At 59.7% G+C, this 115,343-nt stretch carries 99 protein-coding genes, 1 pseudogene and 1 riboswitch (1 of these 101 only partly in view); of the genes and pseudogenes, 43 read left to right on the top strand and 57 right to left on the bottom strand.

Translation table 11 applies throughout. The features are described from left to right. Together BLP10_RS15125 and BLP10_RS15120 are read left to right on the top strand one after the other, a co-directional pair. Positions 1–769, top strand: partial view of a carboxyl transferase domain-containing protein gene (locus tag BLP10_RS15125; protein ID WP_091136205.1) — the final stretch only. It extends 839 nt beyond the left edge of the window; 769 of the gene's 1,608 nt are visible here — the last part of the coding sequence; its start codon lies off the left edge, out of view; its stop codon occupies positions 767–769. Positions 770–824: 55 nt separating this feature from the next. Further along, a complete protein-coding gene (locus BLP10_RS15120; protein WP_091136202.1) occupies positions 825–1,655 on the top strand; it encodes a protein-L-isoaspartate O-methyltransferase family protein in 831 nt (276 codons plus the stop codon). 47 nt (positions 1,656–1,702) lie between these two features. Here BLP10_RS15120 and BLP10_RS15115 read toward each other — a convergent pair whose 3' ends face one another. Next, on the bottom strand, positions 1,703–3,337 hold the full coding sequence (locus tag BLP10_RS15115) for a calcium-binding protein (protein ID WP_091136198.1): 1,635 nt from the start codon (positions 3,335–3,337) through the stop codon (positions 1,703–1,705). A gap of 533 nt (positions 3,338–3,870) precedes the next feature. Here BLP10_RS15115 and BLP10_RS15110 point away from each other — a divergent pair. Next, positions 3,871–4,695, top strand: coding sequence for a tetratricopeptide repeat protein (locus tag BLP10_RS15110; RefSeq protein ID WP_091136451.1), 825 nt, complete (start codon positions 3,871–3,873; stop codon positions 4,693–4,695). Between the two features lie 6 nt (positions 4,696–4,701). Here the strand turns inward: BLP10_RS15110 and xth are convergent, their stop codons facing one another. Both xth and BLP10_RS15100 read right to left on the bottom strand, forming a co-directional pair. Next, a complete protein-coding gene (gene xth, locus BLP10_RS15105) occupies positions 4,702–5,487 on the bottom strand; it encodes an exodeoxyribonuclease III (RefSeq protein WP_091136448.1) in 786 nt (261 codons plus the stop codon). A 122-nt stretch (positions 5,488–5,609) separates the two neighbouring features. Next, on the bottom strand, positions 5,610–6,557 hold the full coding sequence (locus BLP10_RS15100) for an aldo/keto reductase (protein ID WP_091136196.1): 948 nt from the start codon (positions 6,555–6,557) through the stop codon (positions 5,610–5,612). Positions 6,558–6,685: 128 nt separating this feature from the next. Between BLP10_RS15100 and BLP10_RS15095 the strand changes: the two genes are divergently transcribed. The 4 genes from BLP10_RS15095 to BLP10_RS15080 all read left to right on the top strand — a co-directional run bounded on the left by BLP10_RS15095 (position 6,686) and on the right by BLP10_RS15080 (position 10,769). Beyond that, a complete protein-coding gene (locus BLP10_RS15095) occupies positions 6,686–7,378 on the top strand; it encodes a ceramidase domain-containing protein (RefSeq protein WP_091136194.1) in 693 nt (230 codons plus the stop codon). After that, positions 7,365–7,913, top strand: coding sequence for a dihydrofolate reductase family protein (locus BLP10_RS15090; protein ID WP_091136189.1), 549 nt, complete (start codon positions 7,365–7,367; stop codon positions 7,911–7,913). The genes BLP10_RS15095 and BLP10_RS15090 overlap by 14 nt, the downstream gene beginning before the upstream one ends. A 578-nt stretch (positions 7,914–8,491) precedes the next feature. After that, positions 8,492–8,914 carry a hypothetical protein gene (locus BLP10_RS15085; protein WP_091136186.1) on the top strand — a complete coding sequence of 141 codons (423 nt, stop codon included), beginning with the start codon at positions 8,492–8,494 and terminating at the stop codon, positions 8,912–8,914. Positions 8,915–9,113: 199 nt separating this feature from the next. Next, positions 9,114–10,769, top strand: coding sequence for a calcium-binding protein (locus BLP10_RS15080; protein WP_175493928.1), 1,656 nt, complete (start codon positions 9,114–9,116; stop codon positions 10,767–10,769). Between the two features lie 92 nt (positions 10,770–10,861). On the opposite strand, the gene BLP10_RS15075 is transcribed toward BLP10_RS15080, so the two are convergent. From BLP10_RS15075 to BLP10_RS15065, 3 genes are all read right to left on the bottom strand, one after another. Then, positions 10,862–13,045, bottom strand: coding sequence for a TRAP transporter permease (locus BLP10_RS15075; protein WP_342026188.1), 2,184 nt, complete (start codon positions 13,043–13,045; stop codon positions 10,862–10,864). A gap of 160 nt (positions 13,046–13,205) precedes the next feature. Then, entirely contained in the window at positions 13,206–14,183 is a 978-nt protein-coding gene (locus tag BLP10_RS15070) for a TAXI family TRAP transporter solute-binding subunit (protein WP_210183627.1), read from the bottom strand. A gap of 321 nt (positions 14,184–14,504) precedes the next feature. Continuing rightward, entirely contained in the window at positions 14,505–18,998 is a 4,494-nt protein-coding gene (locus BLP10_RS15065; protein WP_091136172.1) for a NosD domain-containing protein, read from the bottom strand. A gap of 374 nt (positions 18,999–19,372) precedes the next feature. Between BLP10_RS15065 and BLP10_RS15060 the strand changes: the two genes are divergently transcribed. After that, a complete protein-coding gene (locus BLP10_RS15060) occupies positions 19,373–20,464 on the top strand; it encodes a helix-turn-helix transcriptional regulator (protein ID WP_091136168.1) in 1,092 nt (363 codons plus the stop codon). Between the two features lie 157 nt (positions 20,465–20,621). On the opposite strand, the gene BLP10_RS15055 is transcribed toward BLP10_RS15060, so the two are convergent. The 6 genes from BLP10_RS15055 to BLP10_RS15030 form a co-directional block, all read right to left on the bottom strand. Next, on the bottom strand, positions 20,622–21,797 hold the full coding sequence (locus BLP10_RS15055) for a Gfo/Idh/MocA family protein (protein WP_091136164.1): 1,176 nt from the start codon (positions 21,795–21,797) through the stop codon (positions 20,622–20,624). Positions 21,798–21,802: 5 nt separating this feature from the next. Next, complete coding sequence (locus tag BLP10_RS15050) at positions 21,803–22,570, bottom strand: sugar phosphate isomerase/epimerase family protein (RefSeq protein WP_091136445.1); 768 nt, start codon at positions 22,568–22,570, stop codon at positions 21,803–21,805. A 67-nt stretch (positions 22,571–22,637) separates the two neighbouring features. Then, positions 22,638–23,717 (bottom strand): ABC transporter ATP-binding protein, encoded by a 1,080-nt coding sequence (locus tag BLP10_RS15045; RefSeq protein WP_091136161.1) that lies wholly within the window; start codon positions 23,715–23,717, stop codon positions 22,638–22,640. Between the two features lie 2 nt (positions 23,718–23,719). Beyond that, positions 23,720–24,604 carry a carbohydrate ABC transporter permease gene (locus tag BLP10_RS15040; protein WP_091136157.1) on the bottom strand — a complete coding sequence of 295 codons (885 nt, stop codon included), beginning with the start codon at positions 24,602–24,604 and terminating at the stop codon, positions 23,720–23,722. Then, positions 24,601–25,539, bottom strand: coding sequence for a carbohydrate ABC transporter permease (locus BLP10_RS15035; protein ID WP_091136154.1), 939 nt, complete (start codon positions 25,537–25,539; stop codon positions 24,601–24,603). The genes BLP10_RS15040 and BLP10_RS15035 overlap by 4 nt, the downstream gene beginning before the upstream one ends. A gap of 73 nt (positions 25,540–25,612) precedes the next feature. Further along, entirely contained in the window at positions 25,613–26,848 is a 1,236-nt protein-coding gene (locus BLP10_RS15030; protein WP_091136151.1) for an ABC transporter substrate-binding protein, read from the bottom strand. A gap of 184 nt (positions 26,849–27,032) precedes the next feature. On the opposite strand from BLP10_RS15030, the gene BLP10_RS15025 reads away from it, so the two are divergent. From BLP10_RS15025 to BLP10_RS15015, 3 genes are read left to right on the top strand one after another with little or no spacing between them, the layout of a single operon-like run. Then, the gene (locus BLP10_RS15025; RefSeq protein WP_175493926.1) at positions 27,033–28,055 is read left to right on the top strand and encodes a LacI family DNA-binding transcriptional regulator; all 1,023 of its coding nucleotides are present in this window, start codon (positions 27,033–27,035) and stop codon (positions 28,053–28,055) included. 44 nt (positions 28,056–28,099) lie between these two features. Then, positions 28,100–29,707 (top strand): glycoside hydrolase family 43 protein, encoded by a 1,608-nt coding sequence (locus tag BLP10_RS15020; RefSeq protein WP_091136145.1) that lies wholly within the window; start codon positions 28,100–28,102, stop codon positions 29,705–29,707. 42 nt (positions 29,708–29,749) lie between these two features. Continuing rightward, positions 29,750–30,748 (top strand): Gfo/Idh/MocA family protein, encoded by a 999-nt coding sequence (locus BLP10_RS15015; protein ID WP_091136141.1) that lies wholly within the window; start codon positions 29,750–29,752, stop codon positions 30,746–30,748. Here the strand turns inward: BLP10_RS15015 and BLP10_RS15010 are convergent. The 10 genes from BLP10_RS15010 to BLP10_RS14965 all read right to left on the bottom strand — a co-directional run bounded on the left by BLP10_RS15010 (position 30,745) and on the right by BLP10_RS14965 (position 42,016). Then, positions 30,745–31,668: a pseudouridine-5'-phosphate glycosidase gene (locus BLP10_RS15010; protein WP_091136442.1), complete on the bottom strand. Its 924-nt coding sequence runs from the start codon at positions 31,666–31,668 to the stop codon at positions 30,745–30,747. The two genes, BLP10_RS15015 and BLP10_RS15010, sit on opposite strands and share 4 nt — an antisense overlap. 8 nt (positions 31,669–31,676) lie before the next feature. Beyond that, positions 31,677–32,630 (bottom strand): carbohydrate kinase family protein, encoded by a 954-nt coding sequence (locus BLP10_RS15005; RefSeq protein ID WP_091136139.1) that lies wholly within the window; start codon positions 32,628–32,630, stop codon positions 31,677–31,679. Positions 32,631–32,719: 89 nt separating this feature from the next. Continuing rightward, a complete protein-coding gene (locus BLP10_RS15000) occupies positions 32,720–33,898 on the bottom strand; it encodes a M20 family metallopeptidase (RefSeq protein WP_175493925.1) in 1,179 nt (392 codons plus the stop codon). A gap of 95 nt (positions 33,899–33,993) precedes the next feature. Next, complete coding sequence (locus BLP10_RS14995) at positions 33,994–34,983, bottom strand: bile acid:sodium symporter family protein (RefSeq protein WP_091136136.1); 990 nt, start codon at positions 34,981–34,983, stop codon at positions 33,994–33,996. Between the two features lie 99 nt (positions 34,984–35,082). Next, positions 35,083–36,480, bottom strand: coding sequence for a M20 family metallopeptidase (locus tag BLP10_RS14990; RefSeq protein ID WP_091136133.1), 1,398 nt, complete (start codon positions 36,478–36,480; stop codon positions 35,083–35,085). Beyond that, on the bottom strand, positions 36,481–37,509 hold the full coding sequence (locus BLP10_RS14985; protein WP_091136129.1) for an ABC transporter ATP-binding protein: 1,029 nt from the start codon (positions 37,507–37,509) through the stop codon (positions 36,481–36,483). Further along, positions 37,506–38,480 carry an ABC transporter ATP-binding protein gene (locus BLP10_RS14980; RefSeq protein ID WP_091136126.1) on the bottom strand — a complete coding sequence of 325 codons (975 nt, stop codon included), beginning with the start codon at positions 38,478–38,480 and terminating at the stop codon, positions 37,506–37,508. The genes BLP10_RS14985 and BLP10_RS14980 overlap by 4 nt, the downstream gene beginning before the upstream one ends. 3 nt (positions 38,481–38,483) lie before the next feature. Then, entirely contained in the window at positions 38,484–39,380 is an 897-nt protein-coding gene (locus BLP10_RS14975) for an ABC transporter permease (protein ID WP_091136123.1), read from the bottom strand. Position 39,381: 1 nt separating this feature from the next. Beyond that, positions 39,382–40,299: an ABC transporter permease gene (locus BLP10_RS14970; RefSeq protein ID WP_091136121.1), complete on the bottom strand. Its 918-nt coding sequence runs from the start codon at positions 40,297–40,299 to the stop codon at positions 39,382–39,384. A 181-nt stretch (positions 40,300–40,480) separates the two neighbouring features. Further along, entirely contained in the window at positions 40,481–42,016 is a 1,536-nt protein-coding gene (locus tag BLP10_RS14965; protein ID WP_342026187.1) for an ABC transporter substrate-binding protein, read from the bottom strand. 169 nt (positions 42,017–42,185) lie between these two features. On the opposite strand from BLP10_RS14965, the gene BLP10_RS14960 reads away from it, so the two are divergent. The 5 genes and pseudogenes from BLP10_RS14960 (at position 42,186) to BLP10_RS24040 (ending at position 46,538) form a co-directional block, all read left to right on the top strand. Next, on the top strand, positions 42,186–43,118 hold the full coding sequence (locus BLP10_RS14960) for a LysR family transcriptional regulator (RefSeq protein ID WP_091136118.1): 933 nt from the start codon (positions 42,186–42,188) through the stop codon (positions 43,116–43,118). Between the two features lie 7 nt (positions 43,119–43,125). Further along, positions 43,126–43,644: a DUF2165 family protein gene (locus BLP10_RS14955; RefSeq protein WP_091136114.1), complete on the top strand. Its 519-nt coding sequence runs from the start codon at positions 43,126–43,128 to the stop codon at positions 43,642–43,644. Positions 43,645–43,996: 352 nt separating this feature from the next. Then, complete coding sequence (locus BLP10_RS24050; RefSeq protein WP_091136111.1) at positions 43,997–44,188, top strand: ribbon-helix-helix domain-containing protein; 192 nt, start codon at positions 43,997–43,999, stop codon at positions 44,186–44,188. Then, positions 44,178–45,131, top strand: a pseudogene (locus BLP10_RS24045) (GAF domain-containing protein); the annotation flags it as partial. The gene BLP10_RS24050 and the pseudogene BLP10_RS24045, both read left to right, overlap by 11 nt. 102 nt (positions 45,132–45,233) lie before the next feature. Then, positions 45,234–46,538 carry a sensor histidine kinase gene (locus tag BLP10_RS24040; protein ID WP_425286958.1) on the top strand — a complete coding sequence of 435 codons (1,305 nt, stop codon included), beginning with the start codon at positions 45,234–45,236 and terminating at the stop codon, positions 46,536–46,538. Between the two features lie 151 nt (positions 46,539–46,689). Here the strand turns inward: BLP10_RS24040 and BLP10_RS14940 are convergent, their stop codons facing one another. The 12 genes from BLP10_RS14940 to BLP10_RS14885 all read right to left on the bottom strand — a co-directional run bounded on the left by BLP10_RS14940 (position 46,690) and on the right by BLP10_RS14885 (position 61,497). Continuing rightward, on the bottom strand, positions 46,690–47,817 hold the full coding sequence (locus BLP10_RS14940; RefSeq protein ID WP_091136103.1) for a ribonucleotide-diphosphate reductase subunit beta: 1,128 nt from the start codon (positions 47,815–47,817) through the stop codon (positions 46,690–46,692). A 79-nt stretch (positions 47,818–47,896) separates the two neighbouring features. Continuing rightward, positions 47,897–50,761, bottom strand: a complete 2,865-nt coding sequence (locus tag BLP10_RS14935) for a ribonucleoside-diphosphate reductase subunit alpha (RefSeq protein ID WP_091136100.1) — start codon at positions 50,759–50,761, stop codon at positions 47,897–47,899. 104 nt (positions 50,762–50,865) lie between these two features. Beyond that, a riboswitch (cobalamin riboswitch) is annotated at positions 50,866–51,069 on the bottom strand. A 196-nt stretch (positions 51,070–51,265) separates the two neighbouring features. Beyond that, complete coding sequence (locus BLP10_RS14930) at positions 51,266–52,501, bottom strand: ABC transporter permease (protein ID WP_091136097.1); 1,236 nt, start codon at positions 52,499–52,501, stop codon at positions 51,266–51,268. Continuing rightward, a complete protein-coding gene (locus BLP10_RS14925; protein WP_091136095.1) occupies positions 52,498–53,250 on the bottom strand; it encodes an ABC transporter ATP-binding protein in 753 nt (250 codons plus the stop codon). Before BLP10_RS14925 ends, BLP10_RS14930 begins: the two co-directional genes overlap by 4 nt. After that, positions 53,235–54,611, bottom strand: a complete 1,377-nt coding sequence (locus BLP10_RS14920) for an efflux RND transporter periplasmic adaptor subunit (protein WP_175493924.1) — start codon at positions 54,609–54,611, stop codon at positions 53,235–53,237. Before BLP10_RS14920 ends, BLP10_RS14925 begins: the two co-directional genes overlap by 16 nt. Before the next feature lie 109 nt (positions 54,612–54,720). Continuing rightward, entirely contained in the window at positions 54,721–55,236 is a 516-nt protein-coding gene (locus BLP10_RS14915; protein ID WP_139165506.1) for a hypothetical protein, read from the bottom strand. A gap of 592 nt (positions 55,237–55,828) precedes the next feature. Beyond that, positions 55,829–56,740, bottom strand: coding sequence for an alpha/beta hydrolase (locus BLP10_RS14910; protein ID WP_091136085.1), 912 nt, complete (start codon positions 56,738–56,740; stop codon positions 55,829–55,831). 30 nt (positions 56,741–56,770) lie between these two features. Then, positions 56,771–57,469, bottom strand: coding sequence for an ABC transporter ATP-binding protein (locus BLP10_RS14905; protein ID WP_091136081.1), 699 nt, complete (start codon positions 57,467–57,469; stop codon positions 56,771–56,773). Beyond that, entirely contained in the window at positions 57,469–58,224 is a 756-nt protein-coding gene (locus tag BLP10_RS14900) for an ABC transporter ATP-binding protein (RefSeq protein ID WP_091136076.1), read from the bottom strand. The genes BLP10_RS14905 and BLP10_RS14900 overlap by 1 nt, the downstream gene beginning before the upstream one ends. Continuing rightward, on the bottom strand, positions 58,217–59,248 hold the full coding sequence (locus BLP10_RS14895; protein WP_091136073.1) for a branched-chain amino acid ABC transporter permease: 1,032 nt from the start codon (positions 59,246–59,248) through the stop codon (positions 58,217–58,219). The genes BLP10_RS14900 and BLP10_RS14895 overlap by 8 nt, the downstream gene beginning before the upstream one ends. Before the next feature lie 10 nt (positions 59,249–59,258). Beyond that, positions 59,259–60,179 (bottom strand): branched-chain amino acid ABC transporter permease, encoded by a 921-nt coding sequence (locus tag BLP10_RS14890; RefSeq protein WP_091136070.1) that lies wholly within the window; start codon positions 60,177–60,179, stop codon positions 59,259–59,261. 142 nt (positions 60,180–60,321) lie between these two features. Further along, positions 60,322–61,497, bottom strand: a complete 1,176-nt coding sequence (locus BLP10_RS14885) for an ABC transporter substrate-binding protein (RefSeq protein ID WP_091136431.1) — start codon at positions 61,495–61,497, stop codon at positions 60,322–60,324. A gap of 382 nt (positions 61,498–61,879) precedes the next feature. Here BLP10_RS14885 and BLP10_RS14880 point away from each other — a divergent pair, with 382 nt between their 5' ends. The 10 genes from BLP10_RS14880 (at position 61,880) to BLP10_RS14835 (ending at position 74,424) form a co-directional block, all read left to right on the top strand. Then, positions 61,880–63,523, top strand: coding sequence for a benzoate-CoA ligase family protein (locus tag BLP10_RS14880; protein ID WP_091136068.1), 1,644 nt, complete (start codon positions 61,880–61,882; stop codon positions 63,521–63,523). Between the two features lie 148 nt (positions 63,524–63,671). After that, on the top strand, positions 63,672–66,026 hold the full coding sequence (locus tag BLP10_RS14875; RefSeq protein ID WP_091136427.1) for a bifunctional salicylyl-CoA 5-hydroxylase/oxidoreductase: 2,355 nt from the start codon (positions 63,672–63,674) through the stop codon (positions 66,024–66,026). A gap of 1 nt (position 66,027) precedes the next feature. Then, positions 66,028–66,795 carry an SDR family NAD(P)-dependent oxidoreductase gene (locus BLP10_RS14870; protein ID WP_091136064.1) on the top strand — a complete coding sequence of 256 codons (768 nt, stop codon included), beginning with the start codon at positions 66,028–66,030 and terminating at the stop codon, positions 66,793–66,795. Position 66,796: 1 nt separating this feature from the next. Beyond that, a complete protein-coding gene (locus BLP10_RS14865; RefSeq protein WP_175493923.1) occupies positions 66,797–67,306 on the top strand; it encodes a MarR family winged helix-turn-helix transcriptional regulator in 510 nt (169 codons plus the stop codon). Continuing rightward, on the top strand, positions 67,303–68,139 hold the full coding sequence (locus tag BLP10_RS14860; RefSeq protein ID WP_091136062.1) for an enoyl-CoA hydratase family protein: 837 nt from the start codon (positions 67,303–67,305) through the stop codon (positions 68,137–68,139). Before BLP10_RS14865 ends, BLP10_RS14860 begins: the two co-directional genes overlap by 4 nt. Before the next feature lies 1 nt (position 68,140). Next, positions 68,141–69,337, top strand: coding sequence for an acyl-CoA dehydrogenase family protein (locus BLP10_RS14855; protein ID WP_091136059.1), 1,197 nt, complete (start codon positions 68,141–68,143; stop codon positions 69,335–69,337). Positions 69,338–69,421: 84 nt separating this feature from the next. Then, on the top strand, positions 69,422–69,865 hold the full coding sequence (locus BLP10_RS14850) for a RidA family protein (protein ID WP_091136057.1): 444 nt from the start codon (positions 69,422–69,424) through the stop codon (positions 69,863–69,865). A gap of 70 nt (positions 69,866–69,935) precedes the next feature. Then, positions 69,936–70,703, top strand: a complete 768-nt coding sequence (locus tag BLP10_RS14845) for an enoyl-CoA hydratase-related protein (protein WP_091136053.1) — start codon at positions 69,936–69,938, stop codon at positions 70,701–70,703. Next, positions 70,703–72,253: a 3-hydroxyacyl-CoA dehydrogenase gene (locus tag BLP10_RS14840; RefSeq protein ID WP_342026183.1), complete on the top strand. Its 1,551-nt coding sequence runs from the start codon at positions 70,703–70,705 to the stop codon at positions 72,251–72,253. The genes BLP10_RS14845 and BLP10_RS14840 overlap by 1 nt, the downstream gene beginning before the upstream one ends. 254 nt (positions 72,254–72,507) lie before the next feature. Then, positions 72,508–74,424, top strand: a complete 1,917-nt coding sequence (locus tag BLP10_RS14835) for an adenylate/guanylate cyclase domain-containing protein (RefSeq protein WP_091136050.1) — start codon at positions 72,508–72,510, stop codon at positions 74,422–74,424. Positions 74,425–74,593: 169 nt separating this feature from the next. On the opposite strand, the gene BLP10_RS14830 is transcribed toward BLP10_RS14835, so the two are convergent. The 12 genes from BLP10_RS14830 to BLP10_RS14775 form a co-directional block, all read right to left on the bottom strand. Continuing rightward, the gene (locus BLP10_RS14830) at positions 74,594–75,376 is read right to left on the bottom strand and encodes an SDR family oxidoreductase (RefSeq protein ID WP_091136047.1); all 783 of its coding nucleotides are present in this window, start codon (positions 75,374–75,376) and stop codon (positions 74,594–74,596) included. Then, entirely contained in the window at positions 75,376–76,305 is a 930-nt protein-coding gene (locus tag BLP10_RS14825) for a dihydrodipicolinate synthase family protein (protein ID WP_091136044.1), read from the bottom strand. Before BLP10_RS14825 ends, BLP10_RS14830 begins: the two co-directional genes overlap by 1 nt. Beyond that, on the bottom strand, positions 76,305–77,762 hold the full coding sequence (locus BLP10_RS14820; protein ID WP_091136040.1) for an amidohydrolase family protein: 1,458 nt from the start codon (positions 77,760–77,762) through the stop codon (positions 76,305–76,307). Before BLP10_RS14820 ends, BLP10_RS14825 begins: the two co-directional genes overlap by 1 nt. Beyond that, complete coding sequence (locus tag BLP10_RS14815; RefSeq protein WP_091136037.1) at positions 77,759–79,228, bottom strand: ABC transporter substrate-binding protein; 1,470 nt, start codon at positions 79,226–79,228, stop codon at positions 77,759–77,761. Before BLP10_RS14815 ends, BLP10_RS14820 begins: the two co-directional genes overlap by 4 nt. Positions 79,229–79,244: 16 nt before the next feature. Then, positions 79,245–80,258 (bottom strand): ABC transporter ATP-binding protein, encoded by a 1,014-nt coding sequence (locus tag BLP10_RS14810; RefSeq protein WP_091136034.1) that lies wholly within the window; start codon positions 80,256–80,258, stop codon positions 79,245–79,247. Further along, the gene (locus tag BLP10_RS14805; RefSeq protein WP_091136031.1) at positions 80,255–81,235 is read right to left on the bottom strand and encodes an ABC transporter ATP-binding protein; all 981 of its coding nucleotides are present in this window, start codon (positions 81,233–81,235) and stop codon (positions 80,255–80,257) included. Before BLP10_RS14805 ends, BLP10_RS14810 begins: the two co-directional genes overlap by 4 nt. A gap of 20 nt (positions 81,236–81,255) precedes the next feature. Next, entirely contained in the window at positions 81,256–82,128 is an 873-nt protein-coding gene (locus tag BLP10_RS14800) for an ABC transporter permease (RefSeq protein WP_091136028.1), read from the bottom strand. A gap of 7 nt (positions 82,129–82,135) precedes the next feature. Then, complete coding sequence (locus BLP10_RS14795) at positions 82,136–83,101, bottom strand: ABC transporter permease (RefSeq protein ID WP_091136024.1); 966 nt, start codon at positions 83,099–83,101, stop codon at positions 82,136–82,138. Positions 83,102–83,192: 91 nt separating this feature from the next. Further along, positions 83,193–84,746: an ABC transporter substrate-binding protein gene (locus BLP10_RS14790; protein WP_244510550.1), complete on the bottom strand. Its 1,554-nt coding sequence runs from the start codon at positions 84,744–84,746 to the stop codon at positions 83,193–83,195. 69 nt (positions 84,747–84,815) lie between these two features. Next, entirely contained in the window at positions 84,816–85,214 is a 399-nt protein-coding gene (locus BLP10_RS14785) for a VOC family protein (protein WP_091136017.1), read from the bottom strand. Then, positions 85,211–86,590: a dihydroorotase gene (locus tag BLP10_RS14780; protein ID WP_091136013.1), complete on the bottom strand. Its 1,380-nt coding sequence runs from the start codon at positions 86,588–86,590 to the stop codon at positions 85,211–85,213. Before BLP10_RS14780 ends, BLP10_RS14785 begins: the two co-directional genes overlap by 4 nt. Further along, entirely contained in the window at positions 86,587–87,246 is a 660-nt protein-coding gene (locus tag BLP10_RS14775; protein ID WP_091136010.1) for an aspartate/glutamate racemase family protein, read from the bottom strand. The genes BLP10_RS14780 and BLP10_RS14775 overlap by 4 nt, the downstream gene beginning before the upstream one ends. A 193-nt stretch (positions 87,247–87,439) precedes the next feature. Here BLP10_RS14775 and BLP10_RS14770 point away from each other — a divergent pair, with 193 nt between their 5' ends. Together BLP10_RS14770 and BLP10_RS14765 are read left to right on the top strand one after the other, a co-directional pair. Further along, positions 87,440–88,147 carry a GntR family transcriptional regulator gene (locus BLP10_RS14770; RefSeq protein ID WP_091136007.1) on the top strand — a complete coding sequence of 236 codons (708 nt, stop codon included), beginning with the start codon at positions 87,440–87,442 and terminating at the stop codon, positions 88,145–88,147. A 165-nt stretch (positions 88,148–88,312) separates the two neighbouring features. Then, the gene (locus BLP10_RS14765; RefSeq protein ID WP_091136004.1) at positions 88,313–88,840 is read left to right on the top strand and encodes a BA14K family protein; all 528 of its coding nucleotides are present in this window, start codon (positions 88,313–88,315) and stop codon (positions 88,838–88,840) included. Between the two features lie 139 nt (positions 88,841–88,979). Here the strand turns inward: BLP10_RS14765 and BLP10_RS14760 are convergent, their stop codons facing one another. From BLP10_RS14760 to BLP10_RS14730, 7 genes are read right to left on the bottom strand one after another with little or no spacing between them, the layout of a single operon-like run. Beyond that, positions 88,980–89,978 (bottom strand): FAD:protein FMN transferase, encoded by a 999-nt coding sequence (locus BLP10_RS14760; protein ID WP_091136001.1) that lies wholly within the window; start codon positions 89,976–89,978, stop codon positions 88,980–88,982. Positions 89,979–89,989: 11 nt separating this feature from the next. Continuing rightward, the gene (locus BLP10_RS14755) at positions 89,990–90,571 is read right to left on the bottom strand and encodes a nitrous oxide reductase accessory protein NosL (protein ID WP_091135998.1); all 582 of its coding nucleotides are present in this window, start codon (positions 90,569–90,571) and stop codon (positions 89,990–89,992) included. After that, on the bottom strand, positions 90,568–91,398 hold the full coding sequence (locus tag BLP10_RS14750) for an ABC transporter permease (protein ID WP_091135994.1): 831 nt from the start codon (positions 91,396–91,398) through the stop codon (positions 90,568–90,570). The genes BLP10_RS14755 and BLP10_RS14750 overlap by 4 nt, the downstream gene beginning before the upstream one ends. After that, positions 91,395–92,315, bottom strand: coding sequence for an ABC transporter ATP-binding protein (locus BLP10_RS14745; protein WP_091135990.1), 921 nt, complete (start codon positions 92,313–92,315; stop codon positions 91,395–91,397). The genes BLP10_RS14750 and BLP10_RS14745 overlap by 4 nt, the downstream gene beginning before the upstream one ends. Further along, positions 92,312–93,706: a nitrous oxide reductase family maturation protein NosD gene (locus BLP10_RS14740; RefSeq protein ID WP_091135987.1), complete on the bottom strand. Its 1,395-nt coding sequence runs from the start codon at positions 93,704–93,706 to the stop codon at positions 92,312–92,314. The genes BLP10_RS14745 and BLP10_RS14740 overlap by 4 nt, the downstream gene beginning before the upstream one ends. A 4-nt stretch (positions 93,707–93,710) precedes the next feature. Then, complete coding sequence (nosZ, locus tag BLP10_RS14735) at positions 93,711–95,660, bottom strand: TAT-dependent nitrous-oxide reductase (RefSeq protein ID WP_091136416.1); 1,950 nt, start codon at positions 95,658–95,660, stop codon at positions 93,711–93,713. A gap of 17 nt (positions 95,661–95,677) precedes the next feature. Then, on the bottom strand, positions 95,678–97,993 hold the full coding sequence (locus BLP10_RS14730; protein ID WP_091135985.1) for a NosR/NirI family protein: 2,316 nt from the start codon (positions 97,991–97,993) through the stop codon (positions 95,678–95,680). Between the two features lie 330 nt (positions 97,994–98,323). Between BLP10_RS14730 and BLP10_RS14720 the strand changes: the two genes are divergently transcribed. The 9 genes from BLP10_RS14720 (at position 98,324) to BLP10_RS14680 (ending at position 105,611) form a co-directional block, all read left to right on the top strand. Beyond that, complete coding sequence (locus BLP10_RS14720; RefSeq protein WP_091135979.1) at positions 98,324–99,211, top strand: ferritin-like domain-containing protein; 888 nt, start codon at positions 98,324–98,326, stop codon at positions 99,209–99,211. Positions 99,212–99,459: 248 nt separating this feature from the next. Continuing rightward, entirely contained in the window at positions 99,460–99,624 is a 165-nt protein-coding gene (locus tag BLP10_RS14715) for a periplasmic nitrate reductase, NapE protein (RefSeq protein WP_091135977.1), read from the top strand. Positions 99,625–99,637: 13 nt separating this feature from the next. Then, positions 99,638–99,934 carry a 4Fe-4S binding protein gene (locus tag BLP10_RS23955; protein WP_091135974.1) on the top strand — a complete coding sequence of 99 codons (297 nt, stop codon included), beginning with the start codon at positions 99,638–99,640 and terminating at the stop codon, positions 99,932–99,934. Then, positions 99,931–100,188 carry a chaperone NapD gene (locus tag BLP10_RS14705; RefSeq protein WP_091135970.1) on the top strand — a complete coding sequence of 86 codons (258 nt, stop codon included), beginning with the start codon at positions 99,931–99,933 and terminating at the stop codon, positions 100,186–100,188. Before BLP10_RS23955 ends, BLP10_RS14705 begins: the two co-directional genes overlap by 4 nt. Before the next feature lie 4 nt (positions 100,189–100,192). After that, entirely contained in the window at positions 100,193–102,712 is a 2,520-nt protein-coding gene (napA, locus tag BLP10_RS14700; protein WP_175493922.1) for a periplasmic nitrate reductase subunit alpha, read from the top strand. Next, the gene (locus BLP10_RS14695; protein ID WP_091135966.1) at positions 102,709–103,182 is read left to right on the top strand and encodes a nitrate reductase cytochrome c-type subunit; all 474 of its coding nucleotides are present in this window, start codon (positions 102,709–102,711) and stop codon (positions 103,180–103,182) included. The genes napA and BLP10_RS14695 overlap by 4 nt, the downstream gene beginning before the upstream one ends. Then, positions 103,182–103,799 carry a NapC/NirT family cytochrome c gene (locus BLP10_RS14690; RefSeq protein ID WP_091135962.1) on the top strand — a complete coding sequence of 206 codons (618 nt, stop codon included), beginning with the start codon at positions 103,182–103,184 and terminating at the stop codon, positions 103,797–103,799. The genes BLP10_RS14695 and BLP10_RS14690 overlap by 1 nt, the downstream gene beginning before the upstream one ends. A 4-nt stretch (positions 103,800–103,803) precedes the next feature. After that, a complete protein-coding gene (locus BLP10_RS14685; RefSeq protein WP_091135959.1) occupies positions 103,804–104,346 on the top strand; it encodes a DUF4142 domain-containing protein in 543 nt (180 codons plus the stop codon). A 5-nt stretch (positions 104,347–104,351) separates the two neighbouring features. Further along, the gene (locus BLP10_RS14680; RefSeq protein WP_091135955.1) at positions 104,352–105,611 is read left to right on the top strand and encodes a molybdopterin molybdotransferase MoeA; all 1,260 of its coding nucleotides are present in this window, start codon (positions 104,352–104,354) and stop codon (positions 105,609–105,611) included. A 64-nt stretch (positions 105,612–105,675) separates the two neighbouring features. Here BLP10_RS14680 and BLP10_RS14675 read toward each other — a convergent pair whose 3' ends face one another. Both BLP10_RS14675 and BLP10_RS14670 read right to left on the bottom strand, forming a co-directional pair. After that, a complete protein-coding gene (locus BLP10_RS14675; RefSeq protein WP_175493921.1) occupies positions 105,676–106,830 on the bottom strand; it encodes a hypothetical protein in 1,155 nt (384 codons plus the stop codon). Continuing rightward, positions 106,830–107,171 carry a metal-sulfur cluster assembly factor gene (locus BLP10_RS14670; RefSeq protein WP_244510548.1) on the bottom strand — a complete coding sequence of 114 codons (342 nt, stop codon included), beginning with the start codon at positions 107,169–107,171 and terminating at the stop codon, positions 106,830–106,832. The genes BLP10_RS14675 and BLP10_RS14670 overlap by 1 nt, the downstream gene beginning before the upstream one ends. 145 nt (positions 107,172–107,316) lie before the next feature. Between BLP10_RS14670 and BLP10_RS14665 the strand changes: the two genes are divergently transcribed. Next, positions 107,317–107,559 (top strand): DUF1858 domain-containing protein, encoded by a 243-nt coding sequence (locus tag BLP10_RS14665; RefSeq protein ID WP_342026179.1) that lies wholly within the window; start codon positions 107,317–107,319, stop codon positions 107,557–107,559. Here the strand turns inward: BLP10_RS14665 and BLP10_RS14660 are convergent. After that, positions 107,551–108,285 (bottom strand): Crp/Fnr family transcriptional regulator, encoded by a 735-nt coding sequence (locus BLP10_RS14660; protein ID WP_091135948.1) that lies wholly within the window; start codon positions 108,283–108,285, stop codon positions 107,551–107,553. The two genes, BLP10_RS14665 and BLP10_RS14660, sit on opposite strands and share 9 nt — an antisense overlap. A gap of 353 nt (positions 108,286–108,638) precedes the next feature. Between BLP10_RS14660 and BLP10_RS14655 the strand changes: the two genes are divergently transcribed. Then, positions 108,639–109,094, top strand: coding sequence for a pseudoazurin (locus tag BLP10_RS14655; protein WP_091135944.1), 456 nt, complete (start codon positions 108,639–108,641; stop codon positions 109,092–109,094). Positions 109,095–109,202: 108 nt separating this feature from the next. After that, positions 109,203–110,384 carry an NnrS family protein gene (locus BLP10_RS14650; RefSeq protein WP_091135940.1) on the top strand — a complete coding sequence of 394 codons (1,182 nt, stop codon included), beginning with the start codon at positions 109,203–109,205 and terminating at the stop codon, positions 110,382–110,384. A 220-nt stretch (positions 110,385–110,604) separates the two neighbouring features. On the opposite strand, the gene BLP10_RS14645 is transcribed toward BLP10_RS14650, so the two are convergent. Beyond that, entirely contained in the window at positions 110,605–111,054 is a 450-nt protein-coding gene (locus BLP10_RS14645; RefSeq protein ID WP_091135937.1) for a GreA/GreB family elongation factor, read from the bottom strand. A gap of 132 nt (positions 111,055–111,186) precedes the next feature. Between BLP10_RS14645 and BLP10_RS22885 the strand changes: the two genes are divergently transcribed. From BLP10_RS22885 to BLP10_RS14635, 3 genes are all read left to right on the top strand, one after another. Then, entirely contained in the window at positions 111,187–111,375 is a 189-nt protein-coding gene (locus BLP10_RS22885) for a hypothetical protein (RefSeq protein WP_139165505.1), read from the top strand. Between the two features lie 148 nt (positions 111,376–111,523). Then, on the top strand, positions 111,524–112,771 hold the full coding sequence (locus tag BLP10_RS14640) for a Glu/Leu/Phe/Val family dehydrogenase (RefSeq protein WP_091135934.1): 1,248 nt from the start codon (positions 111,524–111,526) through the stop codon (positions 112,769–112,771). A gap of 435 nt (positions 112,772–113,206) precedes the next feature. Then, the coding region (locus BLP10_RS14635; RefSeq protein ID WP_091135929.1) for an excinuclease ABC subunit UvrA at positions 113,207–115,343 on the top strand (2,137 nt) is incomplete at its 3' end.

Raw genomic sequence — 115,343 nt, 5'->3', positions numbered from 1 at the left:
GGAGCCGAAATATTCCATCGACGATCTCGAGGCGATCGTACCGACCGATCTCAAGAAGCAGTACGACATCCGCGAGGTTATCGCCCGGCTCGTCGACGGCTCCGAATTCGATGAGTTCAAGCGGCTCTACGGCACCACCCTCGTGACGGGCTTCGCCCGGATCTGGGGCATGCCGGTCGGCATCATTGGGAACAATGGCATCCTGTTCTCGGAAAGCGCACTCAAGGGGGCGCATTTCATCGAGCTGTGCTGTCAGCGGCGTATCCCGCTGCTCTTCCTCCAGAACATCTCCGGGTTCATGGTGGGCAGCCAGTACGAGGCCGGCGGCATCGCCAAGGACGGCGCGAAACTCGTGACGGCGGTAGCATGCGCGCAGGTGCCGAAGATCACGCTTCTCGTGGGCGGCTCATTCGGCGCAGGCAATTACGGCATGTGCGGCCGAGCCTATTCCCCGCGCTTCCTGTTCACTTGGCCGAACTCCCGCATCTCGGTAATGGGCGGCGAGCAGGCGGCGAGCGTTCTCGCCACGGTCCGGCGCGACAACATCGAGGCCGAGGGCAAGGACTGGAGCGCGGATGAGGAGGAGGCCTTCAAGGCGCCGATCCGCAACAAGTACGAGGAGGAAGGCTCCCCGTATCACGCCACCGCGCGCCTGTGGGACGACGGCATCATCCTGCCCTCGGAAACCCGCCGCGTACTGGCGCTGGCTTTCTCGGCTGCGTTGAACGCACCGATTCCTGAAACGAAGTTCGGCGTATTCAGGATGTGATCCGGCGAATTGGGGGATGTTCGGAACCGGCTGAGGACGGCGGGTATTGCAAGGTATGTCCAACACTGCATCTGAGACATACCGCTCCGAATATGCGGAGCAGATCGCGCGCCTGACCGATCTTCGTGACAGGCGCATCGAGCAGGCCTTCGCGACCGTTCCCCGCGAGAACTTTCTTCCGCCTCCGCCCTGGACCGCGATCAGCGTCGGCATCGCAACCCGAACAAGCGATGTTGCCGGCATCTACGACAACGTTCTCGTGGCGATCGACCGTAAACGCGGCATCAACAATGGGGAGCCTGCGCTCCATGCTGCTTGGCTCGATGAGGTATGCCCGCAGGCCGGAGAGACTGTCATCCATGTGGGAGCGGGTTTGGGCTATTACACCGCGATCCTGGCGAGCCTGGTAGAGCCTCACGGATGCGTGGAAGCCTATGAGTATGAAGCGGACCTCGCAGCGCAGGCGTCACAGAATTTGCGCGCGTATTCCCATGTGAAGGTACATGGCGAATCTGCTTTCGGGCGGCCTCTCCCGAAAGCCGATGTGATCTACGTGAATGCCGGGGTCATGGCCCCGGACGTCGAGTGGCTGAAAGCTCTGAAACCGGGCGGGAGACTGATTTTTCCGTGGCAGCCGCATGAGGGGTGGGGGCCTGCCATCATGGTGCGTCGTCTGGAAGGGGGCTTCAGCGCCACGCCGCTCATGACGGTAGGCTTCATTTCGTGCAGCGGAACGGAGGATGAGCATGCCTCGAAGAGCTTGCCCAATGAGGCCGATCTTGCAAGTGTTCGCTCGATCTGGCCGACGAGTGAGCGCTTGCCCGATGAGACTGCAGTCGCCGTCTATGATCAGGTCTGGTTTTCATCGGGCGTCGTAGGCTCTTGAAGCAGCATGGCCGGACAAGCCGGCCATGGCAGGGCATTGAATATGGATCAGATGATCATCAGGTCATCCGCCTTGATGATCGTGCCGGCCTTGAACCGTGCGAAGAGAACAGCCGCACCCTGACCCGATCCATCGTAATCATAATAAAGAGCGCCTTTCTCTTTATCATAAACGATATAGTCGTTCCCATCCTTGGCCTCCTTGCCGACGGTGAAGAACGCCTTTTTCAACTTGCCGGGCTTATTGATGGAGCCGCCCCCCAGCTTCCTGAAGATGGCATTGTCCAAATGGATCGTGTCTTGCCTGAAGTTGAAGTCGCAGATCTTGTCGATATTGCCTGCGCTCAAGTGGGTGTCGAACACGAACGTGTCCTGGCCCTTTCCGCCGTACAGGATGTCGGAGCCTTGCTTGCCGTTCAGAGTATCGTTGCCGCCAAGGCCCTTGAGAGTGTCTCTGCCCCGATTGCCGTTGATTCCGTTGTTCAAGGCGTTGCCAGTGAGCTTGAGAGCATTCGAACCGCTGGCTGCGGTAAGGTTCTCCAGAGTTCCGTTCAGCGTATAATGGCATGTGGTCTTGACCGTATCGAAACCGGCCACATCGGTGATGACATCCCTGACGTTATCTACGTAGTAGATGTCGTTGCCGCCTCCGCCATCCATCCTGTCCGCACCGGCGCCGCCGTCGATGATGTTGGCCTGGTCGTTGCCCGTAATCGTATTGGCAAGCTCGTTCCCGGTCAGGCGGATTGCGCCCGAGCCGTGAGCGATGAGGTTCTCGACAAACTCGCTCAGCGTGTAGTCGATCGAGGTATAAACCGTGTCATTTCCATCCGAGGTCAGGTCCTCGATAACGACGTCGTCCTTGTCGTCGACGTAATACGTATCGTTGCCCGTTCCTCCCTCCAGGCGATCTTCGCCTGCTCCGCCGTCGAGCGTGTCGTTCCCCTCCAAGCCTTGGAGGTTGTTTCTTCCGTTGTTTCCCGTCAGGCTGTTGTTCGCACTGTTGCCGGTTCCAGAGATATTGGAGTCTCCAAGGAGCTTGAGAGCTTCGAGATTGCTCTTGAGCGTATAGCTCGTCCAGGCATTGACTTGATCCCAGCCTTGGCCGGCTGTTTCCAGGATCGTCTCGTGCCCGCTATGGACGACATACGTATCGTCGCCTTCACCGCCCACCAGCTGGTCGCTTCCTCCGCCGCCATCGAGGCAATCGTTGCCCTTGCCACCGATGAGTTGGTCCCTTTGAGTTCCGCCTCTCAGGATATCGTCGCCGCCGCCGCCATCCAGGAAATTGACGAGATTGTTGTTGCCGATGATCTCGTTGTTGAGCCCATTGCCGATGCCGCTGGAGGCGCCACCGGTCAGAATGAGCCTCTCGGTATAGAACCCATGAAAGTTGAGATTGACGTCGACTGAAGCTTTGATGGTATCGAAACCCTCATCCGGGCATTCATAGACCACGTCTCCGACGTCATCGACGATGTAGGTGTCGTTGCCGTCATTGCCCATCAGAAAATCGGCGCCTTCGCCACCGTCGAGACTGTTGTCTCCATCGTTCCCGGTTATTCGATTGCCGAGGCTATTTCCAAGAACACTGCAGTTGCCCATACCAGGGCTCATGACGAACTCGGCTGTTTCGTCCTTGTCAAAAACGAAGAGGCGTAAAGCTTCATTATACGATGCCATTGTGATGCTCCAAAAATATAGTTTCGCAGAGCAAGCGTATTCAGGCGTATAGAGCGTGTAGTATTCTCTAAATCCGTTGCGTTGTGCTCTGGCCGAGGAGCATCTATAACTTGATAGCGTTACGACAACCTGCGTCCCTGTGTGCTGCCGCACTTGGTGAAGACGGCGTTTGCAGTATTCTTTCTGAAACTGAACGGGAAGATGATGTTGCCAGGGGGCAACACCCACAAAGCTTCCTCATCCTGCCGCTCTTGGTCAAAGCGCCGCCGCGATCCCGCCATAAAGCGCGAGCACCTGTAGAAGTCAGTTAAAGTGCTTCTAAACCAACGCTTTATGATGAAGCGCTTCAGGGGTAACTCCGATTAACGCTATCGGTCGACCTGTTTGCGCGAGACATTGCATAGGTGGCGCAGCACATGGCAGATCACAGGAGTTCCATTCCGTTGGGATTCCCGTGGGAACTGGATGGAAAAGAGTAGAAGTCCATGAATGCGCGCCTGATCGAAAAGCTGAAGCTTACGGACCGTTTGACGATGGCGGCTGCCTGCGCTTTCGTTCTGATCGGCTCTTCCTCCGCTTTCGCTCTCGATGCCGCGCCGCGTCCTCAGCCTTTGACGCCATCCCTCTCGCCCGTCCTGACGCCGCACGTCAAGTATGGCTCCGTTCGCGAGGCGCTGCGCACGGGCATGCGCGACTACAATGCAGGCGATAAGCTTGGCGCTGCTGCTGCCCTGGAATACGCGGCAGGGCAGGGGCATACCCTGGCGCTCTGGAAGCTCGGTCGCATGTATGCCGATGGCGACGGCGTCGAGCATGACGATCTGAGGGCGTTCGAGTATTTCTCCAGGCTCGCTGACCAGCATGCGGACGAAAGCCCGGACTCCCCGAATGCGCTGGTCGTTTCCAGCGCCTTCGTCGCGCTCGGAACCTATTTCCTGGATGGCATCAAGGGCACCTATGTGACTGCCAACCCGGTTCGGGCCGTGGAGATGTTCAACTACGCGGCGTCCTATTTCAGCGACTCGAACGCGCAGTACAATCTCGCCCGCCTCTACATGGAAGGAACCGGCGTCTCCCGGGATGCGCGCCAAGCCGCGCGCTGGTTCAACTTGGCGGCTGAAAAGGGGCATCACCCCTCGCAGGCTCTCCTGGGCCACATGCTCATGAACGGCCAAGGCGTTCCGCGCCAGCGTGCCAAGGGCCTGATGTGGCTGACGCTTGCTCGCGAGGCTGTGACGGATTCCGCCAAGGACGAGTGGATCGAGACCCTCTACGAGGAGGCCTTTGCCGCGGCGAGCGACAACGACCGCAAGCTGGCGCTCGCCCTGCTCGAACAGTACATCCAGTCCCGCCGTTAAGCGCGCCTAATCGATATCCAGGTCCACCATGACCGGCACATGGTCGGAGGGCTTGTCCCATCCGCGCACTTCCTTGCGGATCGAGGCGCTCTTCAGCTTGTCCTGGGCCTGAGGCGAGAGCATGAGATGGTCGATGCGGATGCCGTTGTTCCGCTGGAAGGCCCCGGCCTGATAGTCCCAGAATGAATAGAGCCCCGGCTGGTCGCTGCAGGCGCGGACGGCGTCGAGGAGGCCGAGATTCTCGAGTTCCCGGAACTTCGCGCGGCTCTCCGGCTGGAAGAGCGCATCGCCCATCCAGGCCTCGGGAGCGGCTGCGTCCTTGGGCTCGGGGATCACGTTGTAGTCGCCGCACAGCACCAGGGGGGCTTCCAGCGGGAGAAGGCGGCGCGCGTGAGCAATGAGCCGGTCCATCCAAGCGAGCTTGTAGTCGAATTTGGGTGTGCCGATAGGATTGCCGTTGGGCAGATAGATCGACGCGACCCTGACCACGCCCGTCGAGGTCGAGATGGTGCCTTCGAGGTAGCGGGCCTGCTCGTCGCTCTCATCCCCCGGCAGCCCACGGCGCACATCCTCGAGCGGGCGCTTGGATAGAATGGCAACGCCGTTATAGGCCTTCTGCCCATGAGTGACGACGTTGTAGCCCAGGGCTTCGACCTCGGCCCGGGGAAAGGCCTCGTCCATGCATTTCAGTTCCTGAAGGCAGAGCACGTCGGGATCCGCACTTTTCACGAAGGTCGTGAGGTGGTCCAATCGCTGCTTGATCGAATTCACGTTCCAGGTGGCAATGCGCATCGTTGTGCCTTCTTCATGCATCCTCCGCCTTCATCGGATGTCGGAACGCATCTGGCAAGATGGCTGAGCTTGCAGATAGCGGAGTGTTCCACTCGCATCGAATGTGTAGACGTCGGCTGCCGCTAAGTGGCCGATGCCCTGGTGAGGGCCTCCATATCGGATGAATCGAGCTGGAGGGCCGTTGAGGCCACGAGATCCTCCACCTGCAATGGAGTGGTCGCGCTGGCGATCGGGGCTGTAAGGCCGGGGCGGGCCATGAGCCAGGCTAGTGAAACCTGAGCCGGCGTCGCCTTGTGCTTCTCGGCGACGCTGTCGAGCGCCTCCAGAATGCGGAGGCCGCGCGCATTCAGATATTTGCCCATGGACCCGCCGCGCGGGCTTTTGCCGAAATCCTGCTCGGAACGGTACTTGCCCGTCAGAAAGCCACTGGCTAACGCGTAATAGGGGATGACGCCGATTCCGTTGTCGCGGCAGGCGGGCTCCAGGGCATCCTCGTATGCGGCGCGATTGTAGAGGTTATATTCCGGCTGCAGAGACTCGTAGCGCGGCAGGCCGTTTCGGGCGCTGATGTCGAGAGCTTCGCTCAGCCGCTCCGCATTGTAGTTCGAGGCTCCGATGAACCGCACCTTTCCAGCCTGGATCAACTCCGCATACGCATGAAGCGTCTCCTCGAGCGGGGCTCCGGCATCATCGATATGGGATTGATAAAGATCGATATAGTCGGTCTGAAGGCGCTTCAGGGACTCTTCGACGGCCATGCGGATATGGGGCTTCGAGAGGCCTTTTCCGTAAGGCATCTCCTGGCCGACCTTGGTGGCGATCACGAGCCGGTCCCGGTTGCCCCGTGCCTTCATCCATTTGCCGATGATCGTTTCCGACTCGCCGCCCGTGTGGCCCGGAACCCATTTCGAGTACACATCGGCTGTGTCGATGAACGTAAGGCCCGCGTCGAAGAAGGCATCGAGAAGCGCGAAGGATGTCGACTCATCCGCCGTCCAGCCGAAAACATTGCCCCCAATGCAGAGCGGGGGCACTTGCAGGTTGCTTCGACCGAGTTGACGCTTTTCCATGGGTATATTCCGATGCTGATGGACGTGGCTTCGAGGCAGGCGTTGTCGTGGAAACTCAATGCAGTGGGATTATGTTTCTGAATGTCTCACAGGAGCACCCCCGTCCCGCGCATGCCTGAAACAACCTCATGACATCCTCCTGGTTTCAGCCGATCGACAGTTATTGCGAGCGCCTTAGTCCCGGCTTTTGGGCAGAGCCCATCAATGCCGTCTCCAATGGGTTCTTCCTGTTGGCTGCTGCTTATGCCCTTTGGATCTGGCAAGGCAAGGATCGGGCTGACTGGCCTGCCCTTTGGCTCATCACTGTGAGCGCCATCGTCGGGATAGGGAGCTTTCTGTTCCACACTTTCGCCAACCGATGGTCGTTGCTGGCCGATGTGTTGCCCATTGCGGTGTTCATCTACAGCTACTTCCTGCTGGCCATGCGCCGCTACCTGCGACTGAGGCTCGTCTCTTCCATCGCGTTCACTGCAGCATTCGCTGTGTTCAACACTTCCTTCGGGCGTCTGTGGTTCAGTGCTTTTCCCGGCATCAGTCTCAACGGATCGGTGGGTTACCTGCCCGCTCTCATGGCGCTTTTCCTCGTAGGAGCGGCGTGCCGAAGCCTGGGAGTGACGCAGCCGGGCAAGGCGCTGTTGTGGGCGGCTTTCGTCTTCTTCCTGTCCCTTGTGTTCCGCTCCATCGACAGCGCGGTCTGCTCTGCGCTACCACTCGGCACGCATGCGCTTTGGCACGTGCTGAATGCGCTGGTGCTGTGGATTCTCATGAACGCAGCGCTCGTCCATGGTTCCGAGGAAAGGCTGCGTCATGTCCCGCGTTGAAATTCATGGCTATGCCATCGTGTCGGACAATGACCGTATCGCCGATGCAACCGGCCATACGCCGGAAGTGCTGCGCAATGATGCGGATTGGGCTTATTTTCAGGCCGAGCTCAACCGGTCAGACGTAACCGTGCTGGGACGGCTGGGGCACGAAGCCAATCCGAATCCCAGAAATCGCGTCCGGATAGTTCTCTCCTCCTCATCGCAGGGGATTGAGAGGAGGGTCGACGGATGGTGGTGGAATCCGCAGAAACTCCCATGGGATGAGGCCATTCGCAGGGTTCTGCCCCATGGCGGAAGGGTCGCCGTTCCCGGCGGGCGCCGAGTCTTCGATCTCTTCCTCGGGATCGGCTATGACGCGTTTCACCTCACAAGGGCTGAAGGCGTCGTCGTTCCCGATGGCATTGCCCTGTTCTCGCAATGCGATTCCGGCAAGAGCGCGGAAACGGTGCTCTCGGATGCGGGGCTCAAGCCGGGAATGCGTCAGGTGCTCGATCCATCTCTGCCTGTCAGCCTCGTCATATGGCACCGCTGATTTGAAACTTACTGCATCCAAGCCGAGTTGATTTGCGAGGTCCTCAGCCTGGGAGAGTGCTCATGCGCTTCACCGTTCCAGTCATTCTCATTGCCGGCTCCCTCGTGGCTGGCGCCGCTTGGGCACAAGGCTCGTCTTCCGGAGGAGGAGCAGGCGGAGGCACTACAGGAGGGGCCGCCTCGGGAGGCGCGGCACCTTCAAGCAGCTCGACTGCTCCATCCGGAAACAACTCCGCTCGTCCGCTCCCCCAGCAGGAGTTGGGCGGAAGCGGTACTTCCCCGACGACCACGGGCGGCATTGGCGGACGTCCGACAGGCACACCTTCATCAGTCGAACCTTCCTCTCGCGAGCAGGAACTCCAAAGGAGAGGCGAGGAGCTGGAGCAGAAGGCGCGGCGCGGCGTCTGCGAGGGCTGCTAGAGGGAAGGATTCTCTCGCGCTCGGCGGATTCCCGGTGATTCGGAAAGCCTGACATACAAAGGCTTTCGAGGGTGCCGTAAGCATTCATTAACCATAGGGGCGCATCCTCCTCCCGTAAGCCGATGGAATCATTCCAGGCGACTCACGGGGGTAGCGGTCATGACCGATACGAGCTTCGCAGAGACGATCCGCGAAAGGATCGCAGCGATTGAAGTGGTGGTGGACGCGATTGCGGAACATGGGGAAGACACGAATCTGCGCGACCTGCGTATCCTGCTCATCAACACCATGAGCCTGATGAGGCGCGATCCCGGCATAGAGGCAGCTGTGGACGATCTCTACTCTGCCGCGCGGGCTATCGTGAAGGATGCCGCAGACAGTGTTCATCCGGTCACCCGCAACGTGCGCTGCATGCGCAGCGCTCTCACCCGCTTCACGGAACGCGTTCCTGTCGTGGCCGGGCTCTCGGAGCCTGACGACACCCTTCGTTTCCGGGGACTGGAGGCTGCCTATGCGGTTCAGTTGGAGCGTAGCGCAACGACGGATGACGACCAGGAAGACAGTGTTCAGTCGGTGGCATAGCCCGGATTGAGTGCTTTCGACGCAGACCCGGGCTTGGTTGCTTGAGGGGGTATTCTCCTAACGGAAGGTAAGTGGTAGGAAAACATCGCGCTCGATATTTCCTGCCTCATCCTACCTGATCCATAGGATGATTCCCGGTCCGCCATGTTTTGGACCGGTCCGAAAGCACCATATGGCCGTTGTTACATTTCAAGAAAGCATGCCTGCCGGCCTTCGTGTGCAGGCACTGTTCACTCCCATTTTCAGCAACAGCTTTACCACTGTCAGCGAAGCTGCTCGCTGGAGCGTGAATTTTCGGGTGACCGTCTATCAGTCGCTCGTTGACGTTCAATATGAAGGGCCGATCCTCTCAAGTGCTGCTGGAGAGGTCTCCTATCTGCGTTTCGGTCCGAGCAGCTCGCCTTGGCTCACCATCGGCGCAATCGGCGGGCCGGTCCTCTTCTCCTACACCGATCTTCTCTCCTTCCATCGTCAAGGTGCGTCTGCAGCAGCCGTGGTCCTAGCTGGGAACGACGTTCTCACGGGTTCGTCGCCCGGCGACTACCTGGAAGGCTATGCAGGCAATGATATTCTCGACGGAAGAGGCGGGAACGATACCCTCGAGGGAGGTTACGGAAACGACACCTACTATGTCGACAGCAAGGAAGATCGCATTCTCGAGGTCATAGGCGGCGGATACGACATCGTTCATACGAGCGTGAGCTACGCGCTGGCGAATGACGCGGAGGTCGAGGTGTTGAGGGCGGCCGCGCACGTTCGTTCTCTGACCCTCGTCGGCAACAACTTCGCAAACCAGATCGTTGGAACGGCGGGCGATGACCTCCTCGATGGCAAAGGAGGCGCCGATACGCTGATCGGGGGCGCCGGAAACGACATTTATCTTGTCGATGATGCGTTGGACATCGTGGTCGATGAGAGCGGTTACGACACCGTCATTGCGACGTCGTCTTATGTGTTGGGGAGCGGCATCGAAGTTCTGAAGGCGTCTACCGGCACTTCGTATCTCACGCTCATCGGCAACGAATTATCCAACGAGGTTTATGGCAACACCGGCAGCGACATCCTCTATGGGCAGGACGGCGACGACAGGCTCTATGGAGATGGCGGCAACGATACCCTGGCTGGCGGCAACGGCAGCGACCTCCTCTATGGAGGGCAGGGCAATGACTGGCTCGATGGCGGAGCCGGCAACGACAAGCTCTATGGAGATGTCGGAAACGACAACCTCTCCGGCGGCGCAGGAAAAGACACTCTCTACGGCGGCCCTGGTAATGATCGCATGGAGGGCGGAGACGACAACGACATCCTCTATGGCGATGTGGGGAACGATACGATTATTGGCGGCAACGGCAACGACCGTCTGTATGGCGGGACCGGCAAGAACAACCTCTCCGGCGGCGACGGGAACGACACCCTATATGGCGGAGTCCGCAACGACACACTTTCGGGCGGAGCGGGAAGAGACAGGCTCTCTGGCGACGCCGGAAACGATGTCCTGAACGGCGGTCTTGGAGTGAACACTCTGTCAGGAGGCTCGGGCAAGGACACATTCGTTTTCAACACAGCGCTGAAGTCCAGAGTGAATGTCAGCACGATTACGGATTTCAATGTCGCCGACGATACGATCAAGCTGGAAAACTCGATCTTCAAGAAACTGGGTTCCAACGGAAAGCTGAAGTCGGACTATTTCATTATCGGCAGCCACGCGCTCGATAAGAACGATTACCTGATCTACAACAGTATGAATGGTTATCTCTATTACGATCGGGACGGATCGGGCAAAGCGGGCGCCATTCTGTTCGCCAAGCTCAAGCCGGGCCTCGCCCTCACGAACAGCGACTTCATCGTCATCTAAGCCGCGCTGCGACTGATCCTGTCAGGCAGATAAAAGAAAGCCCCCGCCGATGCAGCGGGGGCTTTTTCGTCGATGGATTTACAGTGCCGGTCTTACGCTGGGACCGATGCCATCCTGCCACGAGCCTTGATGACCTGAGACACAAGCACAGGCGTCGCAAGTGCCAGGCCGACCAGGGTCGTTTGAAGGTCGGGCGCGATGATCGGCAGGGCTGCGATGCCGATCAGCCAACGCTCCCAAGCTCGCATTTCCGTCAGGGCGTAGCCTGCGAAAGCCATCGACAGGCACAGGATGCCTGCAATCGCTCCTCCGGTTACCAGAAGGAAACTTGCCCAGGTAAAGTCCGGCGTCACGATCAGCATGGCAGGGCCGTAGACGAACACGAACGGGACGAGTGCCTTGCCGAGGCCGAGACGGAACGCGGTATTGCCTGTCTTGAACGGATCGGCACCCGCCATGCTCGCGCCCGCATAGGCCGCCAACGCGACAGGTGGCGTAATGTCCGCCAGCACGCCGTAATAAAATACGAAGAAGTGAGCCACGATAGGCTGCACTCCGAGCAGGACCAGAGCAGGGGCCGCGACCGTCACCATGATGATGTAATTCGCCGTCGTCGGAACGCCACAACCGAGAAGGATGCAGACGATCGCCGTCATCGCCAGCGTGAAGAGCAGGGTCAGCGCCTTCGCCTCCATCAACCCTGCAGGAAGAATGTCACCTACGGCCTGCGCCATTTGAGCGGCGAAGGAGGTGACGATGAACGAGATCTTGAAGCCGACTCCGGTGAGCGTCACGATGCCGACGATGATGCCCACTGTCGCTGCGGCGGCACCTACGCCGATCGCATATTTCGCGCCGACGACGAACGCATCGATGAGGTCGATCACCTTCGCCTTGCCCTCGTCGCTTTTCACGTAGGCGTAGATCATCAAGCCCGTGACGAACAGGAGAGCCGGCAGCGAGAAGACGAGCTGCGTGAGGAATCCCGTTGCGATGGCGATGGCGATGGCCGCCAGGAAGCCGAGGGTTATCGCAGGGACACGGCTGACGCCCACGACGATGCAGGCCGTGATGCCCCAGAAGGCGGCAAGATAAGGCGTGAAACCGGAGAACAGCACCATCAGCAGGACGGCCAGCGGCATGATCGTCTGCCAGCCTTCCCGGATCACCTTGCGGGCGTTCGGAAGCTCTTCTGCGGGCAGCCCACGCAGGCCTGCACGCTTCGCTTCAAAGTGAACCTGCATGAACACGCCGAAGAAGTGCATGAAGGCCGGTACCAGAGCCGCGAGAATGACCGTCTGGTACGAGATGTTGAGGAATTCGACCATGAGGAAGGCCGCCGCGCCCATGATCGGCGGCGTGATTTGCCCGCCTGTAGAGGCTGCCGATTCCACAGCCGCTGCGAAATGGCGCTTGTACCCGACGCGGATCATGGCCGGGATTGTAAGGGAGCCGACGGTCACCGTATTGGCGATCGACGAGCCCGAGATCATGCCGAACAGGGCCGATCCGAAGATCGAAACTTTGGCTGGGCCGCCTGCATAGCGCCCGGCCACACAGGTCGCGAGATCGATGAAGAGCTTGCCGAGGCCGACACGGGTGGCGAGCACGCCGAAGAGAACGTAGTGGAAGACATAAGTGGCCACCACGCCGAGCGCGATGCCGTAGATACCCTGGCTCGTGAGATAAAGGTGGTTGACGATGTTCGACCACGAAGCGCCGGGATGCTGCAGGATGCCCGGCATGGATGGACCGAAATAGGCATAGAGCATCATGCCGATAGAGATGACGGGCAGGGGCCATCCGACGGAGCGGCGTGTCGCTTCTAGCAGGAGAACGATCAGGGTCGTTCCCATCGCGACATCCATCAGGGTCGGATTGCCGACGCGGAAGGCGAGGTCGTTGAAGATCCAAGGAACGTAAAGGCTCGCAATCGCAACCGCGATCGCCATGACCCAGTCGATGAGCGAGATGCCCCCTGGTCGCCACAGGTTCGACGGGGCGATCCGGTCCTGATCGGTCTTGAAAGCGGAGAACACGAGGAAGATCAGGCCCAGCACGAAGGCCATGTGGATGCCGCGATGCGTTGCCTCGCGCAGCAAGCCGAAGCCTGCCGTGTAATAGTGAAAGAGCGAGAGCACGAGAAGGAGCCCCGCGACAAGCCATGCCGTACCCGGCAGGAGAGGGCGGAATCGCATTTCGGGATCGAACTTCTCTTCGAGGCTGCGATTCTCGATCAGGGCGGATGTGTCGACTGTGGACATGGCGGGTCTCATCGGCGGGCAGCGCTTACACATTCATGCGCCGTCGCTCTTTGGAATTGGCTTGGACATTTGCCTGCGTGCCGGCTGAAGCGAGCAGAGCGAGCAAGGCGTCCTTAAAACAGCGCCTCCCGCGACTGATGGCGCGGGAGGCTGATGGTGTATGTCGGAGCGATCAGCCCTTGAGGAGGCCGGCTTCCTTGTAGAAGCGCTCCGCGCCGGCATGAACAGGGATGCCGGCGCCAGCCAGGGCGTTCTCTTTGCGGATGATCTTGCCCTTGGCATGGCCCGCGTCGAGGGCGGCACGGGTCTTGTCGCTCCACAGGCCCTTCACGACCTCGTAGACAACCGCGTCCGGCACCTTCGCCGAGGTGACCCATTGCGCGCCGACGGCGAGGGTCTTCACCGCGCCGACATCCTTGTAGGTGCCGGCCGGAATCTCGTCCGCTGCGAAGAAATTGTACTGCTTGCGAATGGCGTCGGCTTCGGGGCCGGAGAGGGGGACGATGTCGATGCCGCCGCCGGTGGCAGCAAGCTCGGTGATCGCGCTCGTCGGATAGCCGCCGACGAAGAAGAAGGCGTCGAGGCCGCCATCGCGCATGCGCTCGGCTGCCTGGTTCGGCTTCAGGAAGTCCGCTTTTACGTCGCTTTCCTTGATGCCCCAGCCGTTGAGGATGATGCGGGCGTCGACGAGGGTGCCGGAGCCCGGCTCGTCAAGGGAAACGCGCTTGCCCTTCAGGTCCGTGACAGACTTGATGTTGGCTGCTTTGGCCGCGACGAGGTGGATGCTTTCCGGGTAGAGGTTCGCAACGAGGCGCAGGTCCTCCATCTTGCCCTTGCCTTCGAAGAGGCCTGTGCCCGTATAGGCCCAATAAGCCACATCGGCCTGGGTGAAGCCGGATTCGAGAGCGCCCGAAACGATGGAGTTGACGTTTGCCACGGAGCCGTTCGAGGCCTGGGCCGTCAGGACGAGTTGCGGCGGGTTCGAAACGGCGTTCGCGATCAGGCCGCCAACCGGATAGTAGGTTCCAGCGGTACCGCCAGTCCCGATACGGAAGAAGGCCGGTGCCTGTGCAAAGGCATTGCGGCCCAAAGCGGCAGCAGCGCCAAAGCCAAGTCCGAGCTTGGCCAGATCGCGACGGGTCAGTTTCATGGACATCGTTGTTTTCCCTCATGAAGGCAAAACCGTTGCAACACGGTTCCATCGCAGTCTAGCCAATATCTTGGCGTCGTCTATGCGGGACTTGAGCAAGATTATGGATAAGTTCCTCTCCTAGCGGCACGGGCGAGGTTCCTTAGTGGTATCGGCAGAGGCGGATCGAGCTCCCCATACGAGGAGAAGCTTTCTGCTGGTCCGATATTGAGAGCGCGCATGGCTGAATGCATGAAAAACCCCTGCCGCAGATGCAGCAGGGGCTTCGATGGGTGATCTCCCACGATGTTTAGCCATCGCGGGAGAGGTATGTTCAGTCGCTTAGAGCACGAACCAGCTCTTCTGCATGTCCATCGCGCCCTTGAGCTTGATGACAGCTTCGGCAGCCTTGTCGTTGTCCGTGTTGAGATAGACGTAGGTGTACTTCCCTTCCTTCTCGTAACGGACCTGACCGGCCTTCGTGAAATCGCCGGTGCCGATGAAGGAAAACGCCTGGTTGCCCTTCTTCGTCGCATTGGCGTCGATCGCACTCAGGTCGATCTTGTCGCCCTGCTTGCGCGAGAAGTCGGTGATGTAGTCGGCCGACTTCTTGGAGGCGCTCGTGTCTTTGTGACCGAACACGAACACGTCCTTGCCCGAACCGCCGGTCAGGGTGTCCTGACCTGCGCCGCCGACGAGACGGTCATTGCCCGTGCCGCCGTTCAGAACGTCCTTGCCGGCTCCGCCGTCCAGGAGATCGTTGCCTTCTCCACCGAAGATCCGGTCTTTGCCCGAGCCGCCGACGACATTGTCGGAGCCGGACGAACCACCGAAGTTTTCGTCTCGAACGTCTGTCACCGACACGGTCAGGACCTGATCATAGGTAGCGCCGCTCATGTCGGTAGCACGCACGACGACCTGATGACTCTGGGCCTGCTCGTAGTCGAGGAGCGAACCGTTTGACACGACAAGTTGGCCATTAGAGATGGCAAAGCGGCCACCCGCGTTGTCGATAAGTTCGTAGGTGTGGGTGTCGTCCTTGTTTACGTCACTCGTCCAAAGCTTTCCAATGACGATGCCGTTGCCCTCATTCTCCGCCACTTGGTTGGCATCCAGGGTTACGGCAGTTGGAGCTTTGTTGTTAACGAGCGTGTCCAGGCTGATCTTTCCATTGCTGAACTGGAAAGACTCGACGTCCGAAAGAATATCGGTGCCGCCATTTCCGCGAAGATCGGCGATCGTGACCTTCCCGTTCTGGCCCAGCGACACAGCGTAGTCAGTACGGTTTCCGCTGAATACGGCCGTGTCTTCGCCATCACCGCCATTGATCACGTCATTGCCGGCACCGCCCACGAAGACATCAGCATTTTTGCTTCCGTAGAACGTGTCGGCATACGCCGTACCCTGGATGGTATGACCCGATCCCAACCCGTAGATGCTGACCGCGCCTCCAGCAGCCGCCGACAGGATCGTGTTGGCGCCGATGATCGCTCCGGCATCGGCAGCATTTGCATAGACGCCAAGGCCGATGTTCTCGAAGGTGTTTCCGAACAGGACGTTGCCGGTAACGGAGAGGCCGTTCGGGTCATCGATCGAGATGCCGACATTGTTGCCGATGAGGACGTTGCCCGTCACGGTGCCGGTGGTGCCGGGATTGAGGTATGCGCCGGTGGCCCAGCCCGCCATAGCATTGTCGGAGATGGTAAGGCCCTTGGCGGATGCATCCGTCACGATGCCACGGGTAGGGGCAGAACTCCCATAGTCCCCCGTGAGGACGCTGTTGGTGATGGTCACATTCGCGGCCTGGACAAATACGCCGGCAATTTCGCCGCCGATGGAGCCAGCCGCAATCCCAAGACCGTCAAGGGTAACGCCGTCCTTGAGGACATGGATGCCGCCCGTGATGACGGTTTCCTGGCCCATGCCAAGGCTCACGCGGTCGTGCCCTGCGACACCTGCATTAAAGCCTTGGATGGTGACGTCCTTGTCGACAGTGACAGTCTCGCTGTAACGACCTGCGCCGACCATGACGATGTCGCCGTCGCTGGCGAGATCAACTGCGTCTTGGATCGAGTCGAGCTCACCGTTACCTATATCTACAAGGAAATAGGTCTGACCGCCAATAATGACACTCTCCACGCCCGTGAGGGTGTCGGTGACGCCGTTGAGCGTGACGGTCCAATAGCTTTTCTCATTCTTCTTCTCATCGCCTGCGACGAACGCGATCTTTGCGCCTGCTGCGTAGGTCGCCGTGTCGAAGCCGCCTTCGCCCATGATCTTGTCAGCTGCAGCCGTGCCAACGATAGTCTCATCGTCACCATCGCCGTAGATGAAGACCTGCTGCAGACCTTCAGGGGTGCCCTTGAAGGTGTTGCCCGCTACGATCTCAGACAGGTCTAGGCTATCGCCTGGAACAAGCGCGCCGATCTGCTCTAGGGCATTGCCGTCGAAGGTGTTGCCGGTGACGGTGATGCCCTTCGGGGCGTCCATCGACAGGCCGACATAGTTGCCCTTGAAGGTATTGCCCTCGACAGTGCCGGCTGCGCCGGGGTTCAGGTAGGCACCGGTGGACCAGCCTTCCATCTGGTTGTCCTTGAGGATGAGATCCTCACCGGTTCCGATCGCCACGAGCACGCCGCGGGTGCCGTCCTGGAGATTGGTGTCGGTATCCTTCAGAACGTTGTTCTGCAGGGTCACGCCATTGGCCTGGACGACGATGCCTGCCGTACCAGAGCCGTGGAATGCGGAACCGTTCTGGATCGAGAAGCCATCAATGGTGACGCCATCCGCCATGACGTGGAAGCCGCCATCCAGGATAGCCTCGTCCTCGCCGCGGCCCTCGGCCGACCCGGCGATACCTGCCTGCGCACCCTTGATGGTCACGTTCTTGTCGACGAGGACCGATCCAGAGTAGTTGCCAGCTGCGACGAGGATGGTGTCACCGTTCTCGGCTGCAGTGACCGCTTCTTGGATCGTGGTGAAGCCCTCTGCGTCGTTTTCATCCACGAGGACATAAGCCTTCCCGCTGATGATGACGCGCTCTACACCTGTGAGAATGTCGGTGACGCCATTGCTGGTGACAGTCCATGCGCCGTCGACGAACTCGATCTTGGCATCCTCGTCGTAGATTACGGTGTCGGTGCCTCTCCCGCCCATGATCTTATCAGCCGCAGCCGTATTGGTGATGGTCTCGTCACCGCCATCGCCGTAGATGAAGACCTGTTGCTGACCTTCGGGAGTGTTCTCGAAGGTGTTGTCCGCCACGATTTCGGACAGGTCGAGAGCGTTATCCGGAACCGCAGCGCCGATCTGTTCCTTGAAGTTGTCATCGAAGGTGTTGCCAGCGACGGAGATACCATTCGGATCATCCATCGACAGACCGACGTTGTTCTCCGTGAAGATGTTGCCGTTGACCGATCCGGCGGCGCCGGGGTTCAGGTAGGCACCCGAGGCCCAGCCGCTTACGGTGTTATTGGAAACATCGAGCCCCGTGGCGGAGGCATCCGTTACGATACCGCGCGATCCTGCGGCATTGTTGGGTCCCGTGAGGGTGCTGTTGGTGATGGTGACATTGGCCGCTTGAACGAACACGCCAGCCGCGGTCTCACCAGGGAAGGCTGCGCCATTCTCGATGGTCAGGCCGTCGATGGTGACGCCGTCCTCAAGGACATGGATGCCGCCCTTGATAGTGGTGCTGTCGACATTGCCTTCAAGGCTCGTGATGGTCACAGCCTTGGTAACGGTGAGCGTCTCTTCGTAGTAACCGGACGCAATCAGGATCGTGTCGCCATCGCCAGCGAGATCAATTGCACCCTGGATCGAGTCGAAGGCTTCGCCGTCTTCATCCACGAGGAGATAGGTCTGGCCGCCAATGGTGACGCGCTCCACACCCGTAAGGGTATCGATGACGCCGTTAAGCGAGACCGTCCAGGTGCCGCTCACGAAAGCGATCTTTGCGCCTGCCGCGTAGGTTACCGTGTCGATGCCATCTCCGCCGTCGATTGCATCAGCCGCAGCCGTACCGGTAATAGCCTCGTTGTCACCGTCACCGTAGATGAAGACCTGCTGCTTGCCGGCAGGGGTGTTCGCGAAGGTGTTGTCCGCCGCGATCTCAGACAGATCGAGAGCGGTGCTCGGAACGGCAGCACCGATCTGCTCGATGTAGTTGCGGTCGAAGGTATTGCCAGAGACAGAGAGACCGCTCGGATCGTCCATCGACAGGCCGACGTTGTTTTCTGTAAATGTGTTGCCCGTAATCTCGCCAGTTGCGCCGGGATTGAGGTAAGCGCCAGAGGCCCAGCCGATCATGGTGTTGCCCGAGAGGACGAGGTCCTCGCCCGTGGCAACCGCCACGAGCACGCCGCGTCCTGCCGTCTCGATGCTGTCGGCTGCGCCATACAGGGCGTTGTTCTGAAGGGTCACGCCGTTGGCCTGCACGAGGATGCCGGCCGGGCCAGCGCCGAAGAACGACGAGCCGCCCTGGACGGTCAGGCCCTCGATGGTGACGCCGTTAGCCGTGACGTGAATGCCGCCCTCGATGACGGTATCGAATTTCTCACCCTCGAGGCTCGTAATGGTCACGTCCTTGTTGACGGTGAGCGTCTCGGTGTAGGTGCCGGGCGCGACCATGATGACGTCGCCGTCAACTGCATCGGCAAGGGCAGCGGTGAGGGTGCCGTAGGCGCCGCCGCCGACCAGGACGTATGTATCCTCGCCATCTGTAACGCGTACGGGGCTGTCGAATTCCTCTGTCACGCCATCAATGGTGACTGTCCAGAATTGTCCTTCTGCATCGTAAGCTACTGAATCGACCGTAAGAGTGGGCTGATCCGCCATTCTGTCCCCCCAGACCTAACTCGCGTCGGGTCCTGTTCCATGTGCCGGCACGCGCCTGTGGGCGCCGGTGCTCTGGCTTCCGTGAAGATGCCCTGCCGCTTCGAATCCACGCGGGAAGGGCTTGGTGCTTGTGGTTCGTGGCGGGAAGGAAGCACGGAAATTTCGGGGGATCACTGCCCATATGGGTAGTGACTACCGCTGGGTAACCTACCCATATGGGGAGTAACAAGAGGGGGAGCCACTACGAAGGGCTTACCTAAAAGGGAGGGGAAAACAGTGCGGCAAATTTACCTAGGAAACTAAGTAACGTAGTTTGATCTTTTTCAAAATGGTATCTCTAGTCAACGGCACTATTAGTAAAAGTAAAGTTTATCATGCCTGTCGCGGAAGCATTTTACGAAGCCGCCATTCTTCCTGAGCTTTGGCCGAAAGCGCTCGACTTGGCGAGTGCTGCCTGGTCTGCCGATGGAGTTATTATTTCAACTTATCCGGACTGTGTCGGTGGCGTAGTTGCATCCGAGAGCCTCGAGGAGATGTGCGCGCGGTTCGTTCGCGAAGAGTGGTACAAGCATGATGTACGCGCAGCGCGGGGCGTTCCGGTGGTCCGCAAGGGCAAGGAAATCGTAACGGATCAGGATATCTTCACTAAGGATGAGCTTGAACACCTCCCGCTCTTTGCTGAATTCCTGCGACCACAGGGACTTGGTTGGTTTGCCGGCAGCATTCTGAGCGAAGTCGGCGGAGCGCTGACGACGCTCTCTATTCACCGAAAAGTCGACAAGGAGCCGTTCTCCGACGACGCAGCATCAAGGATTCACCAGGATCTGCGAGACATGCAAAGGGCGGCCCGCCTCGCAGCAAGCAGCCGCGCTGCCTTCGCCGATGGATTGATCGATGGCATCGAGCGCTTCGATTGCGGAGCTGTGCTGCTCGATCGGCTTGGACGAGTCACGCGGATGAATAGAAAGGCGGAGGAGTTTCTCGGAGAAGATCTGCAAGTGATCTCATCCAGGCTTCGCTCCCAGCAGCGTGAGGCCAATAAGGCCCTCCAGGAACTAATCGCCGCCAGCACTCAGACGACTGCTCAAATTGGGAACAACTTGCCGGCGCCGATCTTCCTGAATCGGATCAACAATATCCCACTCATCGTGAGTTCTTATCCGGTCGTTCGCCAAGCAAACGACGTTTTTCAAGGCGCACGTGCAATCCTGCTGATCAGAGATCTCAGCGGACACAGACCAGTTGCGTTGGATATTCTGCAAAAAGTCTTTGGGCTGACGACCGCTGAAGTGCGAGTGGCCGCATCTCTCCTCAAAGGGTCAGATACGCAGCAGATCGCCGCCGAGCATAAGGTCAGCCCTGAGACGATTCGCTATCATTTGAAGTCGATGTTCGCGAAGACCGGAACAAATCATCAGGCCCAACTCGTCAGCCTTCTGGCCCGCTTCCCAAAATCGAACAAATAAAGTTCTTCCCCATCTGTTGAGGCCGGAGCCGAGTTATCCGGCTCCGGCTTCGAGATGAGCGAGTTAGACGAAGGTTGTCGGTGGCATGTGCAACCTGGAAGAACCGCCCTCAATCCCTGTTGCAGGAGCGAATGCGGTCTTCCGAGCCGTCGGTATCTCAGGCTGCCGTCGCCGTCTGAGGCGGTCCCTGCCAAAGCACAGTCGCATCCTGGTCAGTGAGGATATCAGGACGCTCCAACATGGTCGTGACCGGCATCGCATGTCCCGCGGCAGCGCCTTCAAGGATCTTGTGCATCACCTCAAGGACATGAAGCGCCAGCCGGCCGGTCGAGCGATGAGGCGTGCCGTTAAGAACGGCACTGGCGAGATCGGCAAGGCCGAGGGCGCGATAGTTGGCGCGCGACGGCACATCAGGCGCCCAGTTAGGTGACCGCCAGTTCGGAGCTCCGAGCGGCATCTCGCTTGAATCCTTTAGCTGCCAGTCTCCGCCGCGCTCGGTCATCTCGACGTGGCCGCCGAAGAAGTTCGGATCCGGAACGCGCAAGGAACCTTCGGTTCCATAGAGTTCGATAGCCGGGTGGCCGTGCTTCCAGACATCCCAACTCATGCAGAAAGTGACTTGAGCCCCGGACGCGAATTCCAAAAGGGCCATGACGCTTGTGGGTGTCTCCACTGTGATCCGCTGACCTTTTCGAGGAGACTCGGCAGTGACGACGCGCTCGGGGAACCCGATATTCGCCATGGAGAACACGCGCTTCACGGGGCCGACAAGGTTGACCAGAGTACTGAGATAATACGGCGCCATATCGAGAATGGGGCCGCCGCCTGGCTTGAAGAAGAACTCCGGATCCGGGTGCCAGTGCTCCATGCCGTGGGACATGAGAAAGGCCGAACCTGAAAGAATCCGCCCGACTGCTCCATCGTCAACGAGCTTTCGAGCGAGGCGCCCACCGGCCCCAAGGAAAGTATCCGGTGCGCAACCCAGCAGCAGGCCGCGTGCCTCTGCTTCATCGACCAGCTTTCGGCCCTGCTCGAAATCCACTGCAAGCGGCTTTTCGGAGAAGACGTGCTTGCCCGCACTGAGCGCGGCGAGGGAAACGCCGAAGTGAGCGCTGGGAATTGTGAGGTTCACAACGAGATCGATGTCTTCGCAAGCCAGCAACTGGTCGACCGAGAGAGCCTCGATTCCGTAGCGGCTCGCTTGGGCCTGTGCGATCTCTGACCGCATATCGGCGCAGGCGCGCAACGTCAGTCCCCGAAAAGCCGGGATGTTCTGGAGGTAGATGCCCGAGATGTTGCCGCATCCAATGATGCCGACATTCAGGGTTTTCATAATTCTCATCCTTCGATATTGCGCAGAAAGTTGATGCTTGCCCGGGCTGTCTCGGCAGGATCGGCAGGCTTGTCGTGTTCTACGACCATCCATCTGGCGCCTGCTTCACGGCATGTGCGCCACAGTTTTCGCCAATCCAGCACGCCAGCGCCGACATCCGCCCAACCATCCTGGTCCTCGTTCTGTCCCGCAGGAGCAATGTCCTTGACGTGGGCCGCCGTGATCATGCTGCGGTAACGGTCGATCCATGCTGCCGGGTCGACATTGCCGCGTGCCAGCCATGCCACATCGACCTCCCAGGCGAGGGGGCTGCCCTCAGCTTCCTCGAAGATGAGTTCCAGCGCTGTCTTGGCTCCATCTTTCGGGACCATCTCCCAATGGTGGTTGTGATATCCGAGCCGGATGCCATCCTTCTGGAAGCGCTCCGCCATTTGGCCCAGCTCCCGCCCGAGGGATCGCCAGCCATCGGCTGCCATGTCGCGTTGTTCAGGCGGAACGGCGGGCATGTAGAGATCGGTGAGACCTAGAATCCGGCAGGACTCGATCACGGCATCCGGCTTTTCCCGTAGAGCCGCCAAGCTGACATGGCTGGACGAGGCTCTCAGTCCTCGCGCATCAAGCCTGGAACGCACGCCTCCAGCATCATCGAGATGCGAACCGACGGTTTCGACATACCGATATCCTGCCTGAGCCACCGTATCGAGGATGCGGTCGAGGTCCTCCATCGAGCGCAGGGTGTAAAGCTGAATTGAAAGGCAATCTGTAACGCTCATGAATTCCCCGAGGTTTGAAAGGTGAGGACGCTTGCCTGCCATCCAGCAAGCGCGAAGGCATTCGTGACTAGAGGCGTTCGCCGCTGTCCGCCGCGAAGAGAGAAACCTGTGCGGCATCGATCCCCAGGTTGAGTTGCTCGCCTGGCGACAATCTGATGTCCCCACTGGTGCGGACCTGGAGCGAACCCTCGCGATCCCTGCACCAGATCACAGTGTCGGCTCCCATGGGCTCGACGACGTCGACGCTGAACTCAGGCCAGGCGCCAAGCTCAACAATCCTCAGATGCTCCGGGCGCACTCCGAGAACGACATCCTGGTTGGAGGTGGGAGTGCTGGTAAATGTGTAGCCGTGGAGCGGCAGACGGCGCTGGCCGGACACAAATATCGGCCCGCTGCCGGTATCTTCGATCCTGCCTTTGATGAAGTTCATTTGCGGGGAGCCTACGAAACCGGCGACAAACATGTTGGCCGGTCGATGATAGATCTCCGATGGGCTGCCAACCTGCTGAATGAGCTGATCCTTCATGACCACGATCCGGTCGGCCAGGGTCATGGCCTCGATCTGATCATGCGTGACGTAGATCATCGTCGTCTTGCCGAGTCTGGCATGCAGCCGCTTGATCTCGACACGCAGTTCGTTTCTGAGCTGAGCATCGAGATTGGAGAGCGGTTCGTCGAACAGAAAGACTGCCGCGTCCCGAACGAGCGCCCGGCCAATGGCCACGCGCTGACGCTGGCCGCCGGACAATTGATCCGGGCGACGGTCGAGAAGATGGGTGATCTGCAGGAGTTCCGCAGCCTGCTTGACCCGCTTTTCGATCTCAGGCTTGGGTGTCTTCGCCATCTTGAGGCCGAAAGACATGTTCTCGCGCACGCTCATACGAGGGTAGAGTGCGTAGGACTGGAACACCATGGCGATGCCACGGTCCTTCGGCTCTTCCCAGGTGACATTCTGGCCTCCGATCCAGATCTGTCCTTCGGAAATATCCATAAGACCGGCGATGGCATTGAGCAAGGTTGATTTACCGCAGCCCGAAGGACCGAGCAGGACGATGAACTCGCCTGCCTCGAAGTCGAGAGACAAGCCATTGAAGACGCGGACTGTCTCGAAGGCTACGCTGATATCGCGGACGGAAACGGCGGACATGTTTACCCTTTCACTGCACCTGCGGCGATGCCGCGGACGAACCAGCGTCCTGAAACGAAATAGACGACGAGGGGAACGAGCGCGGCGAGCATGGTCGCGGCCATATCGACGTTGTAAGCACGCTCGCCCTGTGTCGAGTGAACGATGTTGTTGAGCTGCACCGTCATGGGCAGGTTCTCGCGGCCAGCGAAAGTCAGACCGAAGATGAAGTCGTTCCAGATGCCAGTAACCTGAAGGATCGCCGCAACAACGATCATCGGAGTCGACATGGGCAGCATCACCCGGAAGAAGATCGTCCAGAAGCCTCCGCCATCGATGCGGGCTGCCTTGAAGAGCTCGATAGGCAATCCCGTATAGTAATTGCGGAAGAGCAGCGTCATCGTGGGCAGCCCAAAGATCACATGCACAATGATGATGCAAAGCAGAGAGTTATAGATCCCTGTCGTGGAGAAGATGCGCACGAGAGGATAGAGAAAGACCTGATAGGGGATGAATGCGCCGAGCAGCAAAATGCCGAAGAGCAGGTTTGCTCCACGCACTCTCCAGAGGGAGAGGGCATAGCCGTTGATAGCGCCTGCCGCGATCGACAGAATGACGGATGGGATCAGAATTCGAACCGAATTCCAGAAGCCGACGCTGATGCCGTTGCATTCCAGCCCGGTACAGGCTGACGACCATGCCTTCACCCAGGCGTCGAAGGTGAGGTTGGCAGGCCACGCAAGGATATTGCCCAGCCGGATCTCGTCCATGGGCTTGAGCGAGGTGACAATCATGATCCAGAGCGGCAAGGTGAAGAACAGGGCGGCCGTGATCAGGAACGCGTAGATTCCGATGCGCCCGGCCGTCAGGCGCCGTGGGCGGCTGCCCTGCGGTATGACAGTGGTCATGCGGGCCTCCCTTGCGGTCGAATGTATTTGGCGTAGACCCACGGGGCGAGGATCGCCACGACTGTGATCAACATGACAGTGGCGGCAGCCGTTCCGAGAGCGATGTTGTTGCGCTCGAACAGGTGATCCATCACGAACTTCGCGGGCACTTCCGTTGCGATGCCGGGGCCGCCGAGCGTCATGGCAACCACAAGGTCGTAGAGTTTCACCACGCCGACTGCGAGCAGCACGGTGGCAGTCACGACCATTGGCCGAAGCAGGGGCAGAACAATGGAAAGGTAGACCCGCCAGACGGGGATCCCGTCGATGCGGGACGCCTTCCATAGCTCCGCATCAACTCCGCGCAATCCCGCAAGCAGAATTGCCATGGTCAGTCCGGCTCCATGCCATAGTCCGGCAATGACGATGGTGTAGATCGCCATCTGCTGGTTCACCAGCCAATCGAAAGTGAAGCTCTCGAAGCCCATGTCGCGCACGAGCTTTTCGAGGCCGAGGCCTGGATTGAGAAACCATTGCCAAGCGACCCCGGTGACCACGAAGGACATGGAGTAAGGGTAAAGGAAGATTGTGCGAAAGACCCCTTCGGCGCGCACGTTCTGATCAATGAAGACAGCGAGCAGGAAGCCGAGGATGAGGCAACCCGAGATAAAAAGAACGCCGAAGATCAGGATGTTTTCGGCCGAAACCAGAAAGCGGTCGTTCATGAAGAGGCGGCTGTACTGGGCAAAGCCGACCCAATCGAGCTTGGGAAGAAGTGTCGAACTCGTGAATGAGAGCCGCACCGTCCACAGCATGCATCCGATATAGACGACCAGTACAATCAGCGCTGTGGGGAGCAGCGCGAGGGCCGCAGGCAATCGCGTTCTGTTGATGCGACGGCTTTTGGCAGGGCGCTCGGATGTGGCAACAGCATTCGGGATAGAGACAATGGCCATCTGGAAGGTCCCTCAGAGGTCGCCGGTCCGGCGAGAGCAGGGCTCCGCCGGACCGCATTGGAGAGAAGGTGCCTCAGCTGGCGCTTTGCATGGCGGCCACCACTTTCTCCACGAATGCATCGGCCGACATGTTCGGATTGTTCCAGAACTGCGTGACCGCGTCCTGCATCGCGCCGGAGAAGTTCGGCGTGCTCAGGAGTTCCATGGCCTCTACCTGGTTCGCGGGATCCTTCAGAACGGCTGCGGACTTCTGAGCGCAGACATCCATCGATGAGACGTCCACGTCCAAGCGGACCGGGATCGAGCCTTTCTTCTTGTTGAACTCGAGCTGCGTCGTCGGATCGAGCAGAACATCGGCCAGCTTGTCCTGGGCAGCCAGCTGATCCTTATCCTTGGTCGTGGGGAAGACGAACACGTCGCCGCCGATCACAATTCTCGGCTCCTTGCCGACGATGGTGCAGCCGTATTCATTGCCTGCCGTCTGGCCCGCAGCGGTGAACTCGCCCTTGGCCCAATCGCCGTTGAAGTGCATCGCAGCTTTATTGGTGATGACGAGTGCGGCAGCGTCATTCCAGTTGCGCCCCGGGGAGCCGGGATCGACAAGCGCACGCATCTTTCCGAAGAGCTCGGTCGCCTCCTTGAATTCGGGACTTTTCGCCGCTTTCTGATCGCGCGAACCGTAGACCTTGCGGAAGAGATCTGCACCGCCATTGCCAACCAGCACGGCCCGGAACAGGTTATGCTCCCAGTTGGGCTGACCGCCGAGCGCAAGCGGGATCACGCCATTGGCCTTGAGCTTCTCACCGGCAGCGATGAGTTCAGGGAACGTCTTCGGAGGCTCGACGCCGGCGTCCTTGAAGAGTTTGGTATTGTAGAAAAGCCAGTTTTGACCGTGAATGTTGATCGGGACTGCGAAGAATTTGCCGTCGCGGACCGTCGCTTCGACGATCGGCTTAGGCATGATCTCTCGCCACTTGCCGGCCTTTGCCTTGTTTTCCACGTCGCGAACGAGGTCGTTGGTGACGAGTTCGTCGAATTGCTTGCCGGTATTGAACTGCATCATGGCCGGGGGATTTCCGCCGACGATGCGGTTGATGCCTGCTGCGCGGGCATTGGCGCCGCCAGCGATAGCATTGTCCACCCAGGTGCCACCGGCTTTCGTGTACTGGTCGGCGAAGACTTTGACGGATGCGGACTCGCCCGCCGACGTCCACCAGTGAAGGACTTCTGCCTTTTGGGCGAGAGCTCCTGTGCTCGCGATGAGGGCAACAGCAAGGGTATACGCGGAAACGCGTGTCTTCAGGCTCATGGCTTCCTCCCAGAAGCGTTGTGAACTTTTTCTGTAATCGATTACATCTTATTTTATGTAGGTTGAAATCGACTTCAAGGTAAGTCAAGACTAAAATTTACGTAACGTACCCGTTGGGATGATTGGGCCGATATTGTGTTAAGCCTTCAAGAGTGCGGTTATGAGCCGTAGGAGCTGGAAGAGCGTGAAGGGAGTCCGTATCGCGGATGTGGCCCAGCTTGCCGGGGTCTCGACGGCTACGGTCAGCCGCGTTCTGGCCAATCCGGATCAGGTCCGTGCCAAGACCCACAAGGCCGTGATGGAGGCTGTCCGTCGTAGTGGGTACACGCCCAATAGCGCGGCTCGTAACCTCCGTACCCGACGCACAATGACCGTGCTGGTAGTCGCGCCGAGGCTCACCAACCCGGTCTTCGCTCAGGTTCTGCGGGGAGTGGACGACGAGCTGACCCAGAGCGGTTACGGAATCATTGTCGCCAACCTGGACAATCAGACTGACAGGGAGGTGCGCTATGTCGATCTCGTACTCTCCCGTCAGGTGGATGGCGTGCTTCTGATGAACGGGCGCATTCCACAAGGCGGCAAGCGCAGCATGGGCGACGCTGGAGTTCCCATCGTGGCCATGTGCTCCGCCATTCCAGACAGCGGAATTCCCAACATCACTGTTCAGGATCGTGAAGCCTCCCGCAAGGCAGCAGAGTATTTGGCGCAGCTTGGTCACCGCAGGTTCGGCTACATCTCGGGCCTTCCGGGCACATACATTGAGACTGAGCGCTTCAAGGGGTTCCAGGACGGCCTTGCCGCAGCCGGCTATGACGAGAAGGTCGTACGCTGGGAGGGGCCTTTCACGTTCTCGACCGGCGTCGCCGCCGCGCAGGCATTCCTGCGCATGAAAAAGCGGCCGACTGGCATCTTCGCTGCCTGTGACGAGAGCGCGATCGGCTTCGTCAAGACCGTTCAGGAGGCAGGCGTGCGCGTGCCCGAGGATGTGTCTGTGATCGGCTTCGACGGCATCGAGTTCGCCGATTTCTCCGAGCCGACGCTCACGACATTCCGGCAGCCGCTGCGCGAGATCGGGCGTACGGGCGCGCAAGCGCTCCTGAAGATGATTCAGGGAGAGGCGGGCCAGGTGGACTTGAATGTGCGCCTGCCCCTGCAATTGCTTGAACGAGGCACCACCGGCCCTGCGCCGGAGAAGACGCGTGGATGATGCCGCCTCCACGCATGAAACATTCATAACATCGGGAAGCGCCCATGGCCGTCATTCGAAACCCAATCCTGCGCGGGTTCAATCCCGATCCTGCCTTCTGCAGGGTAGGTGACGATTATTACATCGCGACCTCGACCTTCGAGTGGTATCCGGGCGTTCAGATCCATCACTCACGCGATCTCGTGAACTGGCGCATGATCTGCCGCCCGCTCGATCGCGCGTCACAGCTCGACATGCGCGGCAATCCCGACAGTTGCGGGGTCTGGGCGCCTGCCTTGACCTATGCGGACGGCCTCTTCTGGCTGATCTATACTGACGTGAAGCGGCGTCTCGGCAACTTCAAGGATACGCACAATTATCTTGTGACGGCGCCTTCCATCGAAGGTCCCTGGTCAGATCCGGTCTACATGAATTCGTCGGGGTTTGATCCTTCGTTGTTCCATGATGATGACGGGCGGAAGTGGTTCGTCAACATGGTCTGGGATCATCGCCGCCGCCGAAGCTCCTTCGACGGCATTCTCCTTCAGGAATACTCACCGCAGGAAAAATGCCTCGTCGGCCCGATCAAGAACATCTTCAAGGGCAGCCCTCTAGGGCTCGTCGAAGGGCCGCATCTGTGGAGGCGCAACGGCTGGTATTATCTCACCGTGGCTGAGGGCGGCACCTCCTATAATCACGCCGTGACGATGGCGCGCTCCAAGAGCCTCGACGGGCCCTATGAACTCCACCCGGACGTGCATCTTCTGACGAGTAAGGATGCGCCAGACGCTCCCCTTCAGAGAGCAGGTCATGGGGTTTATGTGGAGACGTCCGCCGGTGAGGTCTTCCACACGCATCTTTGCAGCCGCCCCCTGCCTGGATCAAGGCGTTCGCCGTTAGGCAGAGAGACCGCAATCCAGCGGGTGATTTGGGGTGACGACGACTGGCTCTACCTTGCCCATGGCGGTCAGGTGCCGGCCGTTGAAGTGCAGGGCCCTGAACTCCCACCTTACCCGTTCCCCCCCGAGCCCGAGCGCCATGATTTCGACGATGAAAAGCTGCCCTCCGAGTTTCAGTGGCTGCGCACGCCCGATTGGGGACGTCTCTTCTCGTTGAGTGCCAGAACGGGGCATCTCCGGCTTTATGGGCGTGAATCCATCGGAAGCTGGTTCGAGCAGGCACTTGTCGCCCGGCGCCAAACAGAGTGGAGCTATACGGCCGAGACCTCGGTGGATTTCAATCCGGAAACGTATCAGCAGCTTGCCGGGCTGATCTGCTACTATGACCGCGCCCGCTTTCACTATCTTGCCGTCTCTGCCGATGACGAGGGAAGGCGCGTGCTTCAAGTCATCTCATGTCTGGGCGACACTCAGGATTCCCTGATGACCTACATGCTCGACAATGACTTGCCACTGCCTGTGGACGGCCCAATTCACCTGGGTGTCGATGTTCACTTGGCCGACCTTCAGTTCAGATGGTCAATGGATGGTGTGAATTGGAAACCTATTGGCCCGAGCCTTGATGCAAGCATCCTGTCGGACGAAGCGGGGCCGGGGGCTCATGGTTCGTTCACAGGCGCTTTCGTCGGGATGGCTGCGCATGATCTGACGGGGCGCGCCCTGCCGGCGGATTTCGATTTCTTCGTCTATCGGAACGCGGATGACAGAGATTAGTCGCGTGCCTCTCATCAACCTACACACTCTCGGGAGATCAACATGAAGCCGGTTCGTTGGGGGATCTTGAGCACCGCCAAGATCGGAAGGACGAAGGTCGTTCCGGGAATGATGAAAAGCCCGCTTTGCGATGTTGTCGCCGTCGCTTCCCGGAATGAAACCTCGGCCAAGGCCATGGCACAGGACCTCGGCATCCCGAAGGCTTACGGCTCCTACGAGGCGCTGCTTGCGGATCCGGACATCGAGGCCATCTACAACCCGCTTCCTAATCATCTGCACGTCCCGCTGACACTCATGGCGGCATCGGCAGGCAAGCATGTGTTGTGCGAGAAGCCGATTGCGATCACTGCTCAGGAGGCGGAGCAGCTCAAGGAAGCCTCATCCAGGGTCCTCATCGCCGAGGCCTTCATGGTTCGCCACCATCCGCAATGGCAGCATGCCAGAAGCCTCATTCAGGAAGGCTCCATCGGAGAGGTGAGGGCGATCCAGGTGCTGTTCTCATACTTCAACACCGACCCATCCAACATTCGCAATGTGGCGGGCATCGGTGGCGGCGGGTTGCTGGACATCGGCTGCTATGCGGTGGTGGCCGGGCGCTACTTCTTTGATGCGGAGCCCGCCCGTGTCGTTGCGCTTGAGGACCTCGATCCTGCATTCGGGGTTGACCGCATGACCAGCGCCCTCATGGATTTTGGTGCAGGTCGGCATGCTACTTTTACGGTCTCGACCCAGCTTGTGCCCTATCAGCGGATACAGGTTCTCGGGACGAAGGGCCGCATCGAAATCGAGATTCCCTTCAATGCCCCTCCAGATCAGCCAACCCGAATATTCCTGGACAACGGGGCCATGCACGGAGGCCGATCCGCACAGACGATCGAGTTCCCCGTCACAGATCAATATCAGCTCCAGGGGGAAGCGTTCAGCCGCGCCGTCCGCGAGGCTGAACCTCTGGGATACGGTATCGAGGACGCGCTGAAGAACATGCGCATCCTGGATACATTGCGGCGTTCCGCAGAGTCGTCGACCTGGGAGTCCATCTAAACACGTTCTGGGGTCGCCAGTGATGTCGCCAGACGGGCTGCCAGTGCAGCGTTGTTTTTGACCAGGGCGATGTTGGTGGCCAAGCTGCGCCCCTCTGTGCTCTCAAACAGGAATGACAGAAGGAAGGGGGTCACTGCCTTGCCGGTGATGCCACGACGGCTGGCTTCAGCAACCGCCTGATCGATGAAACTCTTCATTTCATCAACGGAGATTTGAGCAGCTTCCGGAACCGGGTTCGCGATAAGGACGCCGCCTGTCAGACCAAGCGCTTCCTTGGTGTGGATCAGAGCAGCGACTTCATCTGGACTATCGAGCCGGATCGGGGCCGGAAGGCCGCTCGTCCGGCTCCAGAAGGCCGGAAATTCAGCTGTCCCATATCCTACGACGGGAACGCCGCGGGTTTCGAGATATTCGAGGGTTCTCGGCAGGTCGAGGATGGCTTTAGCGCCGGCACAGACCACTGCAACAGGCGTCCGCGCCAATTCGTCGAGGTCAGCCGAGATGTCCATCGTGGTTTCGACACCCTGATGGACGCCACCAATTCCGCCTGTCGCGAAAACCTGAATGCCGGCCAGATGGGCGCAGATCATGGTTGCGGCTACAGTCGTCGCGCCATGGCGTTTCACCGCGATGGCATAGGGCAGGTCGGCCCGGCTGAGTTTCATCACGTCGCTTGCGGTTCCAAGCCAGTCGAGTTCGTCGTCCGTCAGGCCAATCTTGATCCTACCGGCGATGATCGCAATCGTTGCCGGGACGGCTCCATTTTCCCGAACAACCGCCTCAACTTCGCGGGCTGTCGCCACATTCTGTGGATGAGGCATGCCATGGGTGATGATAGTGGATTCCAGAGCCACAACGGCTCTGCCCTGATCCAGGGCAGCTCGCACCTCGGGAGTGAAGTCAAGAAGACGGCTGTCCATGGCGTGGCTCATAGGGTTTCCCCCTCCAGTCTCTGATTGGCATTCCGTGCCATGACGGATTCCAGCAAAGCAAGGGAGAGATCCGGGCGAACGCTGTCCGGACACTCCAGTGTCAATGCTGCCGCCACCGTACCCATTTGCGCCGCGTTCGCCAAGGAATGGCCGTTCATCATCGCGACAAGAGTGCCCGCGATAAGAGCGTCGCCCGCACCCGTCGCGTCGACGACCTGGGCCGGGCTAGCCCCGACTCTTGTGTGTCCAAAGGCATCCATTGCGATCAACCCGGCCTCACCAAGCGTGAGGACGACCCGCGCAGCACCGCGCTTGAGCAGGGCCGCGGCCATGTCTTCCGGAACAGTCGCGGATCGACCTAAAAGAGCCTGCGCCTCATCCAGATTTAGGAAGAGGAGTCCAACACCATTCAGGTCGCGCGGCAGACGTGCGACCTTCAGCATCGAGACGGCATCAACAGCCAGCATGGAGGAATCTCGGCGCGCCGAACCGACGAGCTCGTGCAGGGTCGATGACGGCAGGTTGCAATCGGCGAAGATCCAGGAAGCCGACATTTCGGGCCAGCACTGCTGCAGCAAGGCTGGCGTGAGAGCGTCGAAGATTGCCATGTCGGCCAATCCAAGGGCGAGATCGCCATTGGGTTCAAGAACAGCCACATACTCGGCAGTGGCATGGTCGCTTGAAAGCGTCACATATTGCGTGTCGACCCCTGCCGCTTTGAGGTTCTCTCGAATGGCGGCGCCATTCTCATCCTGGCCCAGGATGGAGATGAGGGAGGCCTTCGCGCCAAGCCGCACGATGTTCTCTGCCACGTTACGGGCAACCCCGCCAAAAGATCGTTTTGAAACGACAGGGTTGGATGTTCTCAGATGAACCGACTCATTCGCGCGATATTTCCTGTCAACGGTTGCCCCGCCGATACAGATCACCCTGTCGGATTCCGGATGCATGAATACAGGCCTTTCGCATTCCCTCAGACCCTTTTAAGGAAAATGGCCAGCCAAGTCATGGGGTAGAAAGCGCTCCCTGAGGCGGCGTGTCAGGTGGTTGCGAGGACTTTCCCGATCGTTTGCGCCAGAATTTGGGCTCTCTGAAGAAGGGTCGGCAACTCGATATATTCGGCAGCGGTATGCGCTTTGCCACCAACTGGCCCTACGCCGCAGATCGTTGGAGCCCCTGCGCTCGCGGTGAATCCGGAATCGGCGCAGCCCCCGGTGAACTCTCCTTCCAGGGTGGCGCCGCAATCCTGAGCCGATTGGGCATAGTAGGCTGCGAGTCTTTCGCTTTCGGGCGTGGGCGCGAGAGCCAGAAAATTACCTTTGCGTGTCAGCGTTGACGCAGTACCGGGAACAACTGTGGTCGCCATGATAGAATCGATAGCTTTGCTGAGCGCATCGCGCTGTTCGTTCGTGACGAAGCGCACCTCGAATCCGGCGCTTGCATGTGGTGCGGTCGTGTTCACGGATTGCCCGCCTGACACCAAGCCGACATTGACGGTAATGCCATCTTCGACGCGGGTCAGGGCATGCAGGGCGACAATCTTGTGCCCAAGCTCGGCAATGGCGTTCGCCCCTTCCGTGAAGTTCACGCCGGAATGCGCTTCCTTCCCGGTGATGTCAAGGCGATAGCCAAGGCTGCCCTTGCGTCCGGTCACGAAGTTGCCGGAGGCCCGACCAGGCTCGGCATTGAACACGGCAAAGGCGCTTCTGGCTTCCTGCATGATCAAATCCCGCGATGCATTGGAGCCGATCTCTTCATCGCCTGTCATCATCATGACGAGTGGTGTCTGAGGCGCGAAGTGCTTGAATGCGGCCATGACGAACGCATTCATCACCAAGCCGGCCTTCATGTCGGCTACGCCCGGCCCGTAGGCGCGTCCATCCGCGATGCTGAATGGACGCCTCGCGGCTTCTCCATCGGGGAAAACCGTATCCCGATGTCCGAGCAGCAGGATATTGTGCTGTTCTTTGCTGCGGCGGGCATCCCCAATCTCCGCGCGGAGAATATCGCCGAATTCGGCATGGGGTGTTACTGCCACCTCAATTCCGTGATCGGAGAAGAACCGGATGAGCCGCGCTCCTACAGCATCCACGCCAGCCTTGTTGTAAGAGCCGGAGTCGATGTTGACCAAGTCGGAGAGGAGCTGGACCATGGCCTCCTGCTGCTCGCCCAGCCATTGCGTGATCTCAAGCGAACCTTGTGTCTGCACGGCGGTCATCGTCTTTCCTTCTTACGGCATGTTGGGATGAAGTCTCGAAGCGAGGGGCTCGCTTCGTCCTGTCGCTTTGGAATTCGGCCGTTCCCGGGGAAGCATCAGCGGGCTTCCACCAGCTTTCTGTCCATCTCTCGAGAGTTGCTCGCGAAGCGGCGGGCGAGGATAGCGCATGCCATAAGCTGAATTTGGTGGAAGAGCATGAGAGGAAGAACGATCAAGCCGATATTTTGCCCGGCGAAGATCACGCTCGCCATCGGGGCGCCGGAGGCGAGGCTCTTCTTGGAGCCGCAGAACGTAATGGCAATTCGATCCTCGCGATTGAACCTGAGCCAACCGCTGACGAAATATGTGAAGCATAAGACGACCGCGAGAAGCACAACATCGATCGCCACAATGGCAGCGAGATCGCCGACAGAAAGGGTGTGCCACAGGCCGCTAATCGTGGCTTCGCTGAAGGCTCCATAGACGACCATCAGAATGGAGCCCCGGTCCACGATCTGCGTGAGAACCTTGTGACGTCCGAGCCATTGACTGATCAATGGCTGAACGAGCTGTCCGAGGAGGAAGGGCGCAAGCAGCTGCAGGAGAATGCTCTCGACCGCATCGAGCGAGATTCCGTTGCCGCCTTGAGTCTGGAACAGCAATCCGACCAGGAGCGGGGTCAGGAACATGCCCAAAATGTTCGAGGCAGAGGCTGAACAGATAGCTGCCGGAACGTTGCCCCCGGCAATGGACGTAAAAGCAATGGATGACTGGACGGTCGAAGGCAGGACGCACAGAAACAGGATGCCTGTTCCAATCGCTGAGGAGGCCAGACTTGGCAGGGCGATGACGATCAACCCAAGGATGGGGAAAATGACGAAGGTGGTGGCGAGCACGAAAAGATGCAGCCGCCAATGAATCATACCGGCCAGCACGACATCTCGGGACAGGCGGGCGCCATGCAAGAAAAAGAGCAGCGTGACGGCGGCTTTCGTGCCGATGGAAAAGGCGTGGGCAGGCTCGCCGCTGATCGGCAGGAACCATGCCAGCACGACCATCCCAAAAATGGCGATCGTGTACCATTCCCGTTTGATAAGTGAGATCATAAGAAGCTCTTGCGGTCGCAGCGCCAGCTGCAGCCAGGGCGTACATTCGCAATGCGAAGGGGCGGATGCTGGATTTGCAACATCCGCCCCTCGTGATGTTTAGGCTTTGGCGACGGATGGAATGTCTCCGGTTCCGAGATCCCAGTAGAGGCCCGCCATCATGCCGAGAGCCTCACGGGCAATGGCAATCGGCATATGCTCGTTGGGAGCATGCTGGGAGCAGCCCGGATAGGAATGGGGCACCCAGATCGTCCGCAATTCCAAGATCTCCGAGAAGATGTCGTTCGGCAGGGAGCCACCGAGATTGGGCAGAATCGCCGGCTTCTTGCCCGTTGTCTTGGCAAGGGAGTTGACCGCCCAATGCACCCAAGGATCCTCCGGGTCGAGGCGGGTGGCATGGAAGATCTCGTCACGGCTCTTGGCGACTTCGACCATGGTGAAACCGTGCCGGTCGAGGTGGCGACGCAGAGCCGGAAGAACCTCATAAGGATCAATGCCCACGACGAAGCGCAGCTGGCAGCGTGCCCAGGCGCTGGCCGGAACGGCGTTCACCGGAGTCTCCGGATTGCCCGACTTCATGGCCAGCACGTCGAACGAGCACCATCCGAAGACCTGTTCCGCAGGTGTCAGCCCAGGCTCGCCCCATTCCGGATCGATGGTCGGGCCATCGGGTCCGCCGTCGACTTCGCAATCGGCGAGCGCCCGGCGCACGGACGCGGGAACCTCTTTGGGCACCCACTCGTGGATGCGGATCTGGCCGGTGGGCGAGGCAATGCTCGCAATCGCATGAGCAAGCTGAATCGCTGGGTCCGAGAGGATACCGCCCCAATTGCCTGAGTGGTGGCCGCCATCGCGGGCATTGATCGACAGGTCGAAGGTTACGCCGCCGCGAGATCCCAGAAAGATCGTCGGACGCTCTGCATTGAGGCGAGGACCGTCGGACGCGATGAGCACATCCGATTTCAGAAGCTCCTTCTGCTCTTCGCACAACTCGCGCAAGCCGGGAGAACCCATTTCCTCACCCATTTCGATGAGGTATTTGGCGTTGAAACCGAGCTTGCCGCGTGTCTGGAGCACGGCTTTGAGGGCGGCAATATTGATGACGTGCTGACCCTTGTTGTCCACCACGCCGCGGCCATACCAACGGTCGCCGACTTCCGTCAGTGTCCAGGGTGAAAGTCCCTCGTTCCAATCCTTGTCGAGGCCGCGGATGACGTCGCCGTGCCCGTAGCCGAAGATGGTCGGCAGAGACGGATCCTCGATCCGCTCCGCGAAAAGGAAAGGCCCCTTGGCTTTCGGGTGGTGCAAGGTCTTGCACGTAAAGCCGAGGCTCTCCAGAAGCGGGCGCATCTCGCTCTCGATATAAGCCGTGAGCACCTCGGCGCGATCCGGGTTCTGGCTTTCGGTCGGCATGGCGATCAGGCGCGCAAGATCGGCCTTGAGGCCACCGGACTCGAAATAGGCTTCAGCCTTTGCAATGGCCGTTTCGCGAGACATTTAGGAGTTTTCCTTTTGCTTGAGGGCGGTGTTGGCGTTGAGCGTCACCACGTTCCGTGGCGTGGAGGCTCTCAGCTCAGGATCGTGAAGGTGGCAGGCCACAGCGTCGCGGCCATGCTCCGTAAACCGAGGCGTGATCGTGCTGCATTGCGCCATCCGCTCGGGACAGCGCGGATGGAACGGGCAGCCGGGCGGCGGATTGAGCGGATCCGGGAAAGCGAGACCGAGCCCCGTTTCGGGAATGCCCGCGCCGGGTTCGGGCGTCAGGACAGAGGTCAGCAGAGCCTTGGTGTAGGGATGGCGCGGAGCTTTGAAGAGCGCTTCCGTTTCAGCAAGTTCCACCACGCGCCCGAGATACATGACCGCAACGCGGGTCGCGATGTGCTCGACCACCGCGAGGTTATGGCTGATGAACACATAGGTGAGACCGAGTTCTCGCCGCAGATCCATCAGCAGATTCAGGATCTGCGACTGCACCGAGACGTCGAGGGCCGATGTCGGCTCGTCACAGACCACGATTTCCGGGTTCATGACGAGGGCACGGGCAATCGCCACGCGCTGCCGCTGGCCGCCCGACAATTCGCGCGGATACCGATCGGCGAAGCGCTGCGGCAACCCTACCTTGTCCAGAATGTCGAGGGTCTTCTTGCGCCGCTCGGCTGCGGTGCCAATCCCATGCACCTCAAGCGGAAGTGAGACAATGGATGCAATGGTCCGGCGAGGGTTGAGCGATGAGTAGGGGTCCTGGAAAACCGGCTGCACGCGTCGCGCCATCCCCTTGCGACCCAGCGTATGGATGTCTTGGCCGTCGAGGGCGATCTTGCCCGCCGTCGGCGGCAGGAGACCGAGCAGCATGCGGGCGAGAGTCGATTTTCCGCAACCCGATTCACCCACGATGCCGAGCACTTCGCCCTTGCGGATATCCAGGTTGATGCCATTGACCGCGTGCAACGTGCGGCGAGCCTTGAACATTCCCTGGCTGACGCCGAAGGAGCGCGTGAGGCCTTGAGCTTCAAGAAGCGCCGTCATGCTGCGTCCTCCAGAATGCAGCGCCACCGCTGGCCGTCCGGGGTCTCATAGACAGGTGGCGCTTGGCTGCAGATGGGTTGAGTGCGGCTGCATCGGTCACGGAAGCTGCAGCCTCTGATGTCGCCGACGAGTGAGGGAACCACCCCTGGGATGACGCCGAGGCGTCCGCCCGGCACCGTGCGTCCCGGCACAGGAATGCAGTCGATCAGCCCTTGCGTGTAGGGATGTTTCGGGCTCTGGAACAGGGATGCGGTCGGTCCTTCCTCGACGATCTGGCCCGCATACATGACGGCAACCCGATCCGCGATGCGGGCCACGATGCCGAGATCGTGCGTAATCAGCAGCATCGCGATGCCGAGTTCGCGCTGCAGGTCCGCCAGAAGGCGCAGGATCTGAGCTTGAATCGTCACATCGAGGGCCGTGGTCGGCTCGTCCGCGATCAGGAGCTCGGGACCGCACATCAGCGCCATCGCGATCATGACGCGCTGGCGCAGACCACCTGAAAGCTGATGCGGATATTGGCCGAGGCGCTCGGCTGCCGAGGCGATTCCAACCTTGCTGAGCAGAAAGATCGCACGCTCGCGGGCTTCCGCTTCGCTTGCATTCTTGTGCTGGCGATAGGCCTCTATGAGCTGGTTGCCGATGGTGTAGGCCGGGTTCAGAGCGGTCATCGGCTCCTGGAAGATCATCGCCATGCGGTTGCCGCGCAAGGCATTGATCTGCCGCTTGGATGCCTTCGAGAGGTCCTGGCCTGCAAAGGCGAGGCGGCGCGCGTTGCGCTTCGCGGCTTTCGGCAGGAGGTCCATGATCGCAAGCGACGTCATGGACTTTCCGCAGCCGGACTCTCCCACGAGGCAGAGCGTTTCCCCGCGCCTGACGGAGAAGGAGATGTCGCGGACCGCATGCAAGGTGCCGCGAGGAGTGGCGATGTCGACGCTCAGGCCGTCGACCTCAAGGATCGTGTCGGTCATGGATCAGGCCCGTCCTTCCGGTGAGATCACGTCGCGCAGGCCATCGCCCGCAAGATTGATGGCAAAGATCAGCAAAGCGAGAGCCGACCCGGGAATGGCGATGAGCCAGAACGAGAAGAACATGTACGCTTTCGCCTCGGAGATCATGAGCCCCCACGAGGGCAGGGGAGGTTGAACTCCCAGGCCGAGGAAGGAGAGCGCGGCCTCGAGAAGAATGGCGCTCGCTGCCTCCAGGGTCGCGACGACGATCAGGTGGGGGACGATATTGGGCAGCACCTCCCGCACAATGATGCGGGTTGTGGATGCTCCTGCGGCCTCAGCGGCCGCCACGTAATCGAGGGACCGAACCTGTTGTGTTGCGCTCCTCATGACCACTGCGAAGCGGTCCCACTTGAGCAGGCCGAGAACGAGAATGACGACCCACAAGGAGCCGCCGACCATGGCTACCACGGCGAGCGCCACCAGGATGACAGGCATGGACAGACGGGTCGTGACCAGGAAAGTCACCGCCATGTCGACCTTGCCACCGAAATAGCCGGCGAGAAGGCCCAAGGTGGTGCCGATGATGCCCGAGATAAGCACCACGCTCACGCCGATGAGCAGCGAGATGCGTGCGCCATAGAGAACTCGGGACAGGTAGTCGCGGCCCAACTGGTCGGTGCCGAGCGGATGCAGCCAGGAACCTTTCTGGTACCAGAAAGGCGGAACATTCCGCAGGGCGAGATTCTGCGTATACGGATCGTGCGGTGCGAGCAGCGGAGCCAGGATCGCCAGGGCAACAATCACCGCTAGGATGCCCGCGCCGATGACGAAAGCCTTCTGTCCCAGAAAGCGGCGGACGAGCCGCATGGTGGGAGATGGTTCTGGAATGGTGGGTACGGAGAGCGCGATATCGGTCATGTCAGGCCACCCTGATGCGCGGATCGAGCCACGCGTTGGCAATGTCTGAGGCAAGCGTCAGAAGCACGTAGACCACCGACAGGAGCAGAACGATGATCTGCATCACGGGGAAGTCCTTGTAGGTGATGCTCTGATAGGCGAGGTAGCCGAGGCCATCGAGCGCGAAGATGGTTTCGATGACCACGGAGCCGCCGAGAAGGAAGCCAAGCTGCACAGCGGTCAGCGCGACCACAGGCACCACGGCATTGCGAAGCGCATGCTTGAAGACGATCTTGCCCGCTGGAAGACCTTTTGCACGTGCGGTGCGGATATAGTCCGCCGACAGAACCTCGATCATGCCGGCTCGGATCAGACGCATGAACGCGGGAGCCACGTAATAACCGAGAGCAATGGTCGGCATGACAAAATGCAGCCACGTGGCAGAGCCGGAGACCGGTAGCCAACGCAGCGAGATCGAAAAGATCATCACCAGGATCAGGGCAAAGAAGAAGTTGGGGAGCGCCTGACCTACAACTGCAATGGCAAGGGCCAGCCGATCGATCCAGGTGTTCGGATAGACCGCCGCCAATACGCCGAGGGGGATCGAGATCAGCAGCGCGAACCCAAGTGCCAGGAAGCCGAGTAAGATCGTCGTCGGCAGCTTGTCGAGAACGAGCTTGCTCACTTCAGTCTTGAAGTAGATCGATGTGCCGAAATTGCCCTTGAGGGTCTGCCATAACCAATCGGCATATTGGATGATCAGAGGCCGGTCGAGGCCGTAGGTCTGGCGGATGATGGCAAGATCCTCTTCCCTTGCACCCTCGCCGGCGATGGCCATTGCAATGTCGCCTGAAAGGCGCAGGAGGAAGAAGGCGATGGCCGAGACGGCAAGCGCTACAAGAAGCGCCAGGCCCAAGCGTTTAAGAATATAGCCAATCAAGGCTTTGCTCCGTGTTGCCTAAAAATAGGCTGCGCATATCCAGGCCGCGCAGCAGCCGGAAGTTCGGGATGGCTTCACGCAGGCTCGCTTCGCGCCTCAAGGCAGCAACAGCGTTCGCCTATGGTCAGGAATGTGTCAGCTTTGGAACGGCCCATCATGGGCCGTTCCACTAGGCTTGGTTTTACTTCCAGGACATTTCCCAGAAACGCGGCATCTCGTCCGGATAGGCCTTGAACGTCAGATCCGAGGTAGCGACGTAGTAGACAGGCAGCGAATACAGCGGCACCGCATACGCCTTATCGGCAATGATCTTCAGAGCCTCACGATACGAGGCCTTGCGGACCTCCGGATCGATCGACGTATCGCCCTTCGTCAGGAGATCGCGCACCTGCGGATCGCGGGTGATGTCTTCCGAACGGAAGCCGAAATAGTTCGACGTCGCGGCGGATGTGTCGTTCACCGAGAACGAGCCCCAGGTCTGGTGCGTCAGGTTGGCTTTGCCGGCGGCGATGCTCTCGCGCATTGCCGCATATTGCAGGAAGCGCAGGTTGGTCTTGATCCCAACAGCCTGCAGGTAGCCGATCAGCGCTTCGGTCTGGTTACGCTCGCGGTAGGCCACGATATCGAGTTCCAAGCCATTGGCGAAGCCTGCCTCTTTCAGGAGTTCCTTCGACTTGGCCGGATCGTAAGCGTATTTGGTGGCGCCTTCGTCGGTGCAACCGAACTGCGACGGGAAGCAGATCGTATTCAGAACGCGCGAACCTGCGCCGACGATGGACTTCACCATGCTTTCACGGTCGATGGCATGGATGATGGCCTTGCGCACTCTTTCATCCCTGAGGGCCGGAGCCGGGGTGTTCTCAAGGGTGTTCATCTGCATGAACACGATGCGCATGGTCTCGCCGGATACGACCTGCAAGGTGGGGACCGCTTCAAGCTGCTCGGCCTGATCTTTCGGCACGTGCATGATGAAGTCCACGCCGCCCGAGATGGCTTCCGCCATTTGGGTCTGGCGATCCGGGATGAAGCGGATATCGATCTTCGCGATCTTGGGCTGCGGCTTCGGAGAGTCCTTGAAGTAGTCGGGATTCTTCTCGAGGGTGATCGACTTGCCCGGAACGTAGTTCGTGACCTTATAGGGGCCCGAGCCTACTGGCTTGTCGTTCTGGCCTTTCGGGCCGACCTTCTCGTAATACTCGTTCGGATGGATCACCACCGGGCCCGAAAGGTACTCGATCGCGGCCGGGAAGGGTTGCTTGGTCGTGATGCGGACCTTGTACTTGTCCAGCTTCTCTGCCTTCTCGACCCAGCTGACGTTTGCCTGCGTGACGACCTTGTTCTCCGGCTTGGAGATGAAGTTCATCGTGTAGACAACGTCATCCGCATCGAACTCTTCGCCATTGTGGAATTTCACACCCTGACGCAGATCGAACTCGAGCGTCCGATCGTCGATCTGGCGCCATGCCGTGGCAAGCTGGCCCTTGTACTCGTTGGTGTTGGGGTCCCGATAAACGAGCGTGTCCCAGACATGCTGGCCAATGATGACGCCGATGCGCACGTTGTTGAAGTAGGGGTCGACGCTCTCCGGAGCTTGATCGTAAGCGAACCGAATAGTGTTGTCGGACTTGCCCGCAAGGGCAGCGCTCCCGAACACGCCCGTCAATAGAGCGGTGGAAGCGAGGCTTAAGGTAGCTACCTTACGAAGAAGAGACATCATCGGTCCTCTGGAGTTGTCATTTGTTGTTTTGTTGCAAAACTATCCAATCAAGGTTTCGATTCGATCGAACCCAGCGTTGGAGACGTTCCAAACTTGCCAACACTTTCCTTTTGCTTCCATAAGAATGATTCGAAAGGATCGTTGCCGTTACGGCAATGGAGCGAAATAAATGAACCAGTCCGCCCTGCGCTATTTCTTGGAGGTCGCGAGAACAGGCTCGGTGAATGCGGCGGCCGAGCGTTTGAGGGTCGCGGCTTCAGCCGTCAGCCGGCAAATCACGAAGCTTGAGGACGAGCTGGGAGCTCTCCTGTTCGAAAGGCGCTCGCGGGGGATGGTCCTCACTCAGGCGGGACGGCTGCTGGCATCCTATGCGCAGCGAACCGCTCTGGAGAGTGATCAGATCGTCAATGAAATCAGGGAGCTGAGCAACGCCGGTCGTGGACTGATCCGCCTTGGAATTACAGAAGGGCTCGCTGTCAGCTTCATACCGGAGATGATTCATCTTTTTCTACGCGAGCGACCGCATATCCTATTCAACATAAGAGTCCTCTCGCCTGCGGGCGTGGTCAAAGCCGTTCAGGAAGGAGAGGTAGATGTCGGCGTCACCTTCTCCGTGACACCGGAAGGTGGGGTGAAAATCCAATGGCAGCGGGCAATGCCGTCCTATGCCATTGCAAGCACGAACCATCCTCTGATCGGGCAGGGAAGGGTGGAAATATCCGATCTCCTCAAATATCCGATCGGCATTCTCGATGAAGCTGCGACCATCAGGCGTGTGCTCGACATGTACTGCGCAAGTAAAGGCATTGCGCTTGAGCCGATCGCGACCTCAACCAACATCGCGAGCCTTTTGACACTCTGCAGGCTTGGCTCGGCTGTGACTTTCTCCGCGTATATATCTGTGCGCATGGCGTTACGGGATGGGCACGTAGCGATCGTTCCGTTTCGCGAGTCCCGCTTTCTCGAGCGAAACCTTCAAATTCAAACCATGCTAGGGAGAGCCTTGACCCAGACGGTGACGGACTTCATCAGCTTTCTTGTATCTGAGCTGGAAAAGCCGGGGGCAACATCTCCAGGCCTGCTCAATAGCGAACCAGCATGATGGACCAATGATGATTGTCCGGGTTTCCAAATCAATCCTTGTCGGCGCTGTTGCCCTGTGGGTCAGTCTTGTCGCGTTCGGCAACATTACAGACTACGGAACGAACCTCGCTTTCGTGCAGCATGTCCTGTCCATGGACACGGTCTTTCCGGATACGACAATCAAGTACCGCGCCATTACCAACCCGACGTTGCATCATGCCTCCTACCTCCTGATCATCAGTGCGGAAGTGGTGGCGGCTATCCTTTGCTGCGCTGGTGCCGTCCAGATGTTCCGCAAGATCGCCGATCCTTCAGCTTTTATCGAAGCCAAGGGGCTGGCAGTGATCGGCCTCACCGTTTGTCTCCTGATCTGGCTTGTCGGCTTCATCGCTATTGGGGGCGAATGGTTCGGGATGTGGATGTCCACACAATGGAATGGCATAGAATCCGCCTTCCGTTTCTCGGCGTTGATCCTTGGCGTCCTGATTTACGTGGTGATGCCGGATAGCAACCGGATGGGACGAGGGAACGCGGCGGAGCCCTGAGAGCCAAATGAACTGAATGGATTGCTTTCAGAGCTTTGGGATGCACTGCAAGCTATGCTTGCTGCTATGCCCATTGAGACTGCTGCCTCTCCCATCCGTTTTGCAAATTTCAGTTCCAGCCCGAAACGGTCCATCTACCGTGAATCTGCGAGAGGGAACTGCCGAGCTGGCTGGGACAGCCGCTCACGACATGGCCCCTCTCCAACGTATCGATACATCCCTCCTGACAATTTCGAGCGACAACGGCAAAGGTTATAAGGCGAAGAGCCTGTGAACAGTCTCTTGTTTTGTCGAAACCGAGGGCTAACTCAGGTGTTAAAAGTTATACCGGCCTGTGATCGTTTCGAGTCCAATGAAATCCCGCATAACTCGTAATGTCTCGCTCCCCTCGGAGCTAGGAGATTTAATAGAGAGCAAGGTCACTTCCGGCCGCTATCCCAGCGCAGTTGAACTCGTTCGTTCCGCCCTGCGGCTCTTCGATGAGTGGGGGCGCTCAGCGGAACGACAGCTGCAACCTGCCATGGAACAGCCAGATGGACGCTAGGCTGCCTGGCGGGGCGGCCCCCGGACAACTCGATTTCCTCTCCGGCGGTGGTGAAGTGGGCATTCTCATGCGGGCGCATGATTGGTCCTCCTCCCCACTCGGTGCACCCTCAACATGGCCGCAGTCGCTGCGATCCGTGGTCGGACTGTTACTTGGTTCCAAGTTCCCGATGTTCGTGGCGTGGGGCGAGGAACTCGGCTTCCTTTACAATGATGCCTATGCTGAGATCCTTGGTGCCAAACACCCTCAGGCGCTAGGCGCGCGCTTCCACGACATCTGGTCGGAGATTTGGGCCGATATATCCCCGCTGATCGACGCGGCCCTGGCTGGCGAGGCCACTTACCGGGAGAACCTTCCTCTCGTCATGAACCGCAAGGGATTCGACGAGCAAACTTGGTTCACCTTCTCCTATTCGCCTGTGCGTGACGAGAGCGGCCGGGTCGCGGGCATGTTTTGTGCTGTCGCTGAAACAACGGGTCAAATCCTCGCCGAGCAGCGGCAAGCCTTTCGCATCAAACTCGAGGAAGCCTTAAGGGATCTCGTCGATCCCCGCGCCATCATGGAGGCGGCTGTCGAAGCGCTCGGGCAGCATCTTGGGGCTAATCGAGTAGGCTACAGCGAGATGCAGGCGGATGGAGAAACCATAGTCTGCGAGACCTGTTTCTCTAATGGCGTGGAGCCTATTATCGGGGTTTTTCCGATCCGCACGTTCGGCCTGGACAGCATCGAGCGCCAACGAAACGGTCAAATCGACGTCAGCGACGATATTACAGCCGACCCGACGCAGGTTCATGCGACCTGGGCCGCGATCGAGACACGCGCCTTCGTATCGGTGCCGCTCATCCGCGATGGCCGACTGGTAGCTTCCCTGTACGTGAACTTCCGAGATCCTCATCGCTGGTCTCCGGAGGAGGTGGCACTGATTGAGGATGTCGCCGCGCGGACTTGGTCTTCTGTCGAGCGTGCGCGGGCCGAAGCTGCACTGGCCGACAGTGAAAAACGCTTAAGCGCGTTCGTGACGGCAAGCTCCGACGTGGTCTATCGCATGAACCCCGACTGGACAGAACTCCTCAAGCTCGATGGAAGAGGAATCCTCCTGGACGCAGCCACCCCGAACGAGGCTTGGCTCGGCAACTATGTTCACCCCGATGACCACAAGCAGGTCATGGCCGCAATCCAGGAAGCCATTCTCACGAAGAGCATGTTCGAACTGGAACACCGCGTGCGAATGGCAGACGGGACAATCGGTTGGGTGCATTCGCGTGCGCTGCCGTTTCTCCGCGATGATGGCGAGATTATCGAATGGTTCGGGACTGCAAGCGATGTGACAGCCCGCAGGCAGGCCGAAGAGGCCATCGAAAGCCTCGCGATGCAGCTCGCGCATGAACGAACCCGCCTCGCAACCCTGATTGAGAATTTGCCTGTAGGCGTTGCTTTCATTGAACCGCAAGGGACGACAGTGCTGGCGAATCCCGCCTTTCGCCGCTACCGGCCGGATGGCATCATTCCCTCGATGTTGCCCGATGAAGGAGAAGAATGGATCGCCCATGATGACCAGGGCGGCCGAGTGCCAAGAAGCCAATATCCCGCGGCGCGCGCTCTGCGCGGCGAGTTGGTCATGGGTATCGAGTTCCTGCATCGGTCACGCGACGGCCAAGAGAGTTGGACGCGCCTGAGCGGCATTCCTCTGCGCGATCCCAATGGGCAAGTGGCCGGCGCCTTAGCGGTGATCGTGGACATTGACGATATCAAGCGCAGCGAAGAGCACCAGCGTCTCCTGATTAACGAGCTGAATCATCGGGTGAAGAACACTCTGGCGACCGTGCAATCCATTGCAGGGCAAACGCTGCGCAATGCGCCGACAATGGAGGAAGCCAAGGCGGCGCTGGAAGGACGGCTGCTGGCGCTCTCCCGCGCGCACGATGTCCTTACCCAGGAGAACTGGGAGGGCGCGGAGTTGCACGAGATCGCAGCGCAGGCGGTCGAACCTTACAGCAGTTGTGGCGAGTATCGCTTGCATTTGAATGGCCCCAAGGTCCGACTGCTTCCTCACACGGCACTGGCGCTGGCCATGATGCTCCAAGAGCTTGCGACGAATGCGGTGAAGTATGGCGCTCTGTCCAATGCGACGGGTGAGGTCAAGATCACCTGGCGGGTTGATGACGGGGATCCGCCGCACCTTTACCTGCTTTGGGAGGAAAGTGGAGGGCCGCTTGTCCAAGCGCCGGCCCGACGGGGATTCGGAACCCGCTTGATCGAGCGCAGTCTTGCTCAAGACCTCGATGGTGCTGTTCGGATGGAGTTTGCCTCGACCGGCGTCATCTGCATTGTGGATGCCCCCCTCACGTAGCGAGTGCGCATACCTTGATGGGCGAGCAAGCCAGGACTGATCTGCTCCCGCGATAGGGCATTGATCAGTTTAGAGAGAGCCGACAAGGCCTTTCCAATGAGGCGAACGCATTGCGCGCCCTAACAGGGAGGGCGCGCAATAATGATGGGCTCTAATCCCAGGCAAGTGCTCCGCCGCTCTGATAATCGATGACACGGGTCTCGAAGAAGTTCTTTTCCTTCTTCAGGTCCATTGCCTCCGACATCCAAGGGAACGGGTTCTCGGCCTCAGGAAACACGGGTTGAAGTCCGAGTTGGCCGCAGCGGCGATTGGCGATGAAGTGCATGTACTGCTCGCAGGACGCAGCATTCAGCCCAAGGAAGCCATTGGGCATCGTATCCCGTCCGTAAGCCGCCTCCAGCTCCGCGCCTTCACGCAGCATGGCTCTGATCTCGTCCTGAAACGCCGTCGTCCAGAGGTGCGGGTTCTCGGCTTTGATCTGGTTGATCACGTCGATGCCGAAGTTCAGATGGATGCTCTCGTCGCGCAGGATGTATTGATACTGCTCGGCAATACCCACCATCTTATTGCGCCGTCCAAGCGACAGGATCTGCGCAAAGCCAGTGTAGAACCACATGCCCTCGAAGATGACGTAAAACGCCACAAGATCGCGCAGGAAGGCTTGGTCGGCTTCGGGGGTGCCCGTCGTAAATTCGGGATTCTCGATCCCTTGCGTGTGCTTGAGCGCCCAGGCTGCCTTGTCGGTGATCGACGGGACCTCACGGTACATGTTGAACAGTTCGCCCTCGTCCAAACCGAGGCTTTCCACGATGTACTGGAAGGTGTGCGTATGCACCGCCTCCTCGAAGGCCTGCCGCAGCAGGTATTGGCGGCATTCGGGATTGGTGAGGTGGCGGTAGATCGCCAATACGATGTTGTTCGCCACCAAGCTCTCGGAAGCCGCGAAGAAGCCGAGGTTGCGCTTGACCATGCGCCGCTCATCCTCGGTGAGCCCATCCCTCGATTTCCAGAGTGCGATGTCGGCCTGCATGGAAACTTCGGTCGGCATCCAGTGATTGTTGCAGGCGGCGAGGTACTTTTCCCAGGCCCACTTGTATTTGAGCGGCAGAAGCTGGTTCACGTCGGCGCGGCAGTTGATCATTCGCTTGTCGTCGACGCTGATACGGCCGCCTGAGCGGTCGATGGAGCCGAGACCGGCAGCCTCAGAAGACGGAGCCGGAGCGGCGATCAGGTTTGGCTTTGCATCGGAAACACGGCGAGGTTCGGACCAATCGAGCATGTTGGAATCCTTGAATGACTTCAATGATAGGTGTGGGAGGCCACGCCAGATAGGGTGGCCTGTCAGATGCGGGCGGAGACTACTGGCAAGCCTCGCATTCAGGGTCGTCGATGGAGCACGACTTGCCGTTGGGAGCGACGCCGGCGGGCATGGCAACGGGCGTCACCTGCACGGCGTTGAGCTTGCCGTCCGTGCCCTTCAGCGTGGACTTCTCCACATGCGTCGCCGAGGTGGCGCGCAGGTAATAAGTCGTTTTCAGTCCTCGCTCCCAAGCCTGCCGATACATCGAGTCGAGCTTCCGGCCGTTCGGGTTGACGATGTAGAGATTGAGCGACTGGGCTTGATCGATCCACTTCTGGCGCCTCGCTGCAGCCTCGATCAGCCATGAGGCGTCGATCTCGAAGGCTGTGGCATAGAGCGCCTTGAGGTCGTCCGGCACCCGGTCGATGGAAGCGAGGCTTCCGTCGAAGTACTTCAGGTCCGAGATCATCACTTCATCCCACAGGCCACGCTCCTTGAGCGCATGGACGAGGGAGGCGTTCACGACGGTGAAGTCTCCGGACATGTTGGCTTTGACGAACAGATTTCGGAAAGCCGGCTCGATGGATTGCGATACGCCACAGATGTTCGAGATTGTGGCGGTTGGGGCGATGGCCATGCAGTTGGAGTTACGCATACCGGTCGTCTTTACCCGCTGCCGGAGGGATTCCCAGTCGAGGGTCGAGGAGGCCTCGAGCTTAACGCCACGCGCATCGGCAAGAAGCTGAACGGAGTCGATAGGCAATATGCCCTTCGACCACAGCGAGCCCTCGAAGCTCGGATAGCGCCCACGCTCTGCCGCCATGTCAACAGAGGCCGAGATAGCATGATAGGAGAGGGCTTCCATGCTTTCGTCGGCAAACTGCACGGCACCGCCCGAGGCATAGGGGAGCCGCAGGGTCTGAAGCGCGTCCTGGAAGCCCATGAGTCCCAATCCCACCGGGCGGTGGCGCAGGTTCGAACGGCGGGCTTCTGGGATGGTGTAGAAGTTGATGTCGATCACGTTGTCGAGCATGCGCATGGCAACACGCACCGTGCGCTCGAGCTTGGCATGGTCAATGCCTTGCGCCGTCACATGACGCGCAAGATTGACCGAGCCGAGATTGCAGACCGCCACCTCATCGCGGGAGGTGTTCAGAGTGATCTCCGTGCACAGGTTCGAGGAATGCACGACGCCTACATGGCTCTGTGGCGAGCGGATATTGCATGGATCCTTGAAGGTGATCCAGGGATGTCCGGTCTCGAACAGCATGGTCAGCATGCGCCGCCAGAGATCCACCGCACGAACCTGCTTGAACACCTTCATGCCGCCGGAAGCAGCCGCGGCCTCATAAGTCTCATAGGCGGTCTTGAAGGCAGGTCCGTAGAGATCGTGAAGGTCCGGGGTCTCGTCCGGCGAGAACAGGGTCCAGATACCATCCTCGGCCACACGCTGCATGAACAGGTCCGGTACCCAATTGGCAGTGTTCATGTCGTGGGTGCGGCGGCGGTCGTCTCCTGTGTTCTTGCGAAGATCCAGGAACTCCTCGATGTCGATATGCCATGTTTCGAGATAGGCACAGACCGCGCCCTTGCGCTTGCCACCCTGGTTGACTGCGATTGCAGTGTCGTTGGCGACCTTCAGAAAGGGTACGACACCCTGGCTCTCGCCGTTGGTGCCCTTGATGTGCGCGCCGAGACCACGGACAGGTGTCCAGTCGTTCCCTAGTCCGCCGGAATACTTGGCCAGCAGCGCGTTGTCCTTCACCGACTTGAAGATGCCCTCGAGATCGTCGGGCACCGTGGTGAGGAAGCACGATGAGAGCTGCGGGCGGGTCGTACCTGCATTGAACAGGGTCGGCGTCGAGGCCATGAAATCGAAGGACGATAGCAGATCGTAGAACTCGATCGCTTTGGCCTCACGGTCGATTTCCCGCAGGGCCAATCCCATGGCGACGCGCATGAAGAAGGCCTGGGGCAGCTCGAACCGGACGCCATCGACGTGAAGGAAATAGCGATCGTAAAGCGTCTGGAGGCCGAGATATTGGAACTCCAGATCGCGCTCGGGCTTCAGAGCTGAGGCCAGACGACCGAGATCGAAGCGAGCGAGTTCGGGATCGAGCTGCTCTACATCGATGCCCTTCCGGACATAGGCAGGGAAGTAATCGGCATAGCGGCTTGTCATCTCTGCTTGGGTGGCCTGCTGCGCCCCACCATGGACGGCCGAGAGCGCTTCGCGGCGCAGGCTGTCGAGGAGCAGGCGGGCGCTGGCAAAGGCGTAGTTCGGTTCGCGCTCGATCAGGGTACGGGCAGCAAGTACGGGAGCTTGGGCTAATTCGTCTTCGGTTATGCCGTCATAGAGATTACGCATCGTTTCGGCGAGGATTGCTTCCGCCGACACATCGGTAAGTCCTTCGCAGGCTTCGCTTACGATGGCGGTGAGGCGAGCCATGTCGAGAGGGATGCGCGTGCCGTCCTCAAGACGCATCTGGAGGCTGGGTGTTGCCGGGATGATCTCGGGTGTGACCTTGGCGCGTTCCGCGGCGCGCTCTTCCCTGTAGAGTACGTAGGCTCGGGCGACCTTCTGGTGGCCGGCGCGCATGAGAGCAAGCTCGACCTGGTCCTGCACATCCTCAATGTGGAAGGTGCGACCAATCTCAGCCCGGCGAGTGAGAGCAGAGACGATCTCGCCGGTCAAATCCTCTACGATGTCATGCACGCGTCGGGATGCTGCGGCTGTTGATCCCTCAACGCCGAGAAAGGCTTTGGTGAGCGCGACGGCGATCTTGGTCGGATCGAAGGGTGTGACTGCACCATTGCGGCGGATGATCTGATATCCTAGCTCCGATCCGCCTGAGCGGATATTTGCGGTAGGGGCAGGGAACTCCGGCTGAGCAGCGTGATCAGTTTGAAGGGAAGAAGACATTCGGCAACCCCAAAATGTTGGGGGCATGGGCCGAGGAACGCAAAACGCGACCGCAAAAGACGCACGGTTCGCCAAGCGATCCAACGGGGCACCCCGCCCGAGGACATGATCGACAGTTCCGGGCAGGTCTCCTGGCTTGCGGGTCGTTGCCTCCTGCCGGCCTTCCCGGTGATTGCTCACCAGTGACACTGAATGGCAGGACGCTCGCCGCTCACAGTTGCGGGGGCAGCCCCGGATTCGCCTTTCGGCTCACCGGATTCCCTATTAGCCTCGGCTCATCACCGAGGACCCATGAACTACTAGATATGGTGTGGCAGATGGGTGTGGTCGTCAATATGCAGTTATATTTATCGACCGATATCCCCAGCTAATCATCGTCAGCCTGTTACGTGCCTGACAATGAACGGAAGGTCTTGGCTGTGGACGGTGCTGGACGATACGCGAACAGCAGGCTTCCAGCTGTAGGTGTGCTGCAAAAGCGCTGATACGCAGGCCCGTCTCCTCCTATTCGTAACGGAGCGCCTCAATGGGATCCAGCAGTGCGGCTTTGTGGGCAGGATAGAATCCGAAGAACACCCCAATGGCTCCGGAAAAGACAAACCCAAGTGCAATCGACGCTGGGCTCACCCAAATTGGCCACTCCGCCAACTTGCCAACTCCAACTGCCACAAATGTGCCTACGATTACTCCGAGCAGACCGCCCAACAAGCACAGCATTGTGGCTTCGACCAGAAACTGGTTCCGGATATCTCGTCGGCGTGCCCCAAGCGCTTGGCGGAGGCCAATCTCGCGTGTGCGTTCAGTGACCGAGACCAGCATGATGTTCATGATGCTGATCCCTCCGACCACCAGAGAAACCGATGCAATCGCAGCCAGCAGGAAGGTGAAGGACCGGGTAGCCGCGGCACGGGCTTCCATGGTCTCCGAAGGTTTGCGGATCTGGAAATCGTCCGGCGCATCCGAAGCCAGTCTGTGCCGCTGTCGCAGCAAGCGTCGGATCTGCTCCTGCGCCGAGACGATTGCATCATCCGAAACAACCTTCACCATAAGGAAGTCTACAGCGCTCCGACTTACCTTATTGCTTCCGAGCACGCGGAGCTTGGCGGTCGACAAGGGGATCAGCACGACATCGTCCTGATCGCGACCGCTGCCGGCGTTCTGCCCCTTTCGGCTCAGGACGCCCACGATGGTGAATGGCACATTGGCAATCCGAACCAATTGCCCCAGCGGATCTTCACCCTCAAACAGATTGTCAACGACGGTCGCTCCGACCAAAACCACCTTGGCGGCGGTCTCGACCTCATCAAGAGTAAAGCCGCGTCCGGCCTCGACCCGCCAGTCGCGCGCGACTAGGTAGGCCGGGGTGATGCCGCCGGCGAGGGTGGACCAGTTGGCATTGGCGTGCACGATTTGCGTGGCCCTTGATATCGTTGGTGCTGCAACAATGACTTCAGGCACTTCACTTGCTATCGCAGCCGCGTCCTCCTCGCTCAAGTTTTGGCGCGAGCCCGTGCCGAGGCGTACGCCGCCTTGATTGGCAGAGCCGGGCTGGATCATCAGAAGGTTGGCGCCAAGGGAGCGGATCTGCTCGTCGATCTGGCCCTGAGCTCCACTTCCCACAGCCACCATGGCAATGAGGGCAGCTACACCGATGATCATCCCGAGCATAGTCAATGTGCTGCGCAAGAGATTAGCCTTCACCGCACGCCAGGCGATGCGTATTGTTTCTGCCATATTCATGGTGCGGTCTTTTCTGGGCAGGCCAGCCCTTGTGAGGCTGCATCGTCGGAACCAACGTCCCGTACAACTGCTTCATCACTGATTGCACATCCGTCTTGCATGCGCACAATGCGCTTCGCATAGCGGGCAATCGCTGGGTCGTGTGTGACGAGGACGATGGTCCGACCTGTTCGGTTCAAATCTTGGAGTAGTGCCATGACCTCGCGTCCTGTTGCCGTGTCGAGGGCGCCAGTGGGCTCATCGGCGAGGATCAGGCCGGGGCCGGCCGCAAGCACCCGTGCGATAGCAACGCGCTGTTGCTCTCCGCCTGAGAGTTGTCCAGGCCAATGGTGCTGCCGGTGACCGAGGCTAACCTTTTCGAGTGCGGTCACCGCCCGTAACCGCCGTTCTTTCCTGGGGACGCCGGCATACGTCATTGCCAATTCCACGTTTTCAATGGCAGTGCTGCGCCCGAGCAGATTGAATGCTTGGAAGATGAAGCCGATCTTTTGTGCACGGGTCCGCGCACGTTCGTCTGCGCCTAGGTCTGTGACGTCACGGCCACCAAGACGATAGCTACCGGCGGTGGGGTGATCCAAGAGGCCGAGCAGGTGCATCAGAGTCGATTTGCCTGATCCAGATGGCCCCATGATGGCGATGAATTCTCCCGACTCGATCGTAAGGCTGACACCGCATAATGCCGTCACCGTCGCGTCGCCAAGTCTATGCTCCTTACGAAGCTCGGTAGCTTGGATCAGTGGCGGGACCATAGGGCGCCTCCCAGGCGGCCAAGGAGCGAATTGTCAGCGGGAGACCTCGCAACGCCGACGATTACTTGCTGCTCCAGGTGCAGCGGACCGTCGACGATTTCTGTGGCACTGGCATTGCTCCTTCCGATCCGGATGGGAACCTTGGTCGGACGGCCTCCCTCAAGCACCCAGACCGCGTTGACGCTGCCCTCGGCCGCTTGAGCAGTGCCCGGCACAGCCTCTTCTGAAGGACGGAACCGAAGAGCCGCGTTCGGGATCCGCAAAACATCCTTGGCTTGGTCAATGGTGATCTGCGCCAAGGCCGTCATGCCCGGCAGCAGTAACAGGTCGTGGTTTGAGGCCGAGAGGACCACAGTGTAAGTGACGACGTTCTGAGCCAGGCTCGGAGCCTTGCGGATCTGCGCGACTTCGGCAGCGAAAACCCGACCGGGGCTGGCGTCGACGGTGAAGGCGGCGGTCTGTCCAGGTTGGACACGGCTGATATCAGCTTCATCAACCCTGGCATGAACCTCCATCTGCCGCAGGTCCTGGGCGATGACGAACAGAGTGGGAGCAGACAGGCTGGCTGCAACGATCTGGCCCCGGTCGACATCTTTGCCAATGACCTCCCCGTCACAGGGCGCGCGGATTACCGTGTTCGCCAAGTCATCCTCCGCTTGGTCGAGCACAGCAGCCTGCTGTTTGAGCAAGGCCTCCGCGAAGGCGAGTTGCGAGACCGCGGACCTGTGGTCTGCTCCGGCAGCCAGCAAAGCGGATTCAGCGCCGGCGCGCTCAGCCTCGGCCGCTTGCTGTGCGGCTTCGGCTGACTGAAGAATGGCAAGAGAATTGTCGCCTGCAGCCTGCGACATCGTCGAGCGCTCGACGAGGGCCTGCTTGCGTGCGAAGTCACGTCGGGCGTTATCAGCCCGAGCCTTGGCTCCTTGAAGATTGGCATGGGCCATCTGCAGGGCCGAGCGTGCGCGGAGGAGGCCCGCCGCCATGCGGTCGATGCTGGCTTTCGCCATAACAATGCGCGCGCGCGCACTTTCAAGACCGGCACGAGCTTGCCGCACTCGTGCCTCAAAGGCCGTCGTGTCGAGGCGAGCCATGGGCTGGCCCTTGGCAACCCGGTCATTGAAGTCGACCATGACCTCGGCAACTTGCCCGGAGAGCTGGGAGCTCACCTTGACGGTCCCTACGGCGTTGAGGGTTCCTGTCGCCGAGAGGGTGGTGCGAATGTCGCCCCGGTCGACTGGGGCTGTGATGTATCGAGGGGCAGGGGCGGAACGCTGGAGGGCGCTAGGGACAAAACCTGGCGGCAGCAGGAGGATGGTAGAAGTGAGCATCGTGCCCAGAGCCAAAATCCGATAGCGACGTTTCATGGTTGTGCCCCGCATCTTCCAGTGCTGCGGATTGCGCCTGCCTATGAGGGGCCGCCATAAATCTCCGCGACTCATGAGTGGCATGTGCAATCCGCGAACCGCCATAGCGTTAAGGCGCGATGTTTTGATCCAGCAAATCGCACTCAATGGGTACGCCGGTCCCACCCATGATTGTTCCTGTCACTGGATCGACAAGCGGGGTGAAGAACTCGCCGTTGTTGACGGCATGCTGTCCATTGCCACCATCCCCTGGAGCTGTGTTATGGGGCTGGCCAGCGGACACATTACCCACTCCCGTGCGTCCGGCGTTACCGATAGTAGGATCATTCTTGCGATCGACCTGGTGGTTGCCGAAAAAGTTGCTGGAGACGTTGAACCCGCCATTCTTATCTGCGGCCGTTTGAGACCGCGAATGCATGCCCATCCCGCCGCCACTCATCGTCGTGGAGTCATAGTTAGGGCTGTCATACTGAGCCAGCCCGGAGGCGATTTTGCCCCAGCACTGGTTGTTCTGTCCCGTTGTGCCGGGATCCTGTGTCTTGCCAGCCGCCATGGCTCCTGTTGCAGCCAATAGAAGGGTTGCTGCGCACAGGCCAGTGCGCAGGAGATTACGTTTCCTGGTCATGGAAATGTCTCCGCTCGTTAGTGCAGATTTTGCAAGAGCTTGAATTGCCACTGTTAACTGAGGACGTTAACAAGTCTGTTGGTGCATGCCATTTAATACATATGGCATGTCATCGTTGGGCGACTACTGATATACGCACCAACTACTGCGTTCGAGAGGGTGGGGAAAAAATGATACCTTCCGATACGCACGGTTAATTAGGTGCCTACTTTGTTGGCAGGTCAATAGCAGCGACAAGAACCTTTAGGAGTACTAAAATCCGTGTTTGTCTTGCGGTCGCTGCAAATGGGATTACCACGTCGTGTATATATGGTGCGGGCAGGCTCTGCTGCTCCTGAGGCCGGTATCGAGTTACTCTTCCCTTTTTAAATTCCATGGTCGCCGATGGTCGAGCGACTTCGCTGCTGAATAGCAGCAGCCTTATCTTGATGCCGCATTTCGTTCTGGCAACGCCTCATCTCGATTGCGCCTATGAGGGACTGACCAAAGCGCCAGTCAGTAGTTCAAGTACGTAGGTCGGATCCGACCTGATGCGGATGTTCAGCGTCCGGAAAAAGATTATTGAATTTCGCGGTGACTATTGCAGTCTCGTCTACGAAATAATGGAGACTATTTCCTCTAGGATCACACCATCCGGATCTGCCAGCTCTTCAAGAATACTGAAATGGTTGTGCTGAGGCAGACGGAGCAGTCTGGAGGGCAGCATTCCCGCATCCCAGGCGATATGGAAATCTTCGGACTGCCGACAGAGTTCCGGGAGCTCCTCCCGACCGTAAGAGATGATAAAAGGCGGAGATGAAGTGGGAATGTGATATTGCGGGCTGTATCGAGCTACGTCGTCGGGCTTAAGGTGCAACTGCTCATTGAGGTAGCTCAAGCTGATCGGCTCTAGATCGAAGATCCCGCTGATCGAGGTTCCGCCACTCACCCCGCTCTCGTTGAGAGTCATCGCAACAAGATGGCCTCCGGCCGAATGGCCGGACATGTGAAGCAAAGCGTGATCAGGGATGATCTGGCTGAGGTGGCTGTTTAGACGAGATATAGCCTGCTTGATCTCCTGAACGATGCCGCCGATAGTTTGGTGTGGCGCTAAAGTGTATTCGATGTTTGCAAAGTTGAGTCCTCTTTCGAGAGCCCCCTTCGCGAGAAAACGGTACGTCTCCTTCTCTTGGCTCCTCCAATAACCGCCATGGATGAAAGCGAGCGTTGCTCTGCCCTGAAAGCCTGAATTTCGGGATGCTTCGAAGATATCGATGCGGTTCCGCTCCCCATCGCCATAATGTATTTCCGTGAGGCGCGCAGCTGATGCGATGTCTTTGCCGCGGGCGATCCAGTCGGTCATCATTCCCTGCAGTACGGGCAGCCCGACCGCACGGGGGTTGTCGTAGGCTGCATCCAGCGCGATCTTGTCCATTCCACGATAGAGCATGTACCCACCATCTTTTGCCGAGCAGTCGATCATTGGCTGCTCACGCATGATCTTCGAGTTTGATCTCTTGAGCATACAAGCTCCATGTCAGGGCAGGGGACTGCATCAGACGTGGAGATAACGCTCCTTGATGCCGGGGTCGGCAACAAGTTCCGCACTTGTACCCGTCCAGACCGAGCGGCCCTTTTCGATGATGACGTGGCGATCGGCAAAGCTGGAGAGCACGTCCACATTCTTGTCGATCACCAGAATGGACTGGCGCTCGTCACGAAGTCGCTTGAGGCACGACCAGATTTCCGCGCGGATCAGGGGCGCAAGACCTTCAGTCGCTTCGTCGAGAATGAGGAGCTTTGGGTTGGTCATGAGAGCGCGTCCGATGGCCAGCATCTGTTGCTCCCCGCCGGAAAGCTGGGTGCCCAAATTGCTACGACGCTCCCTCAATCGTGGAAAAAGCTCGTACACTGCATCCAGGGTCCAGCGGCGCTTGCCGGTCCGTGAGGCCGCGGTCGCGACGAGGTTCTCCTCGACAGTCAGGGTCGGGAAGATCTGCCGACCTTCCGGCACGAGGCCAATCCCGGTCTGCGCAATCTTGAAAGGGGCGAGCCGCGTCACGGGGGTTCCATCGAAGCGGATCTCACCGCTGTGCGGGCGCAGCAAGCCCATGATGGACTTGATGGTTGTGGTCTTGCCCATGCCGTTGCGGCCCAGCAGCGTCACCACTTCGCCAGCAGCGATGTCAAGCGAAACATCGAAGAGGACTTGAGCTGCACCGTAGGATGTCTGCAGGTTTCGGACGGACAGCATCAGGCAATCTCCTCCTCGCCTAGATAGGCGGCCCGCACCTCCTCGTTCGCTCTGATGCCTTCCGGCGTATCAGTGGCGATCACTCGCCCATAAACGAGAACACTGACACGGTCAGCGAGAGAAAAGACCGCGTCCATATCATGCTCGATCAGCATGATGGTGATGCGGTTCTTGAGCTGCTTCAGGGTTTCGATCACACGCAGAGATTCCTCGTGGCCAGTGCCTGCCAGCGGTTCGTCGAGGAGGAGCAGTTTCGGTTGCGTTGCAAGCCCGACAGCAAGCTCGAGCTGCCGCTTCTCGCCATGAGAGAGAAGGCCAGCCATGACTCGCGCTCGCGGTCCAAGTCCGACCACGTTCAGGTATTCCATGGCAGCTTCGTTCAGCGAGCTTTCCTGGGCCACTTTGCCGAAGAAGCGAAAGCTCGACCCTGAGCGCGCCTGGACTGCGAGAGCCACGTTTTCAAGAGCGGAGAATGCGGGGAGGATCGATGTTATTTGAAACGAGCGTGCAAGGCCGCGCCGGACCCGCTGATGCATGGGCAGATGAGTAACGTCCTCGCCATCGAACAGGATCTGCCCGGAATCCGGGCTCAGAATGCCCGAGATTTGGTGAATGAGTGTCGTCTTGCCGGCGCCGTTTGGACCGATGATGGCGTGCAGTTCGCCAGGGCGAACGGAAAGGTTCACATTATCGGTGACGCGAATGGCGCCATAAGCCTTTTGCAGGCTGCGCAGCTCCAGGAGAGAACTAGCCATGGGAACCTCGCCGCAGAACACCCATGATACCGCCGCGGGCGAACAGCACGATCAGGATGAGGATGGGGCCGAAGACCATCTGCCAGTTCTCGGTGAGACGCGAGCGAAGGTCATCGTTCAGGAAGAAGGTTGCGGCGTGAACGATTTCCGGCAGAAACTCCTCCAGCAAAATAAAGGCCGCTGCGCCGATGATGGCTCCATGAAGCGAGCCAAGGCCGCCAAGCACAACCATGAAGATCAACTCACCGGAACGCTGCCATGTCATGAAGGCAGGACTGACGAACTCCGCCTGATTAGCCAACAGGCACCCAGCCAGCCCTGCCATCATGCCGCTGATCACGTAGGTTGCGAGTTGGAAGTGGAAGGGCTGGAAGCCAATGGCTTCCATGCGAATGGCGTTTTCCTTGGTCCCGCGCAGGACGCGCCCGAAGCGGGATCCCACGATCGACCTCGACACCATGTATGCGCCGAGCAGACAGGCCAGGGTCGCCCCATAAAGTGCAAAGTCGTTGTCGAGGAATCCTGAGCCGGCCACAAGGCTGCGCGACGGAAGCGTCAGTCCGTCATCGCCGCCATAGGCCGCCAGCGAAGAGGCAAGAAAATAGAGCATCTGCGCGAAGGCGAGGGTGATCATGATGAAGTACACCCCCTTCGTTCTCAGTGAGACCGCCCCCGTCAGGGCTGCGAACAGGGCCGATGCAGCAAGGGCAACAGGAACTTGAATGATCGCATCTTCCACACCGTGGCTTGCTAGGATGCCCACCGCATAGGCCCCGATGCCGAAGAAGGCGGCGTGACCGAAACTCACCATTGCCCCGTAGCCAAGAATGAGATCGAGCGACATCGCCGCAAGGCCGAAGATCATCACGCGAGTGAGAAGGGACAGCACATACCCTTCCGCACCGGATGACGATGCCAGGAATGGCGCCACGGCAAAGGCTGCGAATACAGCGATGGGAAGGAAGTCCAGGCGCGTAGCCGCAGATGGCATAGGAGCAGACTGTAACTGGGTCATTTGTGTCATCGCTGCGCTCCTATCGTTTCGCCGGAAACAGACCGGAGGGGCGGAAGAACAGCACAGCAGCCATGAAGATATAGATCAGCATTGGCGCGAGTGCCCGCCCGGTCTGACTGGCAGCCGAAGGATCGAGAACTAGGCGCAGGAGGTTAGGGGCGAACGAGCGCCCGAGCGTATCGACGAGGCCGATCAGGAGCGCTGCCAGGAAAGCTCCGCGGATTGATCCTATGCCGCCGATCACGATCACCACGAAGGCGAGGATCAGGATGTTGTCGCCCATGCCGGGCTGCACGGAGAGGATCGGTGCAACCATTGCCCCGGCAAAGCCTGCAAGCATGGCCCCAAAGCCGAAGACGATCATGAAAAGACGACGGATGTTAACACCGAGCGCCGACACCATCGGCGCATTCGTGGCGCCCGCACGCACCAACATTCCGACGCGCGTATGACTGACGAGTACATAGAGGAGAGCTGCGACGAGAAGGCCTGCCCCGATGATGGCAAGACGATAGACCGGATAGAGAAGACCATCCATGATCTCCACCGATCCTGACAATATCTCAGGCATCGGCACGCTCAACGGCGCCGCGCCCCACACGAATTTGACGGCCTGGTTCAGGAACAGGATGACGCCGAAGGTCGCGAGAACCTGATCGAGATGGTCCCGGTCGTAGAGATGCCGGAAGATGAGGGCCTCAAGGAGAAGGCCGAAGGCGAGGGCGGAGGGGAGCGCCAGAAGAAGTCCCCAGCCGAAGCTGCCCGTCCAAGCGCTGAACGCGGCAACCAGATAGGCTCCGACCATGTATTGCACGCCATGAGCCAAGTTGATGAAATCCATCACGCCAAAGACGAGAGTCAACCCGGCCGCGATAAGGAAGAGGATGAGCCCAAACTGAAGGCCGTTCAGAACTTGAATGAAAAAGAATGTCGCAGTCATAGGCTCATCGCTGGCTGCAGGCCTGGATCGGCTGAGCGCCTGGATGGGCACTCGCGGAATAGGAGCACGATCGTGACACGAAAGAGGAAGGGCCAGTCTGCTTGAGGCTATACCTTGAGCAGACTGGCCCATTCATTGCGCCTTAGTTCGTGATTGCACATTCCTTGGCATAGGCGTCCGGATAGTCGTCGAACACCTTTTCCACGACTTCCGTCTCAAGCTTTCCGTCCGGCCGCTTGGCGGCCTTCACGAGATAGAAGTCCTGGATGGGGAAGCCGTTAGCGCCGAACTTGAAGTCACCGCGCAGGGAGTTGAAATCCGCCTTCTTGATGGCGGCGCGCAGGGCATCCTTGTCCTCTGTCTTGCCACCAGTCGCCTTAAGGGCGCTGTCGATCAGGAGGGCGGCATCATAAGCGTGCATGGCATATGAGGCCGGCACCGCATTGTAAGCTGCCTCATAGGCTGCGACGAATTTCTTGTTTTGCGGGTTGTCCATGTTCGGAGCCCAGTTCGAGCCGCTGAGCATGCCGATGGCAGCGTCCTGTTGGGCGGGCAGGTTCGTCTCGTCGACCGTGAAGGCAGACAGGAACGGAATGCGGTCGGCAAGGCCCGCACCGCGATATTGCTTGACGAGGTTCACGCCCATACCGCCCGGCATGAAGGTGAAAATCGCATCAGGCTGCATGGAGGCAATCTTCGCGAGCTCCGACTGGAAATCCAGGGTGTTGAGAGGAACGTAGGATTCCTCGACGATTTCACCCTTATAGTGGCGCTTGAAGCCGGCGAGCGCGTCCTTGCCAGCTTGGTAGTTGGGAGCGAGCAGATAGACTTTCTTGTAGCCGCGGTCCTGGGCCACCTTGCCGAGAACCTCATGGTTCTGGTCGTTCTGGTAGGAGGTGGCGAAGAAATAGGGGCTGCAGCTTTTGCCGGCGAGGTTCGAAGGGCCAGCATTCACGCTGATATAGAATGTCTTGGAGTCGACGATCGGCTTGTGGGCTGCAACTGCCACGTTCGAGAAGATTGGGCCAACGACGAAGTCCACCTTGTCGCGCTCCAGAAGGCCCTTGACCTTCGTGACCGCTACGTCCGGCTTCAGTTCGTCATCGACGACAACCACTTCGACGTCCCGTCCACCCAGTTTACCACCGAGGTCCTTCACGGCGAGTTGAAAACCGTCGCGCGCGTGCTGGCCGAGGACAGCCGAAGGTCCGGAGAGGGTTAGAAGCAAGCCAATTTTCAGCTTCTCCTGCGCCATGGCGGGGGCCGCGGCCAGCGTCACGGCCGCGGCAAGGCCAAAGGCTTTGATCGTCACGTTCATCATAGTCTCCCGAGTCACTGTTCCCTGCGCACGTTTGCCGTGCTGCGTGATTGTTCCCGGCGGGACGTGAGACGCCTCGACGGAAGGTGGGCGCTATACTGCCGCAAAACGATCCAGCCGAATACTCCGTTTTCGACAGTTCCCAAATGTTAGATTTGATCCACGGGATTGCCAAGAAATATTTTAGGCTTTAAATAAATTCGAGGTGAGTCCAGGCGTATTGCTCTGCAGATGAGCGATCGACAGGAGAGGCTTGATCGATGAATCCCGGCTGAAGCACTGGTGATCGTGAAGCTACGCATTGGACCGAAACAGGCCGATCTTAGCCCTATCGATCTTCTCAGCGCATCGTCGGTCAAGCGAAAGCAATGGGAAACCAGCGATGGCGTACACGGCACATGTCGATACCTTCACACGGGACAACCTTCCGCCTCAGGATCAATGGCCGGCCTTCCTGTTTGCGCGTCCAGAGCTTCAGTATCCCGATCGGCTGAATTGCGCCGCGGCCTTCCTCGACCGTTGGGTCGATGAGGGCAGGGGCGATGAGCCATGCCTCATCAGTCCTGCCGAGACCCTTACTTATCGCGAACTTCAGGCGCGTGTGAACCGCATCTGCAATGTGCTCGTGCACAGGCTTGGCTTCGTGCCTGGTAATCGCGTTCTGCTCCGCTCCGCCAACAATCCGATGATGGTGGCGGCATATATGGCCGTGCTGAAGGCTGGCGGTGTCGTCGTTGCCACCATGCCGCTGCTGCGCGCCAAGGAAATTGCCTATCCGTTGAACAAGGCCAGGATCACCATTGCTCTTTGTGACCATCGCCTTGCAGAGGATATGGAGCGCGCGAGAGCCATGGCGCCCGATCTGCAACATGTGGTGTACTGGGGTTCGGGCCAGTCAGACAGCCTTGAGACATTGATCGCCGAGGCTTCTCCCGAGTTCAACGCCGTCGAGACGGCCGCGGATGATGTATGTCTTATCGGCTTTACATCCGGTACGACCGGCGAGCCTAAGGGGACCATACATTTCCATCGTGACATGCTGGCCGTCTGCGATGCTTATTCACGCAACGTTTTGAAGCCTCAGGCATCGGATCGGTTCATCGGCTCACCGCCCCTGGCTTTCACTTTCGGTCTCGGCGGGCTTGTTCTTTTCCCATTGAGGGTCGGTGCTTCGACCATTCTGCTGGAAAAGGCAGGTCCAGATGATCTCCTCATGGCTATCATGCAATACGAGGCGACGATCTGCTTCACGGCGCCGACTGCTTATCGCGCCATGCTCACCAAAATCGGAGATCACAAGCTCTCTTCTCTCCGGAAATGCGTTTCTGCAGGAGAGCCGCTGCCCAAGGATACGTTCGAAGCCTGGAGAAATGCGACTGGCATCGAGCTGATGGACGGGATCGGCGCGACGGAGATGCTTCACATCTTCATTGCTGCGGCAGAGGAGGAAATCCGTCCAGGTTCTACGGGCAAACCTGTCCCTGGATACGAGGCAAAGGTCATTGACGATGAGGGGCGCTCCCTGCCTCCTGGCAGCATTGGCCGCTTGGCGGTCCGCGGCCCGACCGGGTGCCGTTATCTCGCAGATGATCGGCAGCGCAAGTATGTTCAGGATGGCTGGAATATTACAGGTGACACCTACCTCATGGATGAGGATGGATACTTCTGGTATCAGGCCCGCTCCGACGACATGATTATCTCAGCGGGCTACAACATCGCGGGGCCGGAGGTCGAGGCGACGCTCCTCACACACCCGGCGGTAGCTGAATGCGGCGTTGTAGGCGCGCCCGATAATGGACGGGGAGCCGTCGTGAAGGCCTACGTAGTTCTGCGCTCCGACTTTGTGCCCAGTGCAGATCTAACGAAAGCGCTGCAGGACCATGTAAAGGCAGAGATCGCGCCATATAAGTATCCGCGCATCATCGAGTATGTTGAGGCCCTTCCGCGCACCCAAACCGGCAAGCTGCAAAGATTCCAGCTTCGCCAGATGGCTGCAGAACAGTCACAGGAAGCCAAGGTCTCCTGAGAGCCGGCGAAGTGGGGGTGTGCACCCCTCTGGGAGTTTCAGGGGTCGGCTCCAGTGACCAAGTCGATCGTGCATCACCCGATCTGAAGGTTGATTTCAAATTATTTTAAGCCTAAAATAATTGGGCTTTGCCTTGGAGGCATTTCGCATGAAAACGGCGATCATCGGCGGGGGGCCTGCGGGCCTCTACTTCGCTATCCTGATGAAGCAGCTTCTGCCGGGGGCGGATATCACCGTCTATGAACGGAACCGCGCCGATGACACCTTCGGCTTCGGCGTCGTTTTCTCCGATGCGACCCTCGACAATTTCGAGAAATACGACCCGCCGAGCTACCAGAGGATTACGCGAGAGTTCGCCTATTGGGACGACATCGCGATCCACTTCAAGGGAACTGAACACCGGATCGGAGGCAATGGATTCTGCGGCTGCTCGCGCCGCACATTGCTGCTTATCCTGCGGGATCGTGCAGAAGAACTCGGTGTTGAGCTGCGCTATCAGGTCGATGTCGATGACGAAAGCCTGTTCTCTGATGCCGATCTCGTCGTCGTAGCTGATGGGATCAACAGCCGGTTCCGGGACCGGTATGCGGATCACTTCCAACCCGAGGTGGATCTCAGGCCTAACAAGTTTGCATGGATGGGATCGACGAGGCCACTCGACGCCTTTACGTTCATCTTCCAGGAGACGGAATGGGGGCCATTCATTGCCCATGCCTACCAATATGAGGCAAACCGTTCTACCTGGGTCTTCGAGACAGACCCCGAGACCTTCGACCGTGCAGGGCTCGGTCAGAAGACGGAAGAGGAATCAGCTGCTCTCATGGAGCAGATCTTTGGCTGGTTCCTGAATGGCCACAAGGTTCTCACCAATCGCTCCCTCTGGCGCAATTTCCCGATGATCCGAAACAAGCGTTGGGTCATGGGCAACAAGGTATTGCTCGGCGATGCCAAGGGATCGGCTCATTTCTCCATTGGTTCGGGCACGAAGCTCGCCATGGAGGATGCCATTGCCCTCTATGAAGCTTTCCGTCGCGATTCCGATGTTACGCGAGCGCTGTCATTTTACGAGACCGGTCGCCGGGAGGAGGTTGAGAAGACGCAGCACGCCGCCGACGTTTCCCTCGTCTGGTTCGAGCATGTCGCGCGCTTCTGGAACTTCGATCCGGTCCAGTTCGCTTTCGGTGTGATGACACGCGCCAAGGCGATCACCTATGACAACCTACGCCTGCGAGCGCCGGATTTCGTCGCTTCAGTCGATCGCACCTTCGCGCAGCAGGTGAGAGACAAGGGTTTCGACGTGTCGGTCGAAAATCCGAATGTGCCGATGTTCCAACCCTTCCGGCTTCGCGAAATGACGCTTGAGAACCGCGTGGTCGTATCGCCGATGGATATGTATTCGGCAGAAAATGGCATTCCTGGGGACTGGCATCTCGTTCACTACGGGTCTCGCGCGACGGGCGGGGCAGGGCTGGTCTTCACCGAAATGACGTGCGTCTCGCCGGAGTCACGCATCACCCTCGGGTGTGCGGGTCTATGGAACGACGAGCAGGAGGCGGCTTGGAAACGCATCGTCGACTTCGTTCATAACAATTCCTCTGCCAAGTTCTGCCTGCAACTCGGGCACGCGGGTCGAAAGGGCGCCACGAAGCTCATGTGGGAAGGGATCGACCGCCCCCTTGAAACCGGCGCTTGGGACATCTGCTCAGCCTCGCCGATTCCATATTTCCCGGACAGCCAAGTGCCCCGGGAGGTGACCCGCGCCGACATGGACGCGATCAAGGCGCAGTTCGTTGGTGCAGCACAGCGGGGAGACCAAGCCGGGTTCGACATGCTCGAGCTCCATTGCGCGCACGGCTACCTGTTGGCGAGCTTCATCTCTCCCCTCACCAACCAGCGGTCGGACGAGTATGGCGGCTCTCTGGAGAACCGGCTGCGTTATCCGCTGGAGGTCTTCGACGCGATGCGGGAAGTTTGGCCGGCGCATAAGCCGATGTCGGTGCGCATTTCCGCTGTCGACTGGGCCGAAGGCGGCATCACGGGGGATGACGCTGTCGAGATCGCTCGCGCCTTTGCAGAGCACGGCGTCGATCTTGTCGATGTCTCGACGGGGCAAACAGTGAGAGAAGCACGCCCGATTTATGGACGGATGTTCCAAACTCCGTTCTCGGATCAGGTGCGCAACGAGGCCCAGGTCGCCACGATGTGTGTCGGCAACATCACAACGGCTGATCAGGTCAACACCATTCTGGCAGCCGGTCGGGCGGACCTCGTGGCGCTGGCGCGGCCTCATCTGGTGGACCCGTTCTTCACCATGAAGGCTGCCGCGTGGTATGGCGCGAAGGACATTTTCTGCCCGCCGCAATATCTCGCAGGAAAGGACCAAATCTTCCGCAACAGCGTTCGCGACCGGCAGGACATGGAGGATCTGAAGATCAAGGCCAAGCCGAAGACCCGAGCCGAATTGAAGATGGAGGCCAGCGGGAAGTCTCTCGCCGCGGAATGATATGGGTACGAACCTTTTTCAAGGCCGCCACGCAGTAGTGACAGGCGGCGGGCGCGGCATAGGGCGCGCCATTTCCACCGCTCTAACGAATGCAGGGGCAAAGGTTACGATCCTGGGCCGGGACAGGGCGGCCCTCGACCGTGCGGTATCAGAGGGCGCTGCCCATGGTGCAGGGGTGGCCGACGTTACCGATCATGACGCCGTACACGCCGCTGTTGAGGCTGCGGTTGCGCAGTTTGGACCTGTAGATTTCCTGATCGCCAATGCCGGATCAGCCGCTTCAGCTCCATTCCTGAAGTCCAGTCCGGAAATGTTCCGGCAAATGCTCGACGTTAACCTGCTCGGCGTGACCAACGTCACGCATGCCGTACTCGGCTCGATGACAGAGCGAGGGTTTGGGCGCATCGTCGCCGTGGCTTCGACTGCCGGCTTGAAGGGTTACCCTTATGTGAGCGCCTATTGCGCCGCAAAGCATGCGGTTGTCGGTTTCGTGCGGGCGCTTGCCCTGGAAACCGCGACGACGGACGTTACCGTCAATGCGGTTTGCCCTGGCTTTACCGACACGGATCTCGTGGCGGAGAGCCTCGAGCGCATCATGGCGAAGACTGGGAGAACTCGCGAGCAGGCACTAAGCGAGCTCGTAAAGCACAATCCTCAGCAAAGATTGATCAGCCCAACGGAAATTGCCGATACCGTCCTGTGGCTGTGCGGTGAGGGTGCTCGCTCCGTGACCGGCCAAGCCATTGCGGTGGCGGGTGGAGAAATCTGATATGAGTAACCTGCAAATTCCGCTCGATGCCGAGACGAAGGCTATCGAGACGCCCGAAGATCACCGTGACGAGCTTCGGCTTTGGCTGCGTCTGCTGACCTGCTCCACGCTGATCGAAGGCGAGGTTCGTCGTCGGCTGCGTGATCAGTTCGATGTGACGCTTCCGCGCTTCGACCTGATGGCGCAACTCGAGAAAACCCCAGACGGAATGACGCTCTCGGATCTCTCGAAGCGAATGATGGTGTCGAACGGCAATCTTACCAGCCTGGTCGACCGGCTCGTCACGTCCGGGCATATCGAACGCCGCGTCTCCGAGATCGACCGCAGGGCTCAGATCATCAACCTGACGCCAGCCGGCAGATCGGAGTTCCGCGTGATGGCTGCCGAGCACGAGGCATGGATTGCCGAGATCTTTGGCGGGCTCACGCAGAGAGAGCAGAAGGATTTGATGCGCCTGCTCGCCAAAACAAAGCTCTCCGCCAGAAACGCCATCATAGGAGTTGCCCAATGATGCAGTTCGCCAACTCAGTCAGATTACCGCTCGCCGAGTACAAGCCCGACCACTTCCTCCTCTCCGTAGAAGGTCCGGTCGCTCTGGTCACGCTGAACCGTCCGGAAAGGAAGAACCCGCTGACCTTCGAGAGTTACCGCGAGCTGGCTGACTTCTTTCACGCCTGTGCCAAGGACGACACCGTAAAAGCCATTGTGGTAACCGGTGCCGGCGGCAACTTTTCCTCCGGCGGGGATGTGCACGAGATTATCGGGCCTCTTGTTGAGATGGACACGAAGGGTCTGACGGCCTTCACGCGGATGACCGGAGAGTTGGTGAAGGCCATGCGCGCTGCTCCGCAGCCCATCATCGCGGCTGTCGAAGGCATCTGCGCGGGCGCGGGGGCCATCATCGCCATGGCCTCGGACATTCGGATCGCGGCGCCCGGTGTGAAGGTGGCTTTCCTGTTCAACAAAGTCGGTCTCGCCGGATGCGATATGGGTGCCTGTGCCATCCTTCCGCGCATCATCGGGCAGGGTCGCGCCTCTGAACTGCTGTATACCGGCCGTTTCATGGGCGCGGAGGAGGGTGAGCGTTGGGGCTTCTTCAGCCGCCTCGTCGACGCCTCTGAACTCATGAGCGAGGCGCAAGCCCTGGCGCGGATGATCGGGACGGGCCCCACATACGCCAACACCATGACGAAGCGAATGCTGGCCATGGAATGGGCGATGTCGGTGGAGGAGGCGATCGAGGCTGAGGCGGTGGCGCAGGCCCTGTGCATGACAACTGAAGATTTCGCCCGCGCCTACAGGGCTTTCGCGGCGAAAGAAAAGCCAGTCTTCCAGGGCGACTGACATGATCGATGCCACGTTTCTAAAATGGCCCTTTTTCGAAGATCGCCACCTCCGGTATGCGGAGTCTCTGGGGGCATGGGTAAAGACCCAAGCTCACAGCCTTGTCGATCATGGCGACGTGGATGGGTCCTGCCGCCGTCTTGTGCGCAAGCTCGGCGAGGATGGGTGGTTGAGAGCCGCCGTGCCGGAGGCCTATGGCGGTCTTTATCCGACCCTCGATGTACGAACGCTCTGCTTGTCCCGCGAAACGCTGGCCTATGAGGAAGGACTAGCGGATTTTGCCTTCGCGATGCAGGGCCTTGGCTCCGGCCCGATCAGCCTTTTCGGTTCCGAGGCGGTGAAGCAGCAATACCTGCCGAGGGTTGTCCGTGGCGAGGCCATCGCGGCTTTTGCGTTATCCGAGCCGGAAGCGGGATCTGACGTCGCTGCCATGAGCACGACTGCCGTTCCCGACGGCCCTGAACATGTCCGGATCGATGGCCGTAAGACATGGATCTCCAACGGTGGGATTGCGGATTATTACATTGTCTTCGCACGGTCCGGCGAGGCTCCGGGTGCGCGAGGGTTGTCTGCCTATGTGGTCGATGCGGAAACTCCCGGCCTTGTCATCGAGGAGCGGATCGACGTTATCGCGCCGCATCCGCTGGCGACATTGCGTTTCGAGGGGTGCAGGGTTCCGCTGACAAAGCGGATCGGTAACCCGGGGGAGGGCTTCAAGGTCGCTATGGCGACCCTGGATGTCTTCCGCTCGACTGTTGGCGCCGCTTCGCTGGGGTTCGCCCGGAGGGCCTTGGATGAAGCTTTGCGCCATGCCTCCTCCCGTCATCTCTTCGGTGCTCCGCTGGCAGAACTCCAGATGACTCAGGCCGCCTTGGCCGACATGGCGACCGACGTAGACACCGCGGCGCTTCTTGTTTATCGCGCCGCGTGGGCAAAGGATCAAGGGGCGCCTCGTGTGACGCGAGAGGCTGCGATGGCCAAGATGCACGCCTCTGAAGCCGCTCAACACGTCATCGACAAGGCGGTCCAGATTTTCGGCGGTCTCGGTGTGACCAAGGGCGTGAAGGTCGAGGAACTCTACCGCGAGATTCGCGCCCTTCGCATCTATGAGGGCGCCACGGAGGTGCAGAAGGTCGTGATCGCACGCGAGCTTCTGAAGATGCTCGATGGATCCGGTGCTGGGAGCGGTAGCCGCTAAGGCTGCGGCAAACCGGCATGCCCTTTCGATTTTTCGTTCCCGGGACCTGTATGCGGCCTTGGAACGCGACCAGGAGAATTGTCGATGACGGTCTCTAAAGACTCCCAAACCATGCCGTTCCTCGATGATGGCGTCGAGGTTCTGCAGCCAAAAAATTGGCCGGTCCCGAAAGGCTATTCGAACGGCATGATGGCAGAGGGAAAGATCCTCGTAACAGGCGGCGTCGTGGGCTGGAACGAGGCGGGTGAGTTCCCCGAAGGCTTCGTTTCCCAGGCGCGTCAAGTGTTCGAGAATATTTGCGCCATCCTGGCGGAAGGTGGCGCCAAGCCACAGCATATCATCCGGTTGACCTGGTATGTCGTCGACATCGATGATTACTTAGCCAATCTTCGTGACATGGGCCGTGCCTACCGGAGCGTCTTTGGAGCTCATTATCCTGCGATGGCTCTAGTCCAAGTCGTGCGGCTCGTGGAAAAGGCCGCATTGCTGGAAATCGAAGCGACAGCTGTGGTGCCATCTGAAAAGTGATTGTGACGGCTTCGGCCGATGGGCCAATCCAAGTATGGCGCATTAAAGCAGGTTGGGTCAGGAGGGAAGCATGGAGGTCTTGCTGGAGAGTGGGGGCGATCGTGTCGCTCTCGTGCGCATCAATCGACCAGAGGCTCGAAATGCGCTGAACAGTGCCATGCGTGGACAACTGGCTCGGATCTTTGCGGATCTTGCCGGCAATGACGAGATACGCTGTGTCGTCTTGACCGGGACTGAAAAGGTTTTTGCGGCAGGTGCCGATATCAAGGCCATGGCAGACGCTCAGCCTGTCGACATGATGCTTCGCGCGAGCGAGCGCGACTGGGCTCTCATCAAGGACTTCCCCAAGCCGCTGATCGCTGCCGTGAATGGCTTTGCGTTAGGGGGCGGATGCGAACTCGCCATGCATGCCGACATGATCATCGCCGGGGAAGGAGCCAAATTCGCACAGCCGGAGATCAAGGTCGGGATCATTCCAGGTGCAGGCGGAACGCAGCGACTTCTGCGAGCTGTCGGGAAGTTCAAGGCAATGAAGATCCTGCTGACAGGCGAAATGGTTTCTGCTCAGGAGGCAGAGGCGATGGGGCTGGTCACCGAAGTTGTCCCTGACACCGAAGTCCTCGACCGCGCCTTGGAACTCGCGCGTTCAATCGCTCTGCTTCCGCCAATCGCAGCAAGGAAGATCAAGGAATTGGTCCTGCAAGGCGGGGATCTTCCCCTGGATGCTGCCCTCGTCATGGAACGGCATGCGTTTCAGCTCATGTTCGGGACCGAAGACCAGAAGGAAGGCATGCATGCTTTCCTTGATAAGCGAGTGCCGAACTTCAAGGGGCTTTGATGATGACAATCGACGCTACGCGGCCGGATCTCACTCTTGGAATTATCGGAGCCGGTATCATGGGGCGCGGCATCGCCCAGGTAGCGGCTGAAGCAGGCATCACGGTTCTCCTGGCCGACATTCGCTCCGAGGTCGTCGCTGAGGCTGTTGCCTTCAGTGCCGATATGATCCGCCGCAAAGCTGCCAAGGGAAGTCTCACCCCGAAAGATGCCGAAGCTGCCGTTGGTCGCTTGCGGGCGACAGACGCTGGGCCGGACAAGGGCTACGATGCCTTTGCCTCCTGCCATATCGTTATAGAAGCCGTGGCTGAGCGACTGGATATTAAGCAGATGGTGATCGCCGAACTTGAGAAAGTGGTCGGTGATGACTGTATCCTTGCAACGAACACGTCTTCGCTTTCTGTCACGGCAATCGCCGCTAAAGCCCGCAGGCCGGAACGCGTCGCTGGGTTCCACTTCTTCAACCCCGTTCCGCTGATGAAACTGGTTGAGGTTATCGGCGGTATCATGACAGACGGACGCATCCTCGATGCACTCACTGCGATAGCGCATCGCATGGGACACCGGCCGGTTCGGGTCTCCGACACGCCCGGATTTCTTGTCAATCATGCTGGCAGGGCCTTCGCGACGGAGGCTCTTCGCATCGTATCCGAAGGCATTGCGAGCTTCGCCGATGTGGACCGAGTGATGGTAGATGCGGCGGGATTCCGCCTGGGTCCGTTTGAACTTCTGGATCTCACCGGTTTGGATGTCTCTCATCCAGTCATCGAGTCGATCTACCACCAATATTACGAGGAGCCCCGCTACCGACCCGTTCCGATCTTGACGCAGCGCCTTGCTGCAGGGCTTCTCGGGCGCAAGACAGGGCAGGGTTTCTATACCTATGTCGATGGTCGTGCACAGAAGCCGCTCGAACCGGCTGTTCCCAAGGTAGATCTGAAAAGCCTCAAGATCTGGATCGGCAATCGGCATCGGGGTGCATCCGATGCCCTGCGCGACATCGTTGCGGCGACTGGAGCGCGCATTGAAACCGGCAGCCGGCCTTCCGACGAGGCCATCATCATGCTGACGCCGTTCGGGGAGGATACAACGACCGCTGCCTTGAACGATGATCTCGATCCTACGCGTTCTGTGGCAGTCGATTGCCTGTTTGGCCTGGATTGCAGGCGAACGTTGATGAGGACGCCCGTTACTCGCCCGGATATTAGAGATGCCGCACACGCACTGCTCGCAGCCAGCGGTCGCCCCGTGACCGTCATTCATGACAGTCCGGGGTTTATCGCCCAGCGTATAATTGCCTGCATCGTGAACATCGGAGCAGACATCGCCCAGCAACGGATCGCGACGCCGGAGGACATCAATAGCGCTGTCGAAATAGGGTTGAGCTATCCGCGTGGTTCGTTGCGGTTCGGCGATGACCTTGGACCCCGGCGGATCCTCGGCATCCTCGACGCATGCCATGCCTTCTATCGCGATCCACGTTATCGGGCCAGCCCATGGCTCAAACGCCGCGCTCTGCTAGGTATGCCTTTGACGCAGCAAGACGCATGAGTGCTGGCCAAAGTCGTGCAATATCCAGCAGGGAAAAGACGAAGCGTCTTGTGTATGTGAAGCGACACGCCGAGGCCGATTAGACCCTGAGAAGTTGACTTCAGCCGTCGGGTCCAGGGCGCGCTTCTCTTCTCCCAGGAGATTGTCCGATGTTCGACCTGTGAGCCGGAGCCAATACGGTCTACCTTTGGCGGCAGCAATCGGTACACTGGCTCGGCCGCCACTAGGGGCGGGGCCACAAGAAGGCTGAGGTCATGCGGGTTCGGTTCGGCTTTCAACTCTCTGTTACGACGCTGTTCGTGGCAGTGGTGCTTGCCGTGGGCCTTACCTTGGTCTTCCTCAGCTTCGACCGCGCCCGCTCGATAACGCGCTCGGCCGCCCTAGCCTTTATCGACCGGGTTGCCGACCACACGGCCGATCGGGTGGACGGGGAGTTCAAGGATGTGCTCGATATCCTGGAAGTCCTGCGGCAGCTCGAGCCTGTCAAGTCCGGCACGATCCTCGGCAATCCGTCTCTCTACTCCACTCTGGCAGCGCTCCTGCGCCGGCATGGGCAACTTTACAATCTCTATGTCGGTTACGACGACGGCGCGTTCATTGAACTCGATATGCTGGATCGGGCAGGGCCTGCACTTCGCGAGCAGCTCCAGGCGCCACCCGATGCCGCCTTCAGGCTGACCATTATAGAGACACCGCCAGGGGAGGAATCACGCGTCCGCTTCACATCCTATCTCTCCTCCGATCTGGCCATCCTTGCGCAAGACCATGGCACAGCCGGCTACGATCCGCGCGAGAGACCATGGTATCGGGACGCCTTCCAGCCCGGAGCCGGCCCTATCACCGAACCTTACGTTTTCGGGCTCGCAAACCTGATCGGCTACACGGTGCGGGCGCCGTTCCCGCAAGGGCGACGCGGCATCGTTGCCGGGGATATCCTTCTCTCGGAGGCGGATGCCTTCCTGCGCTCGCAGAAGCTCGGCACCTCCGGTGTCGTATTTCTGTTCGACGACAGCGGGAAGATCGTCGCGCATCCCCGCATGGAGGAGGTTTTTCACACCCGTGCAGCAGGCCAACTTATCGATCTGCCACCCCTTGGCCAGCTTGTGACTGTCGATATTACGCAGCCCTTGAATGTTTGGCAGCGGGGCGGAGCCACACAGCAGATCTTCGAGGCGGCGGATGGGCGGACCTATGTCGTGGCGTTCCGCTCGATCGGGACAGCCCGATCCTCCGGTCTCAGCCTTGCCGTCATGGCGCCGCTCGACGAGTTCTTCGCCGAGATCGAGGCCGGACGGCGCCGGCTGTTTCTCCTGGCGCTCGGTCTCGTCCTCGCCGCACTCCCGGTCGTCTGGTGGATCGGCTCGATGCTGTCGGGATCCATGAAGGCCCTGGCGCGGGAGACGGATCGTATCCAGAAATTCGAAACCGAGGGGCCCACGCGAAGGATCAGATCGATCATCAGAGAGATAGACGACCTTGGACGATCCGTTGCGACCATGCGGACCGTAGTGCGAACGTTCGCCAGCTTCGTGCCGAAGCGTCTTGTCCAGCAGCTCGTCGCTACTGGGGATGCCCTCGAACCCGGAGGCTCTCGTCGTGAGGTCACGATCCTGTTCACCGACATCACAGGCTTTACAGCGATCACTGAGAAGGCCGACCCCGAGCAGGTCATGCTTCGCACCTCGCGTTATCTCGCCGTGCTGTCTGCTGTGATCACGGAGCACGGCGGCACGGTCGACAAATTCGTCGGTGACGCCATCATGGCCATCTGGAACGCGCCGGCCGATGATCCCGATCATATCGCCCACGCCTGTGCTGCAGTGTTGGCCTGCCGCGAAGCCAACCGGAGGCTCAATGAGGAGTTTGAGCGCGAGGGCTGGCCGGCCTATCGGACACGGTTCGGGCTCCACACCGGGGAAGCGGTCGTTGGCACCATCGGGTCAGATGACCGTATGGCTTACACAGTCCTTGGTGCGGTGGTGAACCTAGCCGCGCGGCTTGAGCCCCTCAATAAGGAATACGGAACGGATATCCTCGTCAGCGACGCTATCCAACGCCGAGTGTCCGACCGTTTCGTATTCCGGGCAGTCGACACGATCCAGCCAAAGGGATTCGAAGCCAGGATCCAGGTATATGAACTCTCCGGTGAGCTGAGCGAGCATTCGGGCTAAAGAGATAGCGCCTGATGGGACTGCGAGCGAAAGCCCCTATCGGAGACATCCTGGGGCACGAACTTCACCAAGCACGCATTGAGGCGCTCTCAATCTGGATAGCTCGTAGGGGTTTACTTTGGCCCGCTTATATAAGCGGGCCAAAGCGATAGAACATCGATCAAGTCGGTCAGATCGACCTAGTGGCGCCACCATCAACGCGAAGTTTCGTCCCTGTTACATAAGATGCGCGCTCAGATGCCAGGAAGATGACAGCATCGGCAAATTCCTCCGGGCGTCCATAACGGCCCATCGGTATCGAAGCTGCAGATTCCGCCGCGATCTCGGAGACATCGCGCCCGGCTCGTTGAGCGGCGCTCGCATCGAGTTCATCGACACGCTTAGTGTGAATCCGTCCTGGTAGAACCACATTGACGGTAACGCCGTCTCTGGCGACTTCCGCAGCCAGTGTCTTTGACCATCCGATGAGTGCTGAGCGGATGCCGTTCGACAGGGCCAAGCGCGGGATCGGCTGTTCAACGCCTGATGACGCGATGGAAATCACTCTTCCCCAACCCCGCTGCTGCATTGCCGGCAGCAGAGCGCCTGTCAGATGAAAGATGTTGGCGGCCATCGTCTCGAACTGGCGAAGCCAGTCGCTTCTCTTGGCTTCGAGCGCGGGTGCTGGTGGTGGGCCTCCCGTGTTGTTGATCAGGATATCGACGCCGCCAGCCTCCAATAGCGCTGCTATGAGCGTATCGACGCTGGCGATATCCGCCATGTCGACCGCGTAAGGAATGACGCGCCCTCCTGCTTTCGGCAATGTGGCGGCCCATTCGGAAATTGCATCCCTGTTGCGGGCTGCGGCATTGACTTCGACACCTTCGAGCGCCAGAGATCGGGCAATGGCCGCACCAAGTCCGCGACTTGCTCCGAGCACCAACGCCTTCTTATTCTGCAATCCGAGGTCCATCAGCCTAACTCCTGCAACCGCTTAGTCTGGCGTGCAATCAAGCGTTCAATTTCCGCGATGTCGTCGCGAGACAACTCGCCGCCGGGCTTACGCAGAGTGGAGGATGCGATCGCACCCCGCTTGGCCATGATGTACTTGCGGATTGCAAGTCCGAGACCCGGTTGCTGCTCATAGCGCGCAAGCGGCAGATAGGCGTCGAATATATCCTGGGCCCGATCCGCATTCCCAGCATTGTGATGATTAACGACATCGCGCATCATTTCGGGATAGCCGAACCCCGTCATGGCCCCATCTGCCCCGCGCGCCATTTCTTCCGGCAGAAACATGCCGCCATTGCCGCAAAGAATGGAAATCCGCCGCCCACCGGATTTCTCCGCCATCGTCCGAAGTGCGGTGATTTTCGAAAGCCCTGGCCAATCCTCATGTTTCAGACAAACGCACGTGGGAAGCTGGTCGATGACTGCCTGGATGACCGAAACGGGGATTGTAACTCCGGTCACCAGCGGAAAGTCTTGCAGAACGAAGGGCGTTTCGCCGAGGAAGTCTGCCGTCTGCTTATAATAGTTCAGAATCTGCTGATCATTGCGCAGTGACGAAGGCGGTGCGACCATGACGCCGGCGGCGCCGTCGTTCATGACCATATCGGTCAGCGCCTTCATCTGGGCAAATCCCGGCGCCGAGACGCCTGCTACCACCGGCACGCGCCCGCCGACCCGCTTCAAGATACGCCGGACATAGGCTTGAGACTCATCGATCGTGAGTTTCTGGGCCTCGCCCATCATACCCAGCACGGTCAGCCCCGTCGCACCGCGCTCGAGGTAGAAATCAACCATTCGGTCGGTACTGACGAGATCGAGATCCCCGTTTTCAGTGAACGGCGTGAGCGCTATCACATAGACGCCTTTGGCGTCCTCAGTCAGTCTGGTCATTAATGCTCTCCACGTGATGCTGGATATCGGGTGTAGCCAAAGAAACCTTCAGGTTGGCTGATCATGGTTTGAAGTCCCATGCGGCCGACGAGGGCCTCAGCCTCTCGATTGGCTTCCTCGATCACGCTGCTCGGCTCAATGCGCGTGGGGCGGCCTTGCTCAAGTACGACCTCGCCGTCGATGATCACGGTCACGACATCGTTCCCATTGGCGAAGTAGATCAAATGGAAGGCTGGCATCTGGAAGGGCGCAAGATGGGGCCGCGCCATATCTACCAGAACCACATCTGCCTTCTTTCCGACCTCTAATGATCCTATCTCGGCTTCGAGCCCCAGTGCAGTCGCTGCATCGATTGTGACCATCTCCAGGGCTTTGCCCGGAGGCAGCACCTTTGGATCGCGGAAGTGGGTGCGATGGTAGTGCATGCATTGCTGCATGTGACGGAACATGTCACCTGACCGGTCCGGCGCGGTGGCGTCCGACCCGATGGCAACGACGGCACCCGCTTCCATCAGCTCGATGGCGGGGCAACGTCCCAGGATCGATGCAATCGCGCTCGGATTGTGAGCGATCCGCGTACCGGTATCGGCAACGATGCGGATTTCCTCGGGTGTGAGGTCGATGGCATGCGAGAGCAGGGCGTCAGGGCCCAGGATGCCCATGGCATGGGCGCGCGTCACTGAGCCTCTCCGGTGGCCGTCCTGAGTAAAGACGACACCGGCCTCTCTGGAGAGTTCGCGGACGATCTTTGTCTGGGCCATCGCCTCAGCATAGTCACCCGGCGACATCTCCTCTTCATGCTCGTTGCGCAATACGGGCGTTAAGAGCGCAATGCGGATACGGCCGGTACCATGCCACTCGCGAAGCAGCGCGTTGCTGACTTCAAGCTGATCTTCGAAACTGACCTGGTAATCCGACCGAGTCCCTTCGCGCCAAGTGGCATACGTGCGTGGATGGGGTGGGCGGGTCGGTCCGACGGCAACTACAGACCGCGTTCCAACCGCGCTGACACCTTCGCAATGAGCACGACCGTAGGCAACATCGTCCGTGCGCATGATGGTGTCGCCGCCCCCGAGCAGGGATACACCGGTCGTCACGCCGAATTGCAGACGCTCCAGCGCCGCGAGTTGAGCTTCGGCATGCCAGAATTCCGGTGTAGAGCCGGTTGTATAAGCAGCGCCGCAGATTTCCTCCCAGTGGTTGCCCTGCTCCATACCCATCGTCTTTATGAGACCGTGGCCGGCATGGGCATGAACGTCTATCATACCGGGCATGATGATCTTGCCGGATGCATCGATGGTTCGAGAGGCGCTATACCGCTCTGCGATGACGGCAGCTTCCTCGACTGCGACGATCCTGTCTGAGGAGATCGCCACAGCGCCGTAATCTATGATGCGACGAGTGGCGTCCATCGAGATCACCGTTCCACCGGTGACGATCAGATCAACTTCGATCATGCTGAGGGCTCCTGAGAGGCGAAAGCAGGCAGGGCAGTGACATCAAGCACGCCGTCCGTTCGCATCCTCCATTCGGGATGTGATCCGGCAAGGCCCGTGACCCGCAACGGATTGTAGAGGTAGAGCCAAGCGGGATCGGCCTGGAGCTTCCGGTACGCCTGCTGGTAGATGGCTTCCCGCTCGGACGGGTCCGTCGATCGGCGACCTTCGTCGAGGAGATCTTCGACAGTTGCGTTGTGGTAGCCGAGCCACCATGATCCTGCCACCCGTGCGTCGATCTTCTCGGCTAGGACCCGAAACGTGCTCAACGGACTCGAGTCGAAGACGCACATGTCACGTACCTTCTTCAATCGGACACCGTGAGCGTAGGCTTCACGATCCTCATGAAGGAAAACTTTCAGCGAAACGCCGATTGCCGATAACTGCTCAGAGACGGCCGCCGTCAGTGCCTGGGCCTCGTCGGGAAGCCGCGTTGGGCAATCCACCTCGATCTCCAAGCCATCCGCAAAGCCAGCCTCGACAATGAGGCGGCGGGCCTCATCCAAATCGGGCTTATTGTTGACGGTTGGAGCGCTACCGAAATGGGCTGGGCTCACGAACCCTGTCAGCGGTCTCGCCGCGCCGTGTACGACGCGGTCCACGAGGGCTTGCCTGTCGACGGCTAGGTTGAGGGCCCGCCGGATGCGGGGATCGCTAAACGGACCGCGTGCTGCGTTGAAGAGATAGATGATAGCGACGGGAATGAGGGATATTGCACGGGTATGACCGCTGCTGGTCTCCAGATCCATAGAACCCCGGTAGTCCAGGCTGTTTGCTACCTGTGCTTCGCCTGAGCGCAATGCTGAGAGGCGCTTTGCGGGGTCCGCTTCCAGCTTGAACCGGAGCGACGCGTTCACAGGAGGCGCCCCATGCCAGCGTTCAAAGCGCTCCAGCCGTATCTCCTGGCCATCGACTGCTTCGATCATCCGATAGGGGCCTGTTCCGACCGGCTGCGTGGTATCACCGGAATCGTACCGCTCATGGGCGGAGGGTGCGAGCACATAGCCATACACCAGGATATCGAGCAGATCGGCTATCGGTTTGGCGAGACGGATAGTAATGGTTATGTCGTCCGTCGCCTCTATGGCGGCATCGCCGAGGTATTGGTGCCAAACTCCTGGAGCGCCAAGCGTATAACCCTTGTCCGCGCGGGCCATGCGGCGCAGGGAGAGGCAAACGGCCTCGGCATCACAGGGAGTGTCGTCGTGAAAAACCAATCCCCCGCGAAGGGTGAAGGTCCAAACACGCGCATCCTCGCTGACCTGCCAGCGCTCGGCCAACCCCGGAATGTAACCTCCGTCCTGGCCATAACGAACCAGCCCGTCGAAGATTGCGTCGAAGATGGCAAGCACGTCATTCGCATCCGTGCAATCATGTGGATCGTCCAGCCGCAGGCGTGGCTGGAGAATCGTGACGATGGAGGACATGGTCGTTCTCCTGGCTTCAGGCCGCTTGGTTGTGAAGGTGGCAGGCGACGGAGCTTCCATCGGGCTGTTCTAAAAGGGCAGGGCGCTCCGCTGCGCATCGGTCGAAAGCCAACGGACAGCGCGTGCGGAAGCAGCAGCCTTGGGGTAGGCGCAGGGCGCTAGGAACCTCGCCGGCAATTTCGATCTCCGGCTTGCGCAAAGCTCTGTCGACGGTGGGTGCCGCAGACAGAAGAGCCCTTGTGTAAGGGTGCTTCGGCTGGTTGAACAATTGATCGCGGGTTGCGGTTTCGACCATGAAGCCGAGATACATCACGCCGATCCGGTCGGCGATGTGATGAACGACCGACAGATCATGGGAGACAAACAGGTACGACAAGCCGAACTCGTCGCGAAGATCCATCATCAGGTTGAGAATTTGGGCTTGGATCGAGACGTCGAGGGCCGATACGGGCTCATCGGCAATGATCAGCTTCGGCCGCACCGATAGCGCCCGGGCAATTCCGATCCTCTGCCGCTGTCCGCCTGAAAATTGATGGGGATAGCGGTTCGCTTGCTCGGCGTTGAGGCCGACGCGGGCCAGAAGAGCTACGGCTTCCGCTTCCAAAGCCTTCCTGCTCAAGCCCTTTTCAGCCTGAGCGCGTCGGGGCTCGATGACAATGTCCTTCACCCGCTGGCGAGGGTCGAGGGATGCATAGGGATCCTGAAAGATCATCTGCAGTTTGCGCCGCACAGGGCGCATCTGCTTGAAGGCAAGATGTGAGACATCCTCACCATCGATCCGAATTTCGCCCGATGTAGGCTCATAGATGCGCGCGATGGTCTTGGCGACGGTCGACTTGCCGCATCCGGATTCGCCGACGAGCGCCATCACTTCCCCGGGGGCGATGGACAGGCTCACGCCGTTCACCGCGCGCAGAATCTTCTGGGGCGCCAGTAGGTGGCCTTTAGCGAAACGCAGCCGCTCGAAGATGCCGCCGCCGACAGGGAAGGCCTTGACGAGGTTACGAACCTCTAAAACCGGCGTCGTCATGCCTCGGACTCCTCAAGCGGGAAATGACAGGCAGCGTCCAGCGAGTGCCGGACAGGGGCAAGTTTGGGCGCCTGTTCGGCACAGAGTGGCTGCGCCCGGAAGCATCGCTCGCGAAAACTGCAGCCTTTGCCAAGTTTACGAATGTCCGGAACCGTGCCCGGAATCTGCCGCAGCCGGTGCTGCCGGTCGGTGATGCGGGGAATGCTGTCGAGCAGGCCACGCGTATATGGATGGGCAGGGTGAGCGATCACATCCTCGGTGCGTCCGCGCTCGACGACCTTGCCGCAATAGAGAACCACTACCCGATCCGCCATCTCTGATACTACCGCGAGATCGTGGGTTACGAGGATCATTGCGGCGCCTCGCTCGGAGATCTGCCGCCGCATCAGCTTCAGAATCTGCGACTGCACGGTAACATCGAGCGCCGTCGTCGGCTCATCGGCGATGATCAGGCGCGATCCCGCCAGCAGAGCGATGGCGATTACCACACGTTGACGCATCCCGCCCGAGAACTGGTGTGGATAGGCGTCAAGGCGGCTTTCGGCCTCCGAAATGCCGACATCCTCCAACATGCGGATGCAGCGGGCGCGACGAGCGGGCTCGTCGAGATCCGTGTGGAGCTTGAGCATCTCATCCATTTGCCGGCCGATAGTGTAGACCGGGTTGAGCGACGTCATCGGATCCTGAAAGACCATGGCGATCTCGCCGCCGCGAACCGCACGGAGCTCGTCTTCAGTCTTCCTGATGAGGTCCTCGCCGTCGAAGACGATCTCACCGGCCTCGATTCTCCCCGGCGGATCGATCAGTCGCAGGATCGAGAAGCCGATGACGGATTTCCCGCCACCCGATTCACCAACCAAGCCTACGACTTCGCCCCTTTTGACATCGAAGCTCACGCCATCGACGGCTTTAACCAACCCGCCGAAGGTATGAAAATGTGTTTTCAACCCACGAATGTCGAGCAGCGTCTCATTCATCTCGCAACTTCCTTCACAATCTACCGCAGACGAGGATTGAGTTCGTCGCGCAGGAAGTCGCCGAACAGGTTGATGCCGAAGACAAGAAACATGATGAACAGCCCTGGGAATGCGGAGGTCCACCAAATTCCCGAGAACAGAACGTCGAAACCTTCCTTCACCAGCAGTCCAAGTGATGGCTCTGTGATCGGAACTCCAACACCCAAGAAGCTCAGTGAGGCTTCGATGAGAATGAACGTGCCTACTTGGATCGTTGAAACGACGATGAGCGGTGTCATCACATTCGGCAGGACGTGGCGTATGATGATCTGGAAGTTGCCGAGCCCGGCCACGCGGGCCGCCTGAATGTATTCTTTTTGGATTTCGCTCAGGGTGGAACCGCGAACTGTTCGGGCATAGACCACCCATCCGACTGCGGTCAGGGCAATCAGAACCATGACGATGCCGGTGCCGAAAGCTGACATGAGAAACAGCGCGATCAGCATGGAAGGGAACGACAATTGGATGTCGGCGATGCGCATGATGATGCTATCGAGGGTGCCGCTGTAATAGCCCGAAAGCAGTCCGAGCGTCGTGCCGATCACACAGGAAAAGGCCATCGCTGTCAGACCGATGAAGGCGGAGATGCGGGCTCCGTAGACGATCAAGGCCAGGACGTCGCGACCTTGGCCATCCGTTCCGAGAAGGTACCGGCTGTCACCACCCTCCAGCCAGGCTGGCGGCTTGAAGCTGTCCATCAACTCGAGTTGCGACACGTCGTAGGGGTTCTGGCTTACGAGGAGCGGCCCTACGAGCGCCATAAGGCCGAAGATGACCAAAAGCGCACTGCCGAATATCGCGGGCAGGTTCCTGCGATAATTGTAGAGAAATTCTGAGGAAAGAAGCCGGTTCATGTCCCACTCATTTCACAGTGATGCGTGGGTCGATCAGCGTGTAGACGATGTCGACGATGAAATTGATGGCGACGAAGATGAAGGCGGTCAGCATGAGATAGACCACGATTACAGGACGGTCGCCGCGATAGATCGAGTCGATCAGGAGTTTGCCGGTGCCAGGCCAGGCGAAGATAGTTTCCGTAATCGTCGCGAAGGCGATCAGGTCTCCAAGCTGGAGCCCGAAGATCGTCACGACCGGGATAAGCGCATTCTTCAGGCCGTGTCCAAACAGGATATGCCGCCGCGACGCACCTTTTGCGCGGGCGAAACGGATGTAATCCTGCCGCATCACTTCCATCATGCCGGCGCGCGTGATGCGGAGAATGATCGCCAGCGTAGCAAGGGCAAGCGTGACGGCGGGTAGAATGATGTGTGACCAGCCATCAGCTGTGAGGATTGACAGGCGAAGCCCCAGGAACTGGATAGTTTCGCCCCGTCCTGAAGACGGCAGAAACTGGTGCCGGACTGAGAAGAAGAAAATCAGCATCATGCCGACCCAGAAACCCGGCAGAGAGATGCCGAGCAAGGAGCCGGCCATGATGCCCCGTGAGGCTGGCCGATTAGGGTTGGCTCCAGCATAGACGCCGAGAGGAACCGCAACCAGAGTCGCCAGCGTGATCGCTACAAGCACCATCTCGATAGTCGCAGGCAGCCGCTCGAGAATAAGATCCATCGCAGGTTGCCTGAACACGTAGGAGCGTCCGAAGTCTCCCTGCAGAAGGTTCGTCAGGAAGATCCAGTATTGGCTGAACAGCGAGCGGTCCAGGCCGAGTAGACGGCGAGCCTGTTCGATCTCAGCCTCAGTTGAGTCAATCGGGATCACCATGAAGACTGGGTCGCCGGTGAAGCTCATCATCAAAAAAACGATGACAGACACTACGAAGAGTACCAGCGTCATCTGCAAGAGCCGCTTTATCGTATAGCCGAGCAAGATGGTCTTCCCATGGATTGCCGAAAGTAAAGACGCAGAGATGCCAGCCAGTCTGGCTGGCATCTCGTTTCAATAAGCAAGGCGGGAAGCCTTACTCCTTGACGTCGATTTCGTAGGCCCAAAGGAACTTGTCGGCGCGCGGCGTAATTTCGACTGTCTTCTTGGCTGCATACAGATCCTGTTCGTAGTGGATCGGTATCATGGGAATGTCGCGCATCAGAATTTTCGTGACTTCCTGCAGGAGCGCATCGCGCTCTTCCAGCTTAGGCGTCGCATCCGCCTTGTCGATCAAAGCGTCCACCTCGGGGTTGGAGTAGGAGCCCCGGTTGACCTGGCCATAGCCTTGTTTCTTGCCGCGCGAATAGAACATCACGCCGTACATCGAGCCGCCGTCGCCCGAGGGGACGTCCCAACCGCTCATGATCAGGCTCGATTGATTGCTCGGGACGCGGATATAACCGAAGAAGTTCGACTTCGGCATCAGGTTGAGCTTGAGGTTGATCTTGATCTTGCCCAGCATGGAAGCCAGCGCCTGAGCGATCTGCTGGTCGTTTACGTAGCGGTTGTTAGTGGCATCCAGCGTGACGGTGAAGCCATCGGCATAACCGGCTTCCGCCATCAGTTCAGCAGCCTTCTTGAGATCGAAGGGGTACGTTGTGCGGAAGCTCGCCCCATCCACATGGCCGGTATGGGAGGCGGGAACATATTGATCGGACGGTGTCGACAAGCCGTTCATGATGATCTTGTTGATCGCGTTTGTGTCGATAGCGCGGATCATGGCCTCGCGGACACGTCGATCCGCCATCGGGTTTTTGTCGAGCGCAATCGTCGGGCTCTTCTCGCGATTGTCGATGGACACCACCACGTTCAGCAGGCTCGGCTGGGTGAGAACCTTATATCGCTCGTCCGCCTGGACACGGCTGACGTCACGCACGTTGAGGTCCTGAATGACATCGACCTCGCCAGTGAGCAGCGCTGCGGTGCGGGTTGCACCGTTCGTGATCGGGCGGAACGTGACGGTGTCGATCTTGGGGGCGCCTGCAAAGTAGTCCTTATTGGCGCTGAGAGTGATGTGATCTTCCTTGATCCACTCGACGACCTTGTAGGGGCCTGTTCCCACGGGCTTCAAATCAAGTTTCTCGTTGCCGACTTCCTTGGCATATTGCTCGCTGAGAATGAGAACGGCGGCTAGGTCGTTCGGCAGGACGGCGTAAGGACGCGGCGTCTTGATCTCGACGGTGTAGTCGTCGATTGCGCGGAAGGCCGAAATATTGGCCCCGAGATTGGCCATCAGCGATTTCTTGAGCCGATCGAGCGTGAACACCACGTCCGAAGCCTTGAAGTCGGTGCCATTGTGGAATTTCACGCCCTTGCGGAGCTTGAAGACCCAAGTGGTGTCGTCGGTCAGAGACCAGCTTTCGGCAAGACCGGGCCCGAAGGAAAGGTCAGCCTTCCGGCGCACCAGCGGATCGTAGATGTGGTAGAAAAGGATGTTGCTTGAAAGCTCCTCGCCCGCCTGCGGATCGAGGCTCACCGCATCCGATGTGAGGCCCACCTTGAGGGTCTTGGCGTCAACCGTGCCGGTCAATGCCGTCGATGCGAGGAAGACAGCAGCCGCAAACAGAGCATTCCGGCCTTTGGTCATGCGTAAGTTCAACATTTTAGTTCCCTTTGTGATTTGTATGCTTTGCCGATCTTTCGCCGATGGTGGGATTCATCTCAGTGCGGTCTGCACCTCGATTTGGTACCCCTCAGGGTCTTCCAGGACGAAAGCCCTGATCCCGAGTGCAGAACTATCCTTTGGCTCCGTCAGAGCCGCGACATTGTGTGCAGCGAGATAGCGGTGCCATGCATCGACGTCGGGAACGCGGATGCAGACCTGAACGGGCTTCACCGGATGGGCGCGATGCATGCCGCGCGTTTCATCCACGAGGCCGATATAGGCATGCTCGGCAATCCGCAGGATCTTCGACCAGCCCTGATCGATCTCCAGAGGGAAGCCCATCACCTGAGTGTAGAAGTCGAAGGCTTTTTGCAGGTCGACATAATAGAGAAATGTGATCGCCTTCTCGACGGTGCCATTGTCGGGAGGGTTTGAAGCCGCGTCGGTCATTGAGCCTTGTCCTTCTGAAACCATTTGGATGCGCCTCGGGCGACGAAGCGGCCGGCGCCGAGCTTGTTGACGATGGAGTTGCCGTCATAGGCGAGGTTGCCACCGAGATAGGTGCGCACGACCCGGCCAGCGAACCGACGCCCGTCATAGGGGCTCCAGCAAAGACCATCTTCGGCTCTCGATGAGTCCCAGATCGTCTCCATTTCCTCAAAGATCGCGATGTCGGCATCGGCGCCCGGCCGCAACGCGCCTTTTTGCGGCCACAGGCCGAAGAATCTGGCTGGACGTTCCGCCAGATAATCGGCAGTCATTCGAGCCGCATCGGCGCCATGCTCCTTAGCAACCGTGAAGAAGGCCGGAAGCAGCGTCTCCATGCCAGGAACTCCGGCGCCGGCGTCGAAGATGCTGTCAGTGAACTTGTTGTCTATCGGCCAGCTCGAATGGTCCGAGCTGACAAAGGCGATCCGCCCATCAATCAGCTCCTGCCAGAGGGACTCGATCTGACCCGGGCGGATCGGTGGGTTGACCTTCATGCGTGCGCCGAGTCCATCGCCATCACGATCAGGATCGAACCAGAGATAATGGACGCAGAGTTCGCCCGTTGCGCGGTATCCATCACGCGCGTAATGGTCGACCAACTGAAAACCCCGCGGCACGCTGATGTGTACGATGTGCGCGTGTGCGCCAGCGCTCGCGGCGAGTTCAAGGAAATGAGCCGTTGATGCCAGCTCTGCAGCCGGGGGGCGGCTAGGGGAGTGAGCAGCGATGCCGTTGCTTCCGGCAGCGCGTGCTCGCGCGACGCGAGAGCGGACGATCTCCTGGTCTTCATTGTGAAGGCCGAGCGGCAGGTCGGTCGCAGCAAGAGCCTCGAGCAGATCGAGGGTCATCGCTGCGTCGATGCGGGGGAAGCGTGTCGGACTGCTTTCGAAGGCAGAGATCTTGAAACCGATAACGCCGCATTCCACGAGCTGAGAAACCTCATCGAGAGGCTGGCCCGGCATGATGGTGCCATAAAGGGCTACGTTCGCGTGGGCATAGCGGTGGATCGCCTCGACTTTCGCTGAGAATTGCGCGCCCGAACTCAAAGGCTCCGGGTTGTCGTAAGGCATGTCGACGAGCGTCGTGACGCCGCCCGCAATTGCTGAGCGTGTCGTAGGTTCGATGCCGGGAAGCCCCATGTAGCTACCGGCATGGGTCTGGCCGTCTATGATGCCGGGAAGGACATAGGCATCGCCGGCATCGTGCGTTTCTTTGGCTGCCGGAGCCTCCCCAGAGCCGACGGAATGGATCGCACCACCTTTGATGGCAACCCAACCCTTTCTCAAAATGGCATCTGGGGTGACGACCGTCCCTCGGACGACAAGATCGATGCTCATTGTCCTCTTCCCATGTATCCGAGTTCGGCGTGAGTGCAGGCGAGGGCGACTCCAGCCTGGACCGGATCGATGACGGGTAAGCCGAGTTCCGATTGCAGCGCAGCGCGATACGTGCCCAGACCGGCGCAGCCCAGGATGACGACATCCGCGCCATCCTCATCGCGAAGCGCCGCGCCAATCCGCGCGACCCGCTCCACCACATTCGAGGCCACGAGTTCGACGATTGTCATGTCGAGGGAGCGGTCGCCCGCCAGTCGCTGTTCGAGCTTCAGGGCTTCGAGATAGCGGCGGTGCCGAACGATAGACGAGGGGCCAAGAGACACGATGCCGAAACGGCGGCCCAGGCCAAGCGCTGTCAAATAGGCGGCTTCGGCAATGCCAGTGACCGGCAGCGGGGTCGCGGCGCGGACCCGATCGATGCCCGGATCCGAGAAGCAGCTCACGACAATGGCGTCAGCGCGGGCACTGGCAGCAGCGTTGATAAGAAGGGGGATAACCTGGGAAACGTGATCGTCGGTTTCGATGCCAGGCGGGGCGTTTTCCAGTTCCACGCAGCGGATCCGATGCCCGTTGCCATCGAACACGCCAAGGCATCCTCGCATCGACTGGGTCACTTCCTTCGAACTGTTCGGATTGATCACGAGTATTTCCGCCAAACGCCCCTCCGGCCAAGATTCTTGGCTCAGCTCAGTGATATTCCTGGTGATATACTACAAAATATGTCATGTCGAGTGTCACTCTCTTGCGTATTGAGGAAATCCAGGGGAGAAGGACGGAATAAGCGATGAAGGCGCTTCAGCGACCGTGCTGGAGGATGCCCGCACGCTTCGACAGTAGGAGTACGCCAGATTGCAGACCCTCATTCCCATGCGCGATGGCACAGGTGCTCGCAGCAGGAAATTGTCGCTGACCGAGACCGCCTACCAAGCCTTGCGGGCAAGGGTGCTTTCAGGGGAATTGCGTCCCAGTGCCGAGTTTTCTGAGGCAGAACTTGCCGACGAGCTCTCGATGAGCAAGACCCCAGTGCGAGAGGCTCTCGGACGGTTGGTCGCCGAGGGATTGATCGAAGCGTTTCCTCGCCGGGGCTATAGGGTCACTCCGATAACCGTTAAGGATATCAACGACCTGTTTGCCATTCGAGCCATGACTGAGGGGACCGCCGCATCTATGGCGGCGCTCAACCTGACACCCGCTGATCTCGATCGGTTGGAAGCAATGGCAGAGGCTCGGTATGATCCCTCTCAAGGGGAGAGCGTGCAGTCATTCGTGAAGGCCAATCGCGATTTCCATATCGCCATTGCCGAAGGTGCCAACAATCCACGTCTCCTGGCTATGGTCAGTGCCTTTCTCGACGAGTGTACGCGGCTGTTCTATCTCGGCGCGCTTAGCCGAGACGTGAACCCTGAAACCAGTGACGACCACCGCCACATCGTGGAAGTGTTGCGCCTCCGTGATCCGGAACAGGCGCGATCGGCGATGGTGCAACACAGTGAACGTACGCAACAGGGGATTCTGAGGGCATTGATCTCAAGCGATACGACCGCTCTCACCCTTTGACACAAAGGGAATATTCCGCGGCTTGGGAGAAGCGCGCCGGCTTCGGTGATCAAGACGTCTCTTGAACATTACGAAAGCTTAATGCCAGCATTCAGTTCGCATTCACCAGCGGAGCTCAAAATTCCATACAGGCAACGAGTTCACCATCTGCCTGCGGAGATAGTTATGAAGAGAGTAGTGTCTGGTATTGTTGCGACTTGTTTGGCTACGAGCGTTCTTGGGTCTGCGGTATCAACTGTAAATGCAGCTCCTTTACCTGTCATGAAGCCTGATGCCGCGAGCGTTAGCTTGCAGCAGGTGCAGTTCCGTCGTGGTGACGACCGAGACAGGTTCGAGCGCCGCCGCATCGAGCGTCCGCGCCATGAGCGCCGCGTCGAGCGTCCTCGCTTCGAAAGGCGTGGCGGCTGGGGCTACTACAATGGACATCGAGGGTATCGGGAGTACCGTCGGGGCTATCGACAGCACAACGGATGGTGGTTCCCACCGGCTGCCTTTGTTGCGGGAGCCATCATCGGGGGGGCTATCGCCAATCAGCCAGCCGTCGCTGCCCCGCCTGTATATGCTCCAGTTCGCTTGAGCGCGGCGCATGTCAATTGGTGCGAGAACCGTTGGAAGTCCTATCGCGTGTCGGACAACAGTTACCAGCCCCTGAACGGGCCACGACAGGCCTGCGTGTCGCCCTACGGCGGTTAAACACAGTACAGGATGGATCAATAAAAAGGCGGTTCTGGAGAACCGCCTTTTTTCATGGATGTTCTTCTGCTGTGAGACACCGCGCCGGAACCCTTAGAACAGCAGGCTCCTGAGTCAGTTACGGTTCCGACCCCATAGCTCAGGCCTGAAGTCTGATTGTTTCTCCCGATGCAGTAACCAAGCGGACCTGCCCCTCACCAAGACGCTGGAGTATTCTCTCGATGTCCTCGGGCGGCAGCAGGCTGAATGCAGTCGACAACGCGTCCGCCGCCGTAGCTGTCGGCAATACGACGGTGATACTTCGATAAAGCTTAGCCGAGGCGCCCGTGCGCGGGTCGAGCAGATGGTTGAAACGCCCCTCGGGATCGAAGCGGAAGCCATAGCTCCCTGAGGTGGCGACCGCTTGATCAACCGCGTTGAGTGTATCGCTGACCCGCTCGGGATGTTCGGGGTCGGCAATGCCGACGCGCCACGCTTCGCCCGAGGGGTGGGAGCCAACGGCTCGCGGCTCTCCCATGTCGACGAGGCTGCTCTCGATGCCGCCGGCGCGCAGGCTGTCCACGACCCGATCCGTCAAGTAGCCCTGTGCAATGCCGTTCAGGGTCATGCCCATGCCGCGCTGGGGCAGGATGATCCGGTTCGCGTCGAACGTCACCCCGCCGAAACCCACTCGCTCCAGGGCAGCCTTGACCGTGGAAGCGGGTGGCCCATCAGGATCCGCGTGGGGGCTGGAGAAATGATCCCGATAAAGCGCCCACAGAGATTGTATAGTGGGATCGAATGCGCCGCGGGTTAGCTCCCAGTAGCGCCGGCATTCGGTAAGCAGTGTGATCAGATCCGTTGGCGGCGCAATCAAGACGCCATTCCGGTTGAGCGTCACGAGAGCAGAATCTTCACGATATAGACTGAATACCGTCTCGAGGCGGCGCACCTCCGCCAGCGAGCGTTCTATGAGGCGCTCGGCTGCAGCACGGTCGTGATGATGTACTTGCAGGGTCGCAACCGCGCCCATCACTTGGCCGCGCCAAGTAACGAGGTGCGCTTTGGCCTCAGCCGGAAATCCGAACGGCACGAGATTGAGACCTGCCGCAGCCGCGGTGACTCCGATGAAACGTCGGCGCGAGAGGTTGGTCGGCATGGCTGGCTCCTTCAGTGCGCGTGACCATCCTTCGGTGCAGCAGAGGTGCCATGGCCCTCATGCCCCTCCTCGACGGAGCTTGTCGTCTCGGCCGTCGCGCCGAGAACATAGTCCTTCGGCACTTCGGCGAAGGCCATCACGCGTCCGCCATTCTCGGCCGCAAACTTCTCGGCCGCTCCCTTGTCGGAGAATGGCACTGCCTCATCCGCACCCATGCCGCCCTTCATCCGGCTACCGACGACGAAGAACGCCTTTCGCGCATCGACCCAGTTGGTCGTTCCGGGCTTATCCCAATCGGAGGCCTTGGCCATGTCCGACACATAGATCGCGCTGATGTCCTTCGGCTCCTCGGGCAGCATCGTGAACGAGATCGCGTCCCGTGCAGACGAGAACCAGATCGGCTCCTTGCGGCTGGCCAGGATAATCTGCCCCTTGGGGCCCGTATGCTCCAACACGTTCATGCCGCAGTAATGGCCGATAGCCGCTGTCGTCAGTTCCTGCGGAGGCGGCGGTGCCTCAGCGGTCTTTTGGTCGTTGCACCCGGTGAGCGCCAGCGCGCCCGCGAAGGCGGCGAGAAGGATGATCTTTCTCATAATTCTCTCCTGGAGAATGCAAGCGCGGCAAGCGCGAGCGGGACAAGGGCCCAGGCTGCAAGTGCAGCGAGGAGGACAGGCGGACTCAAGGTGGCGCTCTGCGCCACTCCGGCCATGCCGGAGAACGCACTGACGCCTGCAGAGCCCGTCAGGTTGAACAGGCGATAGGCGTCGGCGGGGTTGAGCAGGAGAAGGGCGTTGAGGAAACTGCCTGAAAGGATCTGGCCCTGGTCGACGACGAGCATGCCGAGCAGGGCCATGTCGTAAATCAGGACGAACACCAGCCAGATGCCGACGGCGATGCCGCCTGCAGTGCCGCGTTCCCGCACAAGCGCGCTAACCAGATAGCCAACAGCGATGAAAGCGGCGCCAAGCATGATTGAAGAGCCGATCATGGTAGCAAAGGCGATCCAGCTCTCAGCGTCAATCTCCGCGCCTGTCGCCGCCAGGGCGCCCGCTGCGGCGCCATAGCCCAGCAGCGTCGCGAAGGCCAGGATCGACAGGTGGCCGAGGAACTTGCCGAGCAGCACCTGCCATCGTCCGACCGGGTAGCTCAGCAGCAGCAGCATCGTGCCACGTTCCATTTCTCCCACGATAGCGTCGTGTGAAATCAGAAGAGCAATCAGCGGCAGCAGAAAGATGGTGAGACTGGACAGGCTCACGATTACGACGTCGAGGGCCCGTACGCCGACTGTGCCCGTCGGGGCGCTGCCAAGGAAGGTCAGCGACAAGGCGAGGCCTGCGAGCAGAAGGGTCGTCGCAAGGACCCAGCGGTTGCGCAGTCCCTCTTGGATTTCCTTGCGGGCGACAATGAGGATGTTTCTCATCGAGCCGCCTCCTGCGACAGGAGGAAGTGTGCATAGAGTTCGTCAAGAGTCGGTGGAATCACATCGAGGTCCTCGACGGGAGCGCCCTCGTTGGTCGCGCGCCGCAGAACTTCGATCTTGCTCTCCGCAGAGGCATCGATCTCGACCATGTGGCCATTGACCCGGCGCCATCCCTCTACAGGACCCAGCCAGTTCGGAACGTTGGCAAGACCCACATCAGAGACCTTGAGACGGATGCGGGTCGGCAACCGTGCGATGCGGCGCAACTCGTCAAGCGTGCCGTCTGCGACCTTGATCCCGCGGTTCATGATAATGACGCGACCGGCGCGCTCCTCCAGTTCCGTCAGGGCATGTGAGGACAGCAGGACCGTGGCCCCGCGCCCGCGCAACTCCTCGACGATCTCGTAGAAGCTATGACGCAGGGCCGGGTCTAGGCCTGTCGTCGGCTCGTCGAGCAGCAGCACCCGCGGCTCCCCCAGCAGCGCCTGCGCGAGGCCAAGGCGCTGGCGCATACCCTTGGAATAGGTGCCGACCCGTCGGCTTGCCGCATGGGACAGGCCAACGCGATCCAGAAGCGGCTGCACGGCCGTGGTCGGCTCGCGCTTAAGACGGGCGTAAAACGCGAGCGTTTCGCGCCCAGTGAGGGCGGCATTGAACGAGACGCTTTCCGGCAAATACCCGAGGCGTCGACGCGCCTCGAACTGTCCTGCGGCAGGATCGTCGCCCAGCACGGTGATGCTGCCGCTCGTGGGCCGAATGAGCCCGAGCATGAGCTTCATCAATGTGGTCTTGCCAGCACCGTTGTGACCGACGAGCGCCACTGTCTCACCCTCGGGTAAGCTGAACGAGACGTCGCGGACAGCCTCGACCTTGCCGAAGCGTTTCACGACATTTCTGATTTCGACGGTTGAGGTCATGGCTGGCCTCCCTTGGCCACTTTAGGACGTGGAGGAGGGGCCATGAGCGGCCTGCTGTCGACGACACCGCCCGGCAAGAGAGCTGGGAATTGAGCCTGGGCCCAACGGATAACCTGAACGGCAGGGCTGTTCATCAGTACCTTGGCCTGAGGGGCAGTCCAAAGCACTTTGTCGACGAGGTCGTTCGGGCGGTAGGCGCTGTCGCCCAGACCGTCGCCGTTGAGGTCGAAGGCCGGGTTGTCACTCCAGTAGTTGCCGCGCCCGTCCTTGGACCAGTCGAGGTAGCGCGTGCTGACGTACTTCACCTGGTTGCGGTTCCGTATGAAGGCATTGCCGACCATTTCGTTGCGCTCGGAACCGGCCGTGAAGTGAATGCCGATCTCGCAGCCCTCGAACCAATTATCGCGGAACCTGTTCTGGTTTGCGTTGTAAATGAACACGCACTTCGTCGGACCAGGGCGAAAATCAGAACCTTGCGCTACCTCGCTCGTGTCCGGTGCGGGGAGACCATGTTCCTTGTCGTTCCTGTCCCGCGTACCGGCATTGGTCCAGCGCTCGGCAGGCTGGAGGCGTCCCAATACGGTGTTGCCCGCAATCTGGGAACCATTGGCGTAGTTGAAAAGGAAGCCGTGATCGCGATCGCCGTCCGAGACGTTGCCGGTGATCTTCAGACGGCTTGAGAACATCATGGCAAAGCCGACAGCATTGTTGATCGAGATGTTGTCGGTGATCTCGCTGTCATTTGTATACATGTAGTGAATGGCGAAGCGCAGATCACGGAAGCGGTTGCCTGAGAATACGTTGCGTTTGCTGGTGATCACGTAAATGCCATCACGTCCGAAGCGAACATCGTTGTCGAGGACCTTGGCACCGGGAGCATTCCAGACCGAGATGCCGTTTCCGGCCTCGTTCAGGCGTCCTTCTTCCATGCCGATGATCGTGTTGTTCTTCGCAATGGAATTCTCTGCCCCATGCAGATAAATGCCATAGAGGTTGCCCTCCATGCGGTTTCTTTCGACCAGCGCGTCTGCGGCGGTCTTTTCGACGAAGATTCCAGCGTCCATCTTTTCAAGATTCGCGCCCGATCCACGGATCGTCAGCCCGCGCACGACCGCTCCGGGGGCGGACACCGTGATAACGCTTCCTTGGCCCGGTCCTGTAACGATTGCGCCTGGCTCGCCTTCAACGGTCACCTTGCGTGTGACGCGTATGGGGCCGCGATGCTCGCCAGCCTTCAGGAGGATCACGTCGCCTTCGTCGGCACGATCGATGATCTCCTGAACCGCTTCACCTGCAGAGACGGCAATCCGTTCAGCCCGAGCAGGCAGGGCGAGGCCGGCGGCGAAGATCGCCGCCAACCCCATTCGCATCATGGCACGTGTTTCCATCATCTCGTCAGGACGCCTGCGGCTCGACGAACATGCGCCCCTTCATCTCCATGTGCATGGCATGGCAGAACCAGGAGCAGAAGTACCAGTACACACCGGGCCGGTCCGCTTTGAACGTGACCGAGGCCGTGGCTTGCGGTGCCACCTCCATGTTGATGCCGTAATTGACCATGGCGAAGCCGTGGGTGAGGTCCTCGACCTCATCAACATTCGTGACGTAAACCGTGACCTCATCACCCTGCTTCACCTGGAAAGACTCCAGGCCAAAAGCCGGCGCTGCCGAGGTCATGTAGACCCGCACCTTGTTTCCATCGCGGATCACCTCCGAGTCCGTTTCCAAGGTGATGCCATCGGCTTTGGCCTGCTGCACAGCGTCCGCAAAGAACGGGTCGTCACGCTTCCACACATGAAGCGGGTTGATCTTGGAGCGGTGCACAATGGTGGCGTCGTGCGGTTCGGCGAAGGTCGGGTTATCGTGCACGAGCACCATCCGGTCGCCCGAGATGTCGATGAGCTGGTCGTTCTCCGGCTTGAGCGGACCGACATTGAGGTAGCGGTCCTTAGAGAACTTGTTCAACGAAATCAGCCACTTGCCATCGGCCTCCTTGGTCTGGCCCATGGAGGTATGGTTGTGGCCCGGTTGGTAATGCACGTCGAGCTTCTGGATGACCGGGTTCACCTTCTCCCCTGCGAAGGCACGCCGAGCGAGATCAATGTTCCACTTCACCACCTGGCTGTCGAGGAACAGAGTCGTATAGGCGTTGCCCTTGCCGTCATAGGCGGTGTGCAGCGGGCCGAGGCCGAGCTCGGGTTCGGCCACGACCACGTCGCGTGGCTTGATCTTGTCGGCGAACAGGTCGTCGAGCTTGCGAGCGTCGAAAACCGTGACAGTCGGCGAAAGCTTGCCGTTGGCAACGAAGTGGATGCCGTCCGGCGCGGTGTTGATGCCGTGCGGGCTGTTTGCCACCGGAATGTAGCGGGTAAACTTAGAGCCCGCCCGTCCGTCGAGGAGCGGCACCCCGCCAACGGTCTGGGCTTCACCGTTCTTCACGGCATCCTCAATGGCCTTGAGGTTGAAGATGACGACCCAATCCTGCTCCTTGGACATCATCTCGGCAAGAGTGACGCCTTCCTCGGAATTATAGCAGGTAGCCCAGGCATACTTGCCCTGGTAATCGGCATCGACGTTGTCGAGGTTGCCGTCGACCCTGATCTGCCAGGCAACCTTCATCGTGTCGCCGTCGACGGCAGTGAAGATCGAGGAATACTGCTTCGGATCGTCGAGGATCTTGCCGTCGTTCGGGATCGGTACGCGATCTTCGCCATTGCAGAACACGTAGCCGGTGCGCGGATACTTCTGCACACGCAACCCGTGGACCGTATGCTGGTTAGGCAACTGGATGATCTTATCGCATTTCATCACGTCGAGGCGGATGCGGGCGACGCGGGTGTTCAGCTTGTCGTTCACGAACAGATAGCGCCCATCATAGGTGCCGTCCGTGAAGGATAGGTGAGGGTGGTGCAGGTCGCCGGCGGTATAGACGCCACCCTTGTCCTTCAGGTACTCGACGCTCTCTGGCGTTAGACCTTCCGTGAGGATCTTGCGGCTTTCGTTGGTCTGGCCCCATCCGGTGGCGCTGTCGCGGTTAAACACCGGAACACGCATCAATTCGCGCATGGAAGGCAGGCCGACGATGCGGACTTCGCCTGTCTGGCCACTGGAGAAGAATACATAATACTCGTCGAGCTCACCAGGCTTGACCTCGTACTTATTGGCGACAGCAGGCCGCGCCGCCGGCGCTCCCGGGGCGGTCTGGGCCTCGGCGGAGGTGATCACGCCAGCATCCTTCAGGGAAATTCCGCCAGCGACACCGGCCGCGCCGGCCGCTGCGGCAACGGCAGTCGTCCCGAGGAGTTGTCGGCGGTTGAGACCGTGCTTCTGTTCTTCGCTGGCCATGTGAGTCTCCTTCTTGCTCATGAGGCGGTGGTCGGGGCATCGGCTGTGGTCGGTTCGTCCGAGGGCGTTCCGACAACCTTGCCCTTATGGGTGATGATTGGTTTAGCGGGTCCAGAACCGCCGTCTTTGTTCTGGCGCATGGACGGAGAAGAAAGTGCCTCGCGCTTCTCGCGTTTGAGCCGCACCTGGATCATATGCGGGCAGCGGTGGTCGTCGTGGTACAGTTCCTGGCAATGCATGCAGTAGATGCATTCGTTGACGTTGATCTGACCCTCGGGATGGATCGACTGCACTGGGCATTCCTTGGCGCAGCGCTGGCAGGGCGAGCCGCATTCCGGCCAGCGCTTGAGCCACTCGAAGGTGCGAATGCGCCCTGGAATGGCGAGTGCCGCGCCGAGCGGGCAAAGATAGCGGCAGAAGAAGCGTTCGATGAACAGACCTGCCGCAAGTAGCGTCAGGGCATAGATGACAAACGGCCAGTCACGGACGAACTTCAGGATGATGGCCGTCTTGAACGGCTCGACCTCGGCGAAGACCTCGGCCAACGCTACATTGTAGAGAGAAAGGCCGAACAATCCGAGGAAGATGATGTACTTGATCGGCCACAGGCGTTCATGCAGCCCCCAGGGCACAGTGATCTGCGGCACTTTGAGCCATTGGGCAATGTTGTTGGTGAGCTCCTGCAACGCGCCGAAGGGGCAGAGCCAGCCGCAGAATGGGCCTCGGCCCCAAAACAACAGCCCCGCTGCGACTGCCGCCCAGAGGATGAAGATCAGGGGCGCCGCCAGGAAGAACTCCCAGTTGAAATCCGTGATAAGGGAGTTCGTGAAGGTGAGAACGTTCACGACCGAGAGCTGAGCGTTGGCATACCAGCCGAGCCAGACGAGGGTGAAAGTCAGGTACGCGCGCCGGACCCAGACATAGATCTTCGGGCGCTTCACCAAGGCATCTTGGAAAAAGAAGATCGCGGTGAGGACAAGAAGGGCGATGGCGGCGATGCCGATGGAGACGGTATTCGTCTTCCAGATCTTGAGCCAGAGCGGCTCCTCGATGTCTCCTGCCGCGAGTGCGTCCGCGTCGTTCAATGACGGCTCGGCAGGTGGCGCTGGTTGGACAGGCGCATTGGATTGAGCGCCAGCCTGAGCCTGCTGCGAAGGGGCTGGGGCGGGCGTCGATGCCAGGGCGGGAGGCTGCTCGATCCGAAGATACTGGTCCGGCAACGTGTATTCGAGATTATACGTCAGGAAGGCCCGGTCTCTGGCGCCGACGTTGCGCTGCACGAGCAACTGGATTTGCCACGGTTCTGTCAGGTCGAGGGTGAAGTCCTCAGGCACCACGAACAGGGCAATCTCGCGCAGGGGCGGCGCTCCCTCCGCTGCGAGGTCGCCGAGACGTGTATGGTTGCGGTCGCGGAATCGGATGCCCTGGCCACCCTGTAGCAGTTCGACCCGGTCGAAGATGCCGCCGCGGACATATCCCGATCCCTTGAACGAATAGACGCCATCACCGGCAACGACGATCGCCTGCTGGCCAGGCTTGAGCCGCGCCTTGAGTTGCTCGTAGCCAGCATCCCCAAGGAGGCTTCGCCCGATGGTAGGGATGCTCACGGGCGCAACGTACATGTCGATGAAGGTGTCGTTCGGGTCGCCTGTTTCGGAGTTGTTGGCTGCTTCTTGGTTGCCCGCCTGAAGGTAGGTTTCATTGACCTCGCCGACAGTAAGCGACAGGCGGCGCACCGACCCATCTCCGAGCAGGGTTTGCCAGTCGCGGACCTCGCTTTTTGTCAGATCGACAGTCCTTACGGCCGGGGGAGCCGCGGCAGCGGCTGGTGCCCCCTGGGCGGTACCAAGTCGGCCGCTGCGGATGAGACGAACGGCGGAGCGCACGACGCTGTCGCCCATCACGAGCACGGTCACGGTCGCGCCGCTGACGATATCGACCTGGGGCGGGCGTTCTGCACCGCTCGCGACGGGCTTCATGTCGCGCCCGATCAACGTGTTCATCGCGTCGATGATACGTCGCTCCGGGATGCCGATCAGCACGATCGGCTCCTTGTGGTCGACAAGTTTGATCCCGGTGATGACGCCGTTGGTGTCGATGCCCACAAGCAGATTTATAGGCTTGCCGGAATAGCCGATGGCGCTCGTGATATCAGAGTTTAGATAGACGTAGCCGAGAAGGCGGTCGCCTTGGTGAACGGGAACGAGTGGCGGGTCGCCTTGCGGTGTGCCGAAACGATCTGCCCCTGGAAAGAAATCGGTCGGCTGCGCCTTTGGAAGAAACTCCTGCACACGGCCTGCCGCCATACCGGGCACCGTCCAGAGGAGCATCATAACCCCAAGCAGAGCTATGATCCGAAGGAGCGGAAGTTTAGTATTTGCAAGACGTCGGGCAGGACCGGGGGCGTGCGATTTTGCCAACAGGGGACCGTCCAGGATAGCGTTTATGCATCTGAACAGAAAAACGCTAACGGCTTTCAGCCGAAATTGGTTCCGGCTGGTGTTCGCGATCTTTCCGGGGCTGTTGAAATTGATCTCGCTATGCCCAAAACCATCATGCTAATCGGTGTTCGGCAGGCATTGATCTGTGTCAAACTGATCGCATGAAAGATGGCATGTCAACCCTGAAAGGGCCCGACAGTCCTGGGCCGACTGGAGAGGACGATGGCGCTGCTGAAAGAGGAACCGGCCGGTTCCGTGAAGTCTCTGGAGGAGCTGTTCGCGATTGCGGCGGCCATGGAGAAGGAGGCGGCGACCCGATATGCCGAGATCGCCGCGCGAATGCGTCAGGAGGGCGATCCCGCATTGGCCGAGGTGTTCGAGCGCCTGTCTGCCGAGGAGCAGGGCCACCTCGACAGCATCGTGCATTGGTCGGAAAAGACCAAAGGCCAGCCTCCCGATTTTGCGCGTATTCGTTGGGAGGCTCCCGAGACTTTCGATGATGAGGGTGTGGCCTTGGCCCATCCCCGTCTTCTGAGTGCCTACCGTGCGCTCTCCATGGCGGTGCGCAACGAGGAGCGTGCGTTCGCATTCTGGACTTATGTCGCCGCCCATGCGGAGACCCCCGAAATTCGCCAGGCAGCGGAAACCATGGCCCACGAAGAACTCGGGCATGTTGCAACCCTCCGGCGAGAGCGCAGGCAGGCCTTTCATGCCGAGCGGCGGAAAGAAGATGCCAATCTGCAGAAACAGGAGAGTGTAATAGGACAAGCGGACCTTGAGCGCCGTCTTGCCGAACTTCTTGAATCCGTCGCCGTAGAAGCACCATCGCCCAGGCGCGCCCACATCGAGCAAATGGCTGAAGAGGCACGACGGAACGCTGCAGATCTAGACGGCTCTGTCTTGGCCCTCGGCGGAGCGATCTCTGCACAGACAGTGCCGGATGACCCGGTGGCGCTGGCCGAGCTGCTCACTGAACGATATCTCGAGGCGGGCGATACCTTGCAGGATGAGGATGCATTGCATCAGGTGCAGGCCATGGCTGGAAGCGCGATTGCGCGTCTCGCTTGGTTGAGGAACGACCTTCCAGAACTGCAACGCAGTGCGGAGTGATGTGAAGCATGGCGATGCTTGGATGGATTGATGTCCTATCTGAAGTTCGGCTCGAATTAAGATGCTGATTTCATGCGTCTAGTAAGGCATAATGGAAGTTATAGGGTTCCTCCTTGATGTCGACCAAAGGCCAACTGGACCAGCATCAAGGAAAATTTGCAGTCTGGCACGGGAACTTTTCAGCTAGCTGAGCAGTTTCTCGGAATTCCAGGTTTCAGTCTGAAAACGTAATACATAAGCCTACGCCAATGAAATCAGAACCACTGGAATCGGGCAGCAGAAAGCGTGAATGGATCACGTTCTTCATCCTTGCTGTCATGATATGGCCATTCATCGCTGTCGGTGTCGTTGCGGGGTGGGGCTTTATCGTCTGGATGTACTACCTGTTCACCGGACCGCCCGGTCCGGTCTGACGGGAGCCTCGCGATGGTTGAGACCCCGGACCTCAAACGGCGCAACTTTCTGCTTGGCAGATTTACGGCCGAGCCCTCCGAGCCTGCCGGATCTCCCGTCGCCTTGATCGGACAATCCTGTTTCGCCTTTCAGGGAATTGCCTGCATGAGTTGCCGTGACGCATGCCCGACCGGTGCCGTGCGTTTTGAGCTTGCTATCGGCGGGGCTCGTCCCAGGATTGTGACGGAGACCTGTACGGGATGCGGTGACTGCTCCCAAGCCTGTCCTGCCGGTGCCATTCGTGTGTCGGCTGTCGAGGAGGCGTCATGAGCGCTGAGTGTCATATCTCCAGCCTGGTGGTTCACACGCGCCCGGAGCGCGTTCCAGAGATCATGATCGGGATCGGTGCGATCAACGGTGCCGAGGTCCATGGTGGGCAGGACACGGGCAAGCTGATCGTCACTCTTGAAACAGATACGGAGAGCCAGGTCGTCGAGCGCATCAATGCCATCCAGCTCCTCGACGGCGTCCTCTCCGCAACCCTCGTCTTCCACCATTTCGAGCCTGTTCCAGAGCGGGAGTAGACCCATGGACATCACGCGCCGCACCCTTCTCAAGACACAGGCCGCCATGGCTGCCGCCGCAGCCGCGAACGTCACGCTGCCGGCCAGTGCCCAGAATGTCCTGACCGGCGAGGATCTGCACCTTCAATGGTCGAAAGCACCCTGCCGTTTCTGCGGAACGGGCTGTGGCGTCATGGTCGGGGTGAAAGACGGTAAGGTTGTAGCCACCCATGGCGACATGCAGGCGGAGGTCAACCGGGGTCTCAACTGCGTGAAGGGCTATTTCCTGTCCAAGATCATGTACGGCAGCGACCGGCTCACACAGCCGCTGATGCGCATGAAGAACGGCCAGTTCGCTAAGGATGGCGAGTTGCAGCCGGTTTCCTGGGAACAGGCCTTCGACGAGATGGCCAAGCAGTTCAAGCGCGTGCTGAAGGAGAAAGGGCCTGAGGCCGTGGGCATGTTCGGCTCGGGCCAATGGACGATCTGGGAGGGATATGCAGCGTCCAAGCTCATGCGCGCTGGATTCCGCACGAACAACCTAGATCCCAATGCCCGCCATTGCATGGCCTCAGCTGCTGTCACCTTCATTCGTACCTTCGGCATGGATGAGCCGATGGGCTGCTACGACGACTTCGAGAACGCCGATGCTTTCGTGCTCTGGGGCTCGAACATGGCCGAGATGCATCCGATTCTGTGGACCCGGATCACGGACCGCCGCCTCAGCCATCCGCATGTGAGGATCGCGACGCTGTCGACGTACGAGCACCGCACCACTGACCTGTCCGATATGAGCTTGATCTTCAAGCCGAACTCGGATCTCGCGATCATGAACTATATCGCGAATTACATCATCCAAACTGGTGCGGTGAACAAAGAGTTTGTCGACAAGCACTGCAACTTCCGCTTGGCGAATACGGATATTGGTTACGGCCTGCGGTCGGACCACGTGCTGGAGCAGCGGGCACAGCATGCCAACGACGCTCAGGTCTCGAAGGCGTCGAGCTTCGAGGATTATGCGAAGCTGATGAGCGAGTACACGGTCGAGAAAGCTTCTGAGCTCTCTGGCATTCCGAAGGAAAGATTGGAGGCTCTTGCCAAGATCTATGCCGATCCGAAGACCAAGGTGATGTCCCTCTGGACCATGGGATTCAACCAGCACGTCCGTGGCGTCTGGGCCAACCACATGGTTTATAACCTGCACCTGCTCACCGGAAAGATCTCGGAGCCTGGCAACTCTCCTTTCTCGCTGACAGGCCAGCCCTCGGCATGCGGCACGGCGCGTGAGGTCGGCACTTTCAGTCACCGTCTGCCCGCGGACATGCAGGTCAACAATCCTGAGCATCGCAAGCACGCGGAGGAGATCTGGAAGCTGCCGCATGGCCTGCTTCCCGAGAAAGTGGGCTACCACGCGGTGCAGCAGGACCGCATGTTGAAGGACGGCAAGCTCAATGCCTACTGGATCATGTGCAACAACAACCTCCAGACGGCGCCGAACACCAACAACGAGACCTATCCCGGCTACCGGAACCCGGCGAACTTCGTCGTGGTCTCGGATGCGTATCCGACGGTGACAGCGATGGCGGCGGACCTTGTGCTGCCAGCGGCGATGTGGGTCGAGAAGGAGGGCGCCTACGGCAACGCGGAGCGGCGCACCCATTTCTGGCATCAGCTCGTCAACGCGCCGGGGGATGCCCGTTCCGATCTCTGGCAGCTCATGGAATTCTCGAAGCGGTTCACCACCGACGAGGTCTGGCCGGCCGCGATCCTCGATGCCAATCCAGACTACAAGGGCAAGACCCTTTATGACGTTCTCTTCGCCAACGGCGAGGTGAACAAGTTCCCTGTGTCCGAAATCGACCCAGCCTATGAGAACCGTGAGTCAAAGGCTTTCGGCTTCTATGTCCAGAAAGGCCTCTTCGAAGAATATGCCGCCTTCGGCCGCGGACATGGGCACGATCTCGCGCCGTTCGATACTTATCACCAGGTGAGAGGCTTGCGGTGGCCGGTCGTCAATGGTCAGGAGACCCGCTGGCGTTATCGCGAGGGCCTCGATCCCTACGTGGAAAAGGGGACTGGCTTCCAGTTCTATGGCAACCCCGACAAGAAGGCCAATATCATGGGGGCTCCCTACGAGCCGCCAGCCGAATCTCCCGATGCGGAATACGATCTCTGGCTCGTGACCGGCCGCGTGCTGGAGCACTGGCATTCCGGGTCGATGACTCTACGCGTGCCCGAGCTCTATAAAGCCTTCCCGGGAGCCGTTCTGTTCATGCATCCGGACGATGCCGCCAAGCGCAACCTACGCCGGGGGCAGGAAGTCAGGATTGTCTCGCGTCGTGGCGAGATTCGCAGCCGTGTCGAGACACGCGGGCGCAACCGCGTGCCGCCGGGGCTGGTCTTCGTACCGTTCTTCGACGCCAGCCAGCTCATCAACAAGGTCACGCTCGACGCAACCGACCCGATCTCGAAGCAGACCGACTTCAAGAAATGCGCGGTCAAAGTTGTTTCAGCGGCCACCGCTGATGCTGGAGATGTGCAATGAAGCGAAGCGTGTTCGCGGCTTTGATCAGTATTGGGCCTTGTCTGGCTGCCGGAGCCATATTCGCGCAGGATGCACCGCGCCTTCGTGGACCGGAGCCCTTTACCAAGGAGACACCAGCTCCGCCGATGCAGCGTCAGGTCACGGACGACGTGCGGGTGCGCCGCAATTATCCGGATCAGCCTCCTGTCATCCCGCATTCCATCGAAGGCTATGCGATGGACCTGAACGCGAACAAGTGCATGTCGTGCCATGCACGCAAGTTCACGGACCAGAGCCAAGCCCCGATGATCAGCGTGACCCACTATCAGGATCGGGACGGGAACACCCTCGGTGGACTGGCGCCACGGCGCTACGTATGCGTTGCATGCCATGTGCCGCAGACGACCGCGAGGCCTCTCGTCGAGAACGTGTTCACCGACATGGATGAACTTGCCGAGCCCGAGCGTCAGCCCGAACGGGGGCGGCACTAATGGCGGCTGGCATCTCTCGCGCATGGGGCTGGTTTCGGGGCAACCGCTGGGTCCAAACGGCCCTCAGCCCACCGACTTATCTCAGCCTCGCCTTTCTCACCCTCGGCGGCTTCGTGGCTGGCGTTATCTTCTGGGGCGGCTTCAACACCGCTCTGGAGATCACGAATACCGAGAAATTCTGCACCAGCTGTCACGAGATGGAGGCTAACGTCTTCGAGGAGTTGAAGGGGACCGTGCACTTCACGAACCGCTCCGGCGTGCGCGCGACATGCCCCGATTGCCATGTTCCCCATGAATGGACCAACAAGATCGCCCGCAAGATGCAGGCTTCGAAGGAGGTTTGGGGGCATATCTTCGGCTCCATCGACACGCGGGAGAAATTCCTCGCCTTGCGCAAGCATCTTGCTGAGCGGGAATGGGAACGAATGAAGGCGAATGACTCGCTGGAATGCCGCAACTGCCACAGCTCGGAATCCATGGACCTTGCAAAGCAGAATCCGCGCGCAGCATCGGCGCACGAGCAGTTCCTGTTTACGGGACAGAGGACCTGCATCGATTGTCACAAGGGCATCGCGCACCGCCTGCCCGACATGTCAGGCGTCCCAGGATGGCAGTAGGTTCATGAAAGCCTTCACATCGCTCATCGCGGCCTCGATTCTTGCGGTGGCTCTGCCAGGCAAGATCCCGGCCGTCTTGGGGCAGGGGACGACCAGTGCCCCTGTCCAGTCGCGCCCTATCGAGCCGGAGGAGTTCCTGCGGCTGGCCTATAGCTCCGCGTCATTGCAAGGTCAGGCAGCCAAGCTGGCTGCCAGTCGCGAGACGAGGCCCGAGGTCAAGGCCTATGCGACCGCGGCGTCCGACTTCCGGGCAGGGCTTCTTCAACGCATCGAGGCCTTTGCCAAGGACCGCAGTATGCCGCTTCCTTCGGTGAAGGAGTTCGAGCACCAGGTTATCATCGAGAACCTCGAGCCGCTCGACTACCTTGCGCTAAGCCGGCGCTACGCGGAAATCCAGGTGCAGGCCATCGAGCAGGAGCTGAAGATTTATCAGGCCGCGAGCCAGAGCCCGCGCCAGGAGATCAAGTCCTTCGCTGAGCAGATCCTTCCTGAACTGCAACGGCAGCAGGAAGGCGCGCAGAAAATGTATGAGGCAGTCAGACCTTGAGCGGGATGGTGACGCAACCCGTCAAGGTCCATCCCTGCGACGCTCCTGATGGTCTGATCTCGATCGAGCAGGCTTGCTTCCAGGCAGCGGCATATGCCTCTGTCATCAAGGAACATGAGGAAGTTAGCCTGGGCGATGCCCTGGGTCGGACCTTGGCGCTGCCGATAAGATCGGTCATGCCGCTCCCTCCCTTCGACCAATCGGCTATGGATGGCTATGCCTTGGAGGCAGGGGGCGGATTGCCGTCTGGTACGGCTCTGACCATCGCTGGACGCATTGCTGCCGGCGACAGAGGGCAGCCCCTGCCGAAAGGAAGCGCCTCGCGCATTCTTACCGGGGCAAGGCTTCCCCATGGAGCCGATGCCGTGGTGATGCAGGAAAATGTCGCCAATGTCGGTGGCAGGATTGTTTTGACCCGGATGGTTCGATCCGGCGACAACATCCGTCGGCGCGGAGAAGACGTTGAGCCCGGAGAGGGACTTTTTCAGCCGGGCGAGCGCATCGATGCGCGTCACATCGCGCTCCTCGCAGCGCAAGGTTTGGAGAGAATAAGCGTTCGACGGAAGGTACGGATCGGCATTCTCTCTACAGGCAATGAACTTCGCCTGCAGGGGGAGCAGCTTACTGAAGTATCGTTCTTCGATTCCAATCGTCCGATGCTTCTTGCGCTTGCACACCAGGCAGGAGCCGACGTTCTGGATGGGGGAGTCATCCGCGACGATCCGCAACTGATTGCTGAAGCTCTTTCGGAGCTTGCCCGCCATTGCGACCTAGTCGTTACAACGGGTGGTGCATCGGTTGGTGATGAGGACCATTCCATGGTCTCGCTCGCCAGAGCAAACGGGCGGGGTGAAACCCTCAAGATTGCGCTCAAGCCCGGAAAGCCTGCCGTGGTCGGGGTAATCGGGCGAGCAACGTATCTCGGCCTCCCAGGTAATCCGGTGGCTGCCCTTGTATCCTGGCTGCTTCTCGGAAGTGCGGTATTGGCAGCCTTGGACGGGCGGAGATCACGACCTCTCCCTGGCATGCGCCTTCCGATGATCCATGCTTTCAATCGACGTGCAGGACGAACGGAATTTGCTCCCGCGCGCATCGTTCACGGTAACGGCAATCTGGCTGTCGAAATCCTCGGTCGTGGCGGATCAGCTCGCCTCAAGCCTCTCGCAGCAGCGGACGGGCTTGTGCGCATCGAGCCTCTTCATGCTCCCATTGCCGAGGGCGACGAGGTCATGTTTCATCCCTTCCGGGACGGCTTCTCAGTATGACCCGTAGGGAATAGGGGCCAGTCCACGCCTAGGCTGGAGTTGCAGCCAAGCGCCATCGTCTGCTTCACGGCACCGATTGGCGAGGCTGAGGCAGTTGAGAGGTTTCACGACCGTTCCGCGACGCTATGGCTAGGCTGGCAGCAAAGCTGACCAAGGCAATGAGCGTAAGGATGCCGCTTGCCATACGTCCGGCTTCCCACCCCGCGATCCCGGCGCTGGCCCGCAGGATCATCGAAGCATGCAGCAGGATGAGCGGCGCGTAGAGCACCGGTCCATAGCGCAGGCGAACGCGCGCGACTGCGGGCAGGATGATGAGCGCATGCCCGAACACCATCGAGAGCACGAATCCGATCAGGATCGCATGCAGTGCGACGTCATACCCGAGACCGCTTTCGCCTGGAGGGAACCAGATCAGAGAAAGACCTGCGGCACCCAGCCACGCATATCCTGCCAGCATGCAGGCTGCCATGAAACGTGTCTGGCCCGTTCTGCGGACGTTCACGAGAGCAATGTCGTGCCGCATCAGCCACAAGGTGCTGACTAGGAGCGCTAAGCCGAACAGAATTGCGCCATTCTCACTCATGAGGCCATTCTGGGCGCCAGCGACGAGCAGTCCGACAGCAAACAGGAAGAGGGCTTCGCTGCCGCGTCGCCGCGGCATGAGGCGGCTGAGCTCCAGACGCTCGCCCGCAATAGTCAGGACCAGGAAAGCGAGCCACCAACCCACCAGATCAGGCACGGCTTGACCCGTCAGCCAAAGGATATTTCCGGCGAGCCAAGCGAGGGCACCGAACAGAAGCGCGCCGTTGAACAAGGCCGGTTGTTGTATGGTGATCAACAGCGACCCGCCCGCAAGCACCGCCGCCGCAGCGGCATAGGCGCCTGCACCTACGGATAAAGGCGCCCCAGCCAGCAGGGCTAGCGTGCCAAAGCCCGAGAAAGCCGGACCCACATAGCTCCATCCACGATCCAGCGCCACGGCGCGCTCAAGTCCGATCAGCGTCCCAAACAGCCCTGAGATCATCAACGGCCCGTGTAGAGCCGCGAGGGCGGCCCCATGCGGCAGCGGCCAGCCCAAACGTCCCAGCGCGCCCCACAGACCGGCCAGAAGAGCGACAATGCCAAGGGCGAGAAGTGCGGATCTTATGCCTGTCCACGAGCGCAAGGGCATAGGGTTTTCCGGAATAGCGGCGGAACAGCCTGCGTTCGGCATATTCATCAGGCTGTCTCCCGAGGCCGATGGCCCAGGAGCTCGAGCCCCCGGTCCGTGATGCGGTCAGGATTCCAGGGAGGGCTCCACACCAAGCTGACGATTACTTTCGGCGCATCTTGGAAACGGCGTGACAGGCGCTCACGCGCATCCTCCACAATCATCTCGCCCAGTGGGCATGCTTTAGTCGTCAGCGTGAGCGCGACTGCGATTCCGTCGTCGCCCCTCTCAGCCCGATAGATAAGGCCAAGGTCGACTATGCTGAGGCCAATCTCCGGATCCATCACCTCAACAAAGCATTCGAGGATGTCGGGATCGAGCGTCTGGTTCCTAGCCAAATGTTGGGGCATGGCTTCCTCCCATCGATTGACCTGACCTTCGCCCATCGGTCCAAGCCTCTCTTTGCCCTCGCGCAAACACAGCTGCGAAATCTTTGGGCGTTGGGGCAACCTTGTGCAGGGACAAAGAGCGGGCAGGGGAGCTGGCCTAAACTTGATGTCAAGTTCACCGCTGGAGGTTCAGATGACTATCGAATTCACTCAGTCTGTCGACGATGTCATGCGGCACTGGCCCGCGACGATCCGCGTGTTTCTGAACCATGGAATGCGCTGCGTCGGCTGCCCTATCGCCTGCTTCCATACGGTCGATGAAGCTTGCCATGAGCACAGGGTTGATCACGAGACTTTCCTGGCTGACCTCAGGGCTGCCGCCTTCGAAGGTTCCCAGGACTTAGGCTGAATGCGTGGGATCTGCCATACCGGTCCGTCGATCGGGTAAGCCCTCGGCGAGGATGAAGAGTTTATGCGGGTCGCGGATCATGATGCGCTGGCGTCCGCCGGCAACCAGGCCCTGGCTCTCCCAGGCGCTCAGAACGCGGCTCACCGTGTGCAGCGTGGCGCCGGTCATCTCGGCCACGTCCTGGCGCGTGATCGGAAAGTCGATCTCGATGCCCGCCTCGACCTTGCGGCCGGATTGCTGGGCCAGGCGCAGAAGCACATGAGCGATGCGCCGCTCGACCTGCTCCGTGGACATCTCGACCACGCGCGTATGCGCGTCCTGGAGCCGGCTGCCCACGGTCTGGAGCGTGTTGACCGCCAGAGCCGGATGGGCTGCGATGAGGCGGGGCCATGCCGCGGAGGGCCAGACCAGGGCAATGCTGTCCACCACCGCCAGGGCGGTGGCCGGGTAGGTCGTGCGGCCGATGGCCATGGCCACGCCGAACACCTCGCCGGGCGCGACGAAGCGGACCACCACCTGCTGCCCGTCCGGCGTGAGCTTGAACACCCGCAGGTGACCGTGCAGCAGAACGAAGAAGGAATGCGCCTGCTCGTCCTGCTGGAACACCGCCGTTCCCTTCGGATAGCGAACCGACTGCGCTTCCTGCAGCATCTTATCCACCTGCTCCGGTGCGAGCCCCGCAAACATCGGAAGGTCCGCCACGAGGGACCGATCGACACTGGCCATTCTTTGCCTTTCACAAAAACAGGTTGTGGACGCGGGAGTGGACCACGTCCTTTCGGATCTTGCTAGGCTCAAGGGCAACAACGGCCATCGGTCTCATTCCGTTCAGACGCCTGGGCCCGCTTTTCCAAAGCGGCTGCCACGTGTCCTTGGGCCAAGGGCCGAAAGCCTGGCAAGATGTCGGTGTCCCTCATGTTTGTTCCAGCGCAAACAAAACCCTCTCTCCTCCCTTTCACACTGCGAATGGCTCGAACTCCTTGCGCAAGATCAAACACGGTTGCGGGAACGAGGCGTATCACTCTGTCAAGAGCTTCGCACAGAGGCTCACCGGTTTCGCATCGTAACAGGAGACAATCATGCGGAAGGTCATCGTACTGGGCGCCCTCGTGGCCGCCCTTGGCTTCGCCGGGATCGCGCAGGCGGCCGAGGTCGAGGTGAAGATGCTCAACAAAGGCGCCGAGGGCGTGATGGTGTTCGAGCCGGCACTGGTGAAGATCAATCCTGGCGATACGGTGAAGTTCCTGGCCTCGGACAAGGGCCACAACGTCGAGATCATCGATGGCATGCTGCCCGAGGGCGGCGAGAAGTTCGTGGGCAAGATCAACGAGGAGCTGGCCATCACCTTCGACAAGCCCGGCGTGTACGGCTACAAGTGCAAGCCGCATTACGGCATGGGCATGGTGGGCATGATCGTGGTGGGGGACGCCAGCAACGTGGATCAGGCCAAGGAGGCCAAGCACCCGGGCAAGGCCAAGCAGGCGTTTGCCAACCTGTTTGACAAGCTCGCGGCCACACAGACCGCAGCCAAGTAACATCGCGTCTGACGCTCACGCCGCCGCATCTCAGCCGCGGCGGCGTCGATGTCCGCGCGAGAGATTCAAACTGCGATTTGCAAGACCTAGAAGCGAAGGAACTCGGCGATGGCTCCCATTCCCCGCCTGCGGGACTACAAGGGACCCGCACTTCTCTCATACGGCTTTCGGCCATTCTTTCTGTTCGGATCGCTCTATGCCGGTCTTGCGATCCTGGCGTGGCTGCCAGCTTTCTACGGCGAACTCGAGCTGTTGACCGTCTTCGCCCCGCGCGACTGGCATATCCATGAAATGCTCTACGGTTATCTTCCGGCAGTTATCACGGGGTTCCTCCTAACAGCGGTCCCGAATTGGACGGGTCGCATGCCGCTCCAGGGATGGCCGCTGTTGGTCCTCGTCCTGGCCTGGGCGATAGGTCGAATCGCCGTCACTGCCTCGGCATTGATCGGCTGGGAAGCGGCTGCTCTCATCGACAATGCGTTCCTGGTTCTCGTCGCGGCCGCCATGGGTCGGGAGATCATCAGAGGGAAGAACTGGCGTAACCTCAAGGTCCTGATCGCGCTTGGCGTCCTCTCCGTCGGCAATATCGTATTCCACGTCGAGGCCCATGTGCTTGGAGCCGCAGATTACGGCGTCCGCCTCGGCATCGCGGCCACCATGATGCTGATCATGCTGGTCGGGGGGCGCATCATTCCCAGCTTTACCCGCAACTGGCTCGTGCGTGAGAATCCCGGCCGTCTGCCAGCCTCGTTCGGCCGCTTCGACGTCGCCTCCATGATCGCCGCTGGCGTGGCCCTTGCGATGTGGGTGGCCGCACCTGACTGGAGCGTGACCGGCGCGGCCCTGATCGCTGCAGGTGTGCTCCAGGCATTGCGTCTTGCGCGGTGGGCGGGCGAGCGTACTTGGCGGGACCGCCTCGTCCTGATCCTGCATGTGGCCTATGCGTTCGTTCCGCTCGGCTTTGTCCTGGTCGGGCTGGCCGCCTCAGGTTTCCTGCCTGCAAGCGCTGGGATTCATGCCTGGACGGGCGGTGCCATGGGCATCATGACCCTCGCAGTGATGTCGCGGGCGAGCCTCGGTCACACAGGGAGGACCCTGGAGGCGACGATGGTAACGCAGGGGATTTATCTATTGCTCGTCACGGCGGCGCTGGCCCGGGTCTGTGCTGCGATCCATCCGGCTTGGAGTGACACGCTGCTGCATCTGGCAGGCGGGGCATGGGCTGGAGCTTTTGTAGGTTTTGCTCTTGCCTATTGGCAGGTGTTCACGCGTCCGCGTGTGACGGCTTGATACGATCGCGTCCGGGTGTCGGCGAAAGCGCGGCGCGGATCACGTCCCTGCAAAAGAGATTGTGGTGGCGTCATCGCGATTTCCCAGCCGCGAGCGTATCGCATAGCGGGCCGATCCTGATGGCTGCTCACCCTCGCTATGCGAGAGACCGGCGTCATCGCCTGTTGGGAGCGTGAGGGCTGGCAGAGTCTTCAGTTCGATCTTCGGATCTATGCTCGCCTCAAGTCCAAGTGATACTGCCGATTGTGCGCGTGACCGTCGTGCCATCGTCCAGGAACCGGAGACCGATGCCCTCCACGAATACTTCATGGGCTGTGCCGTCATCCTCCACGAACGACATGCGGTCGCCTACACGAAGGCCTAAGAGCGCTGTTCCCAGTGGCGTCGTCACGGAAATCTCCGCGCCGGGCCAGATCAGGTCTTCAGGATGAACAAGCAGGTGCGCACGGGATTTCGGCTCGTCGTCAAGGCGAAAGATGACGCGGCAGTTCGTCGACACAACATCATCGGGTAATGCCGCTGGATGGCAAACTCTTGCGCGACGCAACTCATCGAGCAGGAAGCCGGACGCGTTGGGGGTCTCTTTTTGGCAGATCATCGCGGTAAACAGCAGGCGATTGTAATCGTACTCCGAGAGGGTGATTTGGGGGAGTTCACGCTGAGTGCTCATGAAGGTCTCCTCAAGACTGTTATCTGTTGGACGCATAACTGCTATGCCAGATAACGAATTGATATGACATATCAGTAAACGCCTGAACGGCGCGTATCGCGGCTCAAAGTTACTGTGAGAGGATGCCCCTGAGTGTCGGCGACCACAGCGGGTCAAGCCGCCTGGGGCTTAATTGCCTGCTTTGAGGCAACCTGCATGCGCAAAGAAGCGAAGGTGTTCCGCGGGCATAAACATAACATCATCAAGATAGCTGCATCGCCAGCGAAGGCAATCTTTCAGGTGACATTGGTGCTTGCGCGAATGGAGTATCGCCCGGCTTAAGAACCGGCTGAAGCAACTATGCTCTTGATTGACGCAGATTTGCCGGAGATGTTGCGCTCCGCAACGGAAGTCGCCATTAAGGCTCAGCCCAACAACTTACGAACATCGCATTACCACACAGGAGTGAGATCAATTGCATGCAGTCTCCATGCTGGACCAGGCTCTGACGCGTCTCGACGAAGCAGCCCGGCACCTTAACCTTGACGCGGACGTCCTCGAAAAGTTGAAGTACCCGCGCGAGACCACGAAGGTCCGCTTGATGATCCGCATGGACGACGGTTCGCGCAAATCCTTCATGGCTTGGCGCTGCCGCTACGACGACACTCGCGGTCCGACCAAGGGCGGCATCCGCTTCCATCCGGATTCGACCATAGAAGAGGTGGAGACGCTCGCGTTTTGGATGACCTTCAAGTGCGCGGTGATGAACCTCCCCTATGGCGGCGGCAAGGGGGCAGTACAAGTCGATCCCCATACCCTGTCGAAGGCCGAGATGGAGCGTCTCTCGCGCGCCTACGTGCAGGCTTTCTCCAAGATCATCGGCCCCGATCGCGATATCCCGGCGCCTGATGTCTATACAAACTCGATGATCATGGGCTGGATGGCCGACGAATATGCCTCGATCGTAGGTGAAGCCACACCAGCGGTGATCACCGGCAAGCCCATTGCCCTCGGAGGTTCGCTCGGGCGGGAAGATGCAACGGCTCGTGGCGGCTTTTACCTCGTTCAGCGTTTGGCCAAGGAACTGGGCTTGGAAGCGGGGGCACGGGTGGTAATCCAGGGCTTCGGCAACGCCGGTCAGCACATCGCGCGGCTTCTGGCATCCGATGGGTACAAGATCGTGGCGGTCTCGGACTCGAAGGGAGCAATCCATTCTCCAACAGGCCTCGATATCGAAAAGCTCCTCGCGGCCAAGAAGCAGGGAAGTGTCACAAGCCTCGCCGGGTCTGACGGCATCTCCACTCTGTCGGCCGACGATCTCATCTCGGTCGATTGCGATCTGCTCGTTCCGGCTGCCCTGGAGGACATGATCCATAAGGACAATGCCGCAGGCGTGAAGGCAAGCGTAGTTCTAGAACTCGCCAACGGCCCGGTCACACCCGAAGCCGATGAGATTCTCGCCTCCAGGAATATCGTCGTTCTGCCGGACATTCTGGCGAACGCAGGCGGCGTTACCGTCTCTTACTTCGAATGGGTCCAGAACCGGCAAGGTTACTATTGGCCCGTAGAGGACGTGCATGCGCGGCTGAAGTCGATGATGGAGCGGGAAGGGGACGCCATATGGGCTCTTGCTCAGGAGAAGGGAATCTCCCTTCGCAGCGCGGCCTACGTACATGCGCTCTCGCGACTTGCAGGTGCCATTGAAGCTCACGGCACACAGCAGTTTTTCACGACCTGACGTCTGGAACGACGCAATCATGAAACCGACTCGCGGATAGCGGGTGAGGGGGACCACGGCGTCACGATGGCGCTGTGGTCAGCCTTCCGCGCTTTGCCGAAGCTCGGGCTTAACCCCGGCATGCAGAGGGGATCCCTGGGCGGATCTATATAAAGTAAACTAGCGCGCATTGGGTGCTAAGGAAGGCAAAGGCACCCAGCCCCTTCTGAGTCCGCGGGCTGTGGGATGAGGATAGCACGGCCGTAAATTTCAGCGCCTCTGGCGTGACGGCGAGTAGACGGCTTTCGTGCTCGCGGAAGATCTGCCCAGGTGATCGATTTATCTCTCATACCATGCATCGCGAGTATTTTGCCGCAGAGCTGGAAAATACTCCTCTGGCAGGGCTGCTGCTTTACTCTAGATGTTCGCGCATCCGACATTTCACCGGGCCGTTCGATGGACAAAGATTCCGACTCCACTTCACTGACGGCTGTGCAGGAAAGGACGGGTTTCGTCCGTGTTCGCGGGGCCCGTGAGCACAATCTCAAGAACGTCGATCTTGAGATCCCGCGAGATGCCATTGTGGTTTTCACGGGCGTGTCCGGCTCCGGAAAGTCGTCGCTGGCCTTTGGAACCCTTTATGCCGAGGCGCAACGGCGATATCTCGAGTCTGTATCGCCCTATGCCAGGCGACTGTTCCATCAAATGCCGGTTCCCGATGTGGACGACATCGAGGGTCTGCCGCCAGCCGTCGCGCTTCAGCAGCAGCGCGGTTCGCCGACCACGCGCTCCTCGGTGGGCAGCGTCACGACCTTATCCAATCTGCTGCGCATGCTTTACTCCCGGGCCGGTGACTATCCGCGCGGCCAGGAGATTCTGTATGCCGAGGCGTTCTCGCCCAATACACCTGAAGGGGCCTGTCCTCGATGTCATGGCCTTGGCCGGGTCTACGAGGTCACCGAGCGATCGATGGTCCCAGATGACACGCTAACCATACGCGAGCGGGCAATTGCCGCCTGGCCAACCGCTTGGCATGGCCAAAACTTGCGCGACATCGCGACCACGCTCGGCTTCGACGTGGATCGGCCTTGGCGAGACCTGCCCAAGAAAGACCGCAACTGGCTTCTCTTCACTGACGAGCAGCCAACTGTTCCCGTCTATCCGGGATACACGCAAGCGGAGGTTCGGCGCGCGCTCAAGCGCAAGGAAGAGCCAGCTTATCAGGGTACATTCACAAGCGCCAAGCGCCATGTCCTGCACACGTTTGCCAACACGCAAAGTCCACTGATGAAACGGCGGGTGGCGCAATACATGGTGAGCACGGAGTGCCCTCTCTGCAATGGCAAGCGCCTTAGGCCCGAGTCATTGTCTGTCACGTTTGCAGGACTGGACATCGCCGACATCTCCAGTCTGCCTCTCGCCCGTCTCGCTGACATTTTTCGCCCCTATGCAGATGGAAAGGCCCCACCGCTAGCGAAGATCGAGGCGGAGCATCCCGAAAAGGCGGTGGTCGCGCAGCGCATTGCGCAGGATCTTGTCGCTCGGCTCAGCGTCATGCTCGATCTCGGGCTTGGCTATCTTTCTGTCGACCGCAGCACCCCGACGCTTTCGCCTGGCGAGCTCCAACGGCTGCGGCTGGCCACACAGGTACGCTCCAATCTCTTTGGCGTGGTTTATGTGCTGGATGAGCCATCCGCTGGGCTCCATCCGGCAGATACGGAGGCGCTGCTGAATGCGCTTGGGCAACTGAAGGCTTCGGGGAATTCGCAGTTCGTGGTCGAGCACAATCTCGATGTCATCCGTCATGCTGATTGGATTGTCGATGTTGGCCCAGGTGCGGGAGAGAACGGCGGCTTCGTGATCTATAGTGGTCCGCCATCCGGCCTAATGCAGGTCGAGGCTTCGCAGACCCGGCGCTTCCTGTTCGGCGAAAGCCTTCTCCCGCATCGGGATACACGTCAACCGAAAGGTTGGCTGCGCCTCGCGGGAGTTACACGCAACAATCTGCACGGGCTCGACGTCGCATTTCCCTTAGGCACCTTCACGACCGTGACGGGCGTATCCGGCTCGGGCAAGTCGAGCCTGGTCAGCCAAGCTCTGGTTGAACTGGTAGCAGAACATCTGGGTCACGATGCCCCTGCGCCGGAAGAAGAGGGCGAGGAGCTTGAGCGAGCTGCGACAATCGCCAGCGAGGGTCGAATCGTCAGCGGGATGGAAGGAATTAAGCGCTTGGTGCGGGTCGATCAGAGGGCGATCGGGCGCACTCCGCGTTCGAACCTAGCGACCTATACCGGCCTTTTTGATCATGTCCGCAAGCTCTTTGCCGCGACCAAGCAGGCACGCGCCCGCCGCTATGACGCAGGGCGCTTTTCCTTTAACGTTGCAAAGGGCCGCTGTCCGCATTGCGAAGGCGAAGGCTTCGTGATGGTCGAGTTGCTTTTCCTGCCGAGCGTCTACGCTCCATGTCCGACCTGCCACGGCGCTCGGTACAATGCTGACACGCTTAAGATCAAGTACCGCAATAAATCCATCGCCGACGTGCTCGGAATGACTGTTGATGCGGCCTGGGAGTTTTTCGCTGACGAGCCCCCTT

This window comes from Microvirga guangxiensis (genome assembly GCF_900102135.1).
In the GTDB taxonomy this organism is placed as follows: domain Bacteria; phylum Pseudomonadota; class Alphaproteobacteria; order Rhizobiales; family Beijerinckiaceae; genus Microvirga; species Microvirga guangxiensis.
Note: the sequence above shows the minus strand (reverse complement) of the source record. Positions and strands in the feature narration are given on the sequence as shown.

What these genes read in the sequence shown, in the direction of transcription:
- BLP10_RS15120 (WP_091136202.1), top strand. Translation starts at nt 825, where the DNA reads ATGTCCAACACTGCATCTGAGACATACCGCTCCGAATATGCGGAGCAG.
- BLP10_RS15115 (WP_091136198.1), bottom strand. Translation starts at nt 3,337, where the DNA reads ATGGCATCGTATAATGAAGCTTTACGCCTCTTCGTTTTTGACAAGGAC.
- BLP10_RS15110 (WP_091136451.1), top strand. Translation starts at nt 3,871, where the DNA reads ATGGCGGCTGCCTGCGCTTTCGTTCTGATCGGCTCTTCCTCCGCTTTC.
- xth (WP_091136448.1), bottom strand. Translation starts at nt 5,487, where the DNA reads ATGCGCATTGCCACCTGGAACGTGAATTCGATCAAGCAGCGATTGGAC.
- BLP10_RS15100 (WP_091136196.1), bottom strand. Translation starts at nt 6,557, where the DNA reads ATGGAAAAGCGTCAACTCGGTCGAAGCAACCTGCAAGTGCCCCCGCTC.
- BLP10_RS15095 (WP_091136194.1), top strand. Translation starts at nt 6,686, where the DNA reads ATGACATCCTCCTGGTTTCAGCCGATCGACAGTTATTGCGAGCGCCTT.
- BLP10_RS15090 (WP_091136189.1), top strand. Translation starts at nt 7,365, where the DNA reads ATGTCCCGCGTTGAAATTCATGGCTATGCCATCGTGTCGGACAATGAC.
- BLP10_RS15085 (WP_091136186.1), top strand. Translation starts at nt 8,492, where the DNA reads ATGACCGATACGAGCTTCGCAGAGACGATCCGCGAAAGGATCGCAGCG.
- BLP10_RS15080 (WP_175493928.1), top strand. Translation starts at nt 9,114, where the DNA reads ATGCCTGCCGGCCTTCGTGTGCAGGCACTGTTCACTCCCATTTTCAGC.
- BLP10_RS15075 (WP_342026188.1), bottom strand. Translation starts at nt 13,045, where the DNA reads ATGAGACCCGCCATGTCCACAGTCGACACATCCGCCCTGATCGAGAAT.
- BLP10_RS15070 (WP_210183627.1), bottom strand. Translation starts at nt 14,183, where the DNA reads ATGAAACTGACCCGTCGCGATCTGGCCAAGCTCGGACTTGGCTTTGGC.
- BLP10_RS15065 (WP_091136172.1), bottom strand. Translation starts at nt 18,998, where the DNA reads ATGGCGGATCAGCCCACTCTTACGGTCGATTCAGTAGCTTACGATGCA.
- BLP10_RS15060 (WP_091136168.1), top strand. Translation starts at nt 19,373, where the DNA reads ATGCCTGTCGCGGAAGCATTTTACGAAGCCGCCATTCTTCCTGAGCTT.
- BLP10_RS15055 (WP_091136164.1), bottom strand. Translation starts at nt 21,797, where the DNA reads ATGAAAACCCTGAATGTCGGCATCATTGGATGCGGCAACATCTCGGGC.
- BLP10_RS15050 (WP_091136445.1), bottom strand. Translation starts at nt 22,570, where the DNA reads ATGAGCGTTACAGATTGCCTTTCAATTCAGCTTTACACCCTGCGCTCG.
- BLP10_RS15045 (WP_091136161.1), bottom strand. Translation starts at nt 23,717, where the DNA reads ATGTCCGCCGTTTCCGTCCGCGATATCAGCGTAGCCTTCGAGACAGTC.
- BLP10_RS15040 (WP_091136157.1), bottom strand. Translation starts at nt 24,604, where the DNA reads ATGACCACTGTCATACCGCAGGGCAGCCGCCCACGGCGCCTGACGGCC.
- BLP10_RS15035 (WP_091136154.1), bottom strand. Translation starts at nt 25,539, where the DNA reads ATGGCCATTGTCTCTATCCCGAATGCTGTTGCCACATCCGAGCGCCCT.
- BLP10_RS15030 (WP_091136151.1), bottom strand. Translation starts at nt 26,848, where the DNA reads ATGAGCCTGAAGACACGCGTTTCCGCGTATACCCTTGCTGTTGCCCTC.
- BLP10_RS15020 (WP_091136145.1), top strand. Translation starts at nt 28,100, where the DNA reads ATGGCCGTCATTCGAAACCCAATCCTGCGCGGGTTCAATCCCGATCCT.
- BLP10_RS15015 (WP_091136141.1), top strand. Translation starts at nt 29,750, where the DNA reads ATGAAGCCGGTTCGTTGGGGGATCTTGAGCACCGCCAAGATCGGAAGG.
- BLP10_RS15010 (WP_091136442.1), bottom strand. Translation starts at nt 31,668, where the DNA reads ATGGACAGCCGTCTTCTTGACTTCACTCCCGAGGTGCGAGCTGCCCTG.
- BLP10_RS15005 (WP_091136139.1), bottom strand. Translation starts at nt 32,630, where the DNA reads ATGCATCCGGAATCCGACAGGGTGATCTGTATCGGCGGGGCAACCGTT.
- BLP10_RS15000 (WP_175493925.1), bottom strand. Translation starts at nt 33,898, where the DNA reads ATGACCGCCGTGCAGACACAAGGTTCGCTTGAGATCACGCAATGGCTG.
- BLP10_RS14995 (WP_091136136.1), bottom strand. Translation starts at nt 34,983, where the DNA reads ATGATCTCACTTATCAAACGGGAATGGTACACGATCGCCATTTTTGGG.
- BLP10_RS14990 (WP_091136133.1), bottom strand. Translation starts at nt 36,480, where the DNA reads ATGTCTCGCGAAACGGCCATTGCAAAGGCTGAAGCCTATTTCGAGTCC.
- BLP10_RS14985 (WP_091136129.1), bottom strand. Translation starts at nt 37,509, where the DNA reads ATGACGGCGCTTCTTGAAGCTCAAGGCCTCACGCGCTCCTTCGGCGTC.
- BLP10_RS14980 (WP_091136126.1), bottom strand. Translation starts at nt 38,480, where the DNA reads ATGACCGACACGATCCTTGAGGTCGACGGCCTGAGCGTCGACATCGCC.
- BLP10_RS14975 (WP_091136123.1), bottom strand. Translation starts at nt 39,380, where the DNA reads ATGACCGATATCGCGCTCTCCGTACCCACCATTCCAGAACCATCTCCC.
- BLP10_RS14965 (WP_342026187.1), bottom strand. Translation starts at nt 42,016, where the DNA reads ATGATGTCTCTTCTTCGTAAGGTAGCTACCTTAAGCCTCGCTTCCACC.
- BLP10_RS14960 (WP_091136118.1), top strand. Translation starts at nt 42,186, where the DNA reads ATGAACCAGTCCGCCCTGCGCTATTTCTTGGAGGTCGCGAGAACAGGC.
- BLP10_RS14955 (WP_091136114.1), top strand. Translation starts at nt 43,126, where the DNA reads ATGATGATTGTCCGGGTTTCCAAATCAATCCTTGTCGGCGCTGTTGCC.
- BLP10_RS24050 (WP_091136111.1), top strand. Translation starts at nt 43,997, where the DNA reads ATGAAATCCCGCATAACTCGTAATGTCTCGCTCCCCTCGGAGCTAGGA.
- BLP10_RS24040 (WP_425286958.1), top strand. Translation starts at nt 45,234, where the DNA reads ATGAACCCCGACTGGACAGAACTCCTCAAGCTCGATGGAAGAGGAATC.
- BLP10_RS14940 (WP_091136103.1), bottom strand. Translation starts at nt 47,817, where the DNA reads ATGCTCGATTGGTCCGAACCTCGCCGTGTTTCCGATGCAAAGCCAAAC.
- BLP10_RS14935 (WP_091136100.1), bottom strand. Translation starts at nt 50,761, where the DNA reads ATGTCTTCTTCCCTTCAAACTGATCACGCTGCTCAGCCGGAGTTCCCT.
- BLP10_RS14930 (WP_091136097.1), bottom strand. Translation starts at nt 52,501, where the DNA reads ATGAATATGGCAGAAACAATACGCATCGCCTGGCGTGCGGTGAAGGCT.
- BLP10_RS14925 (WP_091136095.1), bottom strand. Translation starts at nt 53,250, where the DNA reads ATGGTCCCGCCACTGATCCAAGCTACCGAGCTTCGTAAGGAGCATAGA.
- BLP10_RS14920 (WP_175493924.1), bottom strand. Translation starts at nt 54,611, where the DNA reads ATGAAACGTCGCTATCGGATTTTGGCTCTGGGCACGATGCTCACTTCT.
- BLP10_RS14915 (WP_139165506.1), bottom strand. Translation starts at nt 55,236, where the DNA reads ATGACCAGGAAACGTAATCTCCTGCGCACTGGCCTGTGCGCAGCAACC.
- BLP10_RS14910 (WP_091136085.1), bottom strand. Translation starts at nt 56,740, where the DNA reads ATGCTCAAGAGATCAAACTCGAAGATCATGCGTGAGCAGCCAATGATC.
- BLP10_RS14905 (WP_091136081.1), bottom strand. Translation starts at nt 57,469, where the DNA reads ATGCTGTCCGTCCGAAACCTGCAGACATCCTACGGTGCAGCTCAAGTC.
- BLP10_RS14900 (WP_091136076.1), bottom strand. Translation starts at nt 58,224, where the DNA reads ATGGCTAGTTCTCTCCTGGAGCTGCGCAGCCTGCAAAAGGCTTATGGC.
- BLP10_RS14895 (WP_091136073.1), bottom strand. Translation starts at nt 59,248, where the DNA reads ATGACACAAATGACCCAGTTACAGTCTGCTCCTATGCCATCTGCGGCT.
- BLP10_RS14890 (WP_091136070.1), bottom strand. Translation starts at nt 60,179, where the DNA reads ATGACTGCGACATTCTTTTTCATTCAAGTTCTGAACGGCCTTCAGTTT.
- BLP10_RS14885 (WP_091136431.1), bottom strand. Translation starts at nt 61,497, where the DNA reads ATGAACGTGACGATCAAAGCCTTTGGCCTTGCCGCGGCCGTGACGCTG.
- BLP10_RS14880 (WP_091136068.1), top strand. Translation starts at nt 61,880, where the DNA reads ATGGCGTACACGGCACATGTCGATACCTTCACACGGGACAACCTTCCG.
- BLP10_RS14875 (WP_091136427.1), top strand. Translation starts at nt 63,672, where the DNA reads ATGAAAACGGCGATCATCGGCGGGGGGCCTGCGGGCCTCTACTTCGCT.
- BLP10_RS14870 (WP_091136064.1), top strand. Translation starts at nt 66,028, where the DNA reads ATGGGTACGAACCTTTTTCAAGGCCGCCACGCAGTAGTGACAGGCGGC.
- BLP10_RS14865 (WP_175493923.1), top strand. Translation starts at nt 66,797, where the DNA reads ATGAGTAACCTGCAAATTCCGCTCGATGCCGAGACGAAGGCTATCGAG.
- BLP10_RS14860 (WP_091136062.1), top strand. Translation starts at nt 67,303, where the DNA reads ATGATGCAGTTCGCCAACTCAGTCAGATTACCGCTCGCCGAGTACAAG.
- BLP10_RS14855 (WP_091136059.1), top strand. Translation starts at nt 68,141, where the DNA reads ATGATCGATGCCACGTTTCTAAAATGGCCCTTTTTCGAAGATCGCCAC.
- BLP10_RS14850 (WP_091136057.1), top strand. Translation starts at nt 69,422, where the DNA reads ATGACGGTCTCTAAAGACTCCCAAACCATGCCGTTCCTCGATGATGGC.
- BLP10_RS14845 (WP_091136053.1), top strand. Translation starts at nt 69,936, where the DNA reads ATGGAGGTCTTGCTGGAGAGTGGGGGCGATCGTGTCGCTCTCGTGCGC.
- BLP10_RS14840 (WP_342026183.1), top strand. Translation starts at nt 70,703, where the DNA reads ATGATGACAATCGACGCTACGCGGCCGGATCTCACTCTTGGAATTATC.
- BLP10_RS14835 (WP_091136050.1), top strand. Translation starts at nt 72,508, where the DNA reads ATGCGGGTTCGGTTCGGCTTTCAACTCTCTGTTACGACGCTGTTCGTG.
- BLP10_RS14830 (WP_091136047.1), bottom strand. Translation starts at nt 75,376, where the DNA reads ATGGACCTCGGATTGCAGAATAAGAAGGCGTTGGTGCTCGGAGCAAGT.
- BLP10_RS14825 (WP_091136044.1), bottom strand. Translation starts at nt 76,305, where the DNA reads ATGACCAGACTGACTGAGGACGCCAAAGGCGTCTATGTGATAGCGCTC.
- BLP10_RS14820 (WP_091136040.1), bottom strand. Translation starts at nt 77,762, where the DNA reads ATGATCGAAGTTGATCTGATCGTCACCGGTGGAACGGTGATCTCGATG.
- BLP10_RS14815 (WP_091136037.1), bottom strand. Translation starts at nt 79,228, where the DNA reads ATGTCCTCCATCGTCACGATTCTCCAGCCACGCCTGCGGCTGGACGAT.
- BLP10_RS14810 (WP_091136034.1), bottom strand. Translation starts at nt 80,258, where the DNA reads ATGACGACGCCGGTTTTAGAGGTTCGTAACCTCGTCAAGGCCTTCCCT.
- BLP10_RS14805 (WP_091136031.1), bottom strand. Translation starts at nt 81,235, where the DNA reads ATGAATGAGACGCTGCTCGACATTCGTGGGTTGAAAACACATTTTCAT.
- BLP10_RS14800 (WP_091136028.1), bottom strand. Translation starts at nt 82,128, where the DNA reads ATGAACCGGCTTCTTTCCTCAGAATTTCTCTACAATTATCGCAGGAAC.
- BLP10_RS14790 (WP_244510550.1), bottom strand. Translation starts at nt 84,746, where the DNA reads ATGACCAAAGGCCGGAATGCTCTGTTTGCGGCTGCTGTCTTCCTCGCA.
- BLP10_RS14785 (WP_091136017.1), bottom strand. Translation starts at nt 85,214, where the DNA reads ATGACCGACGCGGCTTCAAACCCTCCCGACAATGGCACCGTCGAGAAG.
- BLP10_RS14780 (WP_091136013.1), bottom strand. Translation starts at nt 86,590, where the DNA reads ATGAGCATCGATCTTGTCGTCCGAGGGACGGTCGTCACCCCAGATGCC.
- BLP10_RS14765 (WP_091136004.1), top strand. Translation starts at nt 88,313, where the DNA reads ATGAAGAGAGTAGTGTCTGGTATTGTTGCGACTTGTTTGGCTACGAGC.
- BLP10_RS14760 (WP_091136001.1), bottom strand. Translation starts at nt 89,978, where the DNA reads ATGCCGACCAACCTCTCGCGCCGACGTTTCATCGGAGTCACCGCGGCT.
- BLP10_RS14755 (WP_091135998.1), bottom strand. Translation starts at nt 90,571, where the DNA reads ATGAGAAAGATCATCCTTCTCGCCGCCTTCGCGGGCGCGCTGGCGCTC.
- BLP10_RS14750 (WP_091135994.1), bottom strand. Translation starts at nt 91,398, where the DNA reads ATGAGAAACATCCTCATTGTCGCCCGCAAGGAAATCCAAGAGGGACTG.
- BLP10_RS14745 (WP_091135990.1), bottom strand. Translation starts at nt 92,315, where the DNA reads ATGACCTCAACCGTCGAAATCAGAAATGTCGTGAAACGCTTCGGCAAG.
- BLP10_RS14740 (WP_091135987.1), bottom strand. Translation starts at nt 93,706, where the DNA reads ATGATGGAAACACGTGCCATGATGCGAATGGGGTTGGCGGCGATCTTC.
- nosZ (WP_091136416.1), bottom strand. Translation starts at nt 95,660, where the DNA reads ATGGCCAGCGAAGAACAGAAGCACGGTCTCAACCGCCGACAACTCCTC.
- BLP10_RS14730 (WP_091135985.1), bottom strand. Translation starts at nt 97,993, where the DNA reads ATGATGCTCCTCTGGACGGTGCCCGGTATGGCGGCAGGCCGTGTGCAG.
- BLP10_RS14720 (WP_091135979.1), top strand. Translation starts at nt 98,324, where the DNA reads ATGGCGCTGCTGAAAGAGGAACCGGCCGGTTCCGTGAAGTCTCTGGAG.
- BLP10_RS14715 (WP_091135977.1), top strand. Translation starts at nt 99,460, where the DNA reads ATGAAATCAGAACCACTGGAATCGGGCAGCAGAAAGCGTGAATGGATC.
- BLP10_RS23955 (WP_091135974.1), top strand. Translation starts at nt 99,638, where the DNA reads ATGGTTGAGACCCCGGACCTCAAACGGCGCAACTTTCTGCTTGGCAGA.
- BLP10_RS14705 (WP_091135970.1), top strand. Translation starts at nt 99,931, where the DNA reads ATGAGCGCTGAGTGTCATATCTCCAGCCTGGTGGTTCACACGCGCCCG.
- napA (WP_175493922.1), top strand. Translation starts at nt 100,193, where the DNA reads ATGGACATCACGCGCCGCACCCTTCTCAAGACACAGGCCGCCATGGCT.
- BLP10_RS14695 (WP_091135966.1), top strand. Translation starts at nt 102,709, where the DNA reads ATGAAGCGAAGCGTGTTCGCGGCTTTGATCAGTATTGGGCCTTGTCTG.
- BLP10_RS14690 (WP_091135962.1), top strand. Translation starts at nt 103,182, where the DNA reads ATGGCGGCTGGCATCTCTCGCGCATGGGGCTGGTTTCGGGGCAACCGC.
- BLP10_RS14685 (WP_091135959.1), top strand. Translation starts at nt 103,804, where the DNA reads ATGAAAGCCTTCACATCGCTCATCGCGGCCTCGATTCTTGCGGTGGCT.
- BLP10_RS14680 (WP_091135955.1), top strand. Translation starts at nt 104,352, where the DNA reads ATGGTGACGCAACCCGTCAAGGTCCATCCCTGCGACGCTCCTGATGGT.
- BLP10_RS14675 (WP_175493921.1), bottom strand. Translation starts at nt 106,830, where the DNA reads ATGAATATGCCGAACGCAGGCTGTTCCGCCGCTATTCCGGAAAACCCT.
- BLP10_RS14670 (WP_244510548.1), bottom strand. Translation starts at nt 107,171, where the DNA reads ATGCCCCAACATTTGGCTAGGAACCAGACGCTCGATCCCGACATCCTC.
- BLP10_RS14665 (WP_342026179.1), top strand. Translation starts at nt 107,317, where the DNA reads ATGTCAAGTTCACCGCTGGAGGTTCAGATGACTATCGAATTCACTCAG.
- BLP10_RS14660 (WP_091135948.1), bottom strand. Translation starts at nt 108,285, where the DNA reads ATGGCCAGTGTCGATCGGTCCCTCGTGGCGGACCTTCCGATGTTTGCG.
- BLP10_RS14655 (WP_091135944.1), top strand. Translation starts at nt 108,639, where the DNA reads ATGCGGAAGGTCATCGTACTGGGCGCCCTCGTGGCCGCCCTTGGCTTC.
- BLP10_RS14650 (WP_091135940.1), top strand. Translation starts at nt 109,203, where the DNA reads ATGGCTCCCATTCCCCGCCTGCGGGACTACAAGGGACCCGCACTTCTC.
- BLP10_RS14645 (WP_091135937.1), bottom strand. Translation starts at nt 111,054, where the DNA reads ATGAGCACTCAGCGTGAACTCCCCCAAATCACCCTCTCGGAGTACGAT.
- BLP10_RS14640 (WP_091135934.1), top strand. Translation starts at nt 111,524, where the DNA reads ATGCTGGACCAGGCTCTGACGCGTCTCGACGAAGCAGCCCGGCACCTT.